The sequence below is a fragment of the Desulfomicrobium norvegicum genome (assembly GCF_900114595.1).
Taxonomy (GTDB): Bacteria; Desulfobacterota; Desulfovibrionia; order Desulfovibrionales; family Desulfomicrobiaceae; genus Desulfomicrobium; species Desulfomicrobium macestii.
In genome coordinates this window covers 57,163-172,505 of sequence record NZ_FOTO01000005.1, presented here as the reverse complement: position 1 = coordinate 172,505, position 115,343 = coordinate 57,163, and the positions used below count along the sequence as shown (strand labels likewise).

The 115,343-nt window shown below is 58.8% G+C and carries 96 protein-coding genes and 2 pseudogenes (2 of these 98 only partly in view); 39 read left to right on the top strand and 59 right to left on the bottom strand.

Annotation, left to right across the window (positions count from 1 at the left end; translation table 11 throughout):
• The 12 genes from lysA to xerD form a co-directional block, all read right to left on the bottom strand.
• Positions 1–1,199: the 5' portion of a diaminopimelate decarboxylase gene (gene lysA, locus BMZ24_RS09770; protein WP_092191742.1), read on the bottom strand. 73 nt of this gene lie to the left of the window's left edge; only the first 1,199 of its 1,272 coding nucleotides appear in the window; it begins with the start codon at positions 1,197–1,199; its stop codon lies off the left edge, out of view.
• 20 nt (positions 1,200–1,219) lie between these two features.
• Positions 1,220–1,636, bottom strand: coding sequence for a hypothetical protein (locus BMZ24_RS09765; RefSeq protein ID WP_092191740.1), 417 nt, complete (start codon positions 1,634–1,636; stop codon positions 1,220–1,222).
• Positions 1,633–4,251, bottom strand: coding sequence for a DNA mismatch repair protein MutS (mutS, locus tag BMZ24_RS09760; RefSeq protein ID WP_092191738.1), 2,619 nt, complete (start codon positions 4,249–4,251; stop codon positions 1,633–1,635). Before mutS ends, BMZ24_RS09765 begins: the two co-directional genes overlap by 4 nt.
• Entirely contained in the window at positions 4,248–5,342 is a 1,095-nt protein-coding gene (locus tag BMZ24_RS09755; protein ID WP_143077869.1) for a tetratricopeptide repeat protein, read from the bottom strand. The genes mutS and BMZ24_RS09755 overlap by 4 nt, the downstream gene beginning before the upstream one ends.
• Positions 5,343–5,396: 54 nt before the next feature.
• On the bottom strand, positions 5,397–6,416 hold the full coding sequence (locus tag BMZ24_RS09750) for an SDR family oxidoreductase (protein ID WP_092191734.1): 1,020 nt from the start codon (positions 6,414–6,416) through the stop codon (positions 5,397–5,399).
• Between the two features lie 93 nt (positions 6,417–6,509).
• The gene (locus BMZ24_RS09745; protein WP_092191732.1) at positions 6,510–6,857 is read right to left on the bottom strand and encodes a LapA family protein; all 348 of its coding nucleotides are present in this window, start codon (positions 6,855–6,857) and stop codon (positions 6,510–6,512) included.
• Between the two features lie 11 nt (positions 6,858–6,868).
• Positions 6,869–7,357 carry an HIT family protein gene (locus BMZ24_RS09740; RefSeq protein WP_092191730.1) on the bottom strand — a complete coding sequence of 163 codons (489 nt, stop codon included), beginning with the start codon at positions 7,355–7,357 and terminating at the stop codon, positions 6,869–6,871.
• 2 nt (positions 7,358–7,359) lie between these two features.
• The gene (locus tag BMZ24_RS09735) at positions 7,360–8,100 is read right to left on the bottom strand and encodes an amino acid ABC transporter ATP-binding protein (protein WP_092191728.1); all 741 of its coding nucleotides are present in this window, start codon (positions 8,098–8,100) and stop codon (positions 7,360–7,362) included.
• Positions 8,087–8,893: an amino acid ABC transporter permease gene (locus BMZ24_RS09730; RefSeq protein ID WP_092191726.1), complete on the bottom strand. Its 807-nt coding sequence runs from the start codon at positions 8,891–8,893 to the stop codon at positions 8,087–8,089. Before BMZ24_RS09730 ends, BMZ24_RS09735 begins: the two co-directional genes overlap by 14 nt.
• Positions 8,894–8,957: 64 nt before the next feature.
• Positions 8,958–9,698, bottom strand: a complete 741-nt coding sequence (locus tag BMZ24_RS09725; RefSeq protein WP_092191724.1) for a basic amino acid ABC transporter substrate-binding protein — start codon at positions 9,696–9,698, stop codon at positions 8,958–8,960.
• A 93-nt stretch (positions 9,699–9,791) separates the two neighbouring features.
• Positions 9,792–12,464 (bottom strand): CBS domain-containing protein, encoded by a 2,673-nt coding sequence (locus BMZ24_RS09720; RefSeq protein WP_092191722.1) that lies wholly within the window; start codon positions 12,462–12,464, stop codon positions 9,792–9,794.
• Between the two features lies 1 nt (position 12,465).
• Complete coding sequence (gene xerD / locus BMZ24_RS09715) at positions 12,466–13,344, bottom strand: site-specific tyrosine recombinase XerD (RefSeq protein WP_092191720.1); 879 nt, start codon at positions 13,342–13,344, stop codon at positions 12,466–12,468.
• Positions 13,345–13,406: 62 nt separating this feature from the next.
• On the opposite strand from xerD, the gene folK reads away from it, so the two are divergent.
• The 4 genes from folK (at position 13,407) to BMZ24_RS09695 (ending at position 15,920) form a co-directional block, all read left to right on the top strand.
• The gene (gene folK / locus BMZ24_RS09710; protein ID WP_092191718.1) at positions 13,407–13,937 is read left to right on the top strand and encodes a 2-amino-4-hydroxy-6-hydroxymethyldihydropteridine diphosphokinase; all 531 of its coding nucleotides are present in this window, start codon (positions 13,407–13,409) and stop codon (positions 13,935–13,937) included.
• Entirely contained in the window at positions 13,937–14,188 is a 252-nt protein-coding gene (locus tag BMZ24_RS09705; RefSeq protein WP_092191716.1) for a transcriptional regulator, read from the top strand. The genes folK and BMZ24_RS09705 overlap by 1 nt, the downstream gene beginning before the upstream one ends.
• A 167-nt stretch (positions 14,189–14,355) precedes the next feature.
• Positions 14,356–15,003, top strand: a complete 648-nt coding sequence (gene fsa, locus BMZ24_RS09700; RefSeq protein ID WP_092191714.1) for a fructose-6-phosphate aldolase — start codon at positions 14,356–14,358, stop codon at positions 15,001–15,003.
• A gap of 401 nt (positions 15,004–15,404) precedes the next feature.
• The gene (locus BMZ24_RS09695; protein ID WP_092191712.1) at positions 15,405–15,920 is read left to right on the top strand and encodes a hypothetical protein; all 516 of its coding nucleotides are present in this window, start codon (positions 15,405–15,407) and stop codon (positions 15,918–15,920) included.
• Here the strand turns inward: BMZ24_RS09695 and BMZ24_RS09690 are convergent.
• The 5 genes from BMZ24_RS09690 to BMZ24_RS09670 all read right to left on the bottom strand — a co-directional run bounded on the left by BMZ24_RS09690 (position 15,889) and on the right by BMZ24_RS09670 (position 20,832).
• A complete protein-coding gene (locus BMZ24_RS09690; protein ID WP_161949111.1) occupies positions 15,889–17,067 on the bottom strand; it encodes an HD domain-containing phosphohydrolase in 1,179 nt (392 codons plus the stop codon). The genes BMZ24_RS09695 and BMZ24_RS09690 overlap by 32 nt on opposite strands.
• Entirely contained in the window at positions 17,064–18,926 is a 1,863-nt protein-coding gene (locus tag BMZ24_RS09685; protein ID WP_092191708.1) for a DNA topoisomerase 3, read from the bottom strand. The genes BMZ24_RS09690 and BMZ24_RS09685 overlap by 4 nt, the downstream gene beginning before the upstream one ends.
• A gap of 126 nt (positions 18,927–19,052) precedes the next feature.
• A complete protein-coding gene (locus BMZ24_RS09680) occupies positions 19,053–19,958 on the bottom strand; it encodes an AAA family ATPase (protein WP_092191706.1) in 906 nt (301 codons plus the stop codon).
• A gap of 21 nt (positions 19,959–19,979) precedes the next feature.
• A complete protein-coding gene (locus tag BMZ24_RS09675) occupies positions 19,980–20,369 on the bottom strand; it encodes a hypothetical protein (RefSeq protein WP_092191704.1) in 390 nt (129 codons plus the stop codon).
• 13 nt (positions 20,370–20,382) lie between these two features.
• Positions 20,383–20,832, bottom strand: coding sequence for a PilZ domain-containing protein (locus tag BMZ24_RS09670; protein WP_092191702.1), 450 nt, complete (start codon positions 20,830–20,832; stop codon positions 20,383–20,385).
• Between the two features lie 194 nt (positions 20,833–21,026).
• Here BMZ24_RS09670 and BMZ24_RS09665 point away from each other — a divergent pair, with 194 nt between their 5' ends.
• Positions 21,027–21,491, top strand: a complete 465-nt coding sequence (locus BMZ24_RS09665; RefSeq protein ID WP_092191700.1) for a 23S rRNA (pseudouridine(1915)-N(3))-methyltransferase RlmH — start codon at positions 21,027–21,029, stop codon at positions 21,489–21,491.
• A gap of 182 nt (positions 21,492–21,673) precedes the next feature.
• On the opposite strand, the gene BMZ24_RS09660 is transcribed toward BMZ24_RS09665, so the two are convergent.
• The 8 genes from BMZ24_RS09660 to BMZ24_RS09625 form a co-directional block, all read right to left on the bottom strand.
• Positions 21,674–22,495: a competence/damage-inducible protein A gene (locus BMZ24_RS09660; protein ID WP_092191698.1), complete on the bottom strand. Its 822-nt coding sequence runs from the start codon at positions 22,493–22,495 to the stop codon at positions 21,674–21,676.
• Positions 22,496–22,631: 136 nt separating this feature from the next.
• Complete coding sequence (locus tag BMZ24_RS09655) at positions 22,632–24,371, bottom strand: ABC transporter substrate-binding protein (protein ID WP_092191696.1); 1,740 nt, start codon at positions 24,369–24,371, stop codon at positions 22,632–22,634.
• Positions 24,372–24,454: 83 nt separating this feature from the next.
• Positions 24,455–24,733, bottom strand: coding sequence for a DUF2160 domain-containing protein (locus BMZ24_RS09650; RefSeq protein ID WP_092191694.1), 279 nt, complete (start codon positions 24,731–24,733; stop codon positions 24,455–24,457).
• Between the two features lie 10 nt (positions 24,734–24,743).
• Positions 24,744–25,541 (bottom strand): carbohydrate ABC transporter permease, encoded by a 798-nt coding sequence (locus BMZ24_RS09645; protein ID WP_092191692.1) that lies wholly within the window; start codon positions 25,539–25,541, stop codon positions 24,744–24,746.
• Positions 25,538–26,407, bottom strand: coding sequence for a carbohydrate ABC transporter permease (locus BMZ24_RS09640; protein WP_092191690.1), 870 nt, complete (start codon positions 26,405–26,407; stop codon positions 25,538–25,540). The genes BMZ24_RS09645 and BMZ24_RS09640 overlap by 4 nt, the downstream gene beginning before the upstream one ends.
• A 9-nt stretch (positions 26,408–26,416) precedes the next feature.
• Positions 26,417–27,496, bottom strand: a complete 1,080-nt coding sequence (locus BMZ24_RS09635; protein WP_092191688.1) for an ABC transporter ATP-binding protein — start codon at positions 27,494–27,496, stop codon at positions 26,417–26,419.
• 11 nt (positions 27,497–27,507) lie between these two features.
• The gene (locus tag BMZ24_RS09630) at positions 27,508–28,611 is read right to left on the bottom strand and encodes an ABC transporter ATP-binding protein (RefSeq protein WP_092191686.1); all 1,104 of its coding nucleotides are present in this window, start codon (positions 28,609–28,611) and stop codon (positions 27,508–27,510) included.
• A 138-nt stretch (positions 28,612–28,749) separates the two neighbouring features.
• A complete protein-coding gene (locus BMZ24_RS09625; protein ID WP_092191684.1) occupies positions 28,750–29,577 on the bottom strand; it encodes a DeoR family transcriptional regulator in 828 nt (275 codons plus the stop codon).
• A 250-nt stretch (positions 29,578–29,827) separates the two neighbouring features.
• On the opposite strand from BMZ24_RS09625, the gene BMZ24_RS09620 reads away from it, so the two are divergent.
• From BMZ24_RS09620 to glpK, 5 genes are read left to right on the top strand one after another with little or no spacing between them, the layout of a single operon-like run.
• Positions 29,828–31,447: an FAD-dependent oxidoreductase gene (locus BMZ24_RS09620; protein WP_092191911.1), complete on the top strand. Its 1,620-nt coding sequence runs from the start codon at positions 29,828–29,830 to the stop codon at positions 31,445–31,447.
• Positions 31,444–32,691, top strand: a complete 1,248-nt coding sequence (gene glpB, locus BMZ24_RS09615; protein WP_092191682.1) for a glycerol-3-phosphate dehydrogenase subunit GlpB — start codon at positions 31,444–31,446, stop codon at positions 32,689–32,691. Before BMZ24_RS09620 ends, glpB begins: the two co-directional genes overlap by 4 nt.
• A 21-nt stretch (positions 32,692–32,712) precedes the next feature.
• Positions 32,713–34,320 (top strand): 4Fe-4S dicluster domain-containing protein, encoded by a 1,608-nt coding sequence (locus BMZ24_RS09610; RefSeq protein WP_092191680.1) that lies wholly within the window; start codon positions 32,713–32,715, stop codon positions 34,318–34,320.
• Positions 34,317–35,147: a CoB--CoM heterodisulfide reductase iron-sulfur subunit B family protein gene (locus tag BMZ24_RS09605; RefSeq protein ID WP_092191678.1), complete on the top strand. Its 831-nt coding sequence runs from the start codon at positions 34,317–34,319 to the stop codon at positions 35,145–35,147. Before BMZ24_RS09610 ends, BMZ24_RS09605 begins: the two co-directional genes overlap by 4 nt.
• Positions 35,148–35,200: 53 nt before the next feature.
• Entirely contained in the window at positions 35,201–36,712 is a 1,512-nt protein-coding gene (gene glpK, locus BMZ24_RS09600; RefSeq protein WP_092191676.1) for a glycerol kinase GlpK, read from the top strand.
• A 92-nt stretch (positions 36,713–36,804) separates the two neighbouring features.
• On the opposite strand, the gene BMZ24_RS09595 is transcribed toward glpK, so the two are convergent.
• Positions 36,805–37,365, bottom strand: a complete 561-nt coding sequence (locus BMZ24_RS09595; protein WP_225940347.1) for a chemotaxis protein CheD — start codon at positions 37,363–37,365, stop codon at positions 36,805–36,807.
• A gap of 70 nt (positions 37,366–37,435) precedes the next feature.
• Between BMZ24_RS09595 and BMZ24_RS09590 the strand changes: the two genes are divergently transcribed.
• Entirely contained in the window at positions 37,436–38,101 is a 666-nt protein-coding gene (locus BMZ24_RS09590; RefSeq protein WP_092191672.1) for a CheR family methyltransferase, read from the top strand.
• 94 nt (positions 38,102–38,195) lie between these two features.
• Complete coding sequence (locus BMZ24_RS09585) at positions 38,196–39,266, top strand: protein-glutamate methylesterase/protein-glutamine glutaminase (protein WP_092191670.1); 1,071 nt, start codon at positions 38,196–38,198, stop codon at positions 39,264–39,266.
• A gap of 22 nt (positions 39,267–39,288) precedes the next feature.
• On the opposite strand, the gene BMZ24_RS09580 is transcribed toward BMZ24_RS09585, so the two are convergent.
• From BMZ24_RS09580 to BMZ24_RS09560, 5 genes are all read right to left on the bottom strand, one after another.
• On the bottom strand, positions 39,289–39,684 hold the full coding sequence (locus BMZ24_RS09580; RefSeq protein ID WP_092191668.1) for a response regulator: 396 nt from the start codon (positions 39,682–39,684) through the stop codon (positions 39,289–39,291).
• Between the two features lie 144 nt (positions 39,685–39,828).
• On the bottom strand, positions 39,829–43,068 hold the full coding sequence (locus BMZ24_RS09575; protein ID WP_092191666.1) for a PAS domain S-box protein: 3,240 nt from the start codon (positions 43,066–43,068) through the stop codon (positions 39,829–39,831).
• A gap of 40 nt (positions 43,069–43,108) precedes the next feature.
• Positions 43,109–46,390, bottom strand: coding sequence for a PAS domain-containing protein (locus BMZ24_RS09570; RefSeq protein ID WP_161949110.1), 3,282 nt, complete (start codon positions 46,388–46,390; stop codon positions 43,109–43,111).
• Positions 46,390–49,548 carry a PAS domain-containing protein gene (locus BMZ24_RS09565; protein WP_092191661.1) on the bottom strand — a complete coding sequence of 1,053 codons (3,159 nt, stop codon included), beginning with the start codon at positions 49,546–49,548 and terminating at the stop codon, positions 46,390–46,392. Before BMZ24_RS09565 ends, BMZ24_RS09570 begins: the two co-directional genes overlap by 1 nt.
• 25 nt (positions 49,549–49,573) lie before the next feature.
• Positions 49,574–51,604 carry a response regulator gene (locus BMZ24_RS09560; protein WP_161949109.1) on the bottom strand — a complete coding sequence of 677 codons (2,031 nt, stop codon included), beginning with the start codon at positions 51,602–51,604 and terminating at the stop codon, positions 49,574–49,576.
• 652 nt (positions 51,605–52,256) lie between these two features.
• On the opposite strand from BMZ24_RS09560, the gene BMZ24_RS09555 reads away from it, so the two are divergent.
• The 8 genes from BMZ24_RS09555 to BMZ24_RS09520 all read left to right on the top strand — a co-directional run bounded on the left by BMZ24_RS09555 (position 52,257) and on the right by BMZ24_RS09520 (position 62,626).
• On the top strand, positions 52,257–54,215 hold the full coding sequence (locus tag BMZ24_RS09555) for a PAS domain S-box protein (RefSeq protein ID WP_092191657.1): 1,959 nt from the start codon (positions 52,257–52,259) through the stop codon (positions 54,213–54,215).
• 156 nt (positions 54,216–54,371) lie between these two features.
• Positions 54,372–56,405 carry a methyl-accepting chemotaxis protein gene (locus tag BMZ24_RS09550; RefSeq protein WP_092191655.1) on the top strand — a complete coding sequence of 678 codons (2,034 nt, stop codon included), beginning with the start codon at positions 54,372–54,374 and terminating at the stop codon, positions 56,403–56,405.
• 19 nt (positions 56,406–56,424) lie between these two features.
• Positions 56,425–56,910 carry a chemotaxis protein CheW gene (locus BMZ24_RS09545; protein WP_092191653.1) on the top strand — a complete coding sequence of 162 codons (486 nt, stop codon included), beginning with the start codon at positions 56,425–56,427 and terminating at the stop codon, positions 56,908–56,910.
• Between the two features lie 62 nt (positions 56,911–56,972).
• The gene (locus BMZ24_RS09540) at positions 56,973–59,003 is read left to right on the top strand and encodes a methyl-accepting chemotaxis protein (RefSeq protein ID WP_143077868.1); all 2,031 of its coding nucleotides are present in this window, start codon (positions 56,973–56,975) and stop codon (positions 59,001–59,003) included.
• A gap of 15 nt (positions 59,004–59,018) precedes the next feature.
• The gene (locus BMZ24_RS09535; protein WP_092191649.1) at positions 59,019–59,336 is read left to right on the top strand and encodes an STAS domain-containing protein; all 318 of its coding nucleotides are present in this window, start codon (positions 59,019–59,021) and stop codon (positions 59,334–59,336) included.
• A complete protein-coding gene (locus BMZ24_RS09530) occupies positions 59,333–59,695 on the top strand; it encodes a response regulator (protein WP_092191647.1) in 363 nt (120 codons plus the stop codon). Before BMZ24_RS09535 ends, BMZ24_RS09530 begins: the two co-directional genes overlap by 4 nt.
• Positions 59,696–59,716: 21 nt before the next feature.
• Entirely contained in the window at positions 59,717–61,777 is a 2,061-nt protein-coding gene (locus BMZ24_RS09525) for a chemotaxis protein CheA (RefSeq protein ID WP_092191645.1), read from the top strand.
• 3 nt (positions 61,778–61,780) lie between these two features.
• Positions 61,781–62,626 (top strand): CheR family methyltransferase, encoded by an 846-nt coding sequence (locus BMZ24_RS09520; protein WP_092191643.1) that lies wholly within the window; start codon positions 61,781–61,783, stop codon positions 62,624–62,626.
• Between the two features lie 9 nt (positions 62,627–62,635).
• On the opposite strand, the gene BMZ24_RS09515 is transcribed toward BMZ24_RS09520, so the two are convergent.
• From BMZ24_RS09515 to BMZ24_RS09500, 4 genes are all read right to left on the bottom strand, one after another.
• Complete coding sequence (locus tag BMZ24_RS09515) at positions 62,636–63,787, bottom strand: sensor histidine kinase (RefSeq protein ID WP_092191641.1); 1,152 nt, start codon at positions 63,785–63,787, stop codon at positions 62,636–62,638.
• A 111-nt stretch (positions 63,788–63,898) separates the two neighbouring features.
• Positions 63,899–65,929 (bottom strand): PAS domain-containing sensor histidine kinase, encoded by a 2,031-nt coding sequence (locus BMZ24_RS09510; protein WP_161949108.1) that lies wholly within the window; start codon positions 65,927–65,929, stop codon positions 63,899–63,901.
• Positions 65,930–65,998: 69 nt separating this feature from the next.
• Positions 65,999–69,364, bottom strand: a complete 3,366-nt coding sequence (locus BMZ24_RS09505; protein ID WP_092191637.1) for a chemotaxis protein CheB — start codon at positions 69,362–69,364, stop codon at positions 65,999–66,001.
• Between the two features lie 61 nt (positions 69,365–69,425).
• Positions 69,426–71,765 carry a PAS domain S-box protein gene (locus BMZ24_RS09500; RefSeq protein WP_092191636.1) on the bottom strand — a complete coding sequence of 780 codons (2,340 nt, stop codon included), beginning with the start codon at positions 71,763–71,765 and terminating at the stop codon, positions 69,426–69,428.
• A gap of 790 nt (positions 71,766–72,555) precedes the next feature.
• Here BMZ24_RS09500 and BMZ24_RS09495 point away from each other — a divergent pair.
• The 5 genes from BMZ24_RS09495 to BMZ24_RS09475 all read left to right on the top strand — a co-directional run bounded on the left by BMZ24_RS09495 (position 72,556) and on the right by BMZ24_RS09475 (position 78,755).
• Entirely contained in the window at positions 72,556–73,416 is an 861-nt protein-coding gene (locus tag BMZ24_RS09495; RefSeq protein WP_225940346.1) for a branched-chain amino acid ABC transporter permease, read from the top strand.
• 290 nt (positions 73,417–73,706) lie between these two features.
• Positions 73,707–74,705 (top strand): branched-chain amino acid ABC transporter permease, encoded by a 999-nt coding sequence (locus BMZ24_RS09490; RefSeq protein WP_092191634.1) that lies wholly within the window; start codon positions 73,707–73,709, stop codon positions 74,703–74,705.
• Positions 74,692–75,456, top strand: a complete 765-nt coding sequence (locus tag BMZ24_RS09485; protein WP_092191632.1) for an ABC transporter ATP-binding protein — start codon at positions 74,692–74,694, stop codon at positions 75,454–75,456. Before BMZ24_RS09490 ends, BMZ24_RS09485 begins: the two co-directional genes overlap by 14 nt.
• A complete protein-coding gene (locus tag BMZ24_RS20430; protein ID WP_092191630.1) occupies positions 75,456–77,540 on the top strand; it encodes an ATP-binding cassette domain-containing protein in 2,085 nt (694 codons plus the stop codon). Before BMZ24_RS09485 ends, BMZ24_RS20430 begins: the two co-directional genes overlap by 1 nt.
• A 63-nt stretch (positions 77,541–77,603) precedes the next feature.
• A complete protein-coding gene (locus tag BMZ24_RS09475; protein WP_092191628.1) occupies positions 77,604–78,755 on the top strand; it encodes an ABC transporter substrate-binding protein in 1,152 nt (383 codons plus the stop codon).
• A 326-nt stretch (positions 78,756–79,081) separates the two neighbouring features.
• Here the strand turns inward: BMZ24_RS09475 and BMZ24_RS09470 are convergent, their stop codons facing one another.
• Entirely contained in the window at positions 79,082–80,866 is a 1,785-nt protein-coding gene (locus BMZ24_RS09470; protein ID WP_161949107.1) for a KamA family radical SAM protein, read from the bottom strand.
• Positions 80,867–81,166: 300 nt separating this feature from the next.
• Here BMZ24_RS09470 and BMZ24_RS09465 point away from each other — a divergent pair, with 300 nt between their 5' ends.
• From BMZ24_RS09465 to BMZ24_RS09450, 4 genes are all read left to right on the top strand, one after another.
• The gene (locus BMZ24_RS09465; protein ID WP_092191624.1) at positions 81,167–81,784 is read left to right on the top strand and encodes a carbonic anhydrase; all 618 of its coding nucleotides are present in this window, start codon (positions 81,167–81,169) and stop codon (positions 81,782–81,784) included.
• 9 nt (positions 81,785–81,793) lie between these two features.
• A complete protein-coding gene (locus BMZ24_RS09460) occupies positions 81,794–82,549 on the top strand; it encodes an META domain-containing protein (RefSeq protein WP_092191622.1) in 756 nt (251 codons plus the stop codon).
• Positions 82,550–82,647: 98 nt separating this feature from the next.
• Positions 82,648–83,400 (top strand): pseudouridine synthase, encoded by a 753-nt coding sequence (locus BMZ24_RS09455; protein WP_092191620.1) that lies wholly within the window; start codon positions 82,648–82,650, stop codon positions 83,398–83,400.
• A gap of 12 nt (positions 83,401–83,412) precedes the next feature.
• Positions 83,413–83,979 (top strand): TlpA family protein disulfide reductase, encoded by a 567-nt coding sequence (locus BMZ24_RS09450; RefSeq protein ID WP_092191618.1) that lies wholly within the window; start codon positions 83,413–83,415, stop codon positions 83,977–83,979.
• Here the strand turns inward: BMZ24_RS09450 and BMZ24_RS09445 are convergent.
• A complete protein-coding gene (locus BMZ24_RS09445; protein ID WP_092191616.1) occupies positions 83,976–84,392 on the bottom strand; it encodes an NUDIX hydrolase in 417 nt (138 codons plus the stop codon). The two genes, BMZ24_RS09450 and BMZ24_RS09445, sit on opposite strands and share 4 nt — an antisense overlap.
• 71 nt (positions 84,393–84,463) lie before the next feature.
• Between BMZ24_RS09445 and BMZ24_RS09440 the strand changes: the two genes are divergently transcribed.
• From BMZ24_RS09440 to BMZ24_RS09425, 4 genes are read left to right on the top strand one after another with little or no spacing between them, the layout of a single operon-like run.
• Positions 84,464–84,865, top strand: coding sequence for a hypothetical protein (locus BMZ24_RS09440; protein WP_092191614.1), 402 nt, complete (start codon positions 84,464–84,466; stop codon positions 84,863–84,865).
• Positions 84,858–85,376 carry a hypothetical protein gene (locus BMZ24_RS09435; RefSeq protein ID WP_092191612.1) on the top strand — a complete coding sequence of 173 codons (519 nt, stop codon included), beginning with the start codon at positions 84,858–84,860 and terminating at the stop codon, positions 85,374–85,376. The genes BMZ24_RS09440 and BMZ24_RS09435 overlap by 8 nt, the downstream gene beginning before the upstream one ends.
• Complete coding sequence (locus BMZ24_RS09430) at positions 85,364–85,960, top strand: hypothetical protein (RefSeq protein ID WP_092191610.1); 597 nt, start codon at positions 85,364–85,366, stop codon at positions 85,958–85,960. Before BMZ24_RS09435 ends, BMZ24_RS09430 begins: the two co-directional genes overlap by 13 nt.
• Positions 85,957–86,454, top strand: coding sequence for an ECF transporter S component (locus BMZ24_RS09425; protein WP_092191608.1), 498 nt, complete (start codon positions 85,957–85,959; stop codon positions 86,452–86,454). The genes BMZ24_RS09430 and BMZ24_RS09425 overlap by 4 nt, the downstream gene beginning before the upstream one ends.
• Before the next feature lie 486 nt (positions 86,455–86,940).
• Here BMZ24_RS09425 and BMZ24_RS09415 read toward each other — a convergent pair whose 3' ends face one another.
• The 6 genes and pseudogenes from BMZ24_RS09415 to BMZ24_RS20120 form a co-directional block, all read right to left on the bottom strand.
• On the bottom strand, positions 86,941–88,476 hold the full coding sequence (locus tag BMZ24_RS09415) for an FAD-dependent oxidoreductase (protein WP_092191606.1): 1,536 nt from the start codon (positions 88,474–88,476) through the stop codon (positions 86,941–86,943).
• A 148-nt stretch (positions 88,477–88,624) separates the two neighbouring features.
• Positions 88,625–88,855, bottom strand: a pseudogene (locus BMZ24_RS20490) (DMT family transporter); the annotation flags it as partial.
• Between the two features lie 352 nt (positions 88,856–89,207).
• Positions 89,208–89,747, bottom strand: coding sequence for a periplasmic heavy metal sensor (locus BMZ24_RS09410; protein ID WP_092191604.1), 540 nt, complete (start codon positions 89,745–89,747; stop codon positions 89,208–89,210).
• A 773-nt stretch (positions 89,748–90,520) separates the two neighbouring features.
• Complete coding sequence (locus tag BMZ24_RS09400; protein ID WP_092191600.1) at positions 90,521–91,204, bottom strand: type 1 glutamine amidotransferase domain-containing protein; 684 nt, start codon at positions 91,202–91,204, stop codon at positions 90,521–90,523.
• A gap of 198 nt (positions 91,205–91,402) precedes the next feature.
• Positions 91,403–91,588, bottom strand: coding sequence for a hypothetical protein (locus BMZ24_RS20125; RefSeq protein ID WP_244150327.1), 186 nt, complete (start codon positions 91,586–91,588; stop codon positions 91,403–91,405).
• A 24-nt stretch (positions 91,589–91,612) separates the two neighbouring features.
• Positions 91,613–91,912: pseudogene (locus BMZ24_RS20120) on the bottom strand (oleate hydratase); the annotation flags it as partial.
• A gap of 998 nt (positions 91,913–92,910) precedes the next feature.
• Here BMZ24_RS20120 and BMZ24_RS09390 point away from each other — a divergent pair.
• From BMZ24_RS09390 to BMZ24_RS09375, 4 genes are read left to right on the top strand one after another with little or no spacing between them, the layout of a single operon-like run.
• Positions 92,911–94,032, top strand: coding sequence for a sulfurtransferase (locus BMZ24_RS09390; protein ID WP_092191598.1), 1,122 nt, complete (start codon positions 92,911–92,913; stop codon positions 94,030–94,032).
• A gap of 3 nt (positions 94,033–94,035) precedes the next feature.
• Entirely contained in the window at positions 94,036–94,566 is a 531-nt protein-coding gene (locus tag BMZ24_RS09385; RefSeq protein ID WP_092191596.1) for a YeeE/YedE thiosulfate transporter family protein, read from the top strand.
• Positions 94,563–95,099: a YeeE/YedE thiosulfate transporter family protein gene (locus tag BMZ24_RS09380; RefSeq protein ID WP_092191594.1), complete on the top strand. Its 537-nt coding sequence runs from the start codon at positions 94,563–94,565 to the stop codon at positions 95,097–95,099. The genes BMZ24_RS09385 and BMZ24_RS09380 overlap by 4 nt, the downstream gene beginning before the upstream one ends.
• The gene (locus BMZ24_RS09375; protein WP_208599824.1) at positions 95,092–95,679 is read left to right on the top strand and encodes a hypothetical protein; all 588 of its coding nucleotides are present in this window, start codon (positions 95,092–95,094) and stop codon (positions 95,677–95,679) included. The genes BMZ24_RS09380 and BMZ24_RS09375 overlap by 8 nt, the downstream gene beginning before the upstream one ends.
• Before the next feature lie 221 nt (positions 95,680–95,900).
• Here BMZ24_RS09375 and BMZ24_RS09370 read toward each other — a convergent pair whose 3' ends face one another.
• Entirely contained in the window at positions 95,901–96,365 is a 465-nt protein-coding gene (locus BMZ24_RS09370; protein ID WP_092191592.1) for a sll1863 family stress response protein, read from the bottom strand.
• Between the two features lie 44 nt (positions 96,366–96,409).
• Positions 96,410–96,700: a sll1863 family stress response protein gene (locus tag BMZ24_RS09365; protein WP_092191590.1), complete on the bottom strand. Its 291-nt coding sequence runs from the start codon at positions 96,698–96,700 to the stop codon at positions 96,410–96,412.
• Positions 96,701–97,373: 673 nt separating this feature from the next.
• On the opposite strand from BMZ24_RS09365, the gene BMZ24_RS09360 reads away from it, so the two are divergent.
• On the top strand, positions 97,374–98,531 hold the full coding sequence (locus tag BMZ24_RS09360) for a baeRF7 domain-containing protein (protein WP_092191588.1): 1,158 nt from the start codon (positions 97,374–97,376) through the stop codon (positions 98,529–98,531).
• Positions 98,532–98,681: 150 nt separating this feature from the next.
• On the opposite strand, the gene BMZ24_RS09355 is transcribed toward BMZ24_RS09360, so the two are convergent.
• From BMZ24_RS09355 to BMZ24_RS09295, 14 genes are all read right to left on the bottom strand, one after another.
• The gene (locus BMZ24_RS09355) at positions 98,682–100,190 is read right to left on the bottom strand and encodes a B12-binding domain-containing radical SAM protein (RefSeq protein ID WP_092191585.1); all 1,509 of its coding nucleotides are present in this window, start codon (positions 100,188–100,190) and stop codon (positions 98,682–98,684) included.
• Between the two features lie 361 nt (positions 100,191–100,551).
• Positions 100,552–101,193: a cytochrome b/b6 domain-containing protein gene (locus tag BMZ24_RS09350; RefSeq protein ID WP_092191583.1), complete on the bottom strand. Its 642-nt coding sequence runs from the start codon at positions 101,191–101,193 to the stop codon at positions 100,552–100,554.
• A gap of 4 nt (positions 101,194–101,197) precedes the next feature.
• A complete protein-coding gene (locus tag BMZ24_RS09345) occupies positions 101,198–102,829 on the bottom strand; it encodes a tetrathionate reductase family octaheme c-type cytochrome (RefSeq protein ID WP_092191581.1) in 1,632 nt (543 codons plus the stop codon).
• Between the two features lie 233 nt (positions 102,830–103,062).
• A complete protein-coding gene (uvrC, locus tag BMZ24_RS09340) occupies positions 103,063–104,880 on the bottom strand; it encodes an excinuclease ABC subunit UvrC (RefSeq protein WP_092191579.1) in 1,818 nt (605 codons plus the stop codon).
• Positions 104,877–106,151: a polynucleotide adenylyltransferase PcnB gene (gene pcnB, locus BMZ24_RS09335; protein WP_092191577.1), complete on the bottom strand. Its 1,275-nt coding sequence runs from the start codon at positions 106,149–106,151 to the stop codon at positions 104,877–104,879. The genes uvrC and pcnB overlap by 4 nt, the downstream gene beginning before the upstream one ends.
• Positions 106,152–106,228: 77 nt before the next feature.
• Positions 106,229–106,426 carry a dual CXXC motif small (seleno)protein gene (locus BMZ24_RS20425; RefSeq protein WP_341864728.1) on the bottom strand — a complete coding sequence of 66 codons (198 nt, stop codon included), beginning with the start codon at positions 106,424–106,426 and terminating at the stop codon, positions 106,229–106,231.
• Positions 106,426–107,274, bottom strand: a complete 849-nt coding sequence (locus tag BMZ24_RS09330) for an HDOD domain-containing protein (protein ID WP_092191575.1) — start codon at positions 107,272–107,274, stop codon at positions 106,426–106,428. The genes BMZ24_RS20425 and BMZ24_RS09330 overlap by 1 nt, the downstream gene beginning before the upstream one ends.
• A gap of 14 nt (positions 107,275–107,288) precedes the next feature.
• Complete coding sequence (locus BMZ24_RS09325) at positions 107,289–107,747, bottom strand: hypothetical protein (protein ID WP_092191573.1); 459 nt, start codon at positions 107,745–107,747, stop codon at positions 107,289–107,291.
• The gene (gene murI, locus BMZ24_RS09320) at positions 107,747–108,565 is read right to left on the bottom strand and encodes a glutamate racemase (RefSeq protein ID WP_092191905.1); all 819 of its coding nucleotides are present in this window, start codon (positions 108,563–108,565) and stop codon (positions 107,747–107,749) included. The genes BMZ24_RS09325 and murI overlap by 1 nt, the downstream gene beginning before the upstream one ends.
• A 1-nt stretch (position 108,566) precedes the next feature.
• On the bottom strand, positions 108,567–109,196 hold the full coding sequence (locus BMZ24_RS09315) for an NUDIX hydrolase (RefSeq protein ID WP_092191571.1): 630 nt from the start codon (positions 109,194–109,196) through the stop codon (positions 108,567–108,569).
• A 4-nt stretch (positions 109,197–109,200) separates the two neighbouring features.
• A complete protein-coding gene (locus BMZ24_RS09310) occupies positions 109,201–110,502 on the bottom strand; it encodes a pyridoxal phosphate-dependent aminotransferase (RefSeq protein WP_092191569.1) in 1,302 nt (433 codons plus the stop codon).
• A gap of 169 nt (positions 110,503–110,671) precedes the next feature.
• Entirely contained in the window at positions 110,672–112,093 is a 1,422-nt protein-coding gene (locus tag BMZ24_RS09305; protein ID WP_092191567.1) for a P-loop NTPase, read from the bottom strand.
• Between the two features lie 12 nt (positions 112,094–112,105).
• Entirely contained in the window at positions 112,106–114,847 is a 2,742-nt protein-coding gene (locus BMZ24_RS09300) for an HDOD domain-containing protein (RefSeq protein WP_161949106.1), read from the bottom strand.
• Positions 114,848–114,863: 16 nt separating this feature from the next.
• Entirely contained in the window at positions 114,864–115,049 is a 186-nt protein-coding gene (locus BMZ24_RS09295) for a SlyX family protein (protein WP_161949105.1), read from the bottom strand.
• Between the two features lie 137 nt (positions 115,050–115,186).
• On the opposite strand from BMZ24_RS09295, the gene BMZ24_RS09290 reads away from it, so the two are divergent.
• Positions 115,187–115,343, top strand: the start of a protein-coding gene (locus BMZ24_RS09290) for a pancreas/duodenum homeobox protein 1 (protein ID WP_092191561.1). Its footprint extends 224 nt past the window's final position; the window shows 157 of its 381 coding nt (coding positions 1–157); its start codon is at positions 115,187–115,189; the stop codon falls past the right edge of the window.

Below are 115,343 nucleotides of genomic sequence, written 5' to 3'. Positions count from 1 at the left end.
TTGCGGACAACCACGTGCTTGTCGCCCTCGACCATGATCTCGGCGGCGCGAGCCCTGGAATTGTACTGCGAGGACATGACGAACCCGTAGGCTCCGGCCGAGAAGGCGGCCAGCAGATCGCCCTGGCCGACCTTGGGGAAGGTGCGGTTCTTGGCCAGAAAATCGCCGGATTCGCAGATGGGGCCGACCACGTCGGCGGTCATTTCCTCGCCGTTTCCTTCACGCACCGAAGCAATGCGGTGGTAGGAACCGTACAGGGAGGGACGAACCAGGTCGTTCATGGCCGCGTCGACGATGACGAATGTCTTGTCTTCGTTGGTCTTGGTGTACTGCACTTCGGTCACGAGGATGCCGGTGTTTCCGGCGATGACACGGCCGGGCTCGAGGATGAGGGTCACGTCCAGATCCTTCAAAGAGTCGACCAGGGCCTTGCCAAGCTCCTCGGGGTGCGGCGGGGTTTCCTCGTTGTAGGTGATGCCAAGGCCGCCTCCTAAGTCCATGTACTTGATCTTGATGCCCATCTCCAGCAACTGGCCATGAAATTCCTTGAGCTTGTCCAGCGCTTCCATGAAGGGGGAAAGCTGGGTCAGCTGGGAGCCGATGTGGCAATCCATGCCGATGGGTTCGACATTGGGCAGGCTCTTGGCCAGGGCGTATGCTTTAAGGGCGTCGGGGCGGGACAGGCCGAACTTGTTTTCCTTGAGGCCGGTGGAGACGTAGGGGTGGGTCTTGGGGTCCACGTCGGGGTTGATGCGCAGGCTGACACGCGCGACCTTGTCCAGCCCGGCGGCCACTTCGTTGATGCGCTCAAGCTCCTGCACGGACTCCACGTTGAACATGAGGATGTCTGCGAAGAGGGCTTCCTGGATCTCGACGACCTTCTTGCCCACACCCGAATAGACGATCTTCTTCGGGTCCACTCCGGCCCTGAGCGCCCGGAAAAGCTCGCCTCCGGAGACGATGTCCGTGCCCGCGCCTTCCTGGGCCAGAATCTTGAGGAAGCTCAGGTTGGAGTTGGCCTTGACCGAGTAGCAGGTCAGGTGGTCGATGCCCTCGAAGGCGGAATCGAAGGCCTTGTAGTGGCGCTTTAAAGTCGTCGCGGAATAGATGTAGAGCGGAGTGCCGTATTCATAGACCAGATCGGCCACGGCGATGTCCTCGGCGTGAAGTTGACCATTCCTGTATTGAAAATAGTGCATGTATGTTCTCCTTTGGGGGATTAGGGGGCGGATGGGGTCAGGGTGATGATTTCGGACAGCGCCGGGGAGATGATCTGGTGCGTGTTGTCCGCCTTGAGGCGGATGCGCAGGGTCTGGCCCGGCAGTGGTTCGCAGATGGTGAAGATGTAGCTGTTTTCCTGGCGGTACACCCCGGAGCTGTAGGGGTAGTATTTGCGTACGAAGGACGGAGTGAACGGACAGGTGGGACAGCCGTCCTGCTCGATCTCGACCATGAAATATTCAAGGTTGACCAGCCGTCCGCCCAGCTTGGCATTGATCAGCACGCAGCCCTCTTCCATGCGGGCCTCCATGTGATTGATCTGGATCATCTCATCGCTGACGATGGGCTGCGGCCATTCCTTTTTGCCGCAGGCGGCGAGCATGAGAACAAGAAACAGGAAAAGAGTGCGTTTCATGACAATCCTGCCATTGCTTTCCACTGGTGGAGCAGGGTGAGTGCGTCCAGGGGCGAAAGCTCGTTGACGTTGAGTTGTTTCAGGGCCTTCAGAACCTCGTGTTCCTCGGGTGGCTTTTGCGGGACCGCCGCCTTGGTCAGACCGGGCAGGGAGACCTGTCGACTGATGAAGTCGTTGCGCTTGGCCCCGCCGGGAGCGTGTCGCTCCAGCACCGCCAGGATTTCCTTGGCCCGGGTCACGACCGAGGCCGGGACGCCTGCCAGCCGGGCAACCTCGATGCCGTAGCTGCGGTCTGCGGGCCCCGGGACCATGCGGCGCAAAAAGACGATGTCGCCCTTCCATTCCTTGATGGCGATATTGTAATTGCGCACCCCGGGCAAGCGTTCCTCAAGGACGGTCAGCTCGTGGTAATGCGTCGCGAAAAGGGTGCGGATTCCGCCCTGACGCCGGGCCAGTTCCTCGGCCACGGCCCAGGCCAGGGACAGACCGTCGAAAGTGCTCGTGCCCCGTCCGATCTCATCCAGGATGACCAGGGAGCGCTTGCCCGCCTGCCGCAGGATGCGTGCCGTCTCCGTCATTTCGACCATGAAGGTCGATTGGCCCATGGCCAGGTTGTCCGATGCGCCGACCCGGGAAAAAATGCGGTCGCAAAGTCCAAGCCGGGCCTTGGCGGCGGGAACGAACCCGCCCATCTGGGCCAGGATGCAGATGAGCGCCACCTGACGCAGCACCGTCGATTTACCGGCCATGTTCGGTCCGGTGATGAGCAGCACCCGGCCCGAGTCGTCCAGGGTCAGGTCGTTGGGAATGTAGCCCGAGCGGCCCTGCACCGCCTCGACCACAGGATGTCGTCCGCCCTTGATGGCGATTTCAAGCCCGTCGTGCAGCTCGGGCCTGCTCCATTCCCATTTGCGCGCGGCATGGGCGAGCCCCTGGGCGCAATCAAGCTCGGCCAGGATTTTGGCCATGTGCATGAAACGGGAGCGGTGCCCGGCCACTTCCTCGCGCAGGGCGAGAAAAAGCTGGTATTCGTAGGTCTTACGCCGATCAGAGGCGCTCAGGAGCTTCTCCTCCAGGAGTTTAAGCTCCTCGGTGATGTAGCGCTCGGCGTTGACCAGGGTCTGGCGGCGTATGAAGTGGGCAGGTGGTTCGGCCGCGACGGCCCGGCTCAGTTCGAAATAGTATCCGAAGACCTTGGTGTACCCGAGCTTGAGCTTGGGGATGTCGCAGGCCGTGCGCTCGCGTTCGAGCATGTCCGCCAAGGCCGTCTCGCCGTGATCGGTCAGGTCCATGAGCTCGTCGAGGGCCGCGTCATAGCCCGGCCTGAAGAGCCCCCCTTCGGTGATGACCGGCGGCAGGGAATCGGCCAGCGCGCGGGCCAGCAGGCCGTGCACGTCGTCCAGATCATCCCAGTCGCGCAGCAGTGCGCCAAGCCTTGGCGGCGGAGATTCGAGTTCAAGCAGGGTCTGATGCAGGCGCGGCAGCACGCCCAGCGACGCCTTGAGCGCGGCGAAATCCTTGGGTGTCGAGCGGTTGACGACAATGCGCGTGCACAGGCGCTCCAAATCGTAGACCTTGTCCAGCGCCCGGCGCAGATCCTCGCGGATCATATCGCCGTCGTGCAGATAGGCGACCAGCTCCTGCACGGGCAGGATGCTTCCGAGATCCTTGAAGGGCTGGTGCATTCTGGTTTCCAGCAGCCTGCCGCCCATGGGAGTCTGGGTCTGGTCCAGTACCTGCCAGAGGGTGCCGCGCCCCTTGCTTCCGTCCATGGTTCTGAAAAGCTCCAGATTGCGCTCGGTGACCTCGTCCAGAAGCAGGGTGGCGGAGAGATCCAGAGGGGTGAAGGGCGCAAGATGGCTCAGGTCGCGCTTCTGGGTCAGCTCCAGATAGGTCAGCAGCGCGCCGCAACAGCGGATCAGGGCGGGCTTGTCGTCAAGGTCGAGGGTCTGCAGGGTTGGGACGGCCTGCGCGCGCAGGATCTTGTCCCGGGCCCCGCGCTCGTCGAAATAGGATTTTTGCGGATAGCGCGAAAGCTTGGCCTGCCACTGCTCAAGTCCCTTGGGCAGGGCCTGGGTTTCGGTCAGGAGCAGCTCGCGCGGGTTCATCTTGGCCAGCCACTGCCAGAGCACGGCCTCGCTTTTGGTCTGGATGCCCGACCAGGCCCCGGTGGAAAAATCGACCCAGGCCAGCCCGCCGCCCAGGTCGGCTTCCCAGTACAGGGCGCCCAGAAAATTGTGGCCCTTGGCGTCGAGGTTCATGTCCTCGACCACGGTGCCAGGGGTCAGCACCCGGGTCACTTCGCGCTTGACCAGTCCCTTGGCTTGCTTGGGGTCCTCGACCTGATCGCACAGGGCCACCTTGTAGCCCTTGTCCAACAGCTGGCGCAGATATTCGTCGATGGCGTGATGCGGCATCCCGCACATGGGCACGGGGTTTTCCGCGCCGGGGTTGCGGCTGGTGAGCGTGATCTGCAGCTCCCGGGCCGCGATTTCGGCGTCCTCGAAGAAGAGTTCGAAAAAATCTCCCATGCGGAAAAACACGAGGGTGCCCGGATATTCTCCCTTGACCCGCAGGTACTGCTCCATCATGGGCGTGACCTTGACCGTGTTCATGACGCTTCGTCGCTCAGGAGCTGGCGGATGGTTATGGAGTGCCAGGACATGCACTTGGGACAGCAGAAGAAGATCTGGCCGCGTTTCAATCCGCAGCGGGCGCAAACAAAGCGTTTCGCCTCGCGTGCGCGGCGCAGCAGGAATTCCAGCTGAAATTCGAACACCGGAGTCATCTGCTGCTCGGGCAGGGACATGGTCAGAAGCTCCAGGCGGGCGGGCCAGAAGGCCGGACTCATGAGCAGGGTTTTCTCCTGCCAGGTCTTGGCCTCCTCGACGCGGCCGTGGGCGCGCAGCAGGCATCCGGCGTAATGCAGCGGGGCAAGTTCCGGAGGGTGCCTGTCAATGACGGCCAGCAAGGCGTCCAGATGCGCCGCGGGCAGGATGGCCTTCACCGGCACGCCCGAATCCTCGTAGTCGAGCAGGGGATCGAGCAGCACGAAGCCCAGATGCGTGCCGACCGATCCCAGTCCCTGATCGAGCAGCGCGATGACATCGTCCCAGGATTCGCGGCTGATCTGAAACATGATCCCTTCCAGCCAGGCCTCGGGAGAGGCGGGATAGATCTCCCGGGCTTCCGCCAACAGGCCCTGGTCAGCGGCCTCGGTTCCGGTCGTGGCGGCCCGGACCAGGTAATGCGCAGCCTGCAGGTCGAGTCCCATTTTCCTGTATTGGCGGCTGGCGGCCAGAAAATCCCCTCCCTTGGCATGCAGAAGGGCCAGCTCCAGCTCCAGGGCGGGATTGTCGCCGCCGATATCGCGACACTTGTGCAGGGCCTCCTGGGCGCGGTCGAGGATGCCCGCCCGGGAATAGTCGCGGCCGAGCTCGAAATAGATCCGGGACTGATCCTCGCGGCCGAGATCCGCGCGTTGCAGAAGGGAGCTGCGCATTTGAATGGCCCGGTCAAGCTCCCCGCGCATGCGGTAGAGGTTGCCCAGTGCCGAGCAGATCTCGATCGCTCCATGATGGTTGCGCATGGCCCGCGAAAGGTCGTCGATGGCGGCCAGGGCGTCCAGGGCCGGATTGGGCGGCACGGGCGAAAAGAGGTCGGTGTGATCGTCGCGCAGTCCCAAAAGGGACCTTAGCCATTGCATTTGTTTGCCCCCAACATTTTATTGCAGTCCAACTCGCTGTAATTTTTCAATCAATCAGCCCAGGTGCCGGGCGTACCACTCTCCGGCCCGGGCCAGTCCGTCGCGGACGCCAAAGGCAGGGTCGTAGCCGAGCAGCCTGCGGCTCCTGGAAATATCCGCCAGGGAATGGCGCACATCCCCGGCCCGGAAATCCCGGTGGGAGGGCTGCGCTTCGGCGCAGGCCGGCTTGAACTTGGCGGCCTCGTCGCGGATGAGATAAAAAAGCTCGCCAAGGGTGGTGCGCTGGCCAAAGGCGACGTTGAATACGCTTCCGGCCACTTCAGGAGCCGTGGCGCATGCTGCCAGGATGTTGGCCTGCACGCAATTGTCGATGAAGCAGAAGTCGCGGCTCGTTTCGCCGTCGCCGTTGATCCACACGGTCTCTTGGCGCAGCAGACCCGCGAACCATTTGGGGATGACCGCCGCGTAGGCGCCCTCGGGATCCTGCCGCTTTCCAAAGACGTTGAAGTAGCGCAGACCCACGCTGTCCATGCCGTAGGTCCTTAAAAAAACATCGGCATAGAGCTCGTTGACGTACTTGGTCACGGCGTAGGGAGACAGCGGCTTGCCGATGGTCTCCTCGACCTTGGGCAGGCCGGGATGATCGCCATAGGTGGAGCTTGAGGCCGCATACACGAAGCGCGTGACCTTGCTGTCCTTGGCGGCGACGAGCATGTTCAGAAAGCCGGTCACGTTGTTGGCGTTGGTCAGCAGGGGATCGACGATGGAGCGGGGCACCGAGCCGAGCGCGGCCTGATGCAGGACGTAGTCCACGCCCCGGCAGGCTTCCATGCAGGCGGGCAGGTCCCGGATATCGCCTTCGATGAAGCGGAAGCGGGCCCACTGTTCGGGAGTCACGCTGCTTTGGACTTCGCCTAGATTGTGTCTGTGGCCGGTGGAAAAATTGTCCAGACCCGTGACCTGCTGATCGTGGCGCAGCAGGGTTTCCAGCAGATTGGAACCGATGAATCCGGCAACGCCGGTGATGAGCCAGTGGCGCTTGGATTCAAGGGCGGTGAGTATTTTGTTATGCATGAGCTACCCGGTATGAGGAAAAAAATTGCGTCCCGAAGGGATGATCCTTGGGACGCACGACAGCAGAGTGGACGACGGATCGTTCCAGATGTGCTAGTTCTGGATGTTTTCGGTGGATTCCGTGGTGGTGTACTCATCCATGGTCTTGGGACGCAGGGACGCGACTTCACGTTCCAGGGCGTCCACTTCCTTCTTGTACTGGCGGCACTGCTTGGACAGGCGGATTTTTTCCAGGAAGAAATAGAACGTGCAGAGCAGGGAACCGATCACGAAAGCCATGAGGATGATCAGGTAGAAGGGCACTGCCTCAGTCTGGTAGTGCCAGCCGAAAACCTTGAGCTCCAGCGCCAGTTCCTGAATCAGGATCTCATGGTTCTGGACAAAGAAGAGCATGGAGAAAAAGAAAAGGGCTACCAGGCCCAGCACTTTGAGATATCGCATCCGTATCACCTCTACCGTTGAAGGTTGTTGAAAAAGGGCTTCAAGCGCTTGTATGTCGAGCGCAAATGCTCGGGCAGAACGCTTGTTTCCGACATGACGGCCATGAAGGAGTGGTCTCCGTTCCAGCGCGGCACAAGGTGCACATGAAGATGCTCCTTGATCCCGGCGCCGGCCGCCTCGCCGATGTTCACGCCGATGTTGATTCCGTGCGGATTGAAAGCCTGCTCTAAGATAAAAGAGCACTTTTGTACATAGTCCATGATCTCATGACTTTCCCTCGTGTCGAGCTCGGTGATGTTGCTGACGTGCCGATACGGGGTGACCATGAGGTGCCCGCTGGAGTAGGGAAAGATGTTCATGATGACGAAACAGTTCTCGGCGCGGTGCAGTACGAAGCGTTCCTCGTCGCCGTCCGTGGATTCGGGCAGGCAGAAGACGCAGCTGTCGGGCTTTGGGCCGAGAATGTAGTTGATGCGCCATGGCGCGTGCAGTGTTTTCATGTCTAAAGGATCTGGCTCAGGAATTTTTTGGTGCGCGGATGTTCGGGGCTGGTGAAGAAATGCTCCGGAGTTCCGGTCTCGACGATCTGGCCGTGATCCATGAAAATGACCCGGTCCGCCACTTCGCGGGCAAAACCCATCTCGTGGGTCACTACGACCATGGTCATGCCCTCCCTGGCCAGGGTGACCATGACGTCCAGGACCTCGCCGATCATTTCGGGGTCCAGGGCGGAGGTCGGTTCGTCGAAGAGCATGATCTTGGGGTTCATGGCCAGCGCCCGGGCAATGGCCACGCGCTGCTGCTGCCCGCCGGAAAGCATGGCTGGATAAACCTCGGCCTTCTCCCGGATGCCGACTTTGTCGAGCAGCGCGAGAGCCCGTTTCTTGGCCTCAAGCTCCGGCACTTTTTTCAGCTTCATGGGTGCCATGGTCAGGTTGCCAAGCACCGTCTTGTGCGGAAACAGGTTGAAGCTCTGGAAAACCATGCCCAGCTCCTGGCGGATCAGGTTGATATCGTTATCCTTGGCGTTGATATCCTGTCCGTCGACCACGATGCTTCCGCTGTCAATGGTTTCCAGGCGGTTGATGGAACGCAGCAGGGTGGACTTTCCCGATCCGCTGGGACCGATGATGACCACCTTTTCTCCGGAATTGATGGACAGGCTGACGTCGTTTAATGCCTGCAACTGGCCAAAGAACTTGTAGACGTTCTTGATTTCGATGATGGGCCTAGTCCCGTTCATAATAATTCAACCTCTGCTCCATTTTACTGACGGCCTTGGACAAGAAGAGCGTGATGACCAGATAGACCAGGGCCACCATGGTGTAAGCCTCGAAGTACAGAAAGGATTCGCTGGCGAATTCCCGGCCTCGGCGCAACAGGTCCGACACGGCCAGAATGGAGACCAGGGAGCTGTCTTTCAAAAGAGCGATGAACTCGTTGCCCACCGGCGGCAGGATGGTCCGCCAGGCCTGAGGCAGGACTACGTACATCATGGTCTGGAGACGATTGAAACCCAGGGATCTGGCAGCTTCGGCCTGTCCCTTGTCGATGGAGTCGATGCCCGCCCTGAATACTTCGCCCATGTAGGCGCCGTAACAGATGCCCATGGCGAGCACAGCCGCGGCCATGGGCGGAAGATCCTTGAAGAGCTCAAGCCGTCCCAGGGCGAAATAGATGTAGAACAGCTGCACCAGCAGCGGGATTCCTCGGATGACTTCCACGTAGGTCGAGGCGATCAGGTTCAGGACCTTGTTGCGGGACAGCCGGCCAAGACCTGTAATGAGCCCAAGCACAAGGGAGAGCATGATGGACAGGAACGTGACCTGGAAGGTGACCAGGACGCCGTCGGGAAGAAATTGCAGAATCCGCCAGTATGGCTCGGGCTGTGTCACGCACAGATAGATGATGATGCCGATGGCGCCAAAAAAGGTGAGCCACCAAGCGTTGAAGAGGCCCGAGTCCTTTTTCAGGGGGATGGCCGCGCCGTCGCCGATGTCGATCTTGACAGCTTTTTTGGAAAATTGTGGGTTCATGACTGGCCTTGTCGTAATCGCTGAAAAAAAAAGGAAAACCGGGGCGTTTGCCCCGGTCATGACATTATTTGGCTCCGAACCATTTTGCGTAGATCTTGTCGTACTCGCCGCTGGCCTTGATGGCGGCCAGGGAGGAGTTGATCAGATCGACGATTTCCTTGTTGCCCTTGTTTACGGCAAAACCCAGGTATTCCGGGGATTCGGGGGCGATCAGAAAGGCCAGGGTCAGCTTCTGGGAATACTGCTCATGCTGCAGTGCGTAGTTGGAGGCGACGGCGTCGTCGGCGATGACGGCATCGATACGGCCGTTGTAGAGATCTTCCACGGCCAGGCCGATTTCGTCATAGGACTTGGCGGTGGCGCCTTCGATCTTCTTGCACAGAAAGTAGCCGGTGGTGCCCATCTGGGAGGCAACGGTCTTGCCGGCAAGGTCGGCAACGGAGGCGATGCCCGAGCCCTTGGGCACGATGACGCCCTGCTTCACTTCAAAATAGGGATCGGAAAAATCCATGTTCTGCTTGCGCTCGTCGGTGATGGAGACCGAGGAGGCGATGGCGTCGTACTTGCCGGAAGCAAGTCCCGCGAAGATGCCGTCCCATGCGGTGTTCTTGAGAATCGGGTTGAATCCGCCGGCCTTGCCCATGGCAACGACGACCTCGGGACCAAAACCGACGATGTTCTTGTCGGCGTCGATCATTTCCATCGGCGGATAGGTGGCATCCACCGCAAAAACGACATCCTTGGCCAGGGCATTTCCGGCCATGAGAAAAAGAGCCAGCAAAACAAGTGCAATCCGTGTACGCATACGTCCTCCAAAGCTGGTAAAATGATGATTTCCCGAAAAATTGTCCGACAGACCAAAATGACATAAAATCGTTAAAGAATTGCCCCGCTTTGGTCAAGAAACGGCTTTGGGCTCCTGCCCCTGGAGTGACGCGGCCATGCGCCTGGCGTACTTCAGTTGATCTTCACGGGTGCGCACTTCCCCGTTCAGGACGGCCCGCTTCACCGCACGCAGAATGTTCGCGAATCTGGGACCCGGTTCCAGACCCATTTTCTTGATATCGGATCCGGTGACCAGGATGCCCACGTCCTGCAAATGAGTCAGGTAGTGGGAGACGGCTTTTTTAAGCTCCAGCTTGCGCTGCTTGGCCATGGTGTACAGGAGGCCCTCCAGGGACAGGGGGGAGAGGATGTCGTACAGGTCGGCCGCGGACCCCTCGTTCTTTCCCCACTGCGCCAGCTGCATGGCCACATAGCGCAGCTGGCGACGGGTGGACTCCACCAGTTCGATCCGCTTGGGCGGGAACCTGAGCCGCGAGGTCAGGGCCTGGACCTGATGCGTGTCGAAGCCCGACACCAGCCCGAGAAAATAGACGATCCAGATGTCCGGGGCCTCCTCGCGGAAGAGCAGCTTGTACCAGGTGATGACCCGCTCGATCTCTTCCAGCAGGGCTTCCTTGGTCTGCGGGAAATGGAGCAGGGGGTGGATCTCCTGCAAAAGGCCCAGGTCACGCATACGGATGAAGGCGTCCAGCGGCGCGCTGTCCTCGGCCAAAAGGCGCAGTTCGTGCCGGATGCGCGCTCCGGAGAGCTTCTGGAATATGTTCAGGCGCACGGCGTTTTTGATGAGCCGCTCGGTCTGTCCGCCGATCTTGAACTGGAAACGCTGCTCGAATCGGATGGCGCGGATGATCCGCGTCGGGTCTTCCACGAAGGACAGGGAATGCAGGACCCGTATGATCCCGTCCTTGATGTCCTGCTGACCGCCAAAAAAATCCACCAGGCGCCCGAAGTGGGGCGGGCAGAGGTGGATGGCCAGGGTGTTGATGGAAAAATCGCGGCGGTACAGGTCCATCTTCAGCGACGAGAGTTCGACGATGGGCAGGGCGGCCGGATACTCGTAGTATTCGAGGCGGGCCGTGGCTACGTCGATCTTCTGGCCGCCGGGCAGGATGAGCACCGCGGTGCGGAATTTCAAATGCGGCCGTACCCGCGCCCCGAGCTTGCGCCCGAGATCCTGGGCGAAGGCGATGCCGTCGCCTTCGACCACGAGGTCGATGTCGTCGTTGGGGATGCCGAGCAACATGTCGCGCACGAATCCGCCCACGGCGTAGACCGCTACATCAAGCTCCTGTCCGGTCTGCCCGGCAAGCTGAAGCAGGGAGACGATGTCCTTGGGCAGGCGCTCCAGCAATATCTGGCGGATGTTCTTCTCCTGGCGCTTGTCCGAAAGCAGGGACTCGGGGATGCGGGCCGGCTCCTGGACCATGAGATTGATCAGGTCCGTGCGCGTGATGACCCCGACCAGTTCCTGTCCGCGCAGCACAGGGACGAGGCGCTGGCGATGCCCCAGGATGATCTCCATGACCTGGTAGAGGTCCTGGTCCTCGGTCACGAAATGAAAATCCTCGAGCATGTACTCCGTGACCCGCTCGTCTCCAAGGCCGTGCCCGACGGCCTTTTCGGCCACGCTGTTCTCGATGATGCCGCAGACCTGGTCGCCGTATTCGACCACGGGCAGGGCTTTTAGCCCGTAGCGGATCATGACCTCCGCCGCCTGGACCACACTCTGGGTGGCCTTTATGCGGACCACGGGCGAGGACATGAAATCCCTGACCACCATCTGGGGATTTATGAGCGAGTAGAGCAGTGCGAAAAGCTCATCCTTTACCTGAGAAATGGTGCGATCCTTGATGGAGGCCGACGCCGCGTAGGCGTGGCCGCCGCCGCCGAAAGACGAACAGACCACGCCCACATCCACTTCCTGAACCTTGCTGCGGGCCACGAGCTGGATGCGGTCGCCCATGTGGCCGATGGCAAAGAGCACGCGGATGTTCTCCATGTCCATGAGCTTGTGGGTGAGCAGGGCGAAATCTCCGACATACGTGTCCAGCACGACCTCGGCGATGACGATGTCGACGCCGTTTATGGTGTGGGTGGTGGCGGAGTCGATGAGCTCGGACAGGATGGCGACCTGCTCCGTGGACAGTTCGCGGCTCATGATGTCGCGGATGACGTCAAGGTCCATGCCCATGGTCCGAAGCCAGGCCGCGGCTTCGAAATCGTGTTCGGTGGTGGACTTGAAAGTGAACCCGCCCGTGTCCTCGAAGATGCCAAGGCCCATGATCGTGGCTTCGTCGGGACTGACCGTCAGGGCTTTATCCTTGAGTTTCGCGACGATAATGGACGTGGTCGCCCCCCAGGCCTCATAGATGTCGAGGCTCGCATCGAGCGCGTCATCGGTGGCCGGATGGTGGTCGTAGAGATGGATCTGAAGGTCCGGCAAGGCAAAAAGGGGCTCAACGTGCGCAAGCCGCGAGCGTTGCCTGGTGTCCACGACCACCAGAAGTCGCACCGCATTCAAATCAAGATCTTTCAGGCTCTTGAAATTGAAGAGATACATGGCGCTCTGGATGAAATAATCCTTGAGCGAACTTTCCTGGGTGCCCGGGAAGACCAGAGCGGCGCCTGGATAGAGCTTGCTGACCGCGATCATGGCGGCCAGGGCGTCGAAATCCGCGTTGGCGTGGCAGGTGATGACCGTGTTGAAAGGGGTTTCGGGGGTCATTTCAGGACCGGGGGTGAAATTTGCGGTGCAGGGCGGCCATGCGGGCGGACTGCACGTGGGTGTAGATTTCCGTGGCCATGATGTCGCTGTGGCCGAGCAGGATCTGCAGGGTGCGCAGATCGGCACCGCCTTCGAGCAGGTGCGTTGCAAAGGAGTGGCGCAGGGTGTGCGGCGAAACCGGACGGTTTATCCCGGCCTCCAGAGCGTAGCGGCTCAAAAGCTTCCACACGCCCTGACGGGAAAGCCCCAGGCCCGAACGATTGAGAAATATGGTGTCGGTCTTGGGACCGAAAAGAGGGCGCCAGTGCTGCAGGTACGAGAGCAGCAGGCTGACCGCGGACTCGTGCAGGGGCACATAGCGCTCCTTGCTGCCCTTGCCGAGGACGCGCAGCAGCCCGGCCTGGGGGTCGAAGTCGGGGATCGCAAGAGAGACCAGTTCGGACACGCGCAGCCCGCAGGCATAGAGCAGCTCAAGCATGGTCCGGTCCCGAAAACCCAGGCGGACGTTCATGACAGGGCGGTTCAAAAGGGCGGTGACCTCTTCCCGGGACAGGACTTCGGGCAGCTTGCGGACCAGCTTGGGGCTGTCCAGCAGGGCGGCGGGACTGGAATCAAGCAGGCGCTCCTGCACCATAAAATCGAAAAACCCGCGCAAACTTGAGAGGTTGCGGGCCATCGACGTGTTCTTGAGCCCTTTTCGCCGCAGATGCACCATATAAAGGAAGAGGGTGTGTTCATCGACCTTGTCGAGGGTGCCGCCAAGATCGGTGAGAAATTCCCGGAAGAAAAGCAGATCCGAACCATACGCTTCGACGGTTTTTTCGGCCAAGCCGCGAATGACGGTCAGGTGCTGGAGGTAAGCGTCGATTTCTTCGTGCATTCCCGGCAAGGTACATCTGGCCCCTTGCCTGCACAAGCTGAAAAAGGTAGCTTTTTCAACCAATGACCAAACCAAGCGCCTCTCACGCATATCTCGGCCTGGGGTCCAACATGGGGGACCCGGTGGCCAATGTCCATCAAGCCGTCAAAGCCCTGCATGATGCCCCCGGTCTTGAGGTGGACGCCGTGTCCCCGATTTTCCGGACGGAGCCGCAGGGGATGCGCGACCAGGACTGGTTTGCCAACTGCGTGACGCGTATTTTCGTCCGCGCCCCGTATTCCCCCGAAGAACTGCTCGACGTCCTGGCCGACATCGAATCGCGCATGGGCCGAATTCGCACGACTCACTGGGGGCCACGGATCATCGATATCGACCTCCTTCTCTACGGTGACGTGGAGTGGGATTCGCCACGCCTGCAGATTCCTCATCCGCGAATGCTCGAAAGGGCGTTCGTGCTCGTTCCGCTCATGCACCTGGCTCCGGAAATCCGCATCCGGGACCTTTGTCCATCACAGTGGCTGTCCCGGCTTCCGTATCGCCTTGATGGCGATCGGATTCTGCAGGCCACAAACGCCATTCCCCGAGGTGAATAATGCTTAAATTTGTCATTCTGGCTGCCGTGTGCTTCATCCTTTACAAACTCGTGACCAATGACAAGAAGAAGAAGGTCGAGGTCAAAAACAAGCAGGAAGAGAAGCTGGCCAAGGAAGGCGTGCTGGTCAAGGATCCCATCTGCGGAACCTACGTTTCCAAGGATTCGGACATCCGCATCAAGGAAGGTGAAGAGGTACGCTGTTTCTGCAGTTATGAATGCCGGGACAAATATCTGAAAATGATCGACTAGCTGGCTGTTGAATAAATCCAAATTCTCAGGCCTTTGAAAAAGGCGAGCTGCTGCGCCAGGGAAAAAATCCAGTCCGCTCATGTATGCGCAATCCGCTGCGCGTCCTGGATTATTTGGCTTCCATGCATCTCACCATTTCTTGAACGGTCTGCCAGGGGGAGGTAAGCATGCAATTCTTCATTGATACCGCTAACTTGACCGAGATCAAGGCTGCCATGGAAATGGGGCTCGTGGATGGAGTGACCACCAACCCTTCGCTCATGAGCAAGGAAGCCGATGACTGGCGCGACATCGCCGGACAGATTTGCAAGCTGGTACCGGGGCCTGTCAGCCTTGAGGTCATCGCGCTCGATGCCGAGGGCATGGTCCGTGAAGCCAAGGAGCTGATGCAGTTCGGACCCAATGTCGTGGTCAAGGTGCCCATGACGGCCGAAGGCCTCAAAGCTGTGCGCATCTTGAAATCCAAGGACATTGAGACCAACGTTACCCTGGTTTTCTCCGCCGCCCAGGCCTTGCTTGCGGCCAAGGCGGGTGCGGCCTACGTCAGCCCGTTCCTGGGACGCCTCGATGATGTCGGACAGGACGGCATGGAACTGGTGCACCAGATTATGGGCATCTACGCCAATTACGGCTTTTCAACCCGCATCATCGCGGCCAGCATACGCAGCCCCTTGCATGTCCTGGACGCGGCCATGGCGGGAGCCCACATCGCCACGGTGCCGTTCAAGATCCTGAAGCAACTCATTGACCATCCCTTGACGGACAAGGGCATTGCCGCGTTTCTCAAGGACTGGGAGAAGAAAGCCGGGAAATGAGGCCGGGTGTTGGCCTTGTGGACTTGATGAACTGAAATGGACTTTGCGGAGTGCTGCGGAGTTGATGGACTGGCAAGGACTGGGACGGACAGGCATGGACTGATGGACCCGGGACATGCCCAACTAAGATATCTTGATCGACCGGATCGGCGCGGAAACGCCGGTCCGTTTTTTTTGGTGTGCGTCTTCGCAGGTGATCCATTCGGTTTATTCCGGTCCATCAAGCCTATTGGAGCGCTCCCAAACCACTCCGCGCATCCACTTTCTTTTGTCTCATAATGAAAATTATGTTAACTTTAAGAAAACCAAGGTTGAGCAATGTCAGGCCATTGCCTATGTCGCTTCTCTTTTGTTATGAAGTTGAACCGTGACTTGATGAATCCACAACACGAGGTCTTCCCATGAAATGCGCTCCGACCCTCTTGATCGTCTTGACTGTGTTGTTTGTCGCCTTGCCCGTGTGGGCCGAGACCCAGGACAATTCAACCCCCGGCATCGCACGGCCCGTGCAGGAACAACAGCCCAAGACCATACCGGCGGCCGACATCCCGAAGGATGACTCGTCGGGCAAATTCCCCCTGGACATCCAGAGTCGGGGCTCCGACCAAAGCGGCACCCTGCTTTCGTACAAGCTCAAGGAAGAGGTCATCGCCAGCAAGCTTTTTGAACTCAAAGTCTCGAACAAGAAGAAATTCGTCCTCAACGTGCTTACCCAGGCCGAATTTCCGGATCGCCCGGGCATAGCCTCTCAGTATTCAATTGTTCTGGTATATCAAGAAGATGCGGGAACTCTGGCCTATTATCTGAACCATTATCAGGGCCAGGTTCACACCGAGGGGGTCACGGCGGAGATGCAGAAAATTCTGGAATGGACGTACTCCAATCTCAAGCGGTATCATTACCTTCTTGAGGAATGACGCTCAGCTTTCGCACGAAAAAAGGTTCCCGGACCTGGCCATGGCGTGCCGACTGGCGCAGAAAGACAATGGTCGTGCGGGACAACTCGTATCCTTCCGGAACCATGACGACTTCAACGGCGTCCCGGGTGCCGATGACGGCCCTGGACAGCACCATTCCCGGCGCCAGACTGTCCAGACCGATCTCGACCTCGTCCTGATCAAGCGCCATAAGCACCGTTTCCAAGGCCTTGACCTGGGCCTTGGAATAGATGCTGCCGCGACGCATGCGGTCCAGAATACCGGGAGTCTCAAGCCGCGCATAGCCGCCCAGGCGATATTCCATGACCATGGCCAGAAGCGTGCCTTCAGTGGATATGACCGGCCGCTCCAAAGGTTCCGCCGTCTTGGGCAGCAAAGTCAGATGCAAGGCATTGGCGTAATCCCGGAGAACATCCGCGACTTCCGTCAATTGCGGCAGGTGCCTGACCCATTCCACGGCATGTTCCGGATGGCCCGCGAGCGCCAGCAGCTCATCGTCACTGAGTGATCCGCCCTGGACTATTTTCTCCAGCAAGGCCGGCGGCAGGACGATAAGCCCGATGATCGAAAGCAGAAGCGCGGTCTCGGTGACCGTGGGTCTCGGATTGCCCGCCTTCTGCCCAAGGTCTCGGAGCAGGGGCAGCAAAGGGCTGATGACCCCGCGCACGTCGGCACGCAGCCAGCAGACAAGCTCATGCACGGCTTTGGCGAAGATGGCATGGACCTCCTGCATGTTTCCGATCGAAGCCGATATGCGCTTGTATCGGTTGACGCCTTCCTGGACGACTGCGATCAGCGCCTCATCCTCGCAGGATGCGGACAGCACGTGATGGACCTTGCCCTCGTTGATCGCCCGCACCAGATTCGCGACGTCCATGGGAGTGCGGCTCATGAGCACGCGAGCGCTCTCCGGACTCAATCTTCCGACCTCGGCCAGAAAATCGACACCGTCCATCTCCGGCATGGAAAATTCGGCCATGACCAGCGCATACGGCCCCTCTTCCCTGATCCGCTGCAGGCCGCTGCGTGGTCCAAGGGCGATGTGAGCCTCGAAATTCCTGCGCAGCCTGCGCTGCATGACGGACAGGGCCTTGCCGTCCGAATCCACGATCAGAATGGAACTCATGGGTTCACCTCTTTGTTCGTCCGTCTGTCCGAAACCACCGGACACGCGGGCGGGCGTGCGTTGCTGCCCTTGACCCGGTTCACTCCGGTACTGACCATCTCCCGGACCTGATGCATGAAGACGCCATACGCATATCCGCCCTGCTCCATTTCCTTGAGTCTCTTTTCCCATTCGCCGGTCAGTTCGGGCGAAGCCACCTGCGGGATCATGGAGCAGACCACGTCCACCGCCCAGCAGCCAAGATCCGTAGCCACGAGACGCTTGCCGTCCTTGCCGATGTATTTCCTGGCGAGCAGGGTCTCGATGATCTGGGCGCGAGTGGCCGGAGTGCCGAGGCCGCGCTCTTTCATGGCGTCCCGGAGCTCCTCGTCGTCGATGAGCTTGCCCGCCGTTTCCATGGCCGCAAGAAGCGTGGCGTCGGTGAAATGCGCCGGAGGCTTGGTCTTGTGCGCGACCAACTCCAGGTTCTGGGCCGTGACGGCCGCCCCTTTGCGCAAATTCGGCAGGGGATTGTCCTCGGAGGCGCGCCAGGGTTCGGCTTCAAGCCAGCCCTTGTCATGGAATATCTTGCCCGTGGCCCGGTAGCGATGCCCTTCCACCCCGATCCACAGGGTCGAACCGGAAAAGGTGGCGTCATCCATGAAGGCCGCCGCGAAACGTCTGCAGATCATTTCGTAGATGGCCCACTCCTCCTTGCCCAGCGTGGCCGGGTTGGCGCGCAGGGCCGTGGGGATGATGGCGTGGTGATCCGAGACCTTCTTGTCGTTGACGCATTCGAATTTTTTCTTTCCGGCCTTGATGTTGGCGGCGGCCGCCTGGGAAATTTCAGGAAAATGGGCGTACACCGCGCGCATGTTGTCCAGGCATTCGGCGAAAAGCTCCCGGGTCAAATACCGTGAGTCCGTACGCGGATAGGTGATCAGCTTTCTCTTCTCGTAGAGATCCTGGGCGATGGAGAGCGTCTGCTGAGCCGAAAAACCAAGACGCGAGTTGGCTTCTTTTTGCAGATTGGTCAGGTCAAAAAGAAGCGGCGGCTTTTGCCTGCCCTTCTTCTTTTCCATTTCAAGGACCTCTCCATCCCTTCCGACGCAGGCCTGGACCACCGTCTGCCCTTCCTCCACCTGCCAAATCTTGGAATCCTTGAAATCCGGAGCCGCGAACCAGGTCGCCTTGAACGTCTCGGCCTGATGCGCGAATTCGCCTTCCACGGTCCAGTAATCCCGAGGCACGAAATTTTCGATCTCGCGCCTGCGTTCGACCAGCAGTTTGAGAACCGGCGTCTGAACCCGTCCGACGGTGATGAGGCTGCCCGCGCGCAGGGTGAAGAGTCGGGAAAAATTCATGCCCACCAGCCAGTCGGCCTCGGCCCGGGCAAAGGCGGCGTGTCCCAGATTTCTTTTTTCCTCTCCGCTGACCATGTTCGCGAAGGCCTTTTGCAGGCCTTTTTCGGTCATGTCGTTGGCCCAGAGGCGCTTTATCGGCTTGGTGCTCCCGGCCAGCAGATAGATGCGGCGGAAGATGAGTTCCCCCTCCCGCCCCGCGTCCGTGGCGTTGACCACGGCCTCGATGTCGTCATCGAGCAGAAATTTGCGGATGATCTCGTACTGCCTGGCCGTGGTCGGAAGGATTCCCAGCGTGAAGCGGGAAGGCAGCATGGGCAGTTGGCGCATGGACCAGCGCCCGGACCAGGCCTGGTTCTGCTCGGCGGGTTCGGCGATGTTGACCAGATGCCCCACGGCCCAGGTGACCACATGCTCCGGCCCTTGCAGAAATCCCTCCCCGCGTCCCTTGACGCCAAGGACACCGGCCAGTTCGCGGGCCACGGAGGGCTTTTCGGCTATGATCAAAGTTCTGGGCACATCAACCTCTTGGCCCGCAAAAGGGGGGAAACCCCGTGCGGCGATCCGGCAACAGGCCGGTTTTCATGAAGCAAAAATCCCTGCGCACGCGAATACGCAGGGATTTCAAATGCAATGCGGCACATCTCAGGCGAACAGTTCCGGACGTCCGGTGATCTTGCGCACCAGGTCACGGTAGTCCTGCGAACCGTGGGAACCCGGGGCGTATTCGAAAATTGTCTTGCCGTACGCCGGGGATTCCGAGAGCCGGACATTGTAGCGGATGGGCGTGCAGACATATTCCCCGTACAGGTCCTTGAGTTTTTCCAGGATGGCGTCGGGATTCTTGATGCGCTTGTCCAGAAATGTCGGCAGGATGTAGTTCAGGGTCACTTCGGTGCGATATTTCTGGATGGACGAAAGGCTCTTCAAGAATTCAACCAATCCTTGAAGTGTCATGACTTCAAGGGATACGGGGGTAATGAGTTCATAGACATAGAAAAGGACATTGACCGTCAGCGGATCCCATCCCGGCGAAGTGTCCACTATGACGAAATCATAATCCTTTTCAATGGGTTCCAGAGCCTCGACCAGGGTCAGCTCGCCGCCGAAATCCTTGCGGTCGATCATGCGCTTCACGCCTGCCAGGGCTCTTCCACCGGCCAGCAGCCATAAATTTTCCCGAGCCTGGACAATGGTTTCGGAGGCAGGCAACTCGCCCGTGACCAGTTCCGTCAGTCCGACCTGGGGCTTTTGCCCCAGCAGATAGGAAGCCTGTCCCTGGGTGTCCGTATCGACCAAAAGCACCTTGTACCCGGCCAGGGCCAGGCCGGCGGCCAAATTGACGGAGGTGGTGGTTTTGCCCACCCCGCCCTTGCTCAGGGTCACGCCGATCCTGCGCGGTCCGGGTTTTGGCGCTTGCTCTTCAGGGGCCGGTTCAAAAAGCGAAAATCGATGGCCGCAGGCCCTGCACTGCGCCACCGTGGCGCCCGCAGGGATCTTTGATTCATCGATGTTGTGCTCTTTCTTGCACTGCGGACAGATCACCTTCATTGACAGCCTCCTGCCGTTACTTCATTTTTTTTCGAGGATTCTCTTGATGATGGGGCTATCAACGCCCTTTTCCTCGATTTCCCTGAGCAGAGTATTGACCGCATAATTGACCAGATTGGATTTGGACGCCCTGCCTTTGGCTCCTTCGGGCAGCAACCGCTTCAGGATCACCTTGGCCTGGGTCAAGCCGTCGAACACGTCTTCGCGCAGATAATGGGTCGTCTTTTTTCTGCTCGCCCCGGCCTTGGACTTGAGCGGCAGGACTTTTTTTCCGGTCGCGGGGCGCGGAGCCGTCGGCGCCAGGCAGGCGTGAATCAGAGAATCGAGTTCTTCGAGGCCGGGCACGGCCGCAAGGTTCCTGTCTTCCCGAAAAAGTTCGCCGAGAATGTCGTGTTGCTCGCTTGTGCTCATCTGCTTTCCCGCTTCAGGAAGGTTTGGTGACGCTTGAAAGGACGGAACTCTTGATTTCGGAGACCACCCGCGTCATCCAGTCTATATAACCGGAATCATGGGTATTAATTATCTCCATGCCGCAAATGAGAGTCTCTCCTTCGTAAGGGGAGATATGCACGATGCGGACATCGACGTGAAACGAACGGTCGGGAAAGACGATCTGCACGTCGCTAAGAACACTGCCGATCACGAAAGCGTCGGGACTCGTCACGGAGAGCCCGATTCCGTACATGGACAGGTCCTTGACGGAGTGCTTCAGTCCGTCATGGTTCATGGTCACCAGCCCGTGAGGCACCGGCACGCGAAAAGATTTGCGCACGACCTTCTTGCCGTCGTTGTCGCAGGCAATGAGCAGACTGGAATCTTCCGCTGTCCGCTCAACTTTCGCGTCCTGATCGCCTTGTCCTACCTTGCTGTTCATGCAACACCTCCAAAGACCGTGGCTGGAAATTTATCCATGACCCGCTGCCGGACCGGAATATTCCGGGAGGCAACGATAGGCAATGCTGTATCATTGCCCTTGATTTTATTGAAAATCAATCCCTCGACGCAAACGCAAAAAAACATGAAAAGCCCGATTCGACGGTGAAGAATCCGCAGAAATCCCGGAGGAACATGTACAGACTCAAAATCATAACTGTCGGTAAAATAAAGAAAAAATACTACCTTGAGGCGATAGCCCACTACGCGAAAATGCTTACGCCTGTCGTGCGCATCGATGTCCAGAATGTCAAGGATTGCCCGCAGGCCGAGGGAGCGGAAAGAAAACGCCTTGAATCCTTGCGCATTCTGGAAAAAATTGGCCCCAAGGACGCCCTCGTGGCCCTGCACGAGACGGGCAGGCTGTTCACTTCGGTGGATTTCGCCTCGTTTTTGCGCCCGCTGCTTGAAAATCCCGTCGGGGATTGCTGCTTCGTCATCGGCGGAGCCATGGGGCTGTCGCCGGAGCTTCTGGCCCGGTCCCAGGTCCAGCTCAGCCTGAGCCCCCTGACCATGCCCCACGAGCTGGCCCAGGTGGTGCTTTACGAGCAGCTCTTCCGGGCCACGACCATCATGGCGGGCAGGACGTACCATTATTGAGCGTCATTGTCCGGCAGGTCGGGAGGATGGATCCCCGCCTGCCCATGCCGGGCAAACATTCGCGGGGATGACGCCGTGGTGGCGTGCCGGGGCAGCTCCCGGACCGACTGCGTATTCACGTGTCGCTGCCGTGTCATTCCCGCGAAGGCGGGAATCCATGCCTTTTTCCGCTTTTTTCCGGTTCACGCCCTTTCCCTGAACCCGATCCCATCCTCCGTCAGCCCCCGGGACAACTCCTCCACCGCCGCCTTCAGAAGCGCCGTGCGCTCTTCAGCCCTGCCGCCGGTGACGGTCAGGGTGATGTCCAGTTCCGGGGTCATGCCCACGGTCGAGGCCAGGGACTTGATGTAGACTCCGGGATGCCTTGGAACCACCCTGCCAAGGACCGGCTCCAGAATGGATTCGTCGTTGCAGAGCACGCGCAGCGCCGTGCCGAGGGAGCCTCCGTCGCCGAAGGTCTGCTGCATGAAATCCTGCAGGGAGACTTCGATGATGCCTTTGAGTTCCGAGGGCACTCCCGGCAGCGAGATGACGCAGGTCCGGCCTTTTCGAACCAGCACGCCGGGCGCGGTCCCTCCCGGATTGAAGAGCGGCACGCCACCCTTGGGCAGCCAGGTCATTTTTTCGCGGCCGGGGTTGAGTCCGCCCTGGGCCATGATGCCCCGGGCGTGAAAATTGTCGTACTGCTCCTTGACCATGCGCAAGGCTTCGGGGTGCAGTTCCAGCGGCAGCCCAAGGCCCCGGGCCACCGCAGCCAGGGTCAGATCGTCGGCCGTGGGGCCGAGCCCGCCGGAAGTGAAGATGACGTCCGCCCCGCGTTCAAGGGCGCGCCCGACCTCTGCCGCGATCTCGTCCACGTTGTCGCGCAGCATGGTCCCGCGCGCCACGTGCCCTCCCCTGGAATTGATCAGCCCGCACAGCCAGCTCGTGTTGGTATCCTGGATGTCGCCAATGAGAATCTCGTTGCCGATGACCAGGATTTCCGCAATCGCCGAATACGTCATGCTCTTCCCCCGTGCCGAAATTTTGTCGCGTCCGCCGCCCCGCCGCCTTGGCCTGCATACCCCCTCGCACATGCCCGCGACAACAAAAAAGGGAGCATCCGAAGACGCTCCCCCGTGTGTTGCCGTGCCCTGGAGGTTATTTGACCTTTCCGGCCTTCCAGGCCTGGATCAGCTGGTCGTAGTCGACCGTTTCGCCCTTGGGCTTTTCGTTTTCGAGCTTGGGCTTGGGAGCGCCGGGCTGGTCGAGCCAGTACTGCTCGTCCCGGGGCTCGTTCATCTTCGGACCGCATTCGCCCTGCACATTGGCGCGCTCAAGGCGTTCCAGGATCTTGTCCTGTTCGGCGGCCAGGTTGTCCATGGCGGTTTCAGGGGTGACTTCGCCGGAGACGGCCTCACCGATGTTCTGCCACCACAGCTGTGCCAGTTTGGGGTAATCGGGCACGTTGGTGCCGGTGGGCGTCCAGGCCACGCGGGCCGGGCTGCGATAGAACTCAACCAGACCGCCGAGCATGGGCGCGCGGTCGGTGAAGGACTGGTGGCGGATGTCGGAGTCGCGGACAGGGTTCAGGCCGACATGAGCCTTTTTCAGAGAGGTGCTCTTGGCCACGCAGAACTGGGCGAAGAGCCAGGCGGCCTTGCGGCGGTCAACAGGAGTGCTCTTCAGGAGAGTCCAGGAACCGCAGTCCTGATAGCCGAGCTTCTGTCCTTCTTCCCAGTACGGGCCGTGGGGTGAGGGAGCCATGCGCCATTTCGGGGTGCCGTCCTCGTTGACCACCGGGGTGCCTTTCTCGACCATGGAGGCGGTGAAGGCGGTGTACCAGAAGATCTGCTGGGCGACGTTGCCCTTGGCGAGACTCGGCAGGGACTGGTAGAAGTCCATGCCCAGGGCGCCGGGAGGTGCGTAGAGACGCAGCCAGTCCATGTACTTGCGCAGGGCGTACTTGGCGGCCGGGCCGTTGGCGGCGCCGCCACGGGAGACGCTGGCGCCGACGGGACGGCAGCCGTCCACGCGGATGCCCCACTCATCGACAGGCACGCCGTTGGGGATGCCCTTGTCACCGGCGCCGGCCATGCTCAGCCAAGCATCGGTGAAACGCCAGCCAAGATCGGGAGCCTTCTTGCCGTAGTCCATGTGACCGTAGATGGCCTTGCCGTCGATTTCTTTCACGTCGTTGGTGAAGAACTCGGCGATGTCTTCGTAAGCGGACCAGTTGACCGGCACGCCCAGTTCATAGCCGTATTTGGCCTTGAACTTTTCTTTGAGCTCGGGCTTCTGGAACCAGTCGTAACGGAACCAGTAAAGGTTCGCGAACTGCTGGTCGGGCAGCTGATAGAGCTTGCCGTCGGGACCGGTGGTGAAGGATTTGCCCATGAAGTCGTCGATGTCGAGGGTCGGCAGGGTCACGTCCTTGCCTTCGCCAGCCATCCAGTCGGTCAGGTTGACCACGGCGCCATAGCGGAAATGGGTGCCGATGAGGTCCGAGTCGTTGACGTAACCGTCAAAGACGTTTTCGCCGGACTGCATCTGAACCTGCAGCTTTTCGATGACGTCGCCTTCCTGGATCAGGTCATGGGTGACCTTGATGCCGGTGATGTCATAGAAGGCCTTGGCCAGGACCTTGGACTCGTATTCATGAGTGGGAATCGTTTCGGAGACGACTTTGATCTCCATGCCCTTGAACGGGGCGGCAGCCTTCATGAACCATTCCATTTCCTTCATCTGCTCATCCTTGCTGAGCGTCGAAGGCTGAAACTCCTCTTCGATCCATTTTTTCGCCGCCGCCTTCTGGGCTGCCTCGTCGGCAAAGCCAAGGGTGGTGACGCCCAGGAACGCCACGATGAGCATTCCGGTTAAGAGTACACGTCGAACTTGCATACGGACCTCCATTTGCGGTTATTCCAACAAACCCCAAAACGCCGTTTCCGCCTTCCTCGCTGCACCGCGCAGGTGTCCTGATCTCAACCCCAGCGCATGACGGTGACAAGAAAAAGCACGGATATCATGGTAGCGATCCAGACAGCCAGATCCGTCAGGCCAAGCCAGGCCAGATGGATGTATGCGCTGCCCAGAAGGCTTATGAACAGACGGTCTCCACGGGTGGTGACGATGGGCAGAAATCCCCGGCGGGCAATGCTCGGAGAGATGATCTGCCAGATGGTCATGCTGATGAGCATGAGCACGATGAACGTGAAAAAACCTGCCGTGACAGGCGTCCAGGCCATCCAGGCGATATTCATGGCAGCCCTCCTAAACCCGGCCCAGGGCGAAGCCCTTGGCCAGATGGTTGCGTACAAACCAGATGACCAGCGCGCCGGGCACGATGGTCAGGATGCCGGCCGCTGCCAGCAGACCCCAATCAAGGCCGGAGGCGCTGACCGTGCGGGTCATGGTCGCGGCGATGGGTTTGGCCACGGTGGTGGTCAGGGTGCGGGCCAGAAGCAGCTCGACCCAGCTGAACATGAAGCAGAAGAAGGCCGTCACGCCGATGCCCGCCCGGATGAGCGGGATGAACACGGCCAGGAAGAAACGCGGGAAGCTGTACCCGTCGATGAAGGCCGTTTCGTCGATCTCGCGAGGCACGCCGGACATGAATCCTTCCAGGATCCAGACCGCCAGCGGCACGTTGAACAGGCAGTGCGCCAGGGCCACGGCGATGTGCGTGTCGATGAGATTGAAGGTCGAATAGAGCTGGAAGAACGGCAGCAGGAAAACGGCCGGAGGCGCCATGCGGTTGGTCAGCAGCCAGAAGAAGACGTGCTTGTCGCCGATGAAGCGGAAGCGCGAGAAGGCATAGGCGGCGGGAAGCGCCGTGACCAGGGAGATGACCGTATTGATGCTGACGTAGATCATGGTGTTGATGTAGCCCGAATACCAGGACGGATCCGAGAAGATCTTGGCATAATTGTCCAGGGTCATGGAACTCGGGAAGAGCTCGAAGGAGCGCATGATGTCCGCGTTGGTGCGCAGGGACATGTTCAGCATCCAGTAAATGGGAAGCAGCAGCAGGACGAGATAGAAAACCAGGATGAAATGACGTTTTCTCATGATTTGTCCCCCGTGCCCACAGCCTGCAGAGCCTGATAGAAAAGCCAGCAGAAAAGCAGGACGATGAGGAAGTAGATGATGGAGAAGGCCGCGGCGGGCCCAAGGTCCATGGCCGTCGAGAGCTTGACCAGATAGATGGACAGGAAGGTCGTGGCGTTGCCGGGACCGCCTCCGGTCAGCACGAAGGGCTCCGCGTAGATCAGGAAGCTGTCCATGAACCTGAGCAGCACCGCGATGGTCAGCACCCCGCGCATCTTCGGCAGCTGGATGTAGCGGAACACGGCCCAGCGGCTGGCCCCGTCGATCTTGGCGGCCTGGTAGTATGCGTCGGGGATGGAGCGCAGGCCCGCGTAGGCCAGCAGGACCACCAGCGGCGTCCAGTGCCAGACCTCCATGAGCATGACCGTGATCCAGGCATGCAGGGGGTTGGCGGTGTGATCGAAGCCCAGTCCCAGACTGTTGATGGCCGCTCCGAAGAGGCCGATGTCGGGTCGGGTGAAGATGATCCAGATGGTCCCGATGACGTTCCAGGGGATGAGCAGCGGCAAGGCCAGGAGCACCAGACAGGCCGAAGCGGTCCAGCCCTTGTGGGGCATGGTCAGCGCGATGGCGATGCCGAGCGGGATCTCGATCAGGAGCACCAGACCGGAAAAGATGAGCTGCTTCACGAGTGCGTCATGCAGGCGGGAATTGGTCAGCATTTCGCGAAACCATTCCGTGCCGACAAAGACGCTCTGCCCGGGTCCCAGGATGTCCTGGACCGAGTAGTTGACCACGGTCATAAGCGGGATGATGGCGCTGAAGGCCACGATGACAAAGACGGGCAGGATAAGAAACCAGGCCCTGTTGTTCTCCCATTTTTCCACGCCCACCTCCTACTTGACCAGATACTGGTCGCGAAAAAGCTTGGTCCGCCGAGGCGGAAAGACAACCCAGCAGCTGTCGGCCGGGATGGGCCGCCCTTCGGGGACTCTGACCTTGAGCTTGGATGAACCCGATTCCACGGTCACGATGCGGCTGCTGCCTTCGAACTCCACGGAGACGATGCGTCCGGCCACTGCCCCGTCGCGGGGCTCGTCCGTCAGTTCGAGGTACAGCGGACGGATGCCGATCTGAAATTCGCCCTGCCCCGCCCTGGCGGCCACGGCCGGATCAAGGGGGATGCTGCCGCAGTCGAGCACGGCCTGGTTCCCGTCCACCTTGCACGGCAAAAGGTTCATGCCCGGACTGCCGATGAAATACCCGACAAAGGTGTGCGCCGGGTCCTCGAAAAGCTCATCCGGGGAACCGATCTGCAGGAGCGCGCCATCGTACATGATGACGATCTTGTCGGCAAAGGTCATGGCCTCGGTCTGATCGTGGGTCACGTAGATGAGCGTCAGGCCGAACTGGTGGTGGATTTCCTTCAATTTGCGGCGCAGCTGCCATTTGAGATGCGGGTCGATGACGGTCAGGGGCTCGTCGAAAAGAATGGCGGCCACGTCCTTGCGCACAAGGCCCCGCCCCAGCGAGATCTTCTGCTTGGCGTCCGCGGCCAGGCCGCTGGCGCGCTTGTTCAGGTAGGGGCTCAGGTCCAGGATCTCTGCGATCTCGTGCACACGCGAACGCACCTCGCTCTCCTCCACCTTGCGGTTGCGCAGCGGAAAGGCCAGGTTGTCGAAAACCGTCATGGTGTCGTAGAGCACCGGAAACTGGAAGACCTGCGCGATGTTGCGCTTTTCCGGCGGCAGCTTGGTCACGTCCTTGCCGTCGAAGAGCACGCGCCCCTGGCTTGGGGTCAGAAGGCCCGAGATGATGTTGAGCATGGTGGTCTTGCCGCAGCCACTGGACCCCAGAAGCGCGTAGGCGCCGCCGTCTTCCCAGACCGTCTGCACTTTCTTGAGTGCGAAATCGTCATCGCTCGCGGGCTTGGCCCGATAGCTGTGGGCGATGTTCTCAAGTTCAATTTTGGCCATGAAAAAATCCTTTAGTTGACGCTATGGGCGCAAGTGGCGGGACATGCAGGCGCCTTGACCAGGCGGTCGTCCTCTCCGAACACGTAGACATCGCAGGGCCGCACGAAGACCGAAATCTCCTGCCCGGCCTTGAAGGTCCTGACCCCCTGTTCCTGCAGGACCAGGGACCTGTTTCGATAGTGAAAATGCACAAAGGTTTCGGAACCGTTGATTTCTGCCAGCTCGACAATGGTGCGGATCTCCACGTCATCGGGAGTCTTGCGGTTCAGATTGAAGTGGTGCGAGCGGATGCCGAATTTGTAGACGCCAGGCGGCAGATCACACAGATGTCCGGTCAGGGGCAGATCGATGCCGATGCGCAGATGCGCCTTTTCGGTGTCGACCTCGGCGGTGATGAAGTTGATCGGCGGGTCGCTGAAGACTTCGGCGACCTGCGTCGTGGCCGGATGATGATAGACGTCGGCCGTGGGGCCGGTCTGCAGCACCCTGCCCTCGTGCATGATGATGATGTTGCCGCCGAGCATGAGGGCCTCGGTGGGTTCGGTCGTGGTGTAGACCACGATGGACTCGCGCTGGCCGAAGATCTGTTGCAGCTCGTCGCGCAGCTCCTCGCGCAGCTTGTAGTCCAGGTTGACCAGGGGTTCATCGAGGAGCAGGAGCTGGGCCTCCTTGACCAGGGCCCGGGCAATGGCCGTGCGCTGCTGCTGTCCGCCGGAAAGCTCGGCAGGCAGGCGCGAAAGCAGGGGCTCCAGATGCAGCATCCGGGCTGTCTCCATGACCCGCCGTTCGATCTCGGCCTTGGGCATCCCCGCGATGCGCAGGGGCGAGGCGATGTTTTCGAAAATCGTCTGGGATGGATAGTTGATGAATTGCTGGTAGACCATGGCGATGCTGCGGCGACGCACCGACATGCCGGTCACGTCCTTGCCGTCGGCCAGGACCTTGCCCTTTGACGGTCGGTCGAGCCCGGCCATGATGCGCAGGAGCGAGGTCTTGCCGGCCTGGGTGCGACCCAGCAGCACATAACGCCGGCCGGTTTCGAAATTGAGCGAAATGTCCTTGAGGTGCGTTTCGCCGTCCACTATTCTGTCAATGAAATCAAGCTGAAGCCCCATGCGGCTCCTCCATGGCAGGATATGAATTCCGGCATCTGGATGAGGGCCGGATCGTGTTCAAAAGCCCATAGCAGACGAAATCTTTTTTCTCAACTGAAAAAGAAAATTGGTCAGCCAACCTATTTTGTTCGTAAACGCTCAATCTTTCGTCCCTTCATCGACGTGCAGTTTGACGTTCCCACGCTTCATCTGGTCGAGAACGCCGACCGGCGGGGTCTTGTCCGTGAACAGGGCGTCGATTTCCTCGATGTTGCCCAGACGCACCATGGCGTTGCGCCCGAACTTGGTGTGGTCCGTGACCAGGAAGACCTGCCTGGAATTTTCCATGATGGCCCGGGCGGCGCGCACCTCCCTGTAGTCGAAGTCGAGAAGCGTGCCGTCCATGTCGATGCCGCTGATGCCGATGATGCCGAAATCGACCTTGAACTGGCGGATGAAGTCGATGGCCGCCTCGCCGACAATGCCCCCGTCGTGATGACGGATCAGTCCGCCGGCCACAATGATCTCCACCTCCGGATTTCCGGTCAGGATGGAGGCGACGTTGAGGCTGTTGGTGATGACGCGCAGATTCTTGTGTCCGCCCAAGGCCCGGGCCACCTCTTCGGTGGTGGTGCCGATGTTGATGAAAAGCGACGACTTGTTGGGAATGGCCCGGGCCACCATCTGCCCGATGACTCTCTTTTCGGCCAGGCAGAGTACCTTGCGGTCCAGATAGTCCAGGTTTTCGGTGCTCAGGCATGGCCCCGCGCCGCCGTGATAGCGTTGCAGGAGGCCCTTGGCGTTCAGGGTGTTGATGTCCCGGCGCACGGACTGGGGGGTGATGCCGAAATGGTCGGCCAGGGACTGGATGGTCGCGAATCCCGTCTCCCGGACCATGCGGATCATTTCGGCATGGCGTTGCCGGACCGTGACATGCCGGGCCCCCGTGTCCTGGGCTTCGGCTTTGCCGGTGCGAGCGTCATCCATAGATTCTCCTTTCGTTTTCGAAAAAAAAAATTGCGCTATGTGTCGTTTTAAGAAAAAAATTCTGGTGGAATGTAACGGCTCATGATAAAAAAACTCCCCAGAAGGCGGCATGCTCCGCGAAAGCTGTTACCATGGCTTGCTCCTCATTGCCAGCATGATTTCACCCGCCTCCGGCTGTACGACAAAAGTGCGCGCGGAAAAGTTCACTTTTTCGTTTCCTTTCGTTTTTGTTGACGCTGCAAGGACATCCATGACCATACTCACAACCCGGGTTCTCATTATCGGCGCCGGCGTCACCGGCGCGGGCTTGCTGCGCGACCTGGCCTTGCGCGGGGTGCAGGCGCTCCTGATCGAGCAGCGCGACGTCAATTCCGGCGCTTCCGGGGGAAATCACGGCCTGCTGCACAGCGGCGCGCGCTATGTGGCCTCGGATGTGGAGGCCGCTGTGGAATGCCGGGAGGAAGGCGACATCTTGCGCCGCCTCGCTCCGCAGTGCATCGAGGATACGGGGGGACTTTTTGTCGCCGTGCGCGGAGACGACGAACGCTACGTCTCCGATTTTTCCGGGCTCTGCGCCAAGAGCGGCGTGCCCTGCCGGGGCCTTGAGCTGCGCACCGCCCGCGCCATGGAGCCCGCCCTGTCGGAGAATCTCATCGCCGCCTTCGCGGTGCAGGACGGCGCGGTGGACCCGTTCATGCTCTCGCTGGACAACATCGCCCAGGCCATGAGTCTTGGCTGCTCCATGCGCCGCAACCTCGCTGCCGTGTCCATGGAAGTCACGGACGGCCGCGTCACCCTCGTGCGCTGCCGGGACATAACCACCGGCGGCGAAGTCCTGATCGAGGCCGAGCTGGTCATCAACGCCTCCGGGGCCTGGGCGGGACGGATCGCGGCCCTGGCCGGGGCGCACATCAACATCCTCTATTCCATGGGCAGCCTCATCATCACCCAGGACCGCATCGCCACCCGGGTCATCAACCGCCTGCGTCCACCCTCGGACGCGGATATCCTCGTGCCCGGCGGAACCGTGTCCATCCTCGGCACCACCTCCATCCGCGTGCCCACGCCCGACGGATGCCGCCCGAGCGTGGCGGAAACCGACCGCATCATCGACGACGCCCGGGACATGCTGCCCATCCTGGATCGAACCCGCTACATCCGGGCCTACGCCGGAGTGCGGCCGCTGGTCTCCCTGGGCCCGGCCGGTGACGACCGCGCGGTCAGCCGGGGCTTCTCGCTCATCGACCACGCGGGCGAGGGCGTGGAAAATTTCATGACCATCACCGGCGGCAAGCTGACCACATATCGGCTCATGGCCGAAAAGGCGGCGGATCTGGCCTGCGCCAAACTTGGCGTCGCCGCGCCCTGCCTGACCCGCACGGAACCGCTCCCGCCTTCCAGCATGGGCAAATGGACCGAGCCCGGCCGGGGTCCGAAAAGCTGGGTGGAGAACCGGGCCGAAGACGACATCGTGCTGTGCGAGTGCGAGATGGTCTCGCGAAGCGTCATCGACGCCATCGTGGACGAGGCCAAGGACATGCGCGGCCGCTCCATGCTCAAGGCCATCGGCATGCGCAGCCGGGTCGGCAAGGGCCCCTGCCAGGGCGGTTTTTGCGGACCGCGCATCACCGGCCACCTCTATGATCGCGAAGTCTCCACTGGCACCCAGGGCCTGGCAGAGCTCAAGACTTTCACCGAGCGCCGCTGGCGAGGCTTTTCGCCGATACTCTGGGGCGTGCCGCTCATGCAGGCCGACCTGCAGGAGGCCCTGCACTGCGGAGCCATGGACCTGGAGTTCGGCCCCGCCCCCTCGACCAGGGACGAAGAGAGCGAGAACTGTCCCGCCACCGCCTTCAAGGAGCCGTCATGAAAACCTATGATGTCATGGTCATCGGCTCGGGCTTTGCCGGCATGGCCGCGACGCTGTTCGCCGCCGAGCGGGGGCTGTCCGTGGCCCAGACCGGAGCCACGGGCGGCATCGATTTCAGCACCGGCTTCATCGACCTTCTAGCCGTGCACCCCATCGCCGAGCAAAAGGTCTGGGAGGACCCCTTCGCGGCCCTGGTCGCCCTGCGCCGGGATCTCCCCGATCATCCCTACTGCCGTGTCAGCGACGATGAAATATGCCGGGCCCTGGAGCAATTCACCACCTTCCTGGGCCGCCACGGCCTGTGCTACCGTGGCCGCACGGGCAAAAACACCCTGACCCTGACCGCCGCCGGGACCATGAAGCCGACCTATCTCTTGCCCTGCACGGCCTGGAACGGGGTCAAGGCCTGGGAAACGAAGGCGCCCACGCTGCTCGTCGATTTCAGCGGACTCAAAGGCCTGAGCGCCAGACAGATCGCGGAAGTGCGGAAAGATTCCTGGCCGAACCTGAAGGTGGCGCGAATCAAATTTCCCGGCATGGGCGGCGAACTCTATCCCGAACACATGGCCTGGAGCATGGCCGACCCGGCACGCCGGGCGGAGCTTGCCCAGACCGTCGCACCGTTCGTCGCCGACGCCGAATATGTTGGTTTTCCGGCCATTCTGGGCATGACCGACACCACGGCCGTGCTCAGTCATCTGGAAGAGCTGCTCGGCAGGCCGGTCTTTGAGATCCCCACCCTGCCACCGTCCATTGCCGGTCCCCGGCTGCGCGCCGCCTTCGACCGTGGCCTTCCGGCCCTCGGGGTGCGCACCTATACGCAGAAGCTGATCACGAAAGCCGCGTGTTCCGAAGAGGGATTTTCATTCACCGCCGGAAGCGGTTCGACATCCGTGGAGATTTTCGCGAAGAGCGCGATCCTGGCCAGCGGCCGCTTCTTCGGCAAGGGTCTGAAGGCGAACCGCCACCGCATTTTCGAGGCGGTCTTCGATCTGCCCGTCAGCCAGCCCGAAAACCGGGCCCTGTGGCATCGGCCCGAATTTTTCGACCCACAGGGACACGAGGTCAATCAGGCCGGAATCGAGACCGACGAGAACCTGCGCCCTCTTGACGCGCAGGGCCGGGTGTTTCATCCCCGCCTGCACGCCGCCGGAGCGATCCTGGCCCACCAGGACTGGATGCGCATGAAGTGCGGAGCCGGGCTGGCCATAGCCACGGCCTACAAGGCGGTGGACTCCCTGTAATTTTCAACCACAGGAGCCTGCATGGACTTTTTTTCCATCGGTCTCGTTCTTGCCTGCGCAAGCGCGGGCCTTGGCGCTCTTTGGCGCATGCGGGGATGGTTCAGGCGCGGCGCGGCCATGGGACGGCCGGAGCAAGGCAGGCCGCGCCCCGGCATCCTTGGGTTCCTTGGCATGCTCGGCGGAGGGCTTGCGGATCTCGTCCTGCTCCGCCGCACCCTGCGCAGCCCCTTGCGCTGGACCGGCCACACGCTCCTGATCCTTGGCTTCGTGCCCCTCATCGTCCTGCATGCCATGGACGGGGTCGTCACCCGCCCGCTCTTTGCCGGATACGAACCGACCCTCGATCCCTGGCAATTCCTGCGCAATCTCTTCGGACTGCTCTCCGTCCTCGGCCTGACGCTCCTGTTCCTGAATCGCTACATGGCACTCAAGAAATTCAGCAGGTTGCAGGATTGGACTCTCCTTGCCGTGGTCTTTGGCGTGCTCGTCTCCGGCTTTTTCCTGGAATCGTTGAAGATCATGTCCGCCGGAGATTTCAAGCGCATGACGGATGATTATTTCGTCGATGCCGAACCAGAAGAGCTGATTTCCCTCAAGGCGTACTGGGCCAGGGAAAACGGCGTGCGCTTCCGGGAGTTTCTGCCGACGGCCCCCGAAATGCTCGAACTCGGCGCCGAACTGCACGAGGATCGCTGCGCCGGATGTCATTCCCCCACGTCCTCGGCCTTCGTTTCGCGCTCCATGACCGCGCTTGTGCCCGCGTCCCTGCACATCGCCGATCAGGGACGCGACCTCTTCTGGCATGTGCATGTCGGCCTGGCCTTTCTGGGCCTTGCCCTTCTGCCCTGGGGCAAATTCTTTCATCCTGTCGCGACCGGCATCAATCTGTTCGCGCGCGGCGGATCACGAACCACGGACACACCCAAACATACCCTGGCCCGGGGGCTGGCCCTGGACGCCTGCACCCGCTGCGGGCAATGCAGCCTGCATTGCAGCGTGGCCCCGGCGCACCGGGTGCTTGGCAACCCGGACATCCTGCCCATGGACAAGCTGGCCGACCTGCGCCGCCATCTGGACGACAGGCTCCCGCCCGGCCGTTCCGCCGCGCTGGTCGAAGGCAGCCACATCTGCACCGAATGCCTGCGCTGCACGCAGGTGTGTTCCGCCGGCATCGATCTGCAAGACCTGTGGATGGCCTCGAAAAAGGCCCTGACCGAGGCGGGCCGGGCCGGAGTGGACGGGGAAATCCGCAAGCGCACGGCCGGAGAATGGGCCAGGGAGCTTGCCTCGCGCGATCTGGGCGGGGTCGGCGGCACGGGGGCCGGTCTGGCGGACCGGGCCGAATCCTTCTGGGGCTGCGTGCAGTGCACCACCTGCACGGGCGTCTGCCCGGTGGTCGCGGTCAGCGAGGACCCGTCCCGGGATCTGGATCTCGCCCCACAACAGATCATGAACCTGCTGCGCATGGGCCTCAAAGCCCAGACCCTTGGCGCGCGCATGGTCTGGAGCTGCACCACCTGCTACAAATGCCAGGAACACTGCCCTCAGGGCGTGCCCGTGGCTGACATCCTGTACGAGCTGAGGCAACTGGGAGCGGAAATCCTGCGCAAGAAAGAGGGCCGGTCATGAAATACGCCTATTTTCCGGGCTGCAAGATCGCCCATCATCTGCCGATCCACGGCCGGAGCGTGGAGGCCGTCTGTACCCGCCTCGGAGTGGAGCTGCTAAGGCCCGAGTTCAACTGCTGCGGCTATCCCGTGCGCCACGAGAGCCGGGACGCATCCGTCTATTCCGCCCTGCGCAACCTGGCCCTGGCGGAAAACCTTGACCTTGATCTGATGACTCCCTGCAAATGCTGCTTCGGCAACCTTCAGCAGGCGCGGCACCAGGCCGGTCAGGACGAAAAGCTAAAGCAACGCATGAAGGATTTGCTTCATGAAGAAGGGCTTGAATTCCCGGAAAAAGCCCGCGTCCGTCATTTTCTGCAGATCCTCGACGATCTGCCCGGCGGTGTGGCCAAGGCCGTGATCCGCCCGCTCAAGGGGCTGAAAATTGCCTGCCATTACGGCTGCCATGCCCTGCGTCCCGAGAACATCACCCACTTCGACGACCCGCTGGCGCCGACGATCTTCGAACGCCTGGTCGCCGCCACCGGCGCCGCTCCCCTGCCCTGGGAACTGCGCCTGGAGTGCTGCGGGTATCCGCTTCGCGGCCGTGACGAAAACATCGCGGATCTGCTGGTGGCCAAAAAAATGGCCGGCGCCAGCTCGTCCGGCGCGGATCTGCTGGCCACGGCCTGCACCTATTGCCAATTGCAGTTCGGCAGCGAGAATCAAAAAAGACCCCAGACCATACCGGCCGTCCTCTTTTCCACAATTCTGGGCCTGGCCCTGGGACTGAGTCCGGACGAGGTCGGCATAAAGCCCGGCGACGTACTGACCCGCTTCGTGGTTTGAGAACGCATGAAAATTCTGTAGGAAGAGTGAAACACCCAGCAGGAGGAGAGCACATGGCCCGCTACGTAGGCGCAGTCGATCAGGGGACCACCAGCAGTCGCTTCATCATCTTTGACGAACGGGGCCGCATCGTCGGCATGGACCAAAAGGAGCATGAGCAGATCTATCCGAAGCCCGGCTGGGTCGAACACGATCCCATGGAGATCTGGAACAACACCCAGGATGTCATCCGGGGCGCGCTGGCCAAATCCGGGATCAAGGGCTCGGAGCTCTCGTCCATCGGCATCACCAATCAGCGCGAAACCACCGTGGTCTGGGACCGCTTCACGGGCAAGCCGTACTACAACGCCATCGTCTGGCAGTGCACCCGCACCCACGAACTGTGCAAGCAGCTCATCGCCGACGGCGGCCAGGACCGTTTCCGGCCCGTGACGGGGCTGCCGGTCGCGACGTATTTTTCCGGCCCCAAGATGCGCTGGATTCTGGACAACGTGCCCGAGGCCAGGGCCGCCGCAGACAAGGGCAACGCCCTTTTCGGCACCATCGAGACCTGGATCATCTGGTGGCTGACCGGCGGTCCAAGGGGCGGCGCGCACGTGACCGACGTGACCAACGCCAGCCGGACCATGCTCATGGACCTCAAAACCCTGGCCTGGGACGAAGAAATCCTGAGGATCATGGACATTCCGCTCCAGGGCCTGCCGCGCATCGTGCCGTCCTCGGACAGCGACACCTGGGGCCCCACCAGCGAGGACGGGCCCATCGGCGCGCGCGTCCCGGTCTGCGGGGCCGTCGGCGACCAGCAGGCGGCCCTGGTGGGCCAGACCTGTTTTGCCCCCGGCGAGGCCAAGAACACCTACGGCACGGGCTGCTTCCTGCTCATGCACACGGGTCACGAGCCCATTCCGTCCAAGCATGGACTCATCACCACCCTGGCCTACCAGTTCAGCGGCCGCAAGCCGTCCTACTGCCTGGAGGGCTCCATCGCCATCGCCGGGGCCCTGGTGCAGTGGTTGCGCGACAACCTGCAGATGTTCTCCTCGGCCCCGGAGATAGAGACCCTGGCCAGAAAGGTCGAGGACACGGGCGGCATGTACATCGTTCCGGCCTTCTCCGGCCTCTACGCCCCCTACTGGCGTCCCGACGCGCGCGGCGTCATGGTCGGCCTGACCCGCTACATCAACCGCAACCATTTCGCCCGGGCCGTGCTTGAAGCCACCGCCTACCAGGCCAAGGACATCGTGCTGGCCATGAACAAGGATTCCGGAGTGGAGCTGAAAACACTCAAGGCCGACGGCGGGATGGTCTACAACGAACTGCTGATGCAGTTCCAGGCCGACATCCTGAACGTTCCGGTCATCCGCCCCAAAGTGGCCGAAACCACCTGCCTCGGAGCAGCCTACGCGGCGGGCATCGCATCTGGTTTCTGGTCCGGGCGCGAGGAATTGTACAACAACTGGGAAGAGGACAAACGTTGGATTCCGGACATGGCCGAAGAAAAACGCACCGAATTGTTCGCGGGCTGGCAAAAGGCCGTGACCAGGACGTTCGATTGGGTGGATTAGGATTTTGTGGGATCAGTATGGAGGGGGCGGGCGTTGGGAATGGCGCGTGGGTGGCGCATGGGGAGGGCAAAAAATTTTTTGCCCCTACGGTGTCAACTCTTGCATTCTTTGCAGGTGGTGACGATGAAACGCTTTTGCAGCACCAATCCCGTGTCCGTTCTGAAGAACAGCTTGCGGCCGCCGTTGCCGCCGACGCTGGAGGCGCTGACCGTCACCCCCTCCTCGGCCAGGACTTCCATGGCGACCTTGACGTTGCGGTTTCCGGCCGAGGCGTCGCAGTTCTGATGTAGCGGCGAGGCCCCACCAAAAACCTTGCATTCAATGCTTTTTGCTGAAATCCCCGCTTTCGCGAATTCCCGGAGCAGACTCCAGATCGAAGAATCGACGTAGCGGTACTGATCGCCGCTTGTCCTGCCCCCCGAGAAATCGCCGATGCGCGGAAGCAACGCGTGAAAAATTCCGCCCCAGCGATATTTTGCGCAATACATGGTCACGGAAACGCACGAACCGAGCACCGTCTGCACCAGCGTCGGGGTGGAATATATCCCTCCCTGGCCTACCAGAAGGTAGTCATGAGGCAATTCCCGGCAATCTTCGAGACCGTCGATGGCCTGTGCCGGAATGATCATCCTGTTTTTTGCGATTCTTTGCATTGCCGACTTGTGAACCTTGTGTGTAAGTTGCAGAAATTATCCACGTTGTAAGTAAAAGTAACCTTTCTCCATGCAGATGTCATCAGAAGAAAACACCTTTCGCTCGGGCCTGCGCCTGGAACTCCCCTATCTTGTCGATGCACTTGGCAAGGACCACGGTTTTTTGCACGACGCCCGGCAATTTGAGTTCCTGGCGGAAATCGTCGCCGATCATCATCACCACGGCTCAGCCCGGCTCTCCTCGTTTCTGGTGGCCGGATGCGATCGCGGGCTCGACGCATACAGCCTGTGCATCACCCTGCTGGAAGAAGCCAGGGAGCGCTCCGGACTCGAGTTTTCCATTCTGGCCACGGACTTTCTGCCGGCCAACCTGGATCAGGCCAAACGCGGCGTGTACCCTTCAGCCAGCGTTCGCAGTCTGTCGCCGGCCCTGGTCAAACGCTATTTCCTGCGCAGCCGCGACACCGGCAAGAACCTGGTGCGGCTGCGGCCCGGAGTGCGCGAAATGGTCAATTTCAGGTGTCAGGACATTTTCGATTCCTTTTCCCTGCGCGAACCCATGGATGTCATCGTCTGCCGCCAGGTGCTGCACCATTTTCACCCTGCCCTGGCGCAGGCTCTGGCCGGACGTCTGCGGCAATATCTGACCCCGGGCGGCATCCTGGTCCTGGGGGCACGCATGCCGCGCATGCCGGGTTTCAGGCATCTGGACCATGCACTGTATCAGGCGGTCTAGTCGCTTTACCTCCACTTCCTGATTTACTCTCTGATCCTGACGGTATATAGCCAAAAAATTCACGTTATTGAATGCAAATCAGGAGTCCGCGTGCATGAAAGATAAAATTCGCATCCTCATTGTGGATGATTCGGCCCTCGTTCGCCAGACTCTGACCTCCATCTATTCCTCGGATCCGGAAATCGAAGTCATCGGCGCGGCGGGAGACCCTTTCGCGGCGGCCGAGATCATGCGCGACCAGACGCCGGACGTCCTGTCCCTGGATGTGGAAATGCCGCGCATGGACGGGATCACGTTTCTCAAGAAGATCATGACCCAGCACCCTATCCCGACCATCATCTGCTCCACCCTGACCGAGAAAAACGCCGAAACGACCATGAAGGCCCTGGAATACGGGGCCGTCTCCATCATCCAGAAGCCCAAGGTGGGCACGAAGCAGTTCATGGAAGAGTCGCGAATAATGCTCTGCGACGAGGTCAAGGCTGCGGCCAAGGCCAAGGTGAAGCAGTACGTGCCCCGGACCCTCAAGATCAGCCAGAAACTGACGGCCGACGCAGTGCTGCCGCGGGCCGCGTCCAACGCGATGATCCAGACCACGGAGAAGGTCATCGTGGTCGGGGCCTCCACGGGTGGCACCGAGGCTCTCCTGACCCTGCTCCAGTCCATGCCGGTGGATTGCCCGGGCATCGTCATCGTCCAGCACATGCCGGAAAAATTCACGGCCGCCTTTGCCCAGCGGTTGAACACCCTGTGCGACATCGTGGTCAAGGAAGCCGTCGACAACGACACCGTGCTGCGCGGCCAGGCCCTCATCGCTCCGGGCAACCTCCACATGCTCCTCAAACGCAGCGGCGCCAGATATTACGTGCAGGTCAAGGAAGGGCCGCTGGTCTCACGGCACCGTCCCTCGGTGGACGTGCTTTTCCGTTCGGCCGCCCGGTATGCGGGCAAAAACGCGGTGGGAGTGATCATGACGGGCATGGGCGACGACGGCGCCAAGGCCATGCTTGAAATGCATCAGGCGGGAGCGGTGACCGTGGCCCAGGACGAACAGTCCTGTGTCGTCTTCGGCATGCCCGGCGAGGCCATCAAGCTGGGCGGCGTGGACAAGATAGTGCCGCTGACCCAGATCACCCCGCTGGTCTTGCAGTTGTGCCGATCCTGATTGCCGGATCGGCACAAACACATCACACCAGGCCCAGTTTTCGAAGCTCTTCGATGACCTTGCGCCGCTCGATGGGCTTGACCAGATAAGCCGACGCGCCGCCCTGAAAAAAGGACTGGGTCACGTTCTTCACGTCGTCCAGGGCGCTGGTCATGATGACCCTCACTTCGTTCTGCGGCGTCACGCCGCGCTCCTTTTCCTTGTCCCTGATGATCTTCAGGGCTTCGTGCCCGCTCATGTTCGGCATCATTATGTCCAGAAACATGACATCATAGGGCTGATTCGCCTCCCAGGCCAGATCAAAAGCCTTCACGGCCTCGACTCCATCCACGGCGACATCGCACTCTCCGTACTCGAGCAGCAACTGGTGCATCACCTTGCGGCCGACAAAATCATCTTCCACTATCAGTATTCGCATGCAAACCTCTCTGTATCGTGCTGTATGTCATTGCTTTTATTCATGTTGTTCTTCGCCCCTCGATCACCGGTCGGCTCTTCTAGCATGGGTGAACCCGTCTGAAAAGAACCGGGGCCCAACTCAACATCCCAGAATCCTTGCATTTCAATCTTCCTGCCGCGCCCCCCTGCGCGGCAGGGAGATGACCCTGGCAATCTCCTGGTTGATCTTGCAAAGGTCAAAAGGCTTGCTCAAATAGCCATCCATCTCGGCATCCAGGAATTTTTCCTGATCCCCGGCCATGGCGTGAGCGGTCAGGGCGATGATGGGAATGTCCGACACGTGCGCGAAGGAAGCCGCGTGCCGGATGGCTCGGGTGGTCTGGATTCCGTCGAGCACGGGCATCTGGATGTCCATCAGCACCAGATCGAAATCCTTGCTCAGGAGCGCTTCAAGAGCCTCCTGGCCATCGCGGGCCGCAGTGACCACATAGCCGGCTTTCTCCAAAAGGCGCTGACCGCAGAGCAGATTGACCGCGTCGTCCTCGACCATGAGCAGTCGCAGGCCGGGCAATCCGTCAAACTGTCCGCGAGAGGAAAGTTCCTGCCCTGTGCGCTGCGGCGGCAGTCCAAAGGGAAGGGAAACATAAATGGCCGTCCCCTGCCCGGACGCTGAATCCAGACAAAGGCTTCCGCCCATGCGCTGCACCAGCTTGCGCACTATGGTCAGCCCCAGTCCCACACCCTGATGCCTCCTCGTGTAGGATCCGTCGCTCTGAATGAAGGGCTCGAAAATGTCCTTCTGGGTCTGTTCAGACATGCCCAGCCCCGTGTCGCTGACCGAAAAAAGCAGCCGAAGAGGTGCCCCGGCCGTGAATGGCAGGACCGAGATCTCCACACGTACATGGCCTTGATCGGTGAATTTCAGGGAATTGCCGACCAGATTGAAAAGCACCTGCACCAGCCTCGCCTCATCGCCCATGACCTGTTTGGGAAGACGGGGGTCGACCCTGAAGTCGTAGGCAACGTTCTTTTCCTTCACCGCCTGCCCGAACAATTCCGCGAGCGCTTTGTCCACATCCATGATGTCGAAGGCGTGTTCGCGAAAAACCAGCTTGTCGGCCTCGATTTTCGAGATGTCGAGGATGTCGCTCAAGAGCCGGGTCAGTCGCCTGGATGATTTGATGGCCGTGTGCAGGCACAGGCGCTGCTCCGTATCCAGCGTAGTGGACTGCATGAGCTGCAACATGCCGAGGATGCCGTTCAGGGGCGTGCGGATTTCGTGGCTCATGTTGGCCAGAAATTCGGACTTGAGCTTGCTCGCGGCTTCCGCCTCGTCCTTGGCCCGGCGCAGGGAATCCTCGATTTTCTTCAGATGGGTGAGATCGTTCAGGATCGCGTAATAGCCGCCCACGACCCCATGGCTCGAATAATACGGGATGAGATAGACATCGACAAAGCGCTCGCCCATGATCGGATACGTCAGGGTGGCGCCGTAATGCACCGTCTTGCCCTGAAAAACCTGCTCTATATGCCCCCGTGTGGCCTCGAATGCCTTCTCGCCGATGACCTCCGGGACGGTAAGCCCGATGAGATTTCTGTCCGAAAAAAAGCTGGAATACGCAGCATTGACAAAACGGTAGCACAGATCTTTGTCAATATAGGAAACCAGCTGCGGCAGGATGTCCACGATCTTCTTGAAGTTGATGTCGCGCTTGCGCAGCTCCTCTTCGGCGTGGCGGCGCTGGGTGATATCCTCCTTGATGGCCACATAGTGGGTGATCCGGCCTGCGGTATCGAGGACGGGCGCGATGAGAGCGGATTCCCAGTAGAGGCTGCCGTCCTTGTGGCGATTGCGGAACTCGCCCCGCCACTGCCGGCCTGACTCGATGGTGCTCCAAAGCTCCTGATACTCCTCGCGCGACTTGTAGCCCGAACCGAGAATCCGGGGATTTTCCCCTCTGACTTCGTCGAAGGAATACCCTGAAAGCTCCGTGAACTTGGGATTGACGTATTCGATGTTTCCCTGCGGATCGGTCATGACGATGCAGGCCGGGCTCTGCTCGACCATCTGCATCAGGGTGTGCATCTTCTCTTCGGTCCAGGCGCGCTCGGAGATGTCCCGCGCGATGCCCCAAGCGTACTTGACGACACCGTTGTCGTCATGCACCGCGAAATCGCGCAGTTCCACCGGGAACACATGCCCGTCCTTATGGATGTACTCCTTCTGGTAAACCCCGGTGTCGCCGGTCTTGAACAGCCTCGGCCATATCTCGCCGTGTTGCCATTCATGCCATTTTTGAGGTGTGATGGCGTAGAAATCGCCAAGAGTGCGCAGTTCCGGCAGCGAATAGCCCGTCATGTCGCAGTACGCCTTGTTCGCATCCAGAAACCGCCCTTCGGGGTCGGCCAGGATGAACCCGTCGCGGCTCAGCTCGAAAAGCGCCCGGAAATGCTGTTCGCTTTGACGGAGCCTTCTCTCGGCCTGCTTGCGCTCGGTGATGTCACGGCTGAAGGCGATGATACAGCAGTGGCCGTCGATGTCGGCTCCAGCCGTGCTGACCTCGACATCAAAGACCGAGCCGTCCTTTCGGCGATGTCTGGATTCGAAAACGGAGTTGACTTTGGACAGATCGGAAAAAAGCTCCCTGATCATCGTCTCCGTCATGTTCGCTTCAAAATCCCAGGTCCGCAATTCGAGCACTTCGCTGTCGGAATAGCCGAGCAGCTCCGCAAATCGTCTGTTGGCTTCAATCACGCGATGGTTCTGATCAATGATGACTATGGCGTCCAGACTGCGGTCCATGAGCATCTTGCGCATGGCGTCCATCTTCTGCCGCTGCCTCTTTTCCTCCAGAAGCATGGCCTGCTGATAGGCTTTTTCGGACAGGGAGTTGGCGATGACGAAGAGGGCGTCGGCGATGCGGCGGAATTGCTCCTCCTCCATGAAGGGGACCTGCTCCATGGCCTCGCGGTATTCCAGAGGGTCGACGCCGATGGTCCGCGCATAGCCGAGCATGGCCTCTTCGTCCGCAAGGCTTGAGCGCACCTGTCCGATGAGCCAGTTGGCGACATGCCTGCCGCCCACGGTGATGCTGACCCCTGCGTCCCACAATCCGCCGCTCATGCAACGCCTTATGTTCGGACCGGCGGGGTTGTATGCGCCTAGCAGGGTGTCGGAGCGCATGCAGTTTTCACGTCCCGTCCGGGAAGCCCGGATGACTTCGCCGCAGAGGCGGGTGAAATTGCTGGGCCGAGTCAAAGGAACCCCTTCCGGGGAGGTTATGAGGGATGCGACGCCCGTGGCCAAGGCAAAGCTGTCTTGGATACTCTGGACCTCCTGCAGGTCGAAGAAATCCTCGAAACGCAGGTCCGCGTTGTTTTTCAGGCGCGTGGTTTTGGTCATGGGCGGGTCATTCCCGAAATTGATTGATGAGAGTGTTGATTCATTGTTTTCCCGCCGAAAGGGCTCCAAGCCTGTCCAGCACGGCAAGCAGTTCCTTGGCGTTGATGGGCTTGGCGATATAGTCGTCCATGCCCGCTGCCAGAAATTTTTCCCGGTCGCCGCCCATGGCGTAGGCCGTCATGGCCACGATGGGGATGCGGGCTTTGTCCCCGAGGGAAGCATCGCCGCGCACCAGGGCCGTGGCCTGTAAGCCGTCCATGACCGGCAGTTGCACGTCCATGATGACAAGATCGAAGTCGCCCTCCCTGAGGGTCGGTACAACTTCGCTGCCGTCGCCGACTCCGGTGACCGTGTGTCCTGCGTTTTCAAGCACGCGCCGGGCCGCGAACATGCTCACGGCGTCATCCTCCACGAGAAGAATGTTAAGCCCTTCGCGGACGCCTGGCGCAGCAGTCGCCTTGTGAACACTGGGCGTCCTGGCATCGGAGGCCACGGGCATGACGATGGAGAAACACATGACGGTGCCCTTTTCCGAACTGTCCACGCAAAGAGAGCCACCCATCAGGGTCACGATGCGTTTGACGATGGCAAGGCCAAGCCCGGCACCCTGGTGGTTGCGCACATAGGAATCCTCGCCCTGCACGAATGGGGAAAAGATTCCATCCAGCTGATGGTCGGGAATGCCCGGCCCGGAATCGCTGACGCAAAAGAGAACCTTGGATGACGTGCAACCCGGCACGGGGCTGACATCGACGCGCACGAAACCTGTCCGGGTGAACTTGACGGAGTTGCCCACCAGATTGAAAAGCACCTGCCTCAACCTGGATTCGTCCCCGACAACCATGGCGGGCAGAGCAGGATCAAGGACAAACTCAAGCCGCAGTCCCTTGCTTCGGGAGGTCGGGGTAAAAAGTCCCAGCGTGGATGCCCGCAGCTCCTTGGGCTTGAAAGGCATGGCCTTGATGGCCAGCTTGCCGGATTCGATTCTGGCCAGATCCAGGATATCCGACAAAAGAACGTTCAGGCGATCGGCCGAGGTCCCGGCCAGTTCGACCAGATTTTTATGTTCTTCGGAAAGTTCCATGGAGTCAAGCAGTTGCAGGATGCCTATGATGCCGTTCAGCGGTGTGCGGATCTCATGGCTCATGTTGGCCAGAAATTCCGATTTGGCCACGTTGGCGGCTTCGGCGGCTTCCTTGGCATGGCGCAGATCCCGCTCGTGACGCTTGCGTTCCGAAACATCGGAGAAAATGCAGGCGAATTGCATGGGCGCCGGGCGGAAGGCGGTAACGTGAAAATACTTGTCCTGGGCTGCCGCGTATTCCTCGAACAGCACCGGTTCACCCGTCAGGGCCACCCGGCCATACGTGTCGATCCAGACCTGCTCGATGGCGGGCATGACTTCCCGCGCCGTTCTGCCCTTGATGTCCGAAGCCATGAGGCCGGTGTGCCGTTCAAAGGCCGGATTGACCTCCAGAAAACGGTAATCCACAGGATGACCTTCTGCGTCGCAGATGATCTCGTGCAGGGCAAAACCGTCCAGCATGTGCCAAAAAAGGGTTTCGTAACGCTGTTCGAGAATCCTGCGTTCGGTAACATCCTCGAAGATGCCGACCACCTTGGACACCTCGCCCCCTTCCAGGATCGCCTCCGCCCTGGTGCGAATCCGCATCCGTTTTTCCGTGGCCGAAACGAATGGCATCTCCAAATCGAAAGAAACGCCATGTTCGACACAGTTGTCGAAAGCGGCGAGTATCCTGTCCCTGTCATCGGGCTCATAGCAGGCCAGGCTGAGCCGGATGTGCTCGGATGATCCCGGCTCGACCTGATCGGGAGTGAATCCGTGCAGACGATAGAGTTCCCGGGTCCAGATCATGCTGTTCTGGCGGACATCCCACAGCCATCCACCCATTCCGCTCAGACGCTGGACCATGTTGAGCAGGGCTTCGCTCTTGGCCAGCTCTTCCTGGGCGCGTTTGTGCTCCAGAATGTCCCACAGCAGGTTGCCAAGCTCAATGAGGACCTGCACATCCTCATCGGTGTAATCTGTTTTCTTGTTGGCCACTGCCAGAATGGCCACGATTATTTTGGCGCGCACGATGGGCAGAAGCACCAGGCGTTTCAGGGGAGGATGCCCTTTTGGCAGCCCATTTTCGCGATCGAGCGTGGCCTGATCGTTCAGAATGACGGCCTTGCGGGTGCGCAGGCATTCCGCCCAGATTCCGAATTGCGTTATTTCCAGATCCGGATTGTCGCGCGGGATCGAAAAACCGGTTTGCAAGGTCATTGTGGACCAGGCCTGCATGGATAGAATTCCCTGATCCTCGTTCAAGAAGTGCAGAAAACTCAAGGTGCTTCCGGTCAGGCTCTCGGTCTCGTCGAGAGTCATGCGCAGCAAATCGCTCAAGGAATGGTTGATGGCGTACTCGACAATCCGCTGACGCGCGACGAGCAGGTTCTCGCGCCGCTTGCGCTCGGTTATGTCCACCGCAAAGGTGGCTATGGCCACCACCGACCCGTCCGGCGCGAGCACCGGACTCAGGCTGTGCCGCATCCACAGACCCTCCCGCTCATCTTCGAAAACCAGGGGCTGCGCGTTGCGCACCAGATCCTCGACCAGGCGCTTGCGTGACAGGGCCACCTCGGTGGGAATAAACTCGTAGATGGAGCGGCCCAGGCATTGTTTCACCGTCTTGCCGACACGGCTGGCAAAGGTCCGGTTGGCCGTTATGACCGTGCCGTCCAGCTCCAGAAGCGCGGCGGATTCATCGATGGAATCGAACAGCGAGGCCAGGTTGGCCTGGCTGGCATGCAGGGCGCGGATGCTTTGAACCTGCTCCGTGATGTCGACATTGGTCCCCAGAATTCCAAGCAGCCCTTCTCCCATGCGGATCGGCGCGACTATGTCGCGATAGAAGCGCGTCTCGCCGGAGGAGAGGACATACTTCTTTTCGCCCTCCACCACTTCACCTGCGTAGACCCGGGCATTGATGTCCTCCCATGCGTTCCGGATTTCATCTGGAACATCGCTTTCCTCGACACGGCTCGCGGCCATATCCCCCCAAAGGCGCACGGAAGCGTCGCTTTGCATGATGATCTTTCCATCGAGATCCCGCGCCCAGAAATCAAAAGGCAGGTTGCGAAGAATGGCCTGCATCAACGCGTCCTGACGAGCCAGCCTCTCCTCGGCCCTCGCAGCCGCGTCGGCCCTGTCCTCCAGTTCGGCCACCCGGCGACGCAGCGTTTCGAGCTCGCAGGGCTGCTCGGCGGATTTTTGCCCCTGCTCCTGACTGAGTGCTTCAGCTTTTTCTTTTGTGGACATCATGCTTCCGTGGGGTCGGGGGCCAAGGCGTCGCTACTGGCGAGGACATCGGCGTCCGGTGTTTTTTCTTTACTTTTACGGGAAACGACACGGAAAATGGTTTTGTGGAGAGTCGCGCTGTCCAGGGGCTTGGCGATGTAACCGTCCATGCCTCCTGCCAGAAATTTTTCCCGATCGCCGCTCATGGCGAAGGCGGTCATGGCCACGATGGGAATGCCGGATTTTTCCCCGAGGGTTTGGTCGGCACGGATTGCCGCAGTGGCTTCCAGGCCGTCCATGACCGGCATCTGAACATCCATGAGAATCAGGTCAAACTCCGCCCCCCGCAGCAATTCAAGAGCCTGCCCGCCGTCCGAGGCCGTGGTGACTACATGCCCCGCCTTGGCCAGGATGCGCTGGGCGGCGAACATGTTCACCGGGTCGTCCTCGGCCAGCAGAATGTGCAGGCTCCGGTGTCCGGATTCTTCAGGCCGAACGTGTTTGACGCCTGTTTTCTTGGCATCCTCCGGAGTCTTGAAACTCATGGAAAAACATATCGTTGAACCCGAGTCCGAACTGTCGATGGCCAGCGCTCCGCCCATCATGTGCATGAGCCGCCCGACAATGGCCAGACCGAGCCCAGCCCCCTGATGCCGGCGCACATAGGACCCCTCGCCCTGCACGAAAGGCTCGAAAATGGTGGGCAGAAGTTCATCACTTATGCCCTCGCCGCTGTCACTGACGCAAAAAAGAAGCCGGCATCCGTTATCCGGCAGACAGGACAGCAAACTGATCTGCGTGTGCACAAAACCTTCGCCGGTGAACTTGATCGCATTCCCGACCAGGTTGAAAAGGATCTGCCGCAGCCTCAGGTCATCCCCGACCAGACTCGAAGGAAGATCCGGGGCCAGTTCGACATCGAAACGAATGTCCTTCTTCCGTGCGGGGAGAGAAAAAAGGGTTATAATGGAATCACGCATCTCTTCAAGGTCAAAAGCGCGCTCCGTGAGCACCAGCTTGCCGGCCTCGATCCGGGAGATGTCCAGGATGTCGGCCAGCAGCGCGGTCAGACGCCGACCGGAAAGCTCGGCCATGCGCACGTAATCCCTCTGCTCTCCGCTCAGGGAGGAACAGTCCAGCAGCTGCAGCATGCCCATCATGCCGTTGAGCGGCGTGCGGATCTCGTGGCTCATGTTGGCCAGAAAGGCGCTTTTGGCCACACTTGCGGCCAGGGCCGCGTCGCGCACGTTCACAAGTTCGAGCTCCATGGCCTTACGTTCGGTGATATCCGCGTGCGAACCGGCCATGCGGTAGGGCACGCCGTCCTTGTCGCGCAGGCAGGTTCCGCGTCCCATGACCCACCGATAGGACCCGTCCTTGTGCCGCAGCCTGTATTCGATGACGAAGTGGGACGCGGAACTGGTGAAGAACTGGTTGTTCACGTCGAGCACCCGCGCCCTGTCCTCGGGATGAATTCTGCTCCGCCATTCCTCCAGATCATTGCGCAGCTCGTGGTCTTCGTACCCGATGATCTCCTTCCAGCGCGGCGAAAAATAGACCTGGTCGGACACTCTGTCCCAATCCCAGATTCCGTCGTTGCTGCCGGCAATGGCCAGGGACAGGCGCTCCTGGGCTTGACGCAGGGTATCAAGAATCCGGCTGCGCTCGGTCACGTCGCGAAACAGCCCCACGGCGCAGAAAGTACCATGGAAATCGAGCAGAAAACTGCGGATATCCGCCGAAAAAACGCTCCCGTCCCGGCGCAGGCAGGGTAGCGCTTCCGCTGTGTCTTGTTGCCCGGAGGCCTGGGCGGTGAAATTGCGCAAAACCTCATCAAGATGTTCGGGTGGGTGAATATCGTCCACCGTCAAAGCGCGAAAATCCTCTTCGGAACACCCGAACATCCGGCAAACGGCGGGATTGGCGAAAACAAAGCGGCGGGTCGCGACATCGGCGGCCAGAATTCCATCGGAGTTGGCATCGAAGAGCGCCCTGTAGCGCTTCTCGCTGTCCTTGATTCGGGCCTGGGCACGGCGCAACCTGGATATGTGGCTGATCAGGGCGCCCACCAGAATCATCTGCACGCCAAGGACCACGATGGCGACAAGGATTTCCGCACCATATTGGGAAAAGATCGAAACAGGCTTGCCCCGGACTTCACTGCCCGGAGGCAGCAGGGACTCCCTGATGCCAAAACGGGTCAGAACCGCATGGTCAAAGACATAACGGTTGGCCTCGCTGCCCTCGACCACCGGTATTGAATGGGCAGGCGTTCCCGCCAGTATCTTCCGGGTCAGTTGTCCCGCGATGCGCCCCTGCTCCAGGTGCGAAATGATCCTGCCGCCGAGGATTCCCTGCCCGAGGCCATGTTCCCAAAGATGCAGCACCGGGACATCCGCGTGCTTCAGGATGAACGCCAGGGCGTCTTCAAACGATCTGGAGACCTGATCCCGGTCGCGATATGCGGACAGGAGCAGGATGGCCTCATCCGGTCCCAGGACGGACATCCTGCCCCGAAGCTCGTTCCAGGTCATGTCGGAAAGGTCGAGGACCTGAAGGCTTTTTCCGGCAAAAAATTCACGCTGCTCCAGGTAGGTGCGCAGATCCCCCTGACCGCCCGGTTCCCCGTCGACCAGAGCGTGGACGGTTTTCAGTCCGGGCCTTAAGCGCCACAAGGCTTCAAGGGTCTCGCGCAGCGAAATGGATTCGATGACGCCGGTGATGTCAGGAGTGCCGCTCAATTCGTGGGCCAGTTCCTGGTTGTTGACGCCGCAAAAGATCACGGGCCTCCCTGCGAACAGCTCCTGACGATGGTCCAGGGCGAAGCGCAATGCCGCGTCATCGGCGACGATGAAGGCATCGTAGGCAGGGACTTTTGCCAGCTTGAATCGCAGCTGTTCCAAAAAAAGCGCCTCGTACCCGGTCCCGGAAAATCGCTTGGTATCCATGAATTCGACATCAAGGGTGATGCCCGCCGGTTCAATTTCCGAGCGCAGGCCCTCGACTTGCTGAAAAAAGGTCGGGAAACCGGGATGATAGGAACTGATGAAGAGCACCCGCTCCCCTGCCGCAAAGGAAAGAAGAGGGAACAGGCAAAACAGCAGCAGGGGAAGAAAACGTCGCGAAACGCCCCGCCTCATCCGGGTGAATGCGTTGTCGATCGACCTTGAAAAGTTCATTTCATCCCCCCAAAAAAAGCTGCCTTCACATCGTCTTGAATTCCGCCACCCTGTCCATGGCTTCGAGAAGTGAATTCATGTTCACGGGTTTTGGAATGTAGTCGTCCATGCCCGCGTCCAGAAAGCGCTCTCTGTCTCCGGTCATGGCGAAAGCGGTCACGGCGATGATCGGAATCCGGGACTTGTTGCCAAGGGACCGGTTCGCCCGAATGCGCCGGGTCGCCTCGACCCCGTCCATGAGTGGCATCTGGATGTCCATGAGGACAAGATCCAGGTCCTCGTTTTCCAGGATCCGCACCGCTTCAAGGCCGTTGACGGCCTGGGTGACCTCACAACCGAGCTTTTCCAGCAGGCGGGTCAGCATGGCCATGTTCGTCACGTCGTCCTCGGCGAGCAGGATGCTCAGATTCCGCTCCGCCCCGCGCGCCCTGTTCCCGATGTTTCGGGCACAGCCTTCGCCCTGCTCCTGCACCGTCGGCGGCAAATGGACCAGCACGTGAAAGCGCACCGTTGTTCCCTTGCCCAGGGAACTCTCAATCTCGACATCTCCGCCCATGAGATGAACCAGGCGCTTGACGATGGTCAGCCCCAGACCCGTGCCCTGGCAGGTGCGAACCAGCCCTTCCCCGCCCTGGATGAACGGATTGAAAAGATTCGGCAACTGCTCCGCGCCGATGCCGATCCCGGTGTCCGTGACCTCGAAATCAAGTCGCGCCGCATCGGGGGGAAGTCCTTCCGTCGTCGCGGATATCCTGATCGAGACGCCGCCCTCGCGCGTGAACTTGACCGCATTGCCGACAACGTTGAGCAGCACCTGCCGGATACGGCTCGGATCGCCCACGACCATATGTGGGACATCCGACGCCATTTCAATGGAAAGTTCAAGGTTTCTGGCCAGGCTCTGTTCCTTGAAAATGGCCGGAATGGAGCGGCAGAGTTCATCCAGGGCAAAAGGAGTCCGGGCGATTTCGAGCTTTCCGGCCTCGATCTTGGAGAAATCCAGGATATCGTTGATGAGGGTCAAAAGACTCTGCAGGGCCGAGGAACCAATCTGGACATACTCCTCTTGCTCCGCGTCCAGCTTCGTGCCTTCGAGCAATTGCAGCATCCCGTGCACCCCGTTCATGGGGGTGCGGATCTCATGGCTCATGGTCGCCAGGAACTGCGACTTGGCCTTTGTGGCCGACAGGGCGGCATCCTTGGCCTTGAGCAGATCCGCCTCGGCCTTTTCGCGCCGGGCGATGTCGCGCTCCATTTCCGCGTTCATGCGCCCAAGCTCTTCGGCCTGGATCAGGATTTTTTCCCGTCCGCGCAAGAGATGAAAACACAACCCCGCGACAACCATTCCGAACATGGCGACAAGAACGTATCCACCAAGGGCCACGCCCCAGAGACGATCTTCCCGGGGCGAGACGGTCAGTAGCCACTCCCCGCCCGGAATGGCCAGGGCCCGTGTCAGGGCAAGATCCTCGACAATGTCCGCCTCGGATCGGACAATGAGCGTGGCGTCCTTGTCCGTGCTCAGCTTTCGGGAAAGAGCGTAGGAATAGCCATCCGCGTCCAGGGACTTGAAATCAAAGGTTTCAAGCACGGTTCCCCAATGGATCAGGGCCACGACCAGCCCCCAGAAATGCCGCTCCCCGTTGTCATTCCAGAACACGGGCTTGCGGGCGAAAAGCCCGACTCCGCCCTGACGCATCTGCACCGGCCCGGCCAGGACCACCTGATTGGTGTTTATGGCTTCAAGGACCTCGGTCTTGCGTGCCGGGTCTTTGAGCAGGTCGTGACCGATGGCGGCTTCATTGCCTGCCAGGGGATAGGCCGTGGCGACCACGCCGTCCGGGACCAGGAACAGGCCGCCGACAAAAGGATTTTCGTGCAACAGATGTTCGGCATGCTTTTCGAAATCATCGAATTCCCCGCGATCGACAGCCAGAATGTCGGACAGGGTGAAAAGCGGGGATTCGGCGTTGTGGAGCGCGGCCTGGATGGCGCTGAGTTGCTGTGAAATCCTGTGGGTCAGGGCCAGGCGCTCGCTTTGCCGGATATTGTCCACGAGGATGCTCAAATAACAGTGCCCGAAAAAAAAGACTAAAGTTAAAGCAATGGCTGAACAAAGAGTGGAAATTTGTCGTCTCGTCATTGGGCCTGCTTCCTTGCTCGAGTTCCTCGTCGCCGCATGAATTTTTGCAATCATCATGAATTCTGTCCAACCAAACTCCGCCGACAGACACTAATTCTTTCAATCAAACATAATATCGATGCCTTGCGCAAGAACGATTTCAAACAAATTCCAAACCTTCCCTCCAAAAATTATTCCGGTTTGAACTGGCTGCGAGCATTCCGGGAATAATTTAGCAACACGTCATCCGGCACCATCTTTTTTGATCTCGGTCGCGGGCGGACAGTAAATTGGAAGTCTCACATGGCGATTATGAAATAGCCACGGTTTTATGGTCAACATTTTTTTCCTGACATATGCAAAACGTTCGAGCCAAGGACCATTTGAAGAATGCCCCCCCCTCCTTGGACGTTGCGCCCCGATATACCGGGGGGTTGAACGCATTATCCTCATCCGTCCGACACTCATGCGCCCATGGGAATTCCGATTTTGTTGCAAGCGTGCATTTTTAAGCGCAGAAAAAATATTATGCGTGTCCGACATAAAATGCTTGCACCAAAAAAACTGACTACCATATCATAGACACATGAGCGCACTAGGAAGTTATCTCACCGAGCGCAGAAAAGCACTCGCCGCCAAGCATTCGGGCTATTCAATCCGGAGCGTGGCCAAGCGTATCGGCATCCATCATTCCTACCTGAGCAAGCTGGAGCGTGGCGAGAACGCGCCCCTGACCGAAGAGCGCATCCACGCCCTGGCCCGCCTCCTGGGAGAGGATCCCGACCTGCTCATGGCCCTGTCCGGCAAATTGTCCGACCGCATCACCGGACTCATCCGCTCCAATCCCCTGCTCTTCCTCGGCAGCCTTGAGACTCTCGAAAAGCAGGGTGCAAGCTCCTCGGACACCGCGCCCATGCGCCAGGATCAACGCAAGAACGAACTTGAGGAACTGACCCGGCTGCTGCGCGACGAAATACGGGAACGCCAGGTCCTTGAGTCCCAGCTGCGTGAACAGCAGCGGGTGCAGCGCACCATCCTTGAGAACCTGCAGGACGTCTCCGTGACTCTTCTGGACTCCCAGTTCCGCATCCTGTGGTCGAACTCTCCGGTGACCGAGAGCCCCGCGCATTATCTCAATCAGCATGATCACAAGACCAGCGGCGCCGCGTCCGCAAACGGGCGTAGCGAATCTGAATCCGGAGCTTTTTCCACAGCCTGGCGGGCCATGAAGACCCGCACGGTACAAAACGGAACCTACAGATCCCCGGACGGCAAGCACTGGCTGGTGCGCAGCGCTCCGGTGCTCGATGCCAATGACGCCGTCACCCAGATCGTGCACATGCAGTTCGAGGTTACGGAACTCATGCATGCCAAACAGGCCCTGGAAGCCAGCGAACAGCGCTGGAAGTTCGCCCTTGAGGGTGCCCAGGAGGCTGTATGGGATTATGATGTGCCCTCGGGAAGGCTGCAATGTTCGCCCACGTGGTACACGATGCTCGGCTACAGGGATGGCGACCTCGATCCGACCATCACGCAGTGGGAAGCCCTGCTGCATCCCGAAGACCGTGTTCCGGCCCTGAGCATGCTCTCGGCCCACTTTCGGGGGGAAACGGATTTTTATGATTTTGAATACCGTCTGCGCTGCAGCGACGGCTCCTACAAATGGATCCACTCCCGGGGCAAGCTCATGGAAAAGAGCAGCATCGGGACACCCATGCGCATCATCGGCACGCACTACGACATGAGCGAACGCAAGGCGGCCGAAGAACAGATTCTCGCCAACGAGGCTTTCCTGGAAAATCTGCTCGGGAGCATCGAGGAAGGCATCAGCGTGCTCGCCCCGGACATGACCGTGCGCTACGCCAACCCGACCATGACACGCTGGTATGCCGAGGAAATGCCGGTCGTGGGCAGGAAATGCCATGAAGCATTCCATCGTCTGGGCGAATGCTGTTCCCGCTGTCCGGCGGTCCGGACCCTGCGCACTGGTCGCAACGAATTCGAAATACTCGAGATCATGTCCTGCACCGCCTCCCGCGCCATCGAATTCAACGCATATCCGATCAGGGATGCGCAAAGCGGCCAGGTCACCGGGGTCATCGTCTTTGTGCGCGACATCACATCAAAGAGGCAGATCCAGCAGGCCCTGACTGAAATTGAGGACAAGTATCACACCATCTACCAAGGCGCGCCCATCGGCATGTGCACGCTAGACGCCCACGGCCGCTTCGTGTCCATGAACCCCAGTTATGCCCGACTGTACGGATACGCCTCGCCGGGCGCGTTGATGAATTCGGTGCGCTCGGCTTCCGAGCTTTTCGAGTCACCCGAAGATTGGGAACGGCTGCGCGCGTTGATCGGTACGCAGGACGAGATCTTCGGGTTCGAATGCCGCATCCGACGCCCCGACGGATCAACGATCTGGACGTCGCGCACCGTCCGGGTGGTCCGCGACGCCCGGGGCCAGCTTTTGCATTATGATGTTTTTGTCGAGGATATCGAAGCCAGAAAGACTCTCGAACTGCTCACGGGGGCCCCAAAATGAGTTCCCGATTCATTTTTTTTCTGGCTTTTGATGAATAAATCCGTGTAGGAAGGGCAGGACCGTCCTGGGTCTATCCAGACGTTCAAGTCCATCCACCCGGAGCGTGGCAAAGCCTCACAGGCGAATTTTCGCCGTTTCACTCACAAGGAGGGGGGAATGAAAAACATCAAGTTGGGGATCAAGATCGGCGGAGGTTTCGGAGTTCTGATTATTATCGCCTGCGCTTTGGGTGGTCTGGCCGTATTCAACATGAAAGCCGTGGAAACGGATTCCATCCGGCTGGCCAAGGAGTATGTGCCTGAAGTGGGCATAGCCAATGAACTGGAACGCTCCTCCCTGCTGACCATGTACGCATGGCGCGGCTATGCCTTCACGGAACAACAGTCCTTCCTGGACGAAGGGCGCAAGCAGCTTGCCGCGGTGCAGGATGTTTTGACCGATGCTGAAAAGCATTCCCTGGCCTATCCTTCCCTGGTCAAACTCAAAGAGCAGCTGGTGCAGGCCAAGGCAGTGGTCGCCTCATACGCCGCCCAGTCCGACCAGACCGTTGAGCTGATCGAAGCGATGAATGGGGACCGCAAGGCCTTGGACCAGGGCGCGGCCGCCTACATGAAAAACTGCGTGGATTTTCTCGATAGCCAGAACGTGGCCATGAAGCGCGAGTTCACCGCAGGAGCCACCCCCGAGGCGCTGACCGAGCGTCTCGACAAGATCACCTGGGTCAATGAAATCATCGACCTCGGTAATGATACCCGCATAAAGGTTTGGCGCGCCCAGGCGGAACGGGATCCGAAGATTATCGAGGACGCCCTCAAGAACTTCCCGAAAATGGACGAATTTTTCGACAAGCTCAAAGCGGTCACGAGACAGGAGGCTAACCTCAGGCAGATCGCAGCCACAAAAGATGCGGCCATGCAGTACAAGACGGCCATGACCAGTCTGAACGGACACTGGAAAGAGCTTGCAGACCTCAACACCCAACGTACGAAAACCGGCGAAGATGTCCTCGCCGTCGCGCAAGATACGGCCGTGGCGGGCATGGAAGGCACCCAGAATATCGCCGACGAAGCCGTGCTGAACCTCAACTCGGCTTCCACGGTCATGATCGGCGGCTTGAGCTTTAGTGTCATCATCGGCATTCTTGTCGCCATATTCCTGACCAAGGGTATCACCGGCCCGGTGCAGCAGGGCGTGGAATTTGCCCGCAAGCTGTCCCAGGGCGACCTGACCGCCAAACTGGATGTGGATCAGAAGGACGAAGTCGGCATCCTGGCCCAGGCACTGCGCGACATGGTCGCCAAGCTGCGCGAGATCGTGACCGAAGTGCAGTCGGCTTCCGACAACGTGGCCTCGGGCTCCGAGGAACTGAGCGCCTCCGCCGAGCAGCTCTCCCAGGGCGCCACCGAGCAGGCCGCCTCCGTTGAAGAGGTCTCGTCGAGCATGGAAGAGATGGGCTCCAACATCCGCCAGAACGCCGACAACGCCTCCCAGACCGAAAAGATCGCGCTGAAGGCCGCGCAGGACGCCGAGGCCGGCGGTCAGGCCGTGGTCCAGGCCGTGGGTGCCATGAAGAACATCGCCGAGAAGATCTCCATCGTCGAGGAAATCGCCCGCCAGACCAACCTGCTGGCCCTCAATGCCGCCATCGAGGCCGCCCGGGCGGGCGAGCATGGCAAGGGCTTCGCAGTGGTCGCGGCCGAAGTGCGCAAGCTGGCCGAACGCAGCGGCACGGCCGCGGCCGAGATCAGCGAGCTGTCCTCCTCCACCGTGAGCGTGGCCGACCAGGCCGGTCAGATGCTGACCAAGCTCGTCCCTGACATCCAGCGCACCGCCGAACTGGTGCAGGAGATCTCTGCGGCGTCGAACGAACAGAACGCCGGCGCCGAGCAGATCAACAAGGCCCTGCAGCAGCTTGATCAGGTCATTCAGCAGAACGCCTCGGCTTCCGAGGAAATGGCCTCCACATCCGAGGAACTGTCCAGCCAGGCCGAACAGTTGCAGTCCTCCATCTCCTTCTTCCATTTGGGCGCCACGGCGGCCCGCGTCACCCGGCAGACCGCCCATCGGGGCAGCAGCAGGCCGCAGCCCGCGCGCAAGGCCCCCAAGGCCCTGGCCGCCAAGGGCTCGACCAGCGGCTTGGCCCTTGATATGGGGCGCGACGAAGAAGATGATGAATTCGAACGTTTCTAACCAAAGGTCGAGGTGACTCATGAGTGACAACACTACCCTGCAGTACCTGACCTTCGGTCTCGGCGAGGAGGTCTTTGCCCTGGAGACGGGTTCCGTGCGCGAGGTCATCGAACTCGTGTCCGTGACCCGCATCCCCAAGACGCCGCCCTACATGCGCGGGGTCATCAATCTGCGCGGCCACGCCGTGCCCGTGGTCGATCTGCGCATCAAGTTCGACATGCCCAAGGCCCAGGACACGGTCAACACGTGCATCATAATAGTTGATGTGGAAGTCGAAGGAGAAAACTGCTACATGGGGGCGATAGTCGATTCGGTACGTGAAGTCTTTGAAATGACAAGCGACCAGATCAACCCGCCGCCGCGCATGGGTACGTCCATCAGGGCGGACTTCATCCGGGGCATGGGCAAGCAGAACGAGGAGTTCATCATGATCCTCGATATCGGCAAGGTCTTCTCACCCGAAGAATTGCAGGTCTTGCGCAGCACGGAAGAACTGGAAGCATAAAATTGGAACCAAAGCGGGCCGGAACATCAGCTCCGGCCCGCATCACGAACAAGGACCGGTCCATGCCTCAAGACGAAATAGCGCCTTCTCTCCAGGAAATTGTGTCCGTGATGGAGGAATGCGCCAGCAGCCTGCCCGCGCTTCTGTCCCGCCTTGCCGGTGTCATCAAGGATAGAGAAGAGGATTTTCTCGGACTGGGAGCCACGATTTTCGGCATCAACTCGCAGGCCAACACGTTTTCGGCCACGGCCTCGGCCATGGCCTCCTCCGTTGGCGAAGGAGCCCTGCTCGCGGCCATCGGGGAACTGCAGACCCGGGCCGACGAGGCAAAGGCCGTGTTTTCCTCCGTCTCCTCCACGGAGCAGCAGGAAGGAATGTCCGAGGTGCTCGGACTCATCCGCGGCCTGGACCAGGCCATGGCCCAATTTTTCAACATGGTTCAGACTCTGAAGGTGCTCGAAATCACCACGCGCATCGAGAGCGCCCGTCTGGGCAGCGCCGGTGCCGGATTCACCACTCTGGCCGACGACGTCAGGGCCCTGGGCACGATCATCGACGAGCACACTGAAAAAATCAGCGAACATTCGCACCTGCTCATGAATCAGGTGGCGTCGGCCAGCGAGCGCAGCAAAAAGCAGCTCGCCTCGCAGAATCGCATCGTCGAGGACATGTTCACGGAACTCTTTGCCGGAATTTCCGAGCTTGAGGACATGCGCAACCATTCGGCCGCCCTGGTGCAGGATCTGGCCAAAGGATCCCGCCAGGTGACCGAGAGCATGGGACAGGTCATCGCCTCGGTGCAATTTCACGACATCACCCGCCAGCAGGTCGAGCATGTCGAGGAAATTTTGGACCAGGCTGTCCGGGAAATCAGCGCGCCGGAAAAGGAAGGCGGAGAGCTCGGCCTTGGAGCCTGGGTGCGGGACGTGCTCAAACTCCAGGCACCGCAACTGCGCCAGGCGCAGGAAATGTTTTCCGGAGCCGTGGACGAATTGATCGACAATTTGCGCTCCATCGGACACGGCATCGAGGACCTGCACGGCAAGATCACTGCCGTGGCCTATGCGGACCGCAAGGGCGGAATGTCCATTCTCGACGCCATCCGTCACCACATCGGCGACGTCATGAACGCCATGCGCACCACCAGCGGGCACATCTCCGAGACATCGAAGACCATGTCGCACATGGCGGAAACCATCTCCACGGTCAGCACCTTCGTGCATGGCATCGAGGACATCGGAGCCGAAATCGAACTCATCGCGCTGAACGCCCGGGTCAAGGCCGCCCACACCGGCGATCAGGGCCGCACCCTCGGGGTCATCGCCATGGAAATCCAGAACCTCTCCGTGGACGCCCGCACCCGTACGGGAACCGTAGCCGAAATCCTGAACAATATTTCCACCGTGGCCGACCGCCTCTCAACCTTGGCCCGTACCTCGGACGTATCTGAAATGGTGGACGGCATCCAGGGTCGCTTTGAAACCGTGCTCGACCAGCTGGCCACCCTTGACGCTGAACTGGCGGCAAACATCGCGCACCTCTCGGACCTCGGCACGGGACTTGTTTCACAAATCAGCGCCGTGACCTCTTCCATCCATTTCCATGAACTGGTATCGGATCAATTATTGAGTTTGGAAAAGGAAATCACGGTGTTGAAAGACAGATTCGCCCCCTTCTCGGCGGAACTCGACGCGGCCAGACAGCCCGAGAAACTGCGCGAACAGCTTTCCCGATACACCATGGACAGCGAACGCCTGGTCCACCTGTCCGTTCTCGGACATCACGGGGACGCTCACGACGGTGGCGAGGCGGATCTGTTCGACGACAATGACGTCGAGCTTTTCGGCGACGACAATGTGGAACTCTTTTCCGATGACAACGTGGAACTCTTCGACGACGGCAATGTCACACTCTTTTCCGACGACAATGTGGAACTTTTCGGCGATGACAATGTCGAACTTTTTACCGACGACAACGTGGAAATTTTCGACGAGCAGCCGACGGCGGCCAACGCGAAGCCATCGTCAAAAGCCGCTACCGACAAGAAGGCTGAGCCTGAAGATGATCTCGGCGACAATGTGGAACTTTTCTAAAACCAGGAGCCTTTCATGTTTTCATGTACCGTCCAGGGCCCCCCGGAACATCCGGTCATAAAACTTTCCGGCAGTCTCACTCTTGAACATTCCAGGGAAATTCACGCCGAGCTGCTGGCCCGTTTGCCAAAGGCCGATGTCATTACCCTCGATCTGGGTGATTCGGAAAAATCGGACCTCTCTTTTGTCCAGATCCTCTGCTCCCTCTTGAAGGAGCAGGACAAGACAATCAGTTTCACGAGTCTGCCCCCTCACCTGCTCGAAAACGCGGCGAGCCTTGGGGCGGACAGTCTCATCAAGGAAATAACGAATCGCACAGAGGATAACCCATGAGTAAAACCATAATGACGGTTGATGACTCAGCCAGCGTCCGTCAGATGGTCAGCCTGACCTTGAAGGACGCGGGGTACACGGTCATCGAGGCCTGCGACGGCAAGGATGCCCTGGCCAAGCTGTCCGGACCGGTGGACATGATCGTGACCGATCTGAATATGCCCAACATGAACGGCATCGAACTTATCCGCGCCGTGCGCGCCACGCCTCAATACAAGTTCGTGCCCATAATCATGCTGACCACGGAATCCCAGGCATCCACCAAAGAAGAAGGCAAGGCGGCCGGAGCCACCGGTTGGATCGTCAAACCCTTCAAACCGGATCAGCTCCTGGCGGTTGCCAAGAAACTGCTGCGCTAACCCGCCACCCTTGGAGCAAAAATGTCCAGAGAAGAACTGAACCGTCAGGCATTTAAAGAAGAAGCCCTGGAACTTTTGGGCGAACTGGAAACCTCCCTGCTTGAGCTCGAAGAAGATCCGGCCAATGACGATGTCATCAACCGGGTCTTTAGAGCCATGCATACCATCAAGGGCTCGGGGGCCATGTTCGGCTTCGAGGATATCGCCTCCTTCACCCACGAGGTCGAGACGGTCTTTGATCTGGCGCGTAACGGCCAGATTTCCGTATCCAAGGAACTTCTCGATCTCACGCTTCTGGCCCGGGACCACATCCTGTCCATGCTCGAAGGCGAGGAACAGGGCCTGGGCGCACGCGCCGCGGAAGTCATCCAGGGACTCAAGGCACTGACTCCAAGCCGGAAGGAGCCCGAAGCCGCCCCTGCGGGCATGGAAACCGCGACGAACTGCGCCACGAATTCGAAAATGAACACCTGGCGCATCCGCTTCGCCCCGCCCAAAAACCTGTTCATGAGCGGGACCAACCCCGCCTCCCTGCTGGAAGAGCTGTGCGAGATGGGCGAGCATCACGTCATCATGCACACAAAGGACATCCCCGCCCTGCCCCTGCTCAATCCCGAGGACTGTCTGGTCTGGTGGGACATCATCCTGACCACGGCCGGCAGCGAGGACGAAATCCGTGACGTCTTCATCTTCGTGGAGGAAGACAGCGACCTGACCATCCAGATGGTCGGAAGCTGCCAGGGCATCGACGAGGAATCCTACAAGCTCATCGGCCAGATCCTGGTCGAAAAGAACGACATCACCAAGGACGCCCTGGAGCGTATTCTGCTGGAGCGCAAACCCATCGGCCAGCTTTTGTCAGAGGCGGGACTGGTCAGCGCAAGTCAGGTCGAGGCGGCATTGGTCGAACAGCAGGAGGTCAAACGCCTGCGCCAGACGGCCAGCACCGAGGCACAGGCGTCGAGCATCCGGGTTCCGGCCCAGAAACTGGACTTTCTGGTCGACCTGGTCGGCGAACTGGTCACGGCCCAGGCGCGCCTGACCCAATTCGCCAGCGAGCAGAGCGACGCAAGGCTGCAAGCCATTTCCGAAGAGATCGAACGGCTCTCCGACGAGCTGCGCGACAATACGCTCGGCATCCGCATGCTGCCCATCGGGTCGACCTTCAGCCGCTTCAAGCGCCTGGTGCGGGACCTCTCCCAGGAACTTGGCAAACGCATCGTGCTTGAAACCCACGGCGAGGACACCGAGCTGGACAAGACCGTCATCGAGCGCCTGAACGACCCGTTGGTGCACCTGCTCAGAAACAGCATCGACCACGGCATCGAGAGCCCCGAGGAGCGCATGGCCCAGGGCAAGAATCCCGAGGGCCGGATAGAGCTTTCGGCCGAGCATTCCGGTGGCGAGGTGCTCATCCGCATCATCGACGACGGCGCGGGCATCGACCCCGAACGCATCCGGGCCAAGGCCGTGGAAAAAGGTATCATCGCCGCGGACACGCTCATGACGGACAAGGACGCGCTGATGCTCATCTTCGCGCCGGGCTTCTCCACGGCCGACAAGGTCACCAGCGTGTCCGGGCGCGGCGTGGGCATGGACGTGGTCAAGCGCAACATCGACGCCCTGCGCGGCCGCATCTCCCTGGAGAGCGTTCCCGGCCAGGGCACGACCATCTCCGTGCGCATCCCCCTGACCCTGGCCATCATCGACGGTTTGCAGGTTCAGGTCGAGGACAGCTACTTCATCATGCCCCTGTCGGCCGTGGAGGAATGCGTGGAACTCATCCGCAAGGACAAGGACCGCGCCGATCTCATCAACCTGCGCGGCCAGATGGTGCCCTACATCAGCCTGCGCGCCGGTTTCGAGATTCCGGGGCAGACCCCGGAGATCGAGCAGGTCGTGGTCTGCAACTCGCAGGGACGGCGCGTCGGCATCGTCGTGGACAGGGTCATCGGCGAGCACCAGACCGTCATCAAGAGCCTGGGCAAGGTCTATCAGGACATACGCGGGATTTCCGGCGCCACCATCAAGGGCGACGGCAGCATGGCGCTCATCCTCGACATCGCGGCGCTGGTGGCCTGATCCATGTACGACGCAAACGGCCAGGCCGCTCCGCTCATGACCGACAAGGAACTCAAGCAGTTCAGCGAGTTCATCTATTCGGAGCTGGGCATCAAGATCACCCAGACCAAGAAGACCATGTTGCAGGCGCGCCTGCAGCGCAGGCTGCGCACCCTGAGCATGCGGTCCTACGGACAGTATCTTGAGTATCTGCAGACCCTCAAGGGACTGGAGGTCGAGTTGCCCCAGATGGTTGACGCCGTGACCACCAACACGACCAGCTTCTTCCGGGAACCGAAGCATTTCGAGTATTTGTCCCAGAACATCCTGCCGCAGTGGCAGAAAAAACATCCCGGCCAGACCTTCGCCGTCTGGAACGCGGGGTGTTCTTCAGGGGAAGAGCCCTACACCACGGCCATGACGCTCATGGATTACCACGAGCGGATAAACCCGCTGCGCTTCACCATAGTGGCCACGGACATCTCCACGGACATTCTCAGGAAGGCCGCGCGCGCCGTTTACGAAGATGAAAAGATTGGGACAATTCCGGTGGAGTTCAGGCGCAAGTATCTGCTGCGCAGCAAGGACAGGAGCAAGCGGGTCGTGCGCATCATCCCGGAATTGCGCGAGACGGTCAGCTTCCGGCGGCTCAATTTCATGGATGACTTTCAGTTCCGCGAAAAAATGGACCTGATCTTCTGCCGCAACGTCATGATCTATTTCGACAAGAAGACCCAGCATGAACTGGTCATGAAGTTCTGCAACCACCTTGAACCCGGCGGGCACCTGTTCATAGGCCATTCCGAGAGTCTGGCCGGCGCCGACCTGCCGCTGAAGCAGTTGGCCCCGGCCACCTACATGCGCATCTGACCGCCCTGGTCAGGGCTGGTCTTCCCGGGCGGGCAACTTCACCCAGAAGGTCGTGCCTGCCCCTTCCTCCGATGAAAACCCGACCTCCCCGCCGAGATAATTCTCAGTCAGCAGCTTGATGGAATACGTGCCAAGCCCCCGATCGCTCCCCTTGGTCGAAAAAGACCGTTTGAACACCTGGAGCTTGACCGATTCGGGCATGACGGCCGTATTCGAGATCCAAAACACGGCCGCGCCCTCCTCGCGCCGCAGGCCGGCAGTGACGATCCCGCCCGAAGGTGTGGCTTCAAGGGCATTGATGAGCATGTTGACCAGAATCCTGCGCAATAGCGAGAAATCCGAAAACACGGGCACGTTGACGCTGTCCGCTTCAAGATGGATGTGCTTGTCGATGGCCTTGGGGTGCGCTCGAAATTCACCGACCAGTGAATGCATGATCTCAAGTCCCTGCAACGTGATCCTGGAGATCGCGTATTCTTTTCTCTCCAGGGACAAGAGCTGTTTCTGCTTCTGGATCTCATCGACCAGGGCAAAGAGCGAGGACCGCGCCATGTGCGCAATCTCGCGGGCTTCCTCGGGAACTTCGTCCATGAGAATGTCGACCAGGTTTCTGGCCCCGCCGGCGGAATTCAAAATGTCGTGAAAGAAAATGCGCTCCAGGGCCTGGCGGCGTTTTTCATCACTGATGTCAAGGAGAGTCAGGACGTAGTATGTTCCTTCCCCGGTTTCCCAGGGCGAGGCAAAAATTCGAAGGTCCCGGGCCACGGTGGCACCGTGCTTATCCTTGCACAGCAGCTGGCACTCGTGCTCGGCCTTTTCCCTGGTGCCCATGGCCTCAATCATGGCCCGCAGCGCTCCGCATTCACGGCAGTGCAGGGACGTTCCACAGCCGTTTTTTCCGGCTTCGGAATAGACGCAAGCCATGGCCTCGCCAGGACGCCTGGCCAGAAACGAGCTCACATCACTGGTCCCCAGAAGGTCGGTAAAGGCGTTATTGCTGAAGATGATCTGACGAAAGGAGTTGAGCACCAGAAGCGGCAGAGGAAAGAAATTGAAATACTGCGAACACAGATGACTCCCGATTCGGGCGTTCTGCGCCAGGACATCGTTCAGGGGCATACGCTCGCCGGGAGCGCACAGGGTTTCACATTCTTTGTTCATTGATAACCGTTTATGTAAGGAGTGTTGGTGTGAAAAGTCACTGCACTTTCAGATCAGCGAATACTTCAGAAGTGTTTGTTCCAATTCCGCCACATGCTTGCGGAAGCCCCGTCAACAGGTTGAAGTGCCGCCATTTCTGTCCCCGACCGGGAGGGTGAAATAAAATGTCGCCCCCTGCCCCGGACTGCTTTCCGCCCAGATTCTGCCGCCGTGCTTTTCGACGAATTCCTTGCACAGGATGAGTCCAAGGCCCGTGCTGGCCTCGTCTTCGGTGCCGAGTCGCGTGATCTTGTTGTCCAGGGAAAACAGCTTCGACAAGGTAGCTTGGTCCATGCCCACTCCGTCATCCCGCACCGCGACGGTGATCGTATCTGCGCTTTGCGTGGCCGTGATGAGTACCTGCCCGCCCCGGTTCGAAAATTTCAGGGCATTGGACAGAAGATTGCGCAGCACGGTGCCGATCATGGGCGGATCGATATCGGCAATCAGTCCGTCCGGGACATCGTAGAGCAGGGTGATTTCCTTCTGCTCTGCGATGGAATGCTTGAAATCGATGCTCGACTTTATGAGTTCCTGCAAAAGAAAAGGGCTGCGCGAACAGGTCAGCATGCCCTGCTGCAATTTTGCCCACTCCAGAAGATTCTCCAGCAGCGCAAACACACGCACGGAACTTTTGTACAATGCATTCAACGAGATGTTGACTTCTTTCATGGTCAAACCCTCGAAATCCTCGACCAGGATCTTGGTCAGGGAAAGAAAGCCGGATATGGGCGATTTGAGATCGTGGGCGATGATGGAAAAGAATCTGTCCTTTTCGGCGAGCGCATTTCGAAGTTCGGCGTTGACCCGCGCAATTTCCTCCTCGGATTTCTTGCGCTCGGTGATGTCGCGCACCGAGGCCACACGCATGGTTTCGCCGTTGATCTCGAAGTTTCGGGCCTCAAGCTCGACAAAAATGACCTCGCCGTTTTTCTTCACAAACCTGACCACGTACGGCCGTGCGTAATCCTTGACCACGTTCTCGCGCACAATGTGTCGGTCGCGTTCATGAACAATCAGTTCCAGCATGTTCCGCCCGAGTATCTCGTGCGGTTCATATCCCAGCAGTCTGGCCAGGGAAGCGTTCAAGTCAACGGCGACGCCCATTTTGTGGATGACGATGCCTTCCATGGTCAGGTCGGAAAGCAGCCGGTAGCGCATTTCGTTCTCGCGGCAGGCCAATTCCGCTGATTTGCGGCCGGAAATGTCGCGGCAGAAACAGACAAACATGCCCCCGTGCTGGCTGAGAAAGGACACTGAGATTTCCACATCGAAAACGCTGCCGTCCTTTCTGCGGTGTCTGGTTTCAAAAAGTTCGGAACCGTTTTCGACGATGCGCGCAATTCGCTCGCCGGTCATGGCGTCATCTTCCACGGCATCCAGATCGCTGATGTTCAGCCCTTCGAGTTCCTCTTTCGTGTAACCTGTCATGCGGCAATAGGCGTCATTGACATCGGTCAGGAGCCCGTCCGCATCAATGACCCAGAACCCGTCCTGGGTGGTTTCCAAAATGGAAGTCAGGAAGCGCTCCCGCTCCAGCAAGGCCTTTTCCGCCCTGGCCTGATCAGTGATGTCGCTCAGAACCAGGAGCAGGCGACGCTTTTGGGCCGGTTCCTGACGCTGATTCTCGATTTTGCCCACGCAGCGCACCCGGCGATGGCTGCCCTGCAAGGTAAAGCTCAATTGCTTGCCCTCGGGACTCTTGAAAAAGGCCTTGAACCGCCCCAGAAAAGCTGAACGGTCCGCCGTGGCTATGAAATCGACCAGCGCCTTGCCGCCAAGCAGGTGCGAGTCCCTCTCGACCATCTCGGCAAAGGTCTGGTTGGTCTGAGCGATGATCCCGCTTTGGTCGATGGTCAGATATCCGACCGGGGCGTCGTTGAAGAGACGCGCAAAGCGGTCCCGCGCGATTTCATACTGCTTCTGGGTGTCGCGCAACTCCTCGTTCTGCAGCTCAAGCTCGATCTGGTGCACCTGATATTCATGGAACAGGGTCTTGATCTCTTCCAGGGAAAGATTTTCGACCTTGCTCACGGAATGCGCCAGGCGTGCCTCGGCCTGCTCGCGTAGAATCCTCTTCTTGGCTTCAAAAGTATCTGTCATATCCGGCATATCCTGATTGGCGGTTATCATGTTCAGACAACTGAAGAAATGCTCAGCCCAAAGCGGCGGTCAAGAGTCCCTGTCATCCGGATGAGCTGATTTTCCGGCCTCATCACCACCCGTGACTTCGGCAAAAACACAGGCAAATTGATTGCGCGCCGGTCTGAAGGCGGTGACCTGAAAACTCTTGCCGAGTTGCGAGGAATGTTTTTCAAACCTTGTGGGCTTGCCGCTCAACGCCACCTCTCCAAAAGATTCGATCCAGAACTTTTCCGTGTCCGGCATGACTTCAAGAACCGTCTTGCCCAAGATCTGTTCGCTTTTAAGGCCCGTCATCCTCTCGAAAGCCGGATTGACGGCCAGGAAGCGGTAATCAACGGGCTTGCCGCTTTCGTCGCAGATGATTTCATGCAACGAAAATCCGTTGAACATTTCCCGGAAAAGGGCCTGATAGTCCTGCTCCGTCTGACGTTTCTCGGTTATGTCCTCGAATGTCGCATAGACCTGCGTAGGCATGCTCGCGCCGGATTGGAACAGGGGGATGGCTGTTATGGAGAGCCAGATGTAGGCGTTCTTTTCGGGGTGAAAAACCCCGCGCACCACCGGCCCTTCCCTGTGTCCTGTGCGCAGGGCGATCATGGCCGGATGGTGCTCTCCGGACACGCTGGAGCCGTCCTCGCGGATCATCTTCCAGCGCGGGTCCATGGTTGTCTTGCCCATTATCTGATCCAGGGAGAGGCCAAGTATGCGAGCCGCCGCGTTGTTGGCGGAGATAATGGAACCATCGGCCTCATGGTAGACCACGCCAAGCGGGAGGGTTTCAAAGAGGGCCCGGAATTCTTCCTCACTCGCGCGCAGGGCTTCCTCCCCGAGCTTGATGCGGGTGATGTCCACAAAGGAGACCAGGGTGCCAGAGAAAACCTTTGGCCCCACGGAGTAAGGAATTACCCGCATCAGATACCAGCGGCCATCCTTGGCGCGAACCTCGTGCTCGGCCATTCTGCCTGCCTTGTGCACCGTCTCGATGATCCGGACCGGATCGATATTTTCCAGCTGATGCGAAATGTCCGACAGGGACCGCCCCACATCCGAGGCGAGCACCTTGAACACATCGGCGACCTTGGGCGAAAAGCGCCTGATCTCCATGTTCTCGTCCAGCAGAAGCTGCCCGATCTGGCTGACGTTCAGGAGGTTGTCCACGTCATTGTGCAGCTCGCTCAGTTCCACGATCTTGGACTGATATTCGGAGTTGACGGAGTAAAGCTCCTCATTGGTTGATTGCAACTCTTCGTTGGTCGATTGCAGCTCCTCGTTACTGGCCAGAAGCTCTTCGTTGGTGGCCTGCAATTCCTCGTTGGCTGTTTCCAGCTCCTCCACCGTGGCTTGCAGATTCTCGCGGGTGAACTGCAGTTCCTGCTCCAGGTCGGTGATCCGCTGCTCGGCCTCAAGAGACAGGTCGTAGGCCTGGATGGCCTGGGTCTTGTCCAGAATGTCGGGCCTTTCGACCTCTTCCAGAAAGACGGCCACCAGGGGCTCCTGACCTTTCTTGCGGGGCAGGGGCAAAATTCGCAGGTCCACGATCTTGAGCGTTTCCATGTCGCGCAGCTTTATGTTGGAAAAACGAAGCGCCTCGTTCTTGCGGAAAACCTTCTGAATGCCAGTGGAAAGGGGAATGGCCAGATCCTTGGCAGCCATCTTGGAAATGTCCCGCGAAAGCTTGCCCGAGGGCAGCTTGAAATACCCTTGTGTATCCCCGAAGATGTGCAGCACTTCCATCTGCTCGTTGACGACAACCGCCAGCGGAAAATTGTCCGCGCTCAGGGCTTCCAGGAAACGCTCCAGAATGCGCTCGTCGCCGACATGAAGATCCCTGCGCGCCACCGGAAAACGGGTTTCCAGCTCGCGGTAGGTCGAATTCGGGGCCTGGGGCAGTTCGCGGGCATCGATGCTGTGCTTGAAGCGTCCCCTGGTGCGGTAGATCTTGTTTTTGTGATCGAGGCTCTCGAAGCAATCGCCCATCTCGCCGATGGTCTCGCTGGTGCCGAGCAGCAGAACGCCCTGGGCATTGAGCGAAAAATTGAAAAACTCAAGCACCTTGCGCTGCAAGACAGGCTGGAGATAAATGAGCAGGTTGCGGCAGGAGACGAGGTCGATATTGGTGAACGGCGGATCCTTTATAAGGTTGTGCTGCGCAAAGACGACCATCTCGCGGATGTTGCGCGAAATCTGGTAGCTGTCCTGCTTGCGGTAGAAATACTTGCTCAGCAGCTCCTGGGGCACATCGGCGGCGATGCTGTCGGGGTAGACGCCGTTGGCGGCGAACAGGACGGCGTCGCGGTCGATGTCCGTGGCGAAGATTTTCAGGTCGCGGTTGATTCCCGATTGCAGCATGTACTCCTTGGCCAGGATGGCCAGGGTGTAGGCCTCTTCGCCCGTGGAACATCCGGCGATCCAGAACCGGCTCTCCTTTCCGGAGGCGCGGTCCAGAATCTCGGGCAGCCAGTTCTCTTTGAGCAGATCAAACACCTCACGGTCGCGAAAGAATCTGGTCACGCCGATCAGAAACTCGCGAAAGAGCGTACCCGCCTCGCCGGGATAATTCTGCATGAAGGCCACGTAATCGCGAATCTCGTCGATGCGATTGATGGACATGCGGCGTTCGATGCGCCGGGTCACGGTGCTGGGCTTGTAGTAGGTGAAATCGGCCTTGAACTTGTCGCGCAGGATGGCGAAGATGCGGGTCAGGGCGTCCTCGTCGCTGATGACGGTCTCCGAGCGCTCGGCTTTTATGACGAAGGGATGCTTGGCATAGGACAGCAGTCGTTCGGGCATTTCCTCGGGCGGCAGGATGAAGTCCACAAGGCCCGTGGAGATGGAGGCCCGGGGCATGCTGTCGAATTTTGCCGTGCTTTCGCTCTGGACCATGACCATGCCGCCGAATTCCTTGATTGCCCGGACCCCGCGCATGCCGTCGCTGCCCGATCCCGAGAGGATGACCGCCACGGCCTTGTCCCCCTGATCCTCGGCCAGGGAGCGCAGGAAAATGTCGATGGGCAGATTGATGGTGCCTTTGACGTGCTCCTGATCGTTCAGGAGCAGCTTGCCGTGAAATATGGTCAGGTTCTTCTTGGGCGGGATCAGATAGACGTTATCCGGCATGACGGGCATGCCCTCTTCGGCCCGGTGCACCTTCATCCTGGTTTTCTTGGACAGGATCTCGACCATCAGGCTCTTGTAGTCAGGGGAAAGGTGCTGGATGACGATGAAGGCCATGCCGCTGTCCGAGGCCATGCCCGTAAAAAAGGCCTCGATGGCCTCAAGGCCCCCCGCCGAGGCTCCCACCGCCACATACAGCGATGGCCTGATCACGGGCCGCATGGCAGAGGAATTGGCTGATGCGGGCATTTTCGGTTTGGGGGAATATTTTCTGGGCATCAAGTGACCTCGTGCAAAAGATTTTACAATGGGGTTCAAGGAAGCCGTATAGCCGGCAGCACTAAAGATTTTCCAAGGAACGCAACGCGCCCATGCGAGCATGCTTGTCGATCATCCCATCCAGATTCTCGCGGCTGAACGGTTTGCAGAGATAATCGTCCATGCCCGAATCAAGAAACTTCTCCCTGTCACCGGCCATGGCGTAGGCGGTCAGGGCGATGATGGGAATGTCCTTGCGCAAGGCCAGTTCGGGCTCACCGCGAATGGCCCGGGTGGCTTCAAGGCCGCCCATGACGGGCATCTGGATGTCCATGAAGACAATGTCGAAGTCCGTCTCGCGCAGGCGCTCCAGAGCCTGGCTGCCATTTTCGGCCAGGGTCACCGCATGTCCTGACTTTTCCAGCAATTTGCGGGTGGTGATCTGATTGGACAAATCGTCTTCCACCAGCAGGACGTGCAAACCCGTGCAGACTTTTACGGGCGGTTCAACGCGCACCTTTGCGCAGGCGCCTCTGTTCATGGGTCTAAACGGCAGGACCACATGCACCTCGGTGCCCTCGCCGAGAACGCTTTCAAGGTATATGTGCCCACGCATGAGCTCGACCAGCCTGCGCACGATGGCCAGCCCCAACCCCGCGCCCTGATACTTGCGGGTGTAGGAGCCTTCGACCTGGGCAAAAGGCCTGAACAGGTATTCGAGCTTGTCCTCCGGGATGCCGATTCCCGTATCGAAAACGGAAAAAAGAAGCCGCTGCTCGTCATCACGTAAGGAAGCAAGCGGGACCATCTCCAATCGGACCTTGCCCTGATCGGTGAACTTCAGAGAGTTGCCGACCAGATTGAAAAGAATCTGGCGCAGTCTGGCCACGCCGCCGACCAATACCGGCGGCAGCGCGGGATCGATGACATACTCAAGCGAAACATTTTTCTCGGCGGCGTTGACGGCAAAAAGTTCGGTCACGGAATCACACAGCTCGCGCAGGCTGAAATCCTCCTCGACGACCTCCATCTTGCCCGCCTCGATCTTGGAGATGTCGAGCAGATCGGTCAGCAGTCGTGCCAGGCGGTCCGAGGATCTGATAGCCATGGAAACGAACTCGCGCTGCTCGTCGTCCAGGCGCGTGGTCTGCAAAAGCTGCATGAGTCCCATGATGCCGTTGAGCGGAGTGCGGATCTCGTGGCTCATGTTGGCCAGAAATTCGCTCTTGGCCTTGTTTGCGGTTTCGGCGGCGTCCCTGGCCTTGATCAGTTCCAGTTCGGCCTGTTTACGGGCTGTATCGTCCCTGAACTCGACGCTGCGAACCGATCTTCCCTTGTAGGGGATGTTTCTGGCCTCAAGGCGTAACGGATATTCCTCGCCGTTTTTACGCACGCCGTATGCGTCGTACGGCTCTTCATAACCGGTCAGGATGTTCGCCATGACCAGCGCCCGTGACCTTTCGGCGATAAGATTGAGACCGTCCATGCCGATCAGTTCGTCCACGCGGTAGCCGGTGATGTCTGACAAACCCTGATTGCAATCGAGAATGATGCCCTTGTCGTGGATTGTAATACCTCCGAAAGAGGCATTGTGCAGAGCCTTGAAGCGCGCCTCGCTCTCAAGGAGCGACTCCTCGGTGCGTTTCCGATCCGTGATGTCACGGTAAATGGCGTAGGCGCCGATGATGTTATCATCGAAGAGAATGGGATAGCCTATGAGGACAACATCGAGGGGGGTGCCGTCTTTTTTGCAGCGTACCGTTTCCGTCTCGATGATTTCGCCTTTTTTGAAAACACGATCCGAATATTTTCCCGCTTCGTCATGATGGCTCCCCCGGCAAATCAGATCGTTTATCTGCCTGCCCTGAGCCTCTTCCCAAGCGTAACCGTACAGATTGACGAAGGATTTGTTGATCTGCAGAACGCAGCCCTCGTTATCGACAATGGCGATGGCCTCCGGAGAACTCTCGAACAGATGCTCCAGCATCACCTTTTGTTTTTGCAGGGCCGCTTCCGATTGCTTGCGTGCGGTGATGTCCGTGGTGAATCCCTGATAATGGGAGACCTGGCCCTGGGCGTTGCGCACGGTCCTGGCGGTTCTGGATGCCCAGACAAAGGAACCGTCCCGGCGCCTGAACCTGCTTTCGAAGTTGACGACTTCGCCATGAAGCTCAAGCAGGCGCTTGAACTCCTCCCTTTCGGCCGGGTCGACGTAAAGCTGCGACGCGATGTCGGTAATCGAGGCCAGGACATCCTCGGGCGATTCGTAACCGAACATCCTGGCCCAGGCCGGATTTACGAAGAGGTAGCGGCCATCCGGGGTGGACGAGAACACACCGATGGGGGCGCTCACCAGAAGATCGTCCACATCCTGCAAGCCGTGGAGCTGCGAGACTTGGCGAGAAGTCGGATCAAGAGCCATGGAAGGCTCCGCAAAGCTGCGACATCACCATCATGGGCTCCAAATATTAGAAGTTTTTCGGCAAAAAACAGGGAATGGTTCCAAACACGCCTCGCTGTAAAAATATGAATCTGCGACAAGAACCCCAGATAGAAATCACTGATGGCCGCTTTCTTGTCCTACCCCTCGACTCCAAGCTCGAATGACGACACTGCAAAAGTCACACGAGAACCTGAGTGCCATTCGCCTCAAAGAGGAAAATCCATTCTTTTCAAAGAGTTAAAAAGACTTGGCTCCCTTTGTTCAAGGGAATGACGACTTTTTGCAGTGACGTCTTGAATAACGATGTCAAACAGACGAACAGCATGATTTAAAACCGAAAAACGCCTATGACTATTTTATAGTAGCCGACTTTTTGCGGGCAAGCATTTTATGTATGACATTTTTTCCCAGGATGCTCGGGAAGTCAAAACATTTATCCTAGAGAACTTTTTTCAGGGCCATTTCTTCAGGACAAATTAGCGTTGCTCTCAGAAAAACCTCAATAGCAACTTTTGATAATCCAAAAATTCATCCACGGCAGTGTCATACATTATATGTAGGACAAAAAAAATGCGCATTATCATCGCCCTGCATCGTCTCGGAACCATGACTCTCGTGTCGCCAATTTCCGGATCAGGCCCGGCAAGTCGATTCGGACCTGTGGAACCCGGCGAAGTTGCGCAGTTTCAGGCAGGCGATGATCCTTGAAATTCGGCTGCTTCTCGACTACGTTGCCTCACCTTCACATTTCAAGCAGTTGGAAACAATTTTGTACACGGATCTCCTGCAGTATATTTTCAGCGGCCTGACGGGCGGAGCCATCTATGCGCTCATTGCGCTGGGCTTCTGCGTGGTCAGCAACACCATGGGCATCGTCAACTTCATCCAGGTCGATTTCGTCACCCTGGGCGGAATGTTCATGTTCTCGGCGCTCTTCGCCCTCGGCCTGCCGACCGTCCCGGCGCTCGTCCTGGCAGTCTGTCTGGTGGCCCTTGTGGCGATGGTCGTCGAACGGGTGGGATTGCGTCCGGCCAGATCGGACAACCATCTGGTGCTCATCTTTTTGACCGTGGGTCTGTCCATCATCCTGCGCGGCATCATAAAGATCGTATGGGGCAAGAACCGCATGGCGCTCCCCCCGCTGACCCCGGACGTCCCGGTCCAGATCCTGGGCGCGAGCGTGCTGCCGCAGGCCTTGTGGATTCTGGGCCTGACCGTCGTGGCCATCGCCATTCTGACGTGGTTCTTCCACAAGACGTCGTTGGGCCTGTGCATGCGCGCCGTGGCCTCCAATCCTACGGCCGCGGCCGTGGTCGGCATAGCCTCGGGCCGCATCCGCCTGACCAGCTACGCCATCGCCGGGGCCCTGGGCGGCCTGGCCGGAGTGCTGGTCACGCCCATCACCACCCTCAATTACGACGTGGGGGTACTGCTGGGCCTCAAGGGCTTCGCCGCCGCCATTCTCGGCGGCTTCGGCTCCTTCCCCGGAGCCATCCTCGGCGGCCTGGGCCTTGGACTGCTGGAATCCCTCTCGGCGGGCTATCTTTCCAGCGCCTACAAGGATGTCGTCGCCTTCGTGGTCCTGCTCCTGGTCCTCTTCGTCCGCCCCAAGGGTTTTTTGGGGAAATAGTTTTTTTTCCAATTCGTGGCGCATGTCCAAGGCTTGCCGGGATGGGTTTTCCGGTGGCCGACTGTTTGACTGAGCCAGGCATCGTTCGTTTAACCGTTGCCGGACGAACTGCTCCAATTTACTGCCCCATGAGCAACGGTTAAACGTTACGAGGCCCGCGAAGGAGTTTCGGCCGCCGAAAAACCCATCCCGGCAAGCCGCTCACCATCAGCTCTATACTTCGGACTTTACCCCCGGCCAAATCGATTATACTTTCCCGGCCCAGACGACACCATTCTTCAAGGACGCTCATGACCGGCAGACAAAACCTTCTCTACTTCCTCTCCCTGCACCGGACAGGCCTATTCGCAACCCTCATGGCCGCGGCCCTGATCCTCTTCCCCTACATCGAGGACAACCCCTACACCCTGGGCCTGACCAATCTCATCGCCATCAACGCCATCGTCGTGCTGGGCCTGAACCTGTTCATCGGCTATGCCGGACAGATCTCCCTTGGGCATGCCGCGTTCTTCGGTCTTGGCGCCTACGGTTCGGCCATCGCCACCGTCACCTTCGGCCTGCCCCCCTGGCCGTCCATGTTTCTGGTCGCGGCGCTGGTGGGCCTTGTCGCCCTGGCCGTGGGCATCCCTGTCCTGCGCCTTTCCGGCCACTATCTGGCCATGGCCACCCTCGGACTGAACTACGTCGTGCACACCGTCCTGTTGCAGTGGGACGAGGTCACCGGCGGGCCCAGCGGATTCGCGGGCATCCCCAGCCTGTCCGTGGCCGACGTGGTCTTCGACGATCCGGTCAGCCTGCACTATCTGCTGTGGGGCTTCACCATGGTCTGCCTGCTGCTGTGTCTCAATCTGGTGCGCAGCGGCGTGGGGCGGGGCCTGGCCGCCCTGGCCGGAGACGAGACGGCGGCGGCGAGCCTGGGCGTCGACACCCGCGCCGCCAAGGTCAAGGTCTTTGTGCTCTCGGCCGTGCTCGCATCCCTGGCCGGAAGCCTCTTCGCGCACTGCTATTCCTACGTGAGCCCGGACACCTTCGGCATCTTCACCTCCACGGACATGGTCATCATGGTCGTAGTCGGCGGGATGGGCTCCATTTGGGGCTCGGTTTTCGGCGCGGCCTTTTTGACCTTGCTGCCGGAATGGATGGAGATCTTCGACACCTACAAGGACTTCGTGCACGGCGGCATTCTCGTGCTGGTGCTCATGTTTTTGCCCCAGGGCCTGATCACGGGCCTGACCGACATGATCCGGGTGCGGATGGCCCTGTGGAGGCGCGACCATGCTGCGGCTTGACGGTTTGAACAAATTTTTCGGAGGGCTGCCCGCCCTGCAGGACGTGTGCATGAGTGTGCCCGCCGGACAGCTGACCGCGCTCATCGGTCCCAACGGCGCGGGCAAGAGCACGCTCATCAACTGCATGACCGGCGTGCTCTCCCCCACGAGCGGATCCATCCGCTTCATGGATCAGGAAATCGCGGGGCTTCCGGCGCACCGCATCACGCGCCTGGGCATTCATCGCACCTTCCAGAACCTGCGTCTTTTTCCGCGTCTTTCGGTGCTGGACAACGTGCTGACCGGCCTGACCCGAGAAGGGGGTGAGTCCATGTTCATGGCCATGCTGCGCCTGCCCTATCTGCGACACCGCGAGCGTCGGCTGCGGCTCAGGGCCCTTGAGGCGATGGACCAGTTCGGACTGGCCGACAAGGCCGGCTGGCCCGCCGGAGTGCTGGCCTACGGCGACAAGAAGCGGGTCGAACTGGCCCGGGCCATTGTGGGCAGGCCTAAGCTGCTGCTCCTGGACGAGCCCGTGGCCGGGCTCAACGCCGAGGAAACCGCGGCCGTGGGCGAGCAGCTTCGAAACCTGCGCCGCGCGGGCCACACCATTTTACTGGTCGAACACGACATGGATCTGGTCATGAACATAGCCGATCTGGTGGTGGTCCTGGACAGCGGATGCTGCATCGCCACGGGCACGGCCGACGAAGTCCGCCGCAATCCGCTGGTGCTTGAAGCCTATCTTGGAAGAATGGAGGCCACGGCCTGATGCTGACCATAAAGAATCTGACGGCGCACTACGGCGCGGCCCAGGCCCTGTTTGGCATCGACATGCAGGTCGCGGCGGGACAGACCGTGGCCCTGGTCGGGGCCAACGGGGCGGGCAAGAGCACCCTGCTCAAATGCGTGATGGGTCTGGTGAAGCCCACGGGCGGAGAGATCCTCCTCGACGGCAAGACCGTGACCGGCTCAAGCCCGGCGCGCATGGTCCGCCACGGGCTGGCCCTGTCCCCCGAAGGGCGCGAAGTTTTCGCCCAGCTCTCGGTGCTTGAAAACCTGCAACTCGGAGCCATCCCCCTGAATCTGGCCAAGGCCGAGGAAACCAGGCGCATGGAAGAGATTTTCGCCCGTTTTCCAAAGCTCAAGGAGCGGCGGCAACAGCTTGCCGGAACCCTGTCCGGCGGCGAACAGCAGATGCTGGCCATGGGCCGGGCGCTGATGGCTGCGCCGCGCCTGCTGCTTCTGGACGAGCCGAGTCTGGGCCTGGCCCCGCTCATCACCGACGAAATTTTTTCCATCATCCACCAGCTGGCCCGCGCGGGCACGACCATCTTCATCGTCGAACAGAACGCCGCCCGCGCCCTGTCCGCCTCGGACACGGCCTATCTCCTGGCCGGGGGCAGCATTGTCGAGCAGGGCAAGAGTCGCGACCTGCTCCTGGACCCGTCCCTGCGCGCCGCCTTCCTGGGCGCGGCCAGTCACGACAACCCTTCCGCCAGCCGCCTGGGTGCGGCCGGGCTGACCAATATCCGTCTGGAGAAACCTCCCATGCACAAAAACTTCATGCCCTCCTTCAACTCTACGGACGAACTCAAGGCCCATCAGCTCAAGGGCCTCAAATGGACGGTGCGCCATGCCTTCGAAGGCTCTCCGGCCTACCGCGCCAAGCTTGAGGCGGCCGGGATCACGCCCGATTCGATCCAGAGCCTCGACGACCTGCAGCGCCTGCCCTTCACGACCACCGACGATCTGCGCGACGGCTATCCCTTCCCGCTCAAAAGCGTGCCCTTCGAGCAGCTTGTGCGCGTGCATGCCAGTTCCGGGACCACGGGCAAGCGCAAGGTACTCTGCTACACGCAAAAGGATCTGGACGACTGGACCGACATGTTCGCCCGCTGCTACCAGAGCGCGGGAGTCAATACCCTGGACCGGGTCCAGATCGCCGTAGGCTACGGAGTCTGGACGGCGGGCATGGGCTTTCAACTCGGCTGCGAGAAGGTCGGTGCCATGGCCGTGCCGGTAGGGCCCGGCAACATCGACATGCACATCCAGTTCCTGCTCGACTTTCAGTCCACGGTCTTCTGCTCCACGGCCTCCATGGCGCTGCTCATGGCCGAGGAGATCCACAAGCGCGGCATCGCGGACAAGATCGCGGTCAGGAAGATCATCTACGGTTCCGAGCGCTCCAGCCGCTCCATGCGCAAGAAGATCTCCGAACTCTTCGGCGGGGCCGAGCTTTTCGACATCACCGGCCTGACCGAGCTCTACGGGCCGGGCGCGGGCATCGAATGCTCCGATCACGACTGCATCCATTACTGGAGCGACTACTACCTGATGGAGATCCTCGACCCTGAAACGCTAAGGCCCCTGCCCGACGGCGAATGGGGCGAGATGGTCATCACCACCCTGTGCAAGGAAGGCTCGCCGCTCATCCGCTACCGCACCCGCGACATCACGCGCATCATCCCCGAGCCGTGCACCTGCGGCAGCATCATGCCACGGCATTCGCGCATCAAGGGCCGTTCCGACGACACCATCAAGTTCAGGGGCGTGAACATCTACCCCAGCTCCATCGACACCATCCTTTCGGCGGTGCCCGGCCTTGGTTCCGAATACCAGATCCACCTGACCCGCGACGACGGGGGCCGCGACAGCCTGCGCCTCGTGATCGAGCGCGCCGAGGGCGTGCCTGCGGCCCGCGGACCGGAGCTGGCGCATGAGGCTGGACATCAGATAAAGAAACAGCTCATGGTCACGGTGGACCTGGAGCTGGTGGACTACGGCAGCCTGCCCCGCTCGGAACGCAAGAGCCAACGGGTTTTCGACAGCCGGATTCAGGACGAGATCGTTTGATTTCAACAGGCAGTAAAGACCGGGCCATCACGGCATCAATCAATTTGAAGAGGAGAAAATGACATGCGCAAAATTTTCGGTTTTCTGAGCTGTCTCATGCTGCTGGCTTCCCCGGCCCTGGCCGAGGACACCATCAAGCTGGGCGCTTTTTTCGACCTGTCGGGTCGAGCGTCCTTCATCGGCACTCCCAGCAAGCTGGTCGCCGAGATGCTGGTCGACAAAATCAACGCCGAGGGCGGGATCGGCGGCAAGCAGATCGAGCTGATCATCGCCGACACCGAGGGAGATCCGGCCAAATCCGCCAATATCGCCACCAAGTTCATCTACAAGGACAAGGTCGTGGCCCTGATCGGACCGACCCTGACCGACACGGGCATGAATGTGAAGAAAATCGTTCATTCCGCCAAGATCCCCATCGTCATGACCGTCGGTGGCGATCCGGTCATCATGGGCGGCAAGTTCGGCCCCTTCGACTGGGTCTTCAAATCGCCCCAGCGTTCCAAGATCGCGGTTGAGCGCCTCTTCACCTATCTCAAAGACAAGGGCCTGACCAAGATCGCCCTGCTCTCGGCTGACGACGGCTTCGGAAAGGACGGCATGCGCTGGATGGAGCAGCTTGCCCCGGAATTCGGCATCGAGATCCTCATCAAGGAATCCTTCGGCGCCCGCGACACCGACATGACTGCCCAGCTGACCAAGGCCAAGAACGCAGGCCCCCTGGCCCTCGTGGTCTGGACCACCGGCCCGGCCGGCGCCATCAGCGCCAAGAACGTGGCACAGCTCGGCATCGACCTGCCCCTTTTCCAGTGCCACGGCCTGCCCGATCCCAAGTACATCGAGCTGGCCGGTCCCGCGAGCGAAGGCAACCGCATGCCCGCCACCAAGCTCATGGTCGTGGACGAGCTGCCGGACACGGATCCGCAGAAGGCCGGTATCCAGGAATTCGTGAAGCTGTACATCGAGAAGGGCTACGACAAACAGTTCCCCATCAACACCCACTCGGGCTACGCTTGGGACGCCATCATGCTCATCGCCAAGGGCATCGAAAAGGCCGGCACCGAACCCGAAGCCCTGCGCGCGGCCATCGAGAGCACTCAGAATTATGTCGGCATCTCGGGCATCTACAACCTGACCCCCGAGGATCACAACGGCCTGGACGTGGACTCCATGGTCATGGTCCAGGTCAAGGCCGGCAAGTTCGTCCTGGCGGACTGATGCGGATGGGCTGAAAGGCATCCTGCCGAAGAGAGGGGGCGGTTGAAAGGCGTGGATCCCCGCCTTCGCGGGGATGACATCGTTGTTTCGCGGTCAACGTGCGAAACGTGAACAGCCGTTCCAAGGTCTCACAAAAGGCAGGGGCCCCGCTGATCCTGATGGACCCTGTTTCGCGGGATGATGCACAGGCGGAGCGCCCCGCATCAGCGTCATTCCCGCGAAACAGGGAATCCATGCCTTTCTGACTTCACACCACGGCCCATCATCGGCACGGACTCCCGCAGGCACATGAAGCCTCCTCTTTCCAGGGGAGGCTTTTTTTCGGCCTAGTAATAATACCAGATGCTCGAATACTCCGCCGGATCCTCACCGATGGCAGCCAGACGCTCCAGATATGTAAGAATCGGCACGTCTTGCCCGATGTAGGAGTCGCGTTCGACGATGTTCTTCTCCCAGGGGTGGAACTCGTAGACCCGCGAGCCGTCCGGGAGAATGGAAACCACGTCGCGGTTCTGGGCCGCGCGCAGATGGTTCTTGCCCAGACCCGGCACGTTGTACACGGGCGCGTCGGTGCGACGCATGCCGGGCAAGAGCCGTGCCTCCTCCTGCTGTTCCTGCATGATGCGCGCGATGGGCACGCGGTATTCGTCCATCTCCTCCTTGGCCTTGGGCGCGAAGGTGTAATAGGGCTCCACCCCGCATTTGCGCAGCAGTCGGCGCAGGGCCGCGGATTCGAAGCGCCTGGAGACGTAAAACGTGAAGACGAGCTGGTTGTAGACGCTCAGTCCCCTTCGCCTGAGGCGATCCACGGCCGCCACGAACTCGGGCGTGACCTCGGAGACGTGCTCCACATGGGTCACCAGGCAGACCTCACGCACACCGGGCTCGCGGAAGGAGCCGAGCATACGGGCCAGAGCGGAAGTGATGCGCATGGGCAGGGTCACGGGCGTACGCGTGCCGATACGGATGAGCTCCACATGCGGGATGTCGGCGACCCCCCTCATGATACGCTCCAGGGGACCGTCGCCCATGGCCAGGGGATCTCCGCCCGTGACCAGTACTTCCTTGATGGCCGGATGCTCCCTGATCCAGCCCAGGGCCTTTTCCAGATCCGCCCTGGAGGCCATGGCACCGGGAGCCATGGCCCGTTCGATCTCCCAGTTGCGCTGGCAGTACACGCAGATCTGTGGACAGGTGTTGAAGGGCTTCAGTATGGCTATGGCCGGATAGCGGCGCGTGACGAGATCCACGGGGGAGGTGTCGGCCTCGCGCATGAAATCGAAGGCCTCGGCGCGCCTGTCACCGTGAACGGCCATGCAGTCCACATAGGAAACGGGAGGGATGACTTGGGCGCGCACGGCCCGATCGCGTCCGGATTCGGGATCGTCGTCCATGAGGGAGGCGTAATAGGGCGTGATGCCGAAGGGCTGTCCGGAGCCCACCGCCCGCTCAACGGCCGCGCGCTCGTGTTCCCGCAGGGTCACTGCCGCCGCCAGGCGTTCGGGATCCTCGATGATGGCGCGAACCTGCCAGCGCCAGTCCCCCCACTGCTGATCGGTGGCGCCCAAGGCCTTCTGGACCCGCCTGCGTCGCTGGCCCCGACGTTTCATGGCCTCGGGTTCCAATCCGCTCTGGTAGCGCGCCATGGCCGCCTCGATGCCCTCCCATATCCGATCGAGCTCCCGGGACCTGATCAGAGCCGCCTCGCGGCCGCTGATGTCGCCCAAGGCCGAAGCGTCGAGCCCGATACCTTCGGGAGTCCCGTTCAGCCCGTGCAGAAGGTGGGAGAATTCGGCGAAGAAGGCCCGGGACAGATCCGGGCGCGCGATCCCCCGCGAGAGGTCCCAGAGGGCCTGGGTCACGCTGAAGCCGACCCGGGCATCGGAACTCCCGGCCAGAACGGAACGCAGGACCCGGGCACAATCGCGGGCCACGGCCATCTCGAAGCAGGAGTGTTCCGGCTCGTCGAAATGAATCTCGTACTGACGCTCGGTCACGTAGTGGTAAAAAGCCTTGCGCGCGGCATCCAGATCGGCGGCGTTCTGCACGGAAGCGAGGACTCGTCGGTGGTCCTCCCGAAAAACGTCAGCGCACCATCGAGAGCTGTTCATGATCATGTCCACCTCGCAGGTATGTCGGAAACAAACAAACCACGCCTGTTCCGGCGGAGCGGGAGCTTGATGGAACGGCGCGGGGAGTGGCGGGACCGCCGACCCCGGAACGGGGCAGGCAGGGTGTGCCGGCGCGGGAGCCGGACTTCTCCGAAAATTGATCCTGTTTTTTGTCTACACCATCCGGACCATCCGGTCCACCCGCACGGCCTCATGTTTCAACCCCGACACGAAGCGTTGCGCCTCGGGTCCTAAATGGGTAGTTACATGTGACACCCAAACCCTCATGACAGGACGAAAATGAAAGAAATCAGCAAACTGCTCGATAACAACAAGATATGGGCCCAGAACGTCGAAAAGAACATTCCCGGCTTCTTCCGCAAGCTGGAGAACCAGCACAGGCCCAAATTTCTGTGGATAGGCTGTTCCGACAGCCGGGTGCCCGCCGACCAGCTCATCGGCGTCATGCCCGGCGAGGTCTTCGTGCACCGCAACATCTCCAACCAGGTCATAAATACCGACATAAACCTGATGTGCGTCCTGCAATACGCCATCGACGTGCTCAAGGTGAAGCACATCATCGTCTGCGGCCATTACGGCTGCGGCGGCATCGAGGCGGTCATGAAAGACCAGACCCCGGGTCTTTTGGCCCATTGGCTGGAGAACGTGCATGACCTGATGGAACGCAAGGGGCGTCCGAACCTCGACGACATGTGCGAACTCAACGTCAAGCTGCAGATCCGCAACCTGGCCCTGAACAGCATCGTGCGCAAGGCGTGGCAGCGTGGCCGCAACCTCTATCTGCACGGCTGGATCTACTCCGTTTCGAACGGCCTGATCCATGACCTGTGCATCACGCGCGGCCCGGACAGGCAGGAAGAGGAAGGCATTGCAGCCGCATTGCAGCCAAAACTATAGGAAAATACAATGAAAAAAATGATCCTGTTGGCAATTTTCGCCTGCACGGCGCTGCTCGGTTGCATGCATGCGCGCGGAGAGCATTCCAGCCGCGATTCACTTGATTGGGCCGGAATTTACGTTGGCACCCTGCCCTGCGCCGATTGCCCCGGCATCCACACCACCATGACCCTGAACCCGGACCAGACCTATGTACTCGTGACCCGTTACGAGGACAAAAAGGACGGGACCTTTGAACAAACGGGCGTTTTTTCCTGGAGCCCCGACGGAGCCGCCATCATTCTGGACGACGACAAATCCCCCGCCTACAAGGTCGGCGAAAACGTCCTGTTCCATCTCGACATGACTGGCGGAGTCATCACCGGCGACCTGGCCGAAAACTACCAGCTGCGCAAGCAGGCCGCCACGGCTTTGGACCTGACGGGAAAATGCATTCTCGATACCCGCTGGAGATTGGTGGAACTCTTTGGGAAGCCCGTGACGGAGAATGAACGTGTTCCGTTCATCCACCTTCATTCCAAGGAGGGACGCATCTCGGGTTTCGGCGGCTGCAACAGCATCAGCGGCCCCTATGAACTGAAGGCTGGCAACCGTATCCGTTTCACGAACTTGGCCAGCACCATGATGGCCTGTCCGGACATGGATATGGAGCAGGAGTTTTTCGAGATGCTGGCCATGACGGACAATTTCGCCTGCGATGGGAAAACTCTTGCCCTGCACAAGGCCCGCATGGCTCCCTTGGCCAGATTCGTGGCTGTTCCCTGACACACCGGATACACGGGCTCCGCATGGAGCCCCTGGTTTTTAGTGCCGACGCGCCTTTTTGCTTGCCCTGTGCTCACGATCTTCCTATTTGTTCGCCCATGCCAGAAAACAGCCCCGTTCGTTTGAACAAATATATTGCCGATGCCGGCTTGGCCTCCCGCCGTGGAGCCGACGCCCTGATCCAGAGTGGACGAGTCTGCGTGAACGGACTCATCCAGCGCGAACCCGGAACCAGGGTCGTACCCGGCCAGGACACGGTGCTCCTTGACGGAGCCGTGGTCATGGCCAAGCAGGACGCTTCCTGTTCCTACATCATGCTGCACAAGCCCGTGCACACCGTGACCACGGTCAACGATCCCCAGGGCCGCAAGACCGTCGTCGATCTGCTGCCTGAAGAGCTGCGCACGCAGCGGCTCTTTCCCGTGGGACGGCTCGATTACATGTCCGAGGGCCTGCTGCTCCTGACCAATGACGGTGAGGTGACCCTGCGCCTGACACACCCCAGCTACGAGCACGCCAAGAAATACGAGGTCCTGGTGCGCGAGGCGGTGACGGAAAGGTCCCTGAACATCATGCGCCAGGGCATGCGTCTGCAGGAAGGGGAACGGCTGGCTCCGGTGGAGGTCGATACGGCCCCCGACGCCAATGGGGCAACGCTCATGCGCATGACCCTGCGCCAGGGAGTAAACCGCCAGATCCGCCGCATGTGCCGCGATCTGGGGCTGACCATCCTGCGCCTGCGTCGGGTCGAACTCGGACCGTTGCACCTGGGGAGCCTTGAACCCGGAAAATGGCGCGCACTGACCGACACCGAAATCCAGATCCTGAAATCAAGCCTTGGTCTTGGCTGACCCCGGAGACGCATGAATAGCATCGCAAGCAAACCCATTGCCGGATTTTTGTGCTCGGTCCTGCTGTTGTTGCTGCTGGAGGCCGGAGCGGCCCTGCTGCTGGTGAGCGGCGTCAACTCGGCCGAGGAGGCCCCGGCCCTGCCGCGCATGACACTCCTGGGCGACCTGCGCGGAACTTTTACCGATCTTGAGGGAAAAAGCTTTGCCCTCGAAGACTTGCGCGACAAGGTCGTGGTCATCAATCTGTGGGCCACCTGGTGCCCGCCGTGCCGGGCGGAGATGCCTTTTCTGGAGAATCTGTGGAAGAAATTTCAGGACGACGACAGGGTTCAAGTGCTCTGCATCAGCAAGGAAACCCTGGAGGAAGTGCGCCGGGACCCGCTGGCAAAATCCCTGACCATGCCCCTCTACGTCTTCACCTCGTCCGTGCCGCCGGAGCTGGATCCCGAAGGATTGCCGACGACATACATCTTCGACCGCACAGGCCGGGTGGTCTTCGGACATACGGGCATGGCCCAGTGGGATGCGCCTGAGATCGTAACCTATCTGGAAGCCCTGTCCAAAGCGAAGGTCGATTAGGAACGGGTGTGGGCCAAAACCTGACGAAACGATTCCCGGTTGGAATCCCAGTGCAGCTGGGAATCGACATCCCGGGCGTCAAACCAGTAATAACCGATATGTTCCGCGGAGAGGACCACCTGCTCGATCCTGACGCGGGCCAGATAGATGGGCTTGCGCAGCTCGATGCGCGCGTCGGGGATGCAAAAAGAAAATTCCGGAATGACGACTTCAAGCTGCTCCTCGCTCAGCGTGACGCCCGTCTCTTCCAGGACTTCACGCAGGCAGGCCTCGATGCAGGGTTCGTCAGGGCCACGGCCCCCGGTGACGGGTTGCCAGTATTCGTCGTGGCGATGGGTCACGGGGCAGCGCAGCAACAGAAACCTATCTTCCAGATCATTGTAGAGCCAGCATTCGATACTGTATTTTATCATGGGACAACTCTTTTGCACCACCGCCTGCCCCAGTCAAGCAAAACAAGGCCCGCCTGGCCACAGGAACGCCCATGAGCTTCGCGATCCTGACGGAATATGGCCATGACCATTGCGTCATCGACACGCACAATCTCTTCGTGGGCACCACGCTGGAGGATGAAATCCTGCTCCTCGGAGCGGACGACGGAATGTTTTCCGACATCTCCCGGGAGTGCGCGCTTTTTGGCTTGCAACTGGAGCGCGGCCGCAAGCTTTCGTCCTATTCGGGGGGCGAGCAGAGCATCATCTGCTGCCTGCTGCTCATGCACCTGCTCCCAAAAGAAAGGCTCTCCATCCTGCTGGTCCGTGTGCTGGAGACCCTGTCCCCACGCAACCGCGAACTGCTTCTGGACAGGTTCGCCGCCCTTATTCCGGACGCCTCGCTATTTTTCCTGACCGAAGAAGGACCCAAACCCGTGGCCGATCATGCTTGAACTTGCCGCCCAGACATATTCCGTCCCGCACGCGGGGCTCAGCTTCATCCTGGACCGCGCGCTTGCGCTGCCGAGGCACAGTTGCCTGTATCTGAGCGGCGACAACGGCGCGGGCAAGAGCACCTTTGTGGAGCATGTTCTCATCCCAAGCCTGCGCGGGAAGCACAGCCTGCTCTATCTGGCCCAGGACATGGATCTGCAGCAAAACACCATCCGCACCACACTTGCGCTTCTTGGGCACGATGTCCCCGAAACCCTGGCGGACATGGCCGTGGCCTGGGTCAGGACCAGCGGGTGCCGGGAGCTCATCATTCTCGATGAGTTCGATAAATATGTCAGCGATGAGCAAATGCAGACCCTGAACCTGCCCGGATTCGACTGGGTCGTGCAGGTCTCGCATCTGCCGCGTCGCGAGAGATGCGCCGAATTTTCCCACGGCTTCGAACTGCGCTTCGACAGGCAGCAGGGACAGGACGTCAACCTGAGGATCACACAGCTATGGCCACGTTGAAACTGCTCGCCATCTTCGGTCTGCTCGGGGCCTATTTCCGCTTTTTCGTCTTCGGCGCCGGATATGAGCAGGTGGACTTGCAGGCCGGGTTGCTGCTTGCATTCCTGGCTGTCAGCGTCTGGAGGAATGGCCTCAGGGGAACCATGCAGGCCGTGTGGTTCATTCTGCCGTTCGTGCTGTCCCTGATCCTTTTCGGCGCGATTTTTCAGTGGGCCGAGCTGCTCGGCCGCAATGACTGGATTCATGACTCACTCATAAAAGCCGTGGTCTTTCCCAACTCCTTCCTGGCGGTGAAGATCGGCCTTGAAGCCATCACCTTTCGCGACCTCGTCCATCTCCCCCTTGGCGCGGGAGGGCGACGCAACGCCATCGTCTTGAAGGCCGTGATGGAAAAATGTACTCCCCTCTTGCACCGTTACCGCTTTTTCATGGACCTGACCCCGCATTTCGACGGCCGACGCTGGAGCAGGTTCCAGCGGCTCTGCGCGGTCATCGTGGCCGCCTACATCAGCATTTACGACCAGGCCGAAAAGACCCAGGCCCTGTTTGACCACCGCACCAGATACCTGAGGAAAGAGAGATGAAAAACATCAAGATCGCCGCCCTGTCCATCGTGGCCCTGACCTGCCTGACCACCCTCTTCGTGCGCATCCCGCTGCCAAGCCGGGGGTATTTCAACGTGGGAGACGTGGCCGTGGTATTCGGCGGACTGGTCCTTGGTTTCATGAACCCGAGACAGGGCGTGATCTGGGCGCTGGGCGCCTGCGGCATCGGTTCGGCCCTGGCCGACATCCTGGGCGGGTTCGCGGTCTTCGCGCCCCTGACGCTTGTCGCCAAGGGCGCGGAAGGAGCGCTGGCGGCGGTGGCCGCAAGCAGGACCGGAACCGCCCGCTACATCATGCTCGGGCTGGGCGGACTGGCCATGGTCGGAGCCTATTTCATCGGAGAGACGCTGATGCCCAACATTGGCCTGCAGGGCGCGGTGGCGGAGATCCTGCCCAACGTGATCCAGGCCGTGGGCGGCGCGATAGGCGGCGTGTTCGCGGCCACGGCGCTCAGAAAGACGGGAATGATCTGATTCATGTGACTACTCGACAGTGACGTGCCGGGATAAAGCGGGGGCCGGATCGTCATTATCGGACGAGGATGATTTTCGGTTCTGATCCGACTCAAACTTTGTAATGTACATGACTTCAACTTTTTGTTGAATTCATACAGATTACTCAGCTGCGAAAGCACAGTTTCAAGCGTTTTCATGCAATAACCTTTCGATATCGGCCTGATCCACGATCCCCCCTTTTGATAGGCTCCCGCGCGCCTTCAACTGGTATCCGCGGACGACGATGAAGTTAAGAGATTTTCCCCAGGAGTCCAGGATTTACGCGCCTGTTCTTTTTCGGGCTCGGCGGCCGGCTTTTTCAGGACTGGTTCGGCTGATTCCGCAGCCTCTTCGCTTTCTATCATGCGAACAGGCACCCCGTGAGGGAAGGTGACTTCGCGAGCCTCGTCCGGCAGCAAAACTCCCGATTCCTGAAAAGCCCGTGTGTGTTTTCCGCTCAATCTCCTACTCGTCCTTCGCACTCCCAAGGTCACTGTTCGCCGGCCCGGTAATGACCCTGCCATAGCTGTCGAATTGTGAACCGTGACACGGACAATCCCAGGTTTTCTCCGAAGTGTTCCAACTGACGATACCTCCGAGATGTGGGCACACGGCCGAGCGTTCATGCAGGGTTCCTTCCTCATCACGGTAGACAGCAACCTTCGCAATTCCCCGACGAACGATCGCGCCTTCTCCGGGAGCAATCTCTTCGGGCGAGTCAACGTCACCACCGCTCAAATAGCCCTCGAAATACTGCACGGCGACATTGATATTCTCCCGGGCATATTGAAGAGAAGTGCGCAGAGTGATTCGTGAAGGATCGTAAAGCGACTCCCAAGGGCACGGGTCCCCCACAATCAATTCCGTGACAAGAATTCCGCCAATGGTGCCATGCGTCATGCCCATCCCCGAATCACCCGTTATGATGTAGACGTTTTGGTCTCCGGGGTTGCGCCCGATGAAAGCCAGGCCATCAACAGGCTCCATGACCTGACCTGACCAGCGCATTTCTATATTCTCAATCATCGGGAATCGCTCCCGTGCCCAGCCTTCAAGATTTTCGTAGCGCTGGTCGCCGTCGTCAGCCTGTCCCGATTTGTGATCTTCGCCGCCGACGATCAGAAGATCGTAATCGTCTCCATCCTGGGCTGAAACACTCTGCACCCTGATATAATGATACGGATCGTCCGTATCCCAGTAGAGCGCTCTTGTAACAGATCCACGGGGAATCCTCGCTGCAATAACATATGTTGTATAAGAATACTGCTTGGTGTGAATTGTAACAATATCATTGACTGGAGTATTGGTAGCCATGACAATCGCATCGGCAGTAACTGCGAACCCACTGTCTGTTTCAATCCGCGCTCCATCTTCAATTTTTCCGGCATGCGTCCCAGTGAAGATGCGCCCACCGTTGCGCTCAATAGCGTACTTTAGCCCTTCCAGATACTTCATGGGATGAAACTGGGCCTGCCTCGGAAAGCACAAGCACATACCGGTGTCGAAGTCATCGATTGGTGCCCGCCCGACGCGGTCAATATCCGTGAGTCCGGCGCGATGTGCTGCGTTAAGTTCACGTTCGAGCACATCTTTAGAGCCATTCGGCGGGACAAAGAGGTAACCATCGAGGCGTTCGAATTCACAGTCAATTCCTTCTTCAACGACAATGGCCTCAATGCGATCGATCGCCGCAGTGTGACTCTCGGCCGCCAATATCGCCCCCTTTTCGCCGTGAAGATGCTCAATCTCGAAGTAGCGATCGTCAATCGCATTGCAAAGATGCGCCGTCGTACGCTCCGTCATCCCTCCCCCAATGTGCCCATCATCCAGGACAATCACTGTCCTGCCCGTGCGTGACAGTAAGTATGCGGTCGTCATTCCCGCTATCCCGGCGCCAACAATGCACACATCAGCATGCATATTCTCGCTCAGCGGAGTTGATTCAGGCTCTTGCCCTGTTGCCATCCAGATCGATGTGGTTTGTCCGGAATTGCTGTTCATGGTTTTTATCCCCTTGCCGTTCTGGCCTTTTTCGTTCTTCCGATTGGTTGACCTCCGCCTTGAAGCAAGCAACTATATCATTATTATCGAATATTTTAATTGATCAGTTTTTCCGTAATGACGATATTGATGGCGGCCATATGTGTCATCAGCAAGGGCAAGCGTGGAATTGAGTATATTCTTGCTGCGTGCGCTTAGCCTCTTCCTTACGAATCCAGTGAGCCCAGTTTACCATCACAATGCCCTCAAAGACCAACGCAAAACCAACGTGATGTATCCAGTAAAATTGATTGCCAAGCCAAAAATCCGATGCAATCAGACCACTTAGCGGCATAATTCCTATGAATCCGGACGCAATTCTAACATTAACAGATTTTAAACATAAGAACCATTACATCAGTTTAAACGTCCTGACAGTGCTGCAACCTTTCGCCGAGAGGTTGCATGCACTGTCGGTAAGATGTTCAAGTATTCTTCTTGAAGTACGCCCTCAGATCGGAAATAGTATGCATTCCCCTGAAGATCATTTCACCGTCCACCAGGATATTTGGCGCCCCCTTTATGTTGTGTTTATTCTGGAACTCGACGTCATCTTCCGCGTACCGGATGGAATAGGGAATCCCCAATTATTTCAGCTGCGTCTAAATAATCGAACAATGCTTAAATGACCGCGTTACTGCAAGATCAACGTTCATTTGTTCTTCTCCTTAACCTTAATTTGAATCTCAACATCACCATCGACCGCCGCCCGGACAAGTCCAGCCGCGGTCTCCAAACGCCTGTCGGCACTGGGTCAGATATTCGTCATGTTTCCGATCCAATTTGGAGCGCAGTTCCGCTATGCGATCCGACAGCGCCTTTACCTTCTCAGTATCTGGATTTTCCTGTTCCCAGAGCGTCTCCAGCTCCATTTGTTTCGCGCTCAACTCCTGTCGCAACGGTAAGATCTCCTGCATAAACTGGGAACGCCTCTCGCGCCATTGCTTGCGCTGCTCAGGGGGCATGTCCTGCCAGCCTTGCGGGTCAGGCCCCATCTCTCTACCATACCCGCGCATCCCACGGCCCATGTCGCGATCATGGCCCATCATTCCAGATCCTCGACCGTGGTACCCCGATCCTTGGCCCATCATTCCCGGCCCCATGCCTTCAGTTCCGTATCCGGAACCTGAATAGGATGGGTTTTGTGTCTGCACCGATTGATTATCAGCCGCCCACAAAGGGGCTGCCAGCAAAAGCGATATTAACATAAAGCTAAATATTATCTTTCTCATGATCAATCTCCTTTCTGCTCAGTATATGAGCCTTTATATTCTCAAAGGCCATATATTTTCAATGCAATAGATGCTGATTATAGCCCATGAGTATCCATTTATTTGATTTGTTTCTGATGGAGGACACATTTTAGTTTGCGAAAGTAATCCAAACTCGTCAGAAACATCTCGGCCTTGGCTTCAGCTTTCTTAGCAAAAACTCATTTTACTTATTAGGTGTTTATCTCTCTTTTCCAGCGTAGTCCGGCCATCTCGATTTACAGTTTTATTCGCTGCGCCCAAAGATCCGCCATTATCACCAATCGGTCCTGTACCAGACCGCGCACTTGGCCCAGTGCTCGGGCGTCAGGTTCAGGCCCTCAAACATGCGAGCCATGCTGCGGGGTGCGCCGGGACGCCTTTCATTCCGGCACTCATTTGCCCCATCATTTTTCCCATGCCGCCGGGCCCGCCCATCATATGCGACATCATCAAAGATTTTCATTTCATATTTTGCTCCTTTCTCTCTGTGCTGTTTAGTCCATAACGAGGACCCCATAAAAAACGGTGACGCATTTTAAAACACCATTTTATAAATAAGAAGCAACTATTATTCCTTTTTTACAGAGCAGACCTTTATAACACTTATCATCCTGACATTACTGACGATATATATGATAGAACACCACTAATCTCACATTAGTAGATAGGTGAAAAAACGTCATATTCAACCCCAGTGGTCATATACGATAGTTATTTTGCTTTCATTTGCTGTCGATTGTTGCAAAATCAGTTCAAACAGAACGAAGCAGCTTGAGCAACTCTTCCGCCGCAGGTCTCGACGAGGCCGGGTTCTGGCCGGTCACAAGCTTGCCGTCCACCTGGACGTACGGCGCCCAGTCAGCGCCATTGCTGTAGAGGCCACCGCGTTCCTTTAGTCGGTCTTCCAATAGAAAAGGTACGACATCGGTCAAGCCTACGGCTTCTTCTTCTGCATTGGTAAAACCGGTCACGCGTTTACTCTTGACAAGATATTCACCGTCTTTCCCGCGCACATTAACTAATGAGACCGGCGCGTGACACACTGCACCGACCGGCTTGTCAGCCTTTACGAAGGATTCGATCAGCGCGATGGATTCCCTGTTATCGACCAGGTCCCACATCGGACCATGACCACCGGGGTAGAAGACTGCGTCGAAATCTTCCGCGGACACATCAGCTACCTTTTTCGTGTCAGCAAGTTCAGCCTGCGCAGCCTCGTCTTTGCTGTAGCGCTTGGTTGATTCGGTCAGATTTTCGGGAAGTTCGCTGGTCGGATCAAGCGGCGGCCGTCCCCCCTTGGGCGAGGCCAGCGTGATCTTTGCTCCGGCATCCTTGAACACGTAATAGGGTGACACGAACTCTTCCAGCCAGAAACCAGTCTTCTTTCCGGTGTTGCCAAGTTGGTCATGAGAAGTAAGAACAATAAGAATTTTCATAGCTAACCACCTTTGATTAAATATTAAGAATTCACCTGGAAGCGTCCTCGTACTCGTGGAGCCCATCAAGCTCTAGAGACATCGCATAAGCAATGGAGCACAAGCCAAGACCATTAAGATAAACCATGACAGAAGAATCTTCTCCCTTTTCCATTTTAGTGTACCTCTCTCGTTTCAGCAAACTTCTCGGAGAAAATCTTAATCGTCCCCGACAATACCGAACTCGCGCAACAGTGCGCCGATCTGGGTTTTGTCGAGCTTGTTCATCAGCAGATTGCGCACGAATGCAGGACCCGGGATGTCGATCTCCTTGCCGTCACGCAGGCGGCCTGTCGCGGACAGGAGCATGCGAATGTCGTAGGTCGAGTTGAATACCTCCGGCACGCCGCGCTCGACGTCGAGCAGTGTCTAGACAGCCTCCATCGGCGTTCGTACGGAATACTCGGTGGTGAAGATGCAGTCGCGCTCCCTGGATTCCGCGAACTGCCCAATGAAGGCGAAGTTTACAGCGCCCTCAGGCACCACGTCCGGGCGATCACCGGCCTGGCGAGGCATGAAGAAGGCGGTCACGTACGGCATCATCACCGGCACGGTCATCGCACCCGTTGCGGCCAGTTCGGGAATGTCATCGACCGGCACGCCCAGATGGTAGAGCCATTTCTGTGTGATCTCTTCGCCGCTGCAATCCTGCATCGGCTTCTTCACGTAATCGCCGGTATCAGTTCATTAATCCGCCATGCCTCATGCACAGGCCCTAACGGATTTTTCCCGGTCCCACTGCCGCGTCTGTGCCACGGCGATAAAAGTTTCAAGCTCTTTGGCGTCCAAGTTGCCTGCACCTTTCCCCTTCATGCCAGCCAAAACAATTATCACTCACCATCTCATTGCCCTCTATTGCTTCAATCCACGGAAATTCCAGCGATAATTCAATGTATTTTGGCATAGCCTCCGCTATCATCATGAACACGATGCAAACTTGATCTTTTTCTTTGCCAGAAGTTCATATCGCAAGGTGCGTGCCGAATGGGAAATACGAGCTCTTCTGTCTGCAACAGACCGAGTCCATGGTAAAAATGCGAAAAAAAAGTGACGGCGTGGGGCAATAACCTCCAACGAAATCCTCAATATCTAATGGTTACGTGGAATATCACGGGTTTTTCAAGGTCTGAGCGTATGTGCCGCCGAGAACGGGGAGAGGAACTTCAGGTTCATGGACAAGAGAAGAGGGGTGGAAGAGACGATTGGGTTGGCCATTTCGCGTAGCTTTTCGAAAGCAGCCTAAAATGAGTCAGCAACTCCAATCAGCAAACCGCAGCGATGAATGGTCCCGGTCGATCCGGTTGATGAACTGACGATCAATTTTTGTCACTGTTGCCCGAAGATTGCGCAGACGCGCCGAAAATGAGTAACTATTTGCTCATATTGCCAAAATGTTCGCATAATTCGCTATCTGTGGCTAAAAACATAATTTTTTAATTAAAATGAATGCTAACTGCCAATAGATAATCAAAAAATTTGATTTTTTCATATGTAAAATAGCTTGAGTTGCAGGAAATATACTGCGGCTGTTTGCATTTTCCTGGAGCATGTGCAATGGTTATAGTCAAATTATATCGCGCCATCCGGCTAGGGCTATAATTTAAATTCGAACCAACTCTGCCTACATGGTATGCGAAAGAAAATCTTCTGGATCCGAGGAGGATATTATGCAGAACCCACATTCAATCCGTTACCTACTGATCGCCGTAGCCTTGCTGCTCGGCGTGAGCTGGGCATTTGCCGCTGTGGAGGACACCAAGCCGCCCGCCTATCCAAGCAGCTCGTACCTGATCACCGCAGACCAGTTGCGGCAACGCGTCCAGGACGAACCAGTGGTGATTGTAGACGTCCGCAGCGACGAGCATTTCGACGGCAAAATGATACCTGGGGCGATCCGATTGCCCTGGTCATTGTTCCGCCAGGATTATTCGGCGACCAATATCGGCGGCACCTTCATCGGCACTGCGGAGGCACAGAAAATCCTCGGGCAGCATGGAATCTTCCGAAACGACCAGCTCGTGCTGTATGACGCGGTGGCCCGAGATGGCGGGGCCACCGCATCATATCTGTTCTGGATTCTGGACCTTCTCGGCCACAAGAAAATGGCCATCCTCGAACGGGGCATTGATGGCTGGCTGGACGCAGGCGGCGAGGTCGTCAACAGTCCAGCGCAGCGCGAGCCACTGCTCTACCAGGCTCCGGCCAAAGAGATAGACACGCGAAAGATCGCTGACGAAGCCTTCATATCCCCGCGCCTTGGCGACCCCTACTACCAGCTGATCGATGTTCGCTCAGAAGAAGAATACCTGGGTAAAGCCCTCAATACCGGGCTCGACGGGACACCGCTGAAAGCCGGGCATATTCCCGGAGCCTACAATATCAACTACGAAAGCAACTGGGTCGACAAGCAAGGCAAGGCGATCAAAAGCTACGCCGAACTGGCCGAGCTCTACCGCGGTCTTGATCCGGACAAAGCGGTGATCGTCTATTGCCATTCCGGTCGTCGCGGCTCTTTTAGCTACTTTATCCTGCGCCTGATGGGCTTTGAAGATGTGCAGTTGTACGACAATTCCTGGTATGGCTGGGGACGGCCGGAGCGCTACTATCCAACGGAAACCAATCCCCGGAAGATGTCCGGCCAGGCATTGCCAACGCCCGGCAAAAGGAATCCGGCAGATTCAGCAGGCCCAAAGACGGAGCCTGCGGCTGCGACCGGTCAAACCTCGCAAGAGGATACGCCCGACGCCGACTCCACTGGCGGCAAAAAATACATTTCCTGTGGAGGTTAAGCCATGCAACCCAAGAAACAGAGCAACGCTCCTTACTGGCCTATCCTGCCCAGTGCCATTGCCCTGGCCGGAATCATGCTGTTCATCTTCGCCAGCTTCGGCCCGCCGGCTTCCTCCAGCGGATTTGTAACCACCCTCAAAGGATTTTTTATGCAGTTCGCGCCTGAGTATGCCGCCGGCAAGGCGCATTACCGGATGATGCCGGGACCCGGGTCGTGGCTGATGGCCTTTGTTCTGGGTATGGCGCTCGGAGGCTTCGTCGGCGGTCGCACTTTCAGCCGTGAAATCGAAGACGTACCACAAATCTGGCGGGAGCGTTTCGGGGCCGGACGGCTCAAGCGTTTCGGCAGCGCCTTTCTCGGCGGCTTCCTGATCCTTTTCGGGGCACGCCTGGCGGGCGGTTGCACCCTTGGGCTCTTTCTTTCCGGGGCGACCCAGCTCTCTCTCAGCGGCCTCTATTTCGGCGCGGTCATCTTCGCCGTCGCCATGCTGACCGCACGGCTGCTCTACAAACGCAGGAGGAGCACATCATGATTGACATATGGCTAGGACTCTTCGCCGGCACGGCGTTCGGCTTTGTCATTCAGCGCGTTGGGGCCACCAATCCCCAGAAAATGGCGCTGGCGCACCTGATGCAGGAACCGCATATCCCCCAGTTCATGCTCCTGGTGGTAATCTTTTCCGCCACCGGCCTGTTTTTCCTAGATGCAGCCGGTGGCGCCGTCACCCGCGTCTTGCCGATCAGTCTGGTTGGCACCGGCCTTGGGGGCGTCATCTTCGGTATTGGCTGGGGAATCTCCGGGTACTGTCCCGGCACCTGCTGGGCAGCAGTGGGCGAAGGGCGCATGGATGCCATCTTCACCCTACTCGGTGGGCTGGCAGGTGCCGCCGCTTTTGCCCACCTGCACGAAAGCCTCATTCCAATCCTCTACATGCCGACCAACATGGGGCAGCTGACACTCGCAGACTGGTTCGGACACCCGGCAGCAGCCCTCGGCTTCCTGATCATCTTTTTCGGTGTCGGCGTCTGGCTGATCGGACGCCTTTGGAGACAACAGGATGCGTAGATTCCAAATGAGCGCCTGCCTCCTGCTGATGCTGTCGGTGCCCAGCCAGATCCTGGCTGCGGATCTGATTCCGCCGCGCGGCTACTATGCGCGGCTGGAATTCACTCATCAAGGGCAGAGCCTGTCGTTCGGTCCTTTTGTCGGCTACTACTTCAAGCCATTGCAGGGGGATGATTTAAGCAGGCTGACGTTTGTCTGTTACAACGAGGGGCAGTTCTATACCGACCAATTACCGGATGACACCCTGCTCTACAGAGGCGAGGCGGTGCTCTCCACCTTGGCGAGAGTTCGCCCGCTACCACGGAGCGAGCAGCGGATTACCCCCCTGTTTTTTGCCGACGCACCGCAGCCCTGGTTGCAGCAAAGGCCCACACCGCAGGAGGAGTACCTGCACTTCCACTCCGCTTACGATCAAAGCGGTGCCGTCTATAGCGGCTACTGGCTGCGACACGAGCCAGTTACGACGTTCAGCTACAACATGGGGGGCCGACTCAGTAAGGACAGCCCCCTGCGCCATCAGGCAAAACCGGGAGATGCGCAGAACTTTCCGCGCATCATCGAATTTGACAAAGGTCCCTGAGCCATGCTCCGGCAACTGAAATCTTGCTCCCCAACCACGCTCCCGTTCGCCAGGAGTTTTTGGTTAACCCAGGTGGCATGAAAGGCACCAACAACGAATACCAATGCATTTTCCCATATATATTACTGACAAATGTCAAAATGAGTACAATCGGCGCAATGCTGCGCCGATTGTACTTACATTATTCAACTGGTATTTTAGGCTAAACACCTCGAGCATTATTACTTCTTCTCTGCATCATATTCGCTTTTGGCTTTTTCCCAAGAATCGCTCAACGCCTGATAGGCATCTGAAAATCCATTTTTCATCTGTTCCCAAGCATCTTCAGAACTGTTCTTGAAACTTCCGTACCATTCGGACAACTCGTTTCTCTGCTGGCGCAAAGCCTTCAGATTAGCTCTGGCTTCCTCGCGGGCCGCCTGGGTCATCTTGTCCCAGTTGTTGTCAACACGACTTTCCAGTTCGTCAATCCGCGCGTCAATATTATCCATTGCCTGCTTGGCCTCTTTCATTGCCTGATCGCGCTGATCGATGGTGTATTGCTGAAGGGTATTGATCATTTCCTTCGTTTCCGCTTTGACATCCCGTGAAGTGACGGTGTCATTACCGGCTTTAGTTTGTGAAGCCGGGATAAAAAAGAGCATCAGAACTGCAATCATAGTGATAATTAACGTTTTTTTTCGCATAACTCGTCTCCTGGTTATGGTTTGAGATTTGTTCGGTTTCGTCATTATCGACGAAAATGTGACGCAGCAGACTTGAAAGAACTACTGAGGGAATCCCATGCGTTGTCGACGCCAGCCTTGAGATCTTCCCATGCGTCATCGCTGGCTTTTTTTAGTTCATCGAGCTTTTGGTTTGCCTCATCCTGCATCGTCCGCAGCTCTTCAATCTTTTTGTAATATTCCAACTGAACATCGGCATCTGCGGAATCAGCCTTGGCTTTGAGCTTGTCGATTTCAGCATTCCATTCGTCCAGCTTGCTCTGCAGCTTCTTCACATAGGCGTCTTTCATACTCATGACTTTTCTCCTTGGTTTGAGCGTGATTTAATGATTCCATTGATATAGAAATCAACAGACACGCTTTGAACAAATTCATATAAATTCATTTATATATATCATATCGATTAAAAAATCACAAATTCATTTGAAAACAACCGATTACGATATTATCTGTCAACATATGAAAATCAATCACATACACTTAAATATGAAATGATTATCTGGTTGAATATGTAAGAATTTTTTTCGATATATGTGAATTCATAATTTCCCAATAGAGTTAACTCATATTCATTGTATAACACAAATTTATCCTTCTTGCAAAGTTACCTGGGCATCGCTGAGAAACTCCCTGAATATCATATTGTTCTCCCAGCTCTCTTGCCTTTGAGTTTTTGAAGGCTGCGCGAGACGAAGATCATCATGCTGCCCGTGGCCAGGGACGGTATCGCGCAGATGACTAGACTCTGCATCATGGAGAGCCTGTCCGAGCCCTTACCGGAAACAATAGATTTTTTGACGCAAATTTAACAAGTGAAAGTTGCCAAAACAAATAATGACGTGTATTCTTAAAGAAATTTCAATCTATTTGATATATTATACTGATTGTAATGATTCTTTTTAAAATTATATTCCAATGAATATGTTAATTTTTATCGAGACATAAACTACTAACTTGAGCGAGGTACTCATGGATAGAATACTGCACGATGATTTTCAGAGTTTATTTTTGAATGAAAATTCAGGATGGTGTGTTTCTCTTTTCCTGCCGACATTTCGGGCCGGGAGAGAAACAGAACAGAATTCGATACGTTTCAAAAATATTTTGCGAAAAGCTGAAAAGATACTCGTCGAAAATGGGGTCGAAAATGCGGAAAGGCAGAAGATGCTCGCGGAACCGGAAGCCCTGATTCAGGATCGATCATTTTGGGATCACCAAAGCGATGGTTTGGCCATGTTTTTTTCAGCCGAGAAATTTGGTTTTTTCAGGCTGCCTGTGACTTTTGAAGAGCTGACGGTTGTTTCCAAACGGTTTCATGTCAAACCGCTATTGCCCATTCAGGCCGCAGACGGTGTTTTTTATGTCCTGACGCTCAGCCAGAATAACGTCCGGCTCCTGGAGTGCACGCAGCATAGCATCGATGAAGTCGACCTCGGCGACCTGCCGCAAAACCTGGAAGAAACCATTCCGGACGGAGCAACTGACAAACAATTGCAGTTCCATACGGGCACTCCTTCAGGAACCGGCTCCGACGCACGGTCAGCGGTTTTTCATGGTCAGGACGCAGGCAACGAAACAAAGATCAGAATGTCGCGCTGGTTTCGCATGATCGATGACAGGGTAAAAGAACTTGTTGTAGACGTACGCGCTCCGCTTGTGCTGGCCGGAGTTGATTCCCTGTTTTCAATTTACAGGGAAGCAAGCAGCCTTCAAAATCTGATTGAATCAGGAATTTCTGGCAATGCAGACAAGCTAAAGTCCGAAGAATTGCACACCCAGGCATGGGTGTTGGTCGAACCGTTCTTCAAAAAGAGCAGAGACGAGGCAGTCGCGCGTTTTCGCCAGTTGGAAGGAAGCGGGAAAACATCCACGGATCTGTCCCAGACCCTGGCTTATGCTCATCACGGAAGGATCGAAGTCTTGTTTGTGGCCGTGGGCGTACAGGTGTGGGGCACGTTTGATCCTCAGTCAGAACACGCAGAAATTCACGATTTCCAGACGGGTGACGACGGAGATCTGCTCGACCTCGCGGCGATCCAGGCATTGGCCAAGGGAGCAGTGGTATATGCGCTGCCGCAGGACCAAATGCCAATGCCCGAGTATCTGGCCGCGATTTTGCGGTATTGATAATCGACGCCAAGCGCTCGCATCCGCTGCAGCGTATTCATTTATGGCCCTTGCGTGGGAACATGTCCTTCGCAAGGGCCAGTTCTCTGAATTGATTCAAATTATTTAGCGACGGATGTTGGACCGGATAACACGGGAGATGGCGTGATATCACTTTCCCGCAGCAATTTCAGACGTCCCGTTAATCTCTTCTGCTATTTTCCTGAAGTGAAATCCGTAAATTGCATATGTGACTGCCAACGGAAAAAGTTTTGGTTTCCTTAAAATTGTCCACAACATAAGTTTCCAATAATAGTATCTTTCCTTTCCTAATATACCGAGATATAAAATCGATTTAAAAAAAGCTCCGATATAACCATATTGGTAGTGAAATTTTCCAAAACACAATGGATCATATATTTTTAAGAACTTGAGAGCGCGCTGATAAAAATTTCTTGGTGAATATATGGCATTCAGAATCGACTGGTAGCCGCTGATGAGCGTTGCTGCATCCATATGGGGAGTAAAATTGAGGGAGATCCCCGTGTTGTTTCCGCTCGCCTCTCCGACCAATCGCCCTTCCAGGTTCAGGCGCTGATAAAGGCGGGTACCTCGCAAGGCAGTCAGGAGTCCGACCATCGCGGTCACGATGCCACTCTCTTCAATGAATTTGATCTGCATTTCAAAAATTGCCGGCGGGTCGCTGTCGAACCCAACGATGAAGCCGCCCTGCACCTGCAGTCCGGCCAGTTGAATCCGATGGACCGAGGAAAGCAGGTCTCGGTGCCTGTTTTGAACCTTGCCACTCTCGGCCAGACTCTCCTCATTGGGGGTTTCAATTCCAATGAAAACCTCCTTAAAGCCGGCCCTGACCATGAGCTCCATCAGTTGGCTGTCATCGGCAAGATTGATGGACGCCTCGGTATAGAAATAGAACGGATAGTCATGCTCATTCATCCATTTAATCAGCGCAGGCAGGATTATCTGTTTCAATCTGGCGCGATCACCGATGAAATTGTCATCAACAACAAAGACCGCCCCGCGCCATCCCTGAACACGGAGGCTTTCAAGTTCCGCGAGGAGCTGCTGCACCTCTTTGGTTCGGGATATGCGTCCGAACAAGGCGGTAATATCACAAAACTCGCAGTCAAAAGGACAACCCCGTGAATACTGGATATTCATGGACGCATAATTTTTGACGTCGATCAACTCCCAGAGCGGCAAAGGAGTCGTACTCAATTTTGCGCGTTGCTCCTCCATGTACAGATGACGGGCCGAGTCTGTTTGCAGATCATGGAGGAACGCAGCGAGAGTGACTTCCGCTTCACCCAACACCAAGTGGTCAACTCCCGGAAAATCGTCCGGGGCACTGGTAAACAATGGGCCACCGGCGACCGTTTTGACTCCAACCCGACGGCATCGGGAGAGTATCTCCAGAACCGATTCGCGCTGAATGGTCATGGCGCTGATAAAGACGCAATCTGCCCATTTCAGGTCATCATCGGACAAAGGCCTGACGTTCATGTCGACGAGCTTTTTTTCCCATTCGACAGGGAGCATTGCGGCTACGGTCAGCAGGCCCAAAGGCGGGAAACTTGCCTTTCTCCCGATAAACTTCATAGCGTGCCGGAAACTCCAGAATGTGTTGGGATAATGCGGATAGAGAAGAAGAATCTTCATGACAGTGGCTCCTGAAATGCGGTGTAAAGACACGTGAAACTCCGCAATGAGCGTGCCAGCAACATCAAGATATTCTCTCGCAGAAATTAATACGCTGATTATAAAGACAAAACAAAGATCGATCCGAAGGATATGCAACAGAACCCGTCAATGAATGCCGCCAGATATTGAATAATTGTTAAATATGACGATCTGACATGTTGCCCGATAACGACCATCCTACCGTATTTTGCAGCCCATGTTGGCACAATGTCATGTTGATGAAAACATGAAGCTCCGCCAGTTCGAACCCTCAAAAACAAAAATGCAAAACCGCGGCCGCCACCAGGCAGACCGCGGTTTTGCGTTTGGAGGGAGAATTCTATCGTTTTTCGTGTACTTCCCAGTCCGCCACCTCGCCCTCTTCCACTTCTTCCCAGCCACTGAACATGGCTGAAATATGGCTGGTCAGGGTGTGGCCGGTAGTGGTCATGTAGACGTGGATGATGATGAAGGCCAGAATGGCGAATGCGCATGCCAGGTGGATTAGCGCCAAGAGGCGCAGATCCAGGAAGGTCCAGTTCCAGATGGCCCAGTCGTTATACAGGTAATACAGCAGCCCCGTGCCCATCTGCAGGGTCAAGAGGATCGCGGTGAGCCCCAGGTAGGTCAGGCGTTGCAGGGGGTTGTGCTTGGCCTCCTTGGACTTCTTGACCGGATGGGGGAGCCCTTTGAAGATGCCCGAGGAGTAGTAGCCGATAACCTCGAAGAGCTTCTTGGTGGTCGGAATGTACTGCCGCCATTCACCCGTGGTCACGACCCAGAAAACGATGAAGATGAACAGGATGACCCAGGTCAGGCCCAGGAAGTTGTGGTACTCGACCGCTTTCTGGAAACCGAAGAGGCTGAAGCTGCCATGGACCTCGAAGCCGGTCAAAAGGAGCAGGAAGATGAGCAGGGACTGCACCCAGTGCCAGAATCGCTCGAACCGCGTGTACAGATAGATTTTCTTTTTTGCGCTCATGTCATTACTCCTTGCGACGTCCGACGCTGCTCAAGAAACGCCCCAGTCCGTGCAGGGCGACACCCAGGGCCGATGCCGCGACCAGGGCCCAGCCGCCCATGTTCAAGAGCTGCACCGAATCGCGGCCAGGCATGTAAAATCCTTCGAGATGGTCGAGCCGCCCACCCTTGGAATGACATTCCACGCAGGCCACGGCCTGTTCCTTGGGCGCCACCATGTGAGTAATGGGGAAGACGTATTCCGTATCCACGAAATCGTATTCGCCGCTGTAGGGAAGGTCGTTGTATTCCTGTCCGACCGCGATGGCTTTGTTCCAGTCGAAGTCGGCCCAATATGCGCCCGAGCCCTTGGGCCCGAAGAGCTTGGGGATGACCATGGTCTTGTTGACCTTGTCGTAAGGAGTCTTGCCGGTGTGCACCTTGAAGGGGAAGATGCGCGAATTGGGATCGCTTATGTCGCCGATGGGCCAGGAGACGCGCACCGTTGAGGACGGATCGATGACATCCCGAGCCGTGGTGCCCCGGATGGAGCCGTTGAACCATTCGTAACGCGGGACCATGTTTTTGCCCCATATGAAGGAACCCTTCTTGGCATCATAATCGGGCTTGCCGAACTCGTCCTTCTTCACTTCGCGCTTCTTGTCGCCGGCCACGGACCAGTCCCAATGCATCTTGGTCGCGTTGATGCGGGCATACGTCGGGATGTGACACGCCTGACAGGAGACCTTGTCGGTGTGGTCATTGGCCTTCTGGTTCGTCTTGTGCGGCTGGGTGCCGTGACAGGATTCGCACATGATCTTGGGCATCAGGTCGTCCTCCAGGAGGCTCTTGCGTTCCGTGGAGGCCGGAGTGGCATAGATGCGGCCGGCGATGTTGTGCGCGTTGGTGGTATGACAACGGCTGCAGTCGAAATTTTGCCCATCCGTGCCCATGTGCACGTCGAGCTGCTTGTTGGGCATGGCCATGGACGAGTCCAGATCGCCGTGCTTCACCGCATCGCCGCCGCCCCCGTAGAAATGGCAGGTTCCGCAGTTGTCGCGGCCCGGGCGCCCCACTGATTGGGCCACCGCGTTGTAATCCGGAGGCAGGAACTCCGTCTTGCCGTCGAACATGGTCGCGTTGGTCACGGGATAGCCGGCCTTGGTCGGGAATTTCTTGTAGGTGCCGGTCTGTTCGTGGCAGACGAGACAGTCCACCAGTTCGGCCTTGCTGAAATCGAAGTTCTTGTCCTTCCATCCGTATCCGATATGACAGGAAGTGCAGCGCGGCTCGTTGGAACCCACGCTGATGCAGAAATTGTTGACCGAAATGCCGCCCTTGCCCGTGTCACCGCTGGGATCGGCCGGGTCCTTCCAGGTCCAGTGGATGGTTTTGTGCAGCTGCATGGCGGCCTGGTTGTGACAGGTCAGGCAGGCCTTGGTCACATCCTCGGGGCGCGTGAATTCCTGTTTCAGGATGGGATGTTGGGAATGGTCTGCCGTGATCCATTTCTGGGCGTCATTTTTGACGGTCTGCCGTGCCAGCGCCCGGCCCGGCGCTTCGCTGTCGTCGCTTGCCAACTGGGCGAAAGCTCCCAGGGGCCAGAGACAAACGGCAAGAGCGCCGCAAAGGACTGCCTTCCATAACGTCTGGTTCATAGTCCCTCCATGAAGTCTGAAGTGCAAATCCAACAAGAAATCTATTTCAGACAATTCTGTATCATAAAATGCATTCCAGGCAACCACATGATTCATTGTGCAAAATAAATCGGACTTGTGAAGTCTGAAATACATCAAAAAATACGAAAGTCAGACGGGCATTGTGAAAAGAATGCAAAGCGAAGGAGATGGAAGCAGACGTGACGGGCGGTTTTGTGAAGAAAAAAAGAATTCTAGTCCGCTTTGATCAGGGACTTCAGAGCGGCATGCAACGCCTCGGCCTTCTTGGGACCAAGGCCGGGCAAGGCAGCCAGCTCTTCGACCCCGGCCTTGGTCATGGCAAGGGCCGAGTCGAAATGCTCCCAGAGGAGACGGGCGGTTTTGGGACCGACTCCCGGGAGCCTGTCAAGTTCCGAGGAGAGTTGCGCGGCGCGCTTGTGTCGGCGCAGGCGGGAGATGATGTAGCGATGCGCGGTGTCGCGGACGTGCTGCAAAAGCAGCATCTCCGGGCTTCCGGGCCGAAGGGCAAGGGGGTTCTTGCGGCCCGGGCGGAATATGACGTCGCCAAGCTCCCCGGCCCGGCGACTTTCGCCCTTGGCGATGGCGGCCAGGGGAATGTCCGTCGCCCCGTTTTCGGCCAGGGCCCGCTCCACGCTGGCAAGCTGCCCCTTGCCGCCGTCGATCAGGAGCAGGTCCGGCCAGGGCGGGCCGGACTTGAGACGGCGGGCGACAAACGAGGCCAGGGCCAGATAGTCATCGGCGGTGCCCTCCAGTTCCGGAAAGGAATACGTGCGGTAGGCGCTCTTCTCCTCGCGGCCGTCAACGAAGACGACCATGCCCACGCGCATGCCCTCGCCCTGGATGTGCGAGGCGTCCACGCACTCGATCCGCTCCACCTCCCCTTCCATGCCTAGGGCGCGGGCCAGCTCGGCTGGAGTCGTCGTGGTGCGTCGCTGCCGGATCGCCTGGGCCTTGGCGTTGGCCGAGGCGATGTCGATGAGCCGCCGTTCCTGGTCCCCGCGAGCCTTGGCCAGGCCGACCTTGCCTCCGCGCATGTCGGCCAGGGCGTCTTCCAGAGCCGGGTCCAGGCTGCCAAAAGCGGTGATGATACGGGCCGGAATGAAGCGTTCCGGCGTGTAGTACTGCATGACGAACGAATCCGTCAGGCGGGTCTGATCCTCCGGCGTCTCCACCGCCGTGTCCGCAAACCAGAAGCTCTGGCCGTCGATGATGCGGCCCTGGCGCACGAAGACAATGGCCAACCCCGCGCCGTTTTCGTTGCCGTGCACGCCGATGACGTCCAGATCGCGCCCGTCGGAGAGCACCGCAGCCTGGCGTTCCACGGTTTCGCGCAGGGCGCGGATGCTGTCGCGCAGTCGGGCCGCACCCTCGAAATCAAGGGCGTCGGACAGGCGCATCATCTGGGCATGCAGACCGGCCATCAGCTCATCGGACTTTCCGGACAGAAAAAGCTCGACCCTGCGCACGACCTGCCGATAGTCCTCTTCGGAAACAGGGAGGCAGCACGGCCCGAGACAGCGCCCGATGTGGTACTGCAGGCAGGGCCGGGTGCGATTGGCAAAGACCGTGTCCCGGCATTTGCGCAGCGGAAAAAGGCGATCGATGACCCGCTTGGTTTCACGCGCGCCAAGGGCCGAAGTGAAAGGACCGAAAAACACGGACCCGTCGCGCAGCACCTTGCGGGTCAAACGCAGGGCCGGATACGGATGATTCCGGGACAGGCAGAAAAGGACGTATTCCTTGTCGTCGCGCAGCACGATGTTGTATTTGGGACGGTGCTTCTTGATCAGGCTCGCCTCAAGCAGCAAGGCCTCCTTTTCCGTGGCCGTGCACAAAAAATCGATGCTCTCGACTTTCGGCATCATGATCCGCACCTTGGGCGGCAGACGGTGCTCGGGCTGAAAATAGGAGGCCAGTCGGCGGCGCAGGTGCTTGGCCTTGCCCACATAAACGATTCTGCCCGAGGCGTTCTTCATCAGATACACGCCCGGGCAGGTGGGAAAAGTCGGCAGGATTTCGCGGGAGATCATCTGCGTCGTCTGCGCGGCGGTCGCTTGCGCGGCGGACGCCCCTGCTGACCCCGGGGATCCGTGCGCAAGGCCTGGGGATTTTCGGCTTCCATTTCACTGCGCAGGCTGCTCCACATTTCCGCCGGTCCAAGATCCGCACCGGATACCAGCAGGCCAAGCTGATAGAGGGCCAGGGTTTCCGGAAAACACTCATGAGCCACGAACCCGCGCTTGGAAAAGCGCTTGCGCTTGTCCGGCTCGAAACGGGTCTGGTTGGCCATGATCTGGATCATGCGCGCGCACATCCACTTGGGCATGCTCATGCGCGTGCAGATGGGCTGCAAAAGATCCTCCAGCAGCGCGCCATGGATCACTCGCTCGCCTTCGGCCGCGTATCTGGCCATGATGCGCTGCACCGGGGCGGAGAAAAGGGCCGCGAAGACCAGCACCGGCTCGACCTTGCCCACGGTCCTGATACGGCTGTCCATATGTTCCAGCCAGGCCCAGAGCGAGGAATCCTGGCCGTGGTCGTGATCGAGAAAATCCGCGATCTCCGGCAACAGGTTGTGCAGGAGGCCGGTCTTGTAGAGCAGGCGAAAGGCCTTCTCTCCGGCGCCGTAGGCAAAAAGCTTCTGCAATTCCTCGAAGACCCGGGGCGGCGAGGCTTTGAGGATCTCCTCATGGTGGCGCATGATGGCGTTGTAGGTCGCGGGCTCGATGTGGAAATCAAGACGCGCGGCAAAGCGCACGGCCCGGATCATGCGCACCGGATCTTCCCGAAAGCGGATGTTGGGATCGCCGATGCAGCGGATGAGCCGGTTCTCGATGTCGCTCAGGCCACCGACATGGTCGATGATGGAAAAGCGCTCGACCTCGTAGAACAGGCCGTTGATGGTGAAATCGCGGCGCAGGGCGTCCTCTTCGGGCGTGCCGTAGCAGTTGTCGCGAAACATGTACAAATCTTCATCGCCGTTCTCCTCTTCCTGATCCGGACAACGCCGGAAGGTCGAGGTCTCGATGACGTGATCGTCGAACCGGATGTGAGCCAGCCGAAAGCGCCGTCCGATCAGAAAGCAGTTCTGGAAGATCTTCTTGATCTGGCTCGGCGTTGCGTTGGTGCTGACGTCAAAATCCTTGGGCGTGCGTCCCAGCAACAGGTCGCGGACTCCGCCACCCACCAGGTAGGCGGTAAAACCCTTGCGCACCAGACGGTACATGACCTTGAGCGCATCGGGATGGATGTTTTGGCGGGAAACGGAATGTTCTGATCGGGGAATGATAACTGAAGTCATGGGGTTTAAAAAAATCCTGTGCGCAAAATGTTGTTCCCGGCCCCTGCGCGGGAGCCGGTTCGTTACGAATGCAGGGCCTAGACCCTGTCGCAGGGAAAATTGGCCAGATACTCTTCCAGGAGGTCGTCAAGGTTGGTTCCGAACTCCTGCAATCCAAAGGTGGCGCCGCAAGACCTGCAGCGCAATTCCACGGCCCGTCAGGTGCGGCGGACCTGCAGCGTGCCGTGGCAATTCCTGCAACGCAGCCGTGTCCTGAATTCATTCTGACCGGGCATCATGTCAACGACCCCTCGATGCTCTGGACACACTGACGCACGTCTTCGATGATCTGCTCGTAATCGACTTCCGTCGCCGGCAGTTCCGTTCCGTTCAACCAGAAATCAGCGGGCTTCCTGGGATGGAAATTGGATTCCGTCATCATGATCACGTGCCTGGACAAGCGAAGCAGGCTGTGCAGCTCGGGATAACGGCCGTTGAACGCTTCGTTCGGGAGACCGTATTGGGCTACGACCTCGCGGATGGATTGCGGAAAGCCCCAGGCTTCCAACACCGCGTGGCCCGCCGAAAAATGGTCGAAACCGTCAAACCAGTCGCGCTCATTCTCGAAGAAAACGGGCAGTTCCAGTTCGGTGTCGCGACTGAAGAACTCAAGGAAGCGATCCTGAAAATTGACCAGCAGCACCACATAGCCGATGTTGTGGATGAGCCCGAGACATTCCAGGCATTCCAGCCCCTCGGCATCAAGGGCATAGGCGTCCGGAACGGAGGATACGAATTTCTGCATGAACACGTTGGCGGTCAGGCTCTGCTGCCAGATCCGGTGCAGAATGGCGTTGAGTTCCGAGGATTCATGAAAAAAAGCCGATCTGAGCACGACCTGGTACACGATACGCTTGATCTCCCGGTTGCCCAGCCGGACCAGGGAGGTCAGGATGTCGACGGAATTGTTGGCATCGTGATACATGGGCGAGTTTGCGCACGCGATGATGTTGCCGAAAATGACCGGGTCAAGCTTGGCCTGGGCCGCGATCTGTTTGACCGTGGTCTGCGGCTTGTTCAACAGTGAAATAAGGTCAAGACCTACCGGGCTGATCCCGGGAAGATCAAAACTGAGTTTGTCCATGTTGTCCGTCTGAATTATTTGAGCGCGGGCATTGCCCGCCACCCGAGTTGAACCGCTGCCCACAGTCCGACGAGCGCGGCTTCGGCGGCATCGTGACCTGGTGTTGTCGGCGAAGACCAGCCTTCGCGGCGTAAAATCGTTCCCACCAGGGCGCAGGCCGCCGCCTTTGCCTTCTGTCCGCTGACACGCTGCCGGGGAAGCAGAAACTGCTCCCGCCAATCCTGCGCCTGGACGATCCGACAGGGCAGGTTTCTTTTGGCTGCCGCGTGCTCCCAGATGCCTGCCGTCTGCCCGCCCCCTTCCACTACCAGAAACTCCAATTGGGGCAATTCAAAAAGCACGCGGGCGGCGGCATTTTTGAGCCTCGCCGTGGAACCGAGATTGTGCGACCGGCACCACAGCAGGCGCCCTTCACGGTCCAGAAGAGCCAGACCCGTACGCACCCCGGCGTCCACTGCCAGCAGGGCGCACATCAGAGATCCACGATCTCCACGTCTGAAGGATCCAGCGGATGGTGCATGAACACCCCGCCGACCCTGGCGAAGCGTCTGGCGCCGTCCGTGGCCAGAAAAGTCAGGCTGCGTTCCGTGGTAGTGGAGCAGATGTCCCGGCGCTCAAGCATCTCCTGCACGAATTCCGCCGTGGTCCGGGCGGAGTCGACCAGGCGCACGTTGTCTCCCACCACGCTCTGGATCGCGCCGGCCAGGACGGGGAAATGAGTACAGCCCAGAACCAGCGTGTCAATACCCGTGTCCCTGACCATGGTGCCGAGGTAGCGCTCGGCCACGAGGCTTGCGATCTGGCCTTCGCACCATCCCTCTTCGGCCAGGGGCACAAAGAGCGGACAGGGCTGGGCAAAAACCTTCGCATCGGGGCGGATGCGCAGGATTTCGCGTTCATAGCCGCGGGCGTTGATGGTGCTCTCCGTGCCGATGACACCGATCCTGCCGTTTCGGCTCGAACGGCAGGCCGCTTCCGCGCCGGGGCGGATGACCCCGACGACAGGCAGCTCCGGATACGCCTCCTGCAACGCCTCCAGGGACACGCCCGTGGCCGTGTTGCAGGCGATGACCAGCAGCTTGACGCCCCGAGCCTTCAAGAGGGCCGTGGTCTGCAGCACGTAGCGAATCACGGATTTGGCGCTCTTGGTGCCGTAAGGCAGGCGCGCCGTGTCGCCCAGATAGAGAAAACTCTCCCGTGGCAGGGCCTCGGTCAGGGCCCGCAAAACGGTCAGGCCCCCGATGCCGGAATCGAAAACGCCGATAGGCAATGTACAGTCGGATTCGTGCATATCAATCAAATGCAGCCGGCCGCAGGGGATCACGCAGGTGGGCGCGGATCTCCTCCAGATGGCGTTGGTTGGTGCGTTGTTCGGACAGGGGCGGCAGATTGTCGAAATCGAAAAAATCGACCTCAAGGGTTTCCATGCTGCCCCTGGCCTCGCCCCCGAGAAGCTCACAGAGAAAGATCAGCTTCACGGCGTGAAAAAACATGCTCGCCTTCTTGCCCCGGTTGGCGTCGAACGCGGCGACAAGCTTCGTGGCCCGCACCACGAATCCGCTCTCTTCCAGGGCCTCGCGCTCGGCCGTCTGCGAAGGACGATCGCCCACATCGGCCCAGCCTCCGGGCATGGCCCACCTGCCGTCAGCGCTCTCCCGCACGAGCAGGATATGCCCGTCACGGATCACCGCGGCACGCACGTCGACCTTGGGAGTGGCGTAACCGGGTTCCAGGGAGAAGGCGCGTTTGACTGCGGAAGCTTCAAGCTGGGAGTGTTCCGCCAGAATTTCGGCCGCGATGTCGGACAGACGGCCGAAAGAGAGCTGGTCGTAGTGGCTCTTGGTAAAAGCCAGGCCCGTCTGGGCCAGGGATTGAATCTCCCGCGCCCAGTCCAGCCAGCGCGGATTGGAATCATCGGTCATGAGATCAGGCCGAGGCCAGATAACGGGTGATGGCATCCACGATGGTCCGCCACGTATGCAGCCTCTTGGCATCGTCGGTTTCCAGCAGCGTGACGCGGAAGCCCTTGCGGTTGCAGCAAAATCCCGTCAGCGGCACGACGCAGATGCCGGTGGCGCCGAGCAGATAGTAGACGAAGCGCTTGTCCACTTGCACGCCCTGCACGATCTCCTCGATGTGCGCCTTGACCTTGGGATTTTCGATTTCAAGAGTCTGCCTGCCGTTCAGGACCCCGTCCTCAAACATGACCGACATGTAAAAAGCGCCCTGGGGCTTGATGACACGCACGCCGGCAACGCCCTGAAAGGTTTGCCAGGCTTCCTGCGCGCGGTGCTCGAACATCCTGCGCCGGGCATCCAGATGGGCCTTGTAGCGAGGATCTCCCATGACCAGGGGTATGGAGAGCTGGGGCAGGCTGGTGGAACAGACCTCAAGCATCTTGGCGTTGAGCAAGCTCTTGATGTAGGCGTTGAAATCGGGATTCTTGTCCTTGTTGTAGACTTCGATCCAACCGCAACGGCCGCCCGGCCAGGGGTATTCCTTGGAGATGCCGCGCAGGGCCATGCCCGGAACCTCTCCGATGACCTCGGACAGGCTGCACGTAGGATGGCCGCTGTAGACGATGTTGGCATAGATCTCGTCGGCCAGGACGAAAATATTGTAGCGCCGGGCGATATCCACGATCTTTTCGATCAGTTCGCACGGATACACCGCGCCCGTCGGGTTGTCGGGATTGATGAACAGAATGCCCGCGATGGAGTCGTTGTAGCGGACCTTGTTCTCCAGATCGACCAGATCCGGCATCCAGCCGTTGTTCGGGTCGAGCTCGTAGGTCAGGTGCTCATACCCGGAGTGGGCGGCCTCGGCCGAGGAATGTGTGGAATAGGCCGGAGAGGGTCCGATGACCCGGGCTTCACGTTTCAGGAAGCCGAATATCTTGGCCACGGCATCGCCGAGTCCGTTGAAAAATATGATGTCGTCGGCCGTGACCTGATAGCTGCCCCGCTGATTGACGAGCCGGGCCACGAACTCGCGGGTCTCGAGCACGCCCTGGGTGGCGCAGTAGCCGTAGGTCTTGTCGTTCATGGCCAGGTCGGCGATGATTTCCTTGATCCAGACCGGCACCTGCTCGCCCTTCTCGATGGGGTCGCCAATGTTTTCCCAGATGATTTCAAGGCCCAGATTGCGAAGATCCTGAGCCACACCAACTATCGCCCTGATTTCATAGGTCAGTTTTCCCCAACCCACATGTTCGATGTCTCTGCGCATATGCATTCCCGAATGCTGCGAAATCCGCACTGACGGAGCTCACAGGATGATGACTGCTCCCAAAGATTGGGAAAGAAAGGCATTTTGCTTATGCCAGGGGGCGGTGATTGTAAATAGGGGCTTCTCTGGCCATTTTTGAATGCCCTGAGAATTTTGAATTATTCGACAATCAACGCAGCGCGGATTGAAGAATGTCGCGCAATTCGTTGACATGGAAGGGTCTTGGCACCACCGCCACGGTCCGGTGACGAAATTCCGTCTCCAGGGACGAGCTGCCAAATCCCGTCAAAAGGACAAGCGGGACTTCGGGGATTTGGAGCAGACAGGAACGAATCAGGGCCTCGGGGCGATCGCAGGAGACCAGGATCAGGTTGCAGGTGTCCCGGAACTTGAGAAAATCCCCGTGTCCGGGCGCGAAGGCCTCGCCCTCGTAGCCGACCTCCGCCACGATCTCGCGCAGCATGGTGCGCATCTGTTCGTGATTGCTGAGCACCAGGATGCGCGGCTTCAGGGTTCCGCGCGGCTTGCGCAGGCGGTCGAGGGGATGCAGGAAATTGTCCACGGCCAGACGGACCAGCCCGAAGCGATCCCGCACAAAGGAATAGGCCGGATTTTCCAGCAGCTTCTCACAGAGGCGCGAGGCCTTGTCGAGCACGGCCACCAGCTCCATGTACACATCAGGCTGGGTGGTGTCGTCCGTGGGGGCGCTGGAGTTGGCCGCGATCTGGCTCAGGCCGAAATCCGGACGCTGCTTCATGCGCACCACGACGTTCTCGAAAAATTCCGAGGGCTTGTTCTTGGCCCAGTCCTTGTTCAGGCGCTCGGCCAGGACCTTGGCGATGGACATGATGGCCTGGCTCGCGGGCAGATCGTCGCGCAGGGTCACAAAGGGCTTGCCCAGGGCCGAAATCTTCCGGGCGGCGTCATCCTGGGGGATCGCTCCCAAAAAAAGGGGTTTGAGGCCCAGGAACTGCTCCACCGTCTCCTGAAAACGGGTGAAGACCTGCCGGGCCTGCACTCCCGATTCACAGCGGTTGACCAGGATCAGCGGCGGCCACCACAGCCCGTTCTCCTTGAGCACCTTGATGAGGGCGTAGGCATCGACCAGGGCGCTGGCCTCGGGGTTGACCACCAGAATGATCTCGCGCGTGGCCAGACACAGGGACACGACCTGGGCGGAGATGCCCGGCGAGTTGTCGAGGATGAGAAAATCGTATCCGGAAAGCGCGGAAAATTCCGATACCAGACGCTTGCGGCTGGCCACGTCGAGCTCGGCCATGCGGGCCACGCCGTTGCTGCCGGAAAGAAGATCGAATCCGGGCCGGACCGGAACGAGGCATTCCTCAAGGGGCAGGGAGTCGAAGAGAACGTTTTCGAGCGTGTTCGGAGGAGACGGCAACCCCAGATGCACTTCCGCGTTGGACAGGCCGAAATCCGCGTCGAGCAGGCAGACCGTATATCCGGCACGATTGAGCGCCAGGGCCAGGTTGACGGCCACGGTGGTCTTGCCCGTCCCGCCCTTGCCGCTGGCCAGGGCCAGAATGCGGGTGTGACGAGTCCTGGACGTTGCGATTGACGGCGAATGCTGCATTGAAGCCGAGGGTTAATTGTTCGCGGGGCAGCCCGAATGCAAGATGCCGGAGATGTCGGACAGCAGGGTCTTCAAATGAAAGGGCTTGCGTATACACTTGGCCGCTCCCAGACGCAAGGCTTCATCCAGCTCATCGGAAGATGCCAGGCCCGTGATGATCATTACGGGCGGAGCGCCGCCGTTGCGACGCAAAAGCTTGAGCACGTCGAGCCCGGAATGGATGGGCATGCGGATGTCGAGCAGAATCAGATCAAAGGATGCAGAGCGCAGTTTGAGCACGCCCTCCTCACCGTTGGGAGCGGTTTCAACCACATAACCGGCTTCGCGCAGGGTCTCGGAGAGGATATCGCGGATGTGCTGCTCGTCATCGACGACCAGAATCCTGTGCCCCAGGGCCGGAGCAGGCATGGCGCACTCGGTCGCCTGGCGCACGACAGGCTTTTCGGGCTTGGTCACCGGCGTGGAGACCGGCAGGATGACAATCATCTCCGTGCCCTCTCCAGGAGCGCTGACCACCTTGATCTCGCCGTAGTGGTTGGTGACGATGCCGTAAGCCGTGGAAAGCCCGAGTCCCGTGCCCTTTCCTTCGGACTTGGTGGAAAAGAAAGGGTCGAAGATGCGTGAGAGATTCTCGGGCGAAATGCCCGTGCCCGTGTCCTTGACGGAGATGCTGATGCGCTTGCCGTCGGGCAGGAAGGATGAGCTGACGGTCAAGACCCCGCCCTCTTTTTCCATTGCGTGCTGGGCATTTATGACCAGATTCAGAAAAACCTGCTCCAGCTGGTTGGCATCGGCCAGGATGAGCGGCAGATCCGGTGCGAGGTTCTGAACGATGGGAATGCGATGCGTTTGGAAGATCGATTCCACGAGTCCGATTATTTTGAGCAGCAGCGAGTTTATGTCCAGCTTGGTGACCTGGGGCGCGTTGGGTCTGGCAAAACCCATGAGGCTCTGCAGGATGGATGAGATGCGCTCGATCTGCTCGGAGATCTGATGCAGGTCCCTGCGCTTCTTCTCGTCGTTTTCACGGCTTTCCAGCAGCTGGGTGCGGGCCGAAATGATGGCCAGCGGATTGTTTATCTCATGGGCCGCGCCTGCCGCGAGCTGCCCGACCGCCGCCAGCCGCTCGGTCTGGAGCAGCTGCAGGTTGATCTGCTGGTTCTTCCACAGGGCCAGGGACAGCTCGTCGGCGCGAACCTGCAGGCTGTCGAAGAGCCGCACCCGGTCAAGCGAGGCCGAAGCCACGCAGGAGACCTGGGAATAGCCCATGTATTCCTGGGGAGTCATCTTCGGGGGCCGCTCGCTGGAGCGCAGAATGCAAATCTCGCCGGTGAAATCGCTGCCCACCAGGGGAAAGAGGCAATATCCCCGGAGCACGAAAAACTGCTTGAGCCGCAACTCCCGATCCATGAGAGACGCGCCTTCGTGGCGTTCGTGGTGCGTCAGCAAAATGGTCTTCAGGTTGTCCGGCAGCGTGGCGCCGCCATCGAGGGCAGGCAGGCCGTCGCCGTCCAGGGAATAGGAAATGACACGCCGGCTGCCGTTGCCGTTCCAGATCAGGCCCTGCATGACGCGCTCGGCAGGGACGATCCAGTACACGAAGCCGCCCCGCACGCCGACGCTCTCATGCATGCACATGGCCGCCGATTCGAAGACTTCATCCGGAGTCCTGGCCTTGCTCATCTTGAGCCCCACCGTGGAGCCCATGCTCGTGAAGCGGTGGGCGTCCTCCAGGCGGCCGTTGGCCTGCTCCAGATCCAGGCTCATGCGCATGAGCTGCTGGTTGGCCTTTTGCAGGGAAGAAAGAAAAAGGCCGACCTGATCGCCGTCAAGTTCGAAAGGCTCGGCTCTCTCGGCAAAAGCCGGGGCAAAGGCGGCCAGAATCGACTGCAGCTCCTTTTCGCCGAGGCCGAGCATTTCCTGCAGGCCGAGCTGACGCTGCTTTTCGCGGGTCATGATCCGGGGGGAGTCCATGAGGGTCGAGTGCGCCAGAATGTTGGCCAGGGCCACGATGGCTACCAAATGCGCGTTGTCCTTGAAGGCTTCCAGGGCCGAGGCCGAATGGTGGTGCAGCCAGATGGCGTCGGTCATGGACGCCGGAAGCTTCCATTTTTCGGCGATCCAGCGCCCCACCGCCGTGTGGTCCGTCTTGAAGACCTCCTGCTCCGCCGCGAGAACGGGCTCGTAAAGTTCCTCCATGCGTTCCGTGACCTGAACGTACTGCTCCTGAAGATGCAGCTGCAGGAAGATGCCGCCGATATCGTGCATGATGCCCGCGCCAAAGGCCTCGCCGGTCAGGGCGGGAGCGGCCTTGGCCGCGATGAGGGAGGCAAAGACGGCCGTGGCCAGGCTGTGCTTCCAGTGCGCGGTCTGGATCGCTTCGGACTTCCTGTCGCCCTTGATCAGGGAGTCCTTGATGAGCATGGAGAGCATGAGCGTCTGAACCACCTTGCTGCCCAGGCGATTGAGCCCCTGCTCCACCTGCGCCACCTGCCCGCGAGTGACGTAGGTCGCGCTGTTGGCGTGCTCAAGAACTTTTACGGTCATGGCGGGGTCCGTCTCGATGATGCGAGCCAGCTTAGAATGCTCGAAATCCCGGGTCAGGACCTGCCCGAGGATGGTGTTGGCGACGGCGGGAAGCGAAGGGAGCGCCTCGATTTGTTGCAGGATGACACGCAGGGAACGTTCCTCCACGGAAACGCTTTTCTCCGAATGCCCGGGATCGGGCCCGTGATGGGAAAAAGAGGTGTCCACATGAATCTCCGGGCAATCAGTAGTGAGGTGGTTTTTCATCGGGATCGAAGGGCTCCATGGACGAGAGGTCCTGGAGCTTTTTGCCCAAAAGCATGAGCGTGGCCCTCAGTTCCCGAATTTCCTTTTGTTGCTCTATGACAACCGCATTCAGATCATCAACCGTTTTTTGCAAATATATATACTTTATTTCAATATCTTCCATTCGCTTTTGCATGAGTTCCCCCAGGAATGATTTCAAAAAAAAACACGGCTTCCGCCCGCAGGTCATTCTTGTCCTTGACCCCAAGGAACGGGCATGAAAAATACACCGCGAACAATTCGGATGCAAAGGAGAAAACCATGACCAACGCCGACCAGATTTTCACCCCGGCCAGCCTGGACGAGATATTTCCGCCCTCGATCACCGACGCATTTTTCGAGGCGCTGTTCGGCGATGCCGAGGACGGGGCCTATGACATCAGGCTCAGATTCGAGGGACACGGCCCGGAAGAGCTGC

Coding starts and splice junctions, on each gene's coding strand:
- BMZ24_RS09530 (WP_092191647.1), top strand. CDS start 59,333: ATGAGTAAAACCATAATGACGGTTGATGACTCAGCCAGCGTCCGTCAG.
- BMZ24_RS09435 (WP_092191612.1), top strand. CDS start 84,858: ATGCTTGAACTTGCCGCCCAGACATATTCCGTCCCGCACGCGGGGCTC.
- BMZ24_RS09645 (WP_092191692.1), bottom strand. CDS start 25,541: ATGAGAAAACGTCATTTCATCCTGGTTTTCTATCTCGTCCTGCTGCTG.
- glpK (WP_092191676.1), top strand. CDS start 35,201: ATGGCCCGCTACGTAGGCGCAGTCGATCAGGGGACCACCAGCAGTCGC.
- BMZ24_RS09665 (WP_092191700.1), top strand. CDS start 21,027: ATGTACAGACTCAAAATCATAACTGTCGGTAAAATAAAGAAAAAATAC.
- BMZ24_RS09735 (WP_092191728.1), bottom strand. CDS start 8,100: ATGAACGGGACTAGGCCCATCATCGAAATCAAGAACGTCTACAAGTTC.
- BMZ24_RS09625 (WP_092191684.1), bottom strand. CDS start 29,577: ATGGATGACGCTCGCACCGGCAAAGCCGAAGCCCAGGACACGGGGGCC.
- BMZ24_RS09425 (WP_092191608.1), top strand. CDS start 85,957: ATGAAAAACATCAAGATCGCCGCCCTGTCCATCGTGGCCCTGACCTGC.
- BMZ24_RS09430 (WP_092191610.1), top strand. CDS start 85,364: ATGGCCACGTTGAAACTGCTCGCCATCTTCGGTCTGCTCGGGGCCTAT.
- BMZ24_RS09375 (WP_208599824.1), top strand. CDS start 95,092: ATGCGTAGATTCCAAATGAGCGCCTGCCTCCTGCTGATGCTGTCGGTG.
- BMZ24_RS09370 (WP_092191592.1), bottom strand. CDS start 96,365: ATGCGAAAAAAAACGTTAATTATCACTATGATTGCAGTTCTGATGCTC.
- BMZ24_RS09440 (WP_092191614.1), top strand. CDS start 84,464: ATGAGCTTCGCGATCCTGACGGAATATGGCCATGACCATTGCGTCATC.
- BMZ24_RS09390 (WP_092191598.1), top strand. CDS start 92,911: ATGCAGAACCCACATTCAATCCGTTACCTACTGATCGCCGTAGCCTTG.
- BMZ24_RS09360 (WP_092191588.1), top strand. CDS start 97,374: ATGGATAGAATACTGCACGATGATTTTCAGAGTTTATTTTTGAATGAA.
- BMZ24_RS09310 (WP_092191569.1), bottom strand. CDS start 110,502: ATGCGCAGAGACATCGAACATGTGGGTTGGGGAAAACTGACCTATGAA.
- BMZ24_RS09515 (WP_092191641.1), bottom strand. CDS start 63,787: ATGAACAAAGAATGTGAAACCCTGTGCGCTCCCGGCGAGCGTATGCCC.
- BMZ24_RS09470 (WP_161949107.1), bottom strand. CDS start 80,866: ATGAACAGCTCTCGATGGTGCGCTGACGTTTTTCGGGAGGACCACCGA.
- BMZ24_RS09385 (WP_092191596.1), top strand. CDS start 94,036: ATGCAACCCAAGAAACAGAGCAACGCTCCTTACTGGCCTATCCTGCCC.
- folK (WP_092191718.1), top strand. CDS start 13,407: ATGACCAAACCAAGCGCCTCTCACGCATATCTCGGCCTGGGGTCCAAC.
- murI (WP_092191905.1), bottom strand. CDS start 108,565: ATGCACGAATCCGACTGTACATTGCCTATCGGCGTTTTCGATTCCGGC.
- BMZ24_RS09520 (WP_092191643.1), top strand. CDS start 61,781: ATGTACGACGCAAACGGCCAGGCCGCTCCGCTCATGACCGACAAGGAA.
- BMZ24_RS09705 (WP_092191716.1), top strand. CDS start 13,937: ATGCTTAAATTTGTCATTCTGGCTGCCGTGTGCTTCATCCTTTACAAA.
- BMZ24_RS09765 (WP_092191740.1), bottom strand. CDS start 1,636: ATGAAACGCACTCTTTTCCTGTTTCTTGTTCTCATGCTCGCCGCCTGC.
- uvrC (WP_092191579.1), bottom strand. CDS start 104,880: ATGATCTCCCGCGAAATCCTGCCGACTTTTCCCACCTGCCCGGGCGTG.
- glpB (WP_092191682.1), top strand. CDS start 31,444: ATGAAAACCTATGATGTCATGGTCATCGGCTCGGGCTTTGCCGGCATG.
- BMZ24_RS09655 (WP_092191696.1), bottom strand. CDS start 24,371: ATGCAAGTTCGACGTGTACTCTTAACCGGAATGCTCATCGTGGCGTTC.
- BMZ24_RS09355 (WP_092191585.1), bottom strand. CDS start 100,190: ATGAAGATTCTTCTTCTCTATCCGCATTATCCCAACACATTCTGGAGT.
- BMZ24_RS09730 (WP_092191726.1), bottom strand. CDS start 8,893: ATGAACCCACAATTTTCCAAAAAAGCTGTCAAGATCGACATCGGCGAC.
- BMZ24_RS09525 (WP_092191645.1), top strand. CDS start 59,717: ATGTCCAGAGAAGAACTGAACCGTCAGGCATTTAAAGAAGAAGCCCTG.
- BMZ24_RS09380 (WP_092191594.1), top strand. CDS start 94,563: ATGATTGACATATGGCTAGGACTCTTCGCCGGCACGGCGTTCGGCTTT.
- BMZ24_RS09415 (WP_092191606.1), bottom strand. CDS start 88,476: ATGAACAGCAATTCCGGACAAACCACATCGATCTGGATGGCAACAGGG.
- BMZ24_RS09720 (WP_092191722.1), bottom strand. CDS start 12,464: ATGACCCCCGAAACCCCTTTCAACACGGTCATCACCTGCCACGCCAAC.
- BMZ24_RS09465 (WP_092191624.1), top strand. CDS start 81,167: ATGAAAGAAATCAGCAAACTGCTCGATAACAACAAGATATGGGCCCAG.
- BMZ24_RS09740 (WP_092191730.1), bottom strand. CDS start 7,357: ATGAAAACACTGCACGCGCCATGGCGCATCAACTACATTCTCGGCCCA.
- BMZ24_RS09445 (WP_092191616.1), bottom strand. CDS start 84,392: ATGATAAAATACAGTATCGAATGCTGGCTCTACAATGATCTGGAAGAT.
- xerD (WP_092191720.1), bottom strand. CDS start 13,344: ATGCACGAAGAAATCGACGCTTACCTCCAGCACCTGACCGTCATTCGC.
- BMZ24_RS09490 (WP_092191634.1), top strand. CDS start 73,707: ATGACCGGCAGACAAAACCTTCTCTACTTCCTCTCCCTGCACCGGACA.
- BMZ24_RS09590 (WP_092191672.1), top strand. CDS start 37,436: ATGCAGATGTCATCAGAAGAAAACACCTTTCGCTCGGGCCTGCGCCTG.
- BMZ24_RS09585 (WP_092191670.1), top strand. CDS start 38,196: ATGAAAGATAAAATTCGCATCCTCATTGTGGATGATTCGGCCCTCGTT.
- BMZ24_RS09455 (WP_092191620.1), top strand. CDS start 82,648: ATGCCAGAAAACAGCCCCGTTCGTTTGAACAAATATATTGCCGATGCC.
- BMZ24_RS09670 (WP_092191702.1), bottom strand. CDS start 20,832: ATGAACAGCAAGGTAGGACAAGGCGATCAGGACGCGAAAGTTGAGCGG.
- BMZ24_RS09485 (WP_092191632.1), top strand. CDS start 74,692: ATGCTGCGGCTTGACGGTTTGAACAAATTTTTCGGAGGGCTGCCCGCC.
- BMZ24_RS09690 (WP_161949111.1), bottom strand. CDS start 17,067: ATGAGTTCCATTCTGATCGTGGATTCGGACGGCAAGGCCCTGTCCGTC.
- BMZ24_RS09575 (WP_092191666.1), bottom strand. CDS start 43,068: ATGACCAAAACCACGCGCCTGAAAAACAACGCGGACCTGCGTTTCGAG.
- BMZ24_RS09545 (WP_092191653.1), top strand. CDS start 56,425: ATGAGTGACAACACTACCCTGCAGTACCTGACCTTCGGTCTCGGCGAG.
- BMZ24_RS09635 (WP_092191688.1), bottom strand. CDS start 27,496: ATGGCCAAAATTGAACTTGAGAACATCGCCCACAGCTATCGGGCCAAG.
- BMZ24_RS09450 (WP_092191618.1), top strand. CDS start 83,413: ATGAATAGCATCGCAAGCAAACCCATTGCCGGATTTTTGTGCTCGGTC.
- BMZ24_RS09695 (WP_092191712.1), top strand. CDS start 15,405: ATGAAATGCGCTCCGACCCTCTTGATCGTCTTGACTGTGTTGTTTGTC.
- BMZ24_RS09410 (WP_092191604.1), bottom strand. CDS start 89,747: ATGAGAAAGATAATATTTAGCTTTATGTTAATATCGCTTTTGCTGGCA.
- BMZ24_RS09345 (WP_092191581.1), bottom strand. CDS start 102,829: ATGAACCAGACGTTATGGAAGGCAGTCCTTTGCGGCGCTCTTGCCGTT.
- BMZ24_RS09475 (WP_092191628.1), top strand. CDS start 77,604: ATGCGCAAAATTTTCGGTTTTCTGAGCTGTCTCATGCTGCTGGCTTCC.
- BMZ24_RS09540 (WP_143077868.1), top strand. CDS start 56,973: ATGCCTCAAGACGAAATAGCGCCTTCTCTCCAGGAAATTGTGTCCGTG.
- BMZ24_RS09325 (WP_092191573.1), bottom strand. CDS start 107,747: ATGTGCGCCCTGCTGGCAGTGGACGCCGGGGTGCGTACGGGTCTGGCT.
- BMZ24_RS09500 (WP_092191636.1), bottom strand. CDS start 71,765: ATGGCTCTTGATCCGACTTCTCGCCAAGTCTCGCAGCTCCACGGCTTG.
- BMZ24_RS09660 (WP_092191698.1), bottom strand. CDS start 22,495: ATGACGTATTCGGCGATTGCGGAAATCCTGGTCATCGGCAACGAGATT.
- BMZ24_RS09555 (WP_092191657.1), top strand. CDS start 52,257: ATGAGCGCACTAGGAAGTTATCTCACCGAGCGCAGAAAAGCACTCGCC.
- BMZ24_RS09315 (WP_092191571.1), bottom strand. CDS start 109,196: ATGACCGATGATTCCAATCCGCGCTGGCTGGACTGGGCGCGGGAGATT.
- BMZ24_RS09725 (WP_092191724.1), bottom strand. CDS start 9,698: ATGCGTACACGGATTGCACTTGTTTTGCTGGCTCTTTTTCTCATGGCC.
- BMZ24_RS09350 (WP_092191583.1), bottom strand. CDS start 101,193: ATGAGCGCAAAAAAGAAAATCTATCTGTACACGCGGTTCGAGCGATTC.
- BMZ24_RS09610 (WP_092191680.1), top strand. CDS start 32,713: ATGGACTTTTTTTCCATCGGTCTCGTTCTTGCCTGCGCAAGCGCGGGC.
- BMZ24_RS09680 (WP_092191706.1), bottom strand. CDS start 19,958: ATGAAGGTGATCTGTCCGCAGTGCAAGAAAGAGCACAACATCGATGAA.
- BMZ24_RS09550 (WP_092191655.1), top strand. CDS start 54,372: ATGAAAAACATCAAGTTGGGGATCAAGATCGGCGGAGGTTTCGGAGTT.
- BMZ24_RS09535 (WP_092191649.1), top strand. CDS start 59,019: ATGTTTTCATGTACCGTCCAGGGCCCCCCGGAACATCCGGTCATAAAA.
- mutS (WP_092191738.1), bottom strand. CDS start 4,251: ATGAACACGGTCAAGGTCACGCCCATGATGGAGCAGTACCTGCGGGTC.
- BMZ24_RS09580 (WP_092191668.1), bottom strand. CDS start 39,684: ATGCGAATACTGATAGTGGAAGATGATTTTGTCGGCCGCAAGGTGATG.
- BMZ24_RS09750 (WP_092191734.1), bottom strand. CDS start 6,416: ATGCATAACAAAATACTCACCGCCCTTGAATCCAAGCGCCACTGGCTC.
- BMZ24_RS09650 (WP_092191694.1), bottom strand. CDS start 24,733: ATGAATATCGCCTGGATGGCCTGGACGCCTGTCACGGCAGGTTTTTTC.
- BMZ24_RS09570 (WP_161949110.1), bottom strand. CDS start 46,390: ATGTCCACAAAAGAAAAAGCTGAAGCACTCAGTCAGGAGCAGGGGCAA.
- BMZ24_RS09510 (WP_161949108.1), bottom strand. CDS start 65,929: ATGACAGATACTTTTGAAGCCAAGAAGAGGATTCTACGCGAGCAGGCC.
- BMZ24_RS09295 (WP_161949105.1), bottom strand. CDS start 115,049: ATGGAAGATATTGAAATAAAGTATATATATTTGCAAAAAACGGTTGAT.
- BMZ24_RS09595 (WP_225940347.1), bottom strand. CDS start 37,365: ATGCAAAGAATCGCAAAAAACAGGATGATCATTCCGGCACAGGCCATC.
- fsa (WP_092191714.1), top strand. CDS start 14,356: ATGCAATTCTTCATTGATACCGCTAACTTGACCGAGATCAAGGCTGCC.
- BMZ24_RS09605 (WP_092191678.1), top strand. CDS start 34,317: ATGAAATACGCCTATTTTCCGGGCTGCAAGATCGCCCATCATCTGCCG.
- BMZ24_RS20430 (WP_092191630.1), top strand. CDS start 75,456: ATGCTGACCATAAAGAATCTGACGGCGCACTACGGCGCGGCCCAGGCC.
- BMZ24_RS09305 (WP_092191567.1), bottom strand. CDS start 112,093: ATGCAGCATTCGCCGTCAATCGCAACGTCCAGGACTCGTCACACCCGC.
- BMZ24_RS09755 (WP_143077869.1), bottom strand. CDS start 5,342: ATGCAATGGCTAAGGTCCCTTTTGGGACTGCGCGACGATCACACCGAC.
- BMZ24_RS09330 (WP_092191575.1), bottom strand. CDS start 107,274: ATGGACAAACTCAGTTTTGATCTTCCCGGGATCAGCCCGGTAGGTCTT.
- BMZ24_RS09620 (WP_092191911.1), top strand. CDS start 29,828: ATGACCATACTCACAACCCGGGTTCTCATTATCGGCGCCGGCGTCACC.
- BMZ24_RS09460 (WP_092191622.1), top strand. CDS start 81,794: ATGAAAAAAATGATCCTGTTGGCAATTTTCGCCTGCACGGCGCTGCTC.
- BMZ24_RS09505 (WP_092191637.1), bottom strand. CDS start 69,364: ATGCCCAGAAAATATTCCCCCAAACCGAAAATGCCCGCATCAGCCAAT.
- pcnB (WP_092191577.1), bottom strand. CDS start 106,151: ATGACTTCAGTTATCATTCCCCGATCAGAACATTCCGTTTCCCGCCAA.
- BMZ24_RS09365 (WP_092191590.1), bottom strand. CDS start 96,700: ATGAGTATGAAAGACGCCTATGTGAAGAAGCTGCAGAGCAAGCTGGAC.
- BMZ24_RS09675 (WP_092191704.1), bottom strand. CDS start 20,369: ATGAGCACAAGCGAGCAACACGACATTCTCGGCGAACTTTTTCGGGAA.
- BMZ24_RS09565 (WP_092191661.1), bottom strand. CDS start 49,548: ATGAACTTTTCAAGGTCGATCGACAACGCATTCACCCGGATGAGGCGG.
- BMZ24_RS09630 (WP_092191686.1), bottom strand. CDS start 28,611: ATGGGGCTTCAGCTTGATTTCATTGACAGAATAGTGGACGGCGAAACG.
- BMZ24_RS09400 (WP_092191600.1), bottom strand. CDS start 91,204: ATGAAAATTCTTATTGTTCTTACTTCTCATGACCAACTTGGCAACACC.
- BMZ24_RS09745 (WP_092191732.1), bottom strand. CDS start 6,857: ATGCGATATCTCAAAGTGCTGGGCCTGGTAGCCCTTTTCTTTTTCTCC.